Origin of the sequence: Streptomyces sp. NBC_01257 (assembly GCF_035917255.1) — a bacterium.
In the GTDB taxonomy this organism is placed as follows: Bacteria; Actinomycetota; Actinomycetes; order Streptomycetales; family Streptomycetaceae; genus Streptomyces.
In genome coordinates, this window is sequence record NZ_CP108472.1 from 8,220,242 (window position 1) to 8,333,868 (window position 113,627).

General features: G+C 71.4%; 105 protein-coding genes and 1 riboswitch (1 of these 106 cut by a window edge). Of the genes, 56 read left to right on the forward strand and 49 right to left on the reverse strand.

Going from position 1 to position 113,627, the window contains the following annotated elements:
* The first annotated feature begins 151 nt into the window (after positions 1-151).
* A complete protein-coding gene (locus tag OG408_RS35795; protein ID WP_326673729.1) occupies positions 152-1,984 on the forward strand; it encodes a glycoside hydrolase family 15 protein in 1,833 nt (610 codons plus the stop codon).
* A 76-nt stretch (positions 1,985-2,060) separates the two neighbouring features.
* Here OG408_RS35795 and OG408_RS35800 read toward each other — a convergent pair whose 3' ends face one another.
* Positions 2,061-3,434, reverse strand: a complete 1,374-nt coding sequence (locus OG408_RS35800; protein ID WP_326673730.1) for a chloride channel protein — start codon at positions 3,432-3,434, stop codon at positions 2,061-2,063.
* Positions 3,431-3,691, reverse strand: coding sequence for a hypothetical protein (locus tag OG408_RS35805; RefSeq protein WP_285569564.1), 261 nt, complete (start codon positions 3,689-3,691; stop codon positions 3,431-3,433). The genes OG408_RS35800 and OG408_RS35805 overlap by 4 nt, the downstream gene beginning before the upstream one ends.
* Before the next feature lie 748 nt (positions 3,692-4,439).
* Here OG408_RS35805 and panD point away from each other — a divergent pair.
* The 3 genes from panD to OG408_RS35820 are packed head-to-tail and all read left to right on the forward strand — an operon-like array spanning position 4,440 to position 5,946.
* Positions 4,440-4,865: an aspartate 1-decarboxylase gene (gene panD, locus OG408_RS35810; RefSeq protein ID WP_266785849.1), complete on the forward strand. Its 426-nt coding sequence runs from the start codon at positions 4,440-4,442 to the stop codon at positions 4,863-4,865.
* A 30-nt stretch (positions 4,866-4,895) separates the two neighbouring features.
* Positions 4,896-5,258: a GNAT family N-acetyltransferase gene (locus OG408_RS35815; RefSeq protein ID WP_266785851.1), complete on the forward strand. Its 363-nt coding sequence runs from the start codon at positions 4,896-4,898 to the stop codon at positions 5,256-5,258.
* Positions 5,259-5,307: 49 nt separating this feature from the next.
* A complete protein-coding gene (locus tag OG408_RS35820; protein ID WP_326673731.1) occupies positions 5,308-5,946 on the forward strand; it encodes an arylsulfatase in 639 nt (212 codons plus the stop codon).
* A 356-nt stretch (positions 5,947-6,302) separates the two neighbouring features.
* Here OG408_RS35820 and OG408_RS35825 read toward each other — a convergent pair whose 3' ends face one another.
* The 7 genes from OG408_RS35825 to OG408_RS35855 all read right to left on the reverse strand — a co-directional run bounded on the left by OG408_RS35825 (position 6,303) and on the right by OG408_RS35855 (position 13,029).
* Positions 6,303-6,746, reverse strand: coding sequence for a MarR family winged helix-turn-helix transcriptional regulator (locus OG408_RS35825; RefSeq protein ID WP_285569571.1), 444 nt, complete (start codon positions 6,744-6,746; stop codon positions 6,303-6,305).
* The gene (locus OG408_RS35830) at positions 6,743-7,228 is read right to left on the reverse strand and encodes a MarR family winged helix-turn-helix transcriptional regulator (RefSeq protein WP_326673732.1); all 486 of its coding nucleotides are present in this window, start codon (positions 7,226-7,228) and stop codon (positions 6,743-6,745) included. Before OG408_RS35830 ends, OG408_RS35825 begins: the two co-directional genes overlap by 4 nt.
* 110 nt (positions 7,229-7,338) lie before the next feature.
* Positions 7,339-8,694: a diaminopimelate decarboxylase gene (locus tag OG408_RS35835; RefSeq protein WP_326673733.1), complete on the reverse strand. Its 1,356-nt coding sequence runs from the start codon at positions 8,692-8,694 to the stop codon at positions 7,339-7,341.
* A gap of 106 nt (positions 8,695-8,800) precedes the next feature.
* Positions 8,801-10,432 carry a PucR family transcriptional regulator gene (locus tag OG408_RS35840; RefSeq protein WP_326673734.1) on the reverse strand — a complete coding sequence of 544 codons (1,632 nt, stop codon included), beginning with the start codon at positions 10,430-10,432 and terminating at the stop codon, positions 8,801-8,803.
* A 43-nt stretch (positions 10,433-10,475) separates the two neighbouring features.
* Entirely contained in the window at positions 10,476-11,273 is a 798-nt protein-coding gene (locus OG408_RS35845) for a family 1 encapsulin nanocompartment shell protein (protein ID WP_266785863.1), read from the reverse strand.
* Entirely contained in the window at positions 11,273-12,343 is a 1,071-nt protein-coding gene (locus tag OG408_RS35850) for a Dyp-type peroxidase (protein WP_326673735.1), read from the reverse strand. The genes OG408_RS35845 and OG408_RS35850 overlap by 1 nt, the downstream gene beginning before the upstream one ends.
* A gap of 164 nt (positions 12,344-12,507) precedes the next feature.
* Positions 12,508-13,029: a DinB family protein gene (locus OG408_RS35855; protein ID WP_326674642.1), complete on the reverse strand. Its 522-nt coding sequence runs from the start codon at positions 13,027-13,029 to the stop codon at positions 12,508-12,510.
* Positions 13,030-13,240: 211 nt separating this feature from the next.
* Here OG408_RS35855 and OG408_RS35860 point away from each other — a divergent pair, with 211 nt between their 5' ends.
* A complete protein-coding gene (locus OG408_RS35860; RefSeq protein ID WP_285569587.1) occupies positions 13,241-14,197 on the forward strand; it encodes a MerR family transcriptional regulator in 957 nt (318 codons plus the stop codon).
* 4 nt (positions 14,198-14,201) lie between these two features.
* On the opposite strand, the gene OG408_RS35865 is transcribed toward OG408_RS35860, so the two are convergent.
* The 4 genes from OG408_RS35865 to OG408_RS35880 all read right to left on the reverse strand — a co-directional run bounded on the left by OG408_RS35865 (position 14,202) and on the right by OG408_RS35880 (position 17,557).
* Entirely contained in the window at positions 14,202-14,840 is a 639-nt protein-coding gene (locus OG408_RS35865) for a LysE family translocator (protein WP_285569589.1), read from the reverse strand.
* Between the two features lie 221 nt (positions 14,841-15,061).
* The gene (locus OG408_RS35870; RefSeq protein WP_326673736.1) at positions 15,062-15,574 is read right to left on the reverse strand and encodes a hypothetical protein; all 513 of its coding nucleotides are present in this window, start codon (positions 15,572-15,574) and stop codon (positions 15,062-15,064) included.
* Positions 15,575-15,742: 168 nt separating this feature from the next.
* Positions 15,743-16,327, reverse strand: a complete 585-nt coding sequence (locus tag OG408_RS35875) for a DoxX family protein (RefSeq protein WP_326673737.1) — start codon at positions 16,325-16,327, stop codon at positions 15,743-15,745.
* A 225-nt stretch (positions 16,328-16,552) separates the two neighbouring features.
* A complete protein-coding gene (locus OG408_RS35880) occupies positions 16,553-17,557 on the reverse strand; it encodes a YdcF family protein (RefSeq protein WP_266785875.1) in 1,005 nt (334 codons plus the stop codon).
* Positions 17,558-17,771: 214 nt separating this feature from the next.
* On the opposite strand from OG408_RS35880, the gene OG408_RS35885 reads away from it, so the two are divergent.
* The 3 genes from OG408_RS35885 to OG408_RS35895 all read left to right on the forward strand — a co-directional run bounded on the left by OG408_RS35885 (position 17,772) and on the right by OG408_RS35895 (position 20,616).
* Positions 17,772-18,839, forward strand: a complete 1,068-nt coding sequence (locus OG408_RS35885; RefSeq protein ID WP_266785877.1) for a glycoside hydrolase family 43 protein — start codon at positions 17,772-17,774, stop codon at positions 18,837-18,839.
* Positions 18,840-19,078: 239 nt separating this feature from the next.
* Positions 19,079-19,687 (forward strand): DUF6328 family protein, encoded by a 609-nt coding sequence (locus OG408_RS35890; RefSeq protein ID WP_266785879.1) that lies wholly within the window; start codon positions 19,079-19,081, stop codon positions 19,685-19,687.
* A gap of 337 nt (positions 19,688-20,024) precedes the next feature.
* Positions 20,025-20,148, forward strand: a riboswitch (cobalamin riboswitch).
* A gap of 99 nt (positions 20,149-20,247) precedes the next feature.
* Positions 20,248-20,616 carry a (2Fe-2S) ferredoxin domain-containing protein gene (locus tag OG408_RS35895; RefSeq protein WP_266786629.1) on the forward strand — a complete coding sequence of 123 codons (369 nt, stop codon included), beginning with the start codon at positions 20,248-20,250 and terminating at the stop codon, positions 20,614-20,616.
* Between the two features lie 117 nt (positions 20,617-20,733).
* Here OG408_RS35895 and gndA read toward each other — a convergent pair whose 3' ends face one another.
* A complete protein-coding gene (gene gndA, locus OG408_RS35900) occupies positions 20,734-22,173 on the reverse strand; it encodes an NADP-dependent phosphogluconate dehydrogenase (RefSeq protein ID WP_326673738.1) in 1,440 nt (479 codons plus the stop codon).
* Positions 22,174-22,378: 205 nt separating this feature from the next.
* Here gndA and OG408_RS35905 point away from each other — a divergent pair, with 205 nt between their 5' ends.
* From OG408_RS35905 to OG408_RS35915, 3 genes are all read left to right on the forward strand, one after another.
* The gene (locus tag OG408_RS35905) at positions 22,379-22,975 is read left to right on the forward strand and encodes an HD domain-containing protein (RefSeq protein WP_266785883.1); all 597 of its coding nucleotides are present in this window, start codon (positions 22,379-22,381) and stop codon (positions 22,973-22,975) included.
* Between the two features lie 375 nt (positions 22,976-23,350).
* Entirely contained in the window at positions 23,351-24,499 is a 1,149-nt protein-coding gene (locus OG408_RS35910; protein ID WP_266785885.1) for a DUF1996 domain-containing protein, read from the forward strand.
* 390 nt (positions 24,500-24,889) lie between these two features.
* Positions 24,890-25,483 carry a TetR/AcrR family transcriptional regulator gene (locus OG408_RS35915; protein ID WP_266785887.1) on the forward strand — a complete coding sequence of 198 codons (594 nt, stop codon included), beginning with the start codon at positions 24,890-24,892 and terminating at the stop codon, positions 25,481-25,483.
* Positions 25,484-25,506: 23 nt separating this feature from the next.
* On the opposite strand, the gene OG408_RS35920 is transcribed toward OG408_RS35915, so the two are convergent.
* The 5 genes from OG408_RS35920 to OG408_RS35940 form a co-directional block, all read right to left on the reverse strand.
* Positions 25,507-26,376, reverse strand: coding sequence for an AraC family transcriptional regulator (locus OG408_RS35920; RefSeq protein ID WP_266785888.1), 870 nt, complete (start codon positions 26,374-26,376; stop codon positions 25,507-25,509).
* A gap of 211 nt (positions 26,377-26,587) precedes the next feature.
* Positions 26,588-27,946: a GH1 family beta-glucosidase gene (locus OG408_RS35925; protein ID WP_266785889.1), complete on the reverse strand. Its 1,359-nt coding sequence runs from the start codon at positions 27,944-27,946 to the stop codon at positions 26,588-26,590.
* 20 nt (positions 27,947-27,966) lie between these two features.
* A complete protein-coding gene (locus tag OG408_RS35930; RefSeq protein WP_266785891.1) occupies positions 27,967-28,806 on the reverse strand; it encodes a carbohydrate ABC transporter permease in 840 nt (279 codons plus the stop codon).
* 61 nt (positions 28,807-28,867) lie between these two features.
* Positions 28,868-29,878: a carbohydrate ABC transporter permease gene (locus tag OG408_RS35935; protein ID WP_266785893.1), complete on the reverse strand. Its 1,011-nt coding sequence runs from the start codon at positions 29,876-29,878 to the stop codon at positions 28,868-28,870.
* Between the two features lie 10 nt (positions 29,879-29,888).
* Positions 29,889-31,202 carry an ABC transporter substrate-binding protein gene (locus OG408_RS35940; protein WP_266785895.1) on the reverse strand — a complete coding sequence of 438 codons (1,314 nt, stop codon included), beginning with the start codon at positions 31,200-31,202 and terminating at the stop codon, positions 29,889-29,891.
* Positions 31,203-31,347: 145 nt separating this feature from the next.
* Between OG408_RS35940 and OG408_RS35945 the strand changes: the two genes are divergently transcribed.
* Positions 31,348-32,706 (forward strand): ROK family transcriptional regulator, encoded by a 1,359-nt coding sequence (locus OG408_RS35945; RefSeq protein WP_326673739.1) that lies wholly within the window; start codon positions 31,348-31,350, stop codon positions 32,704-32,706.
* Positions 32,707-32,812: 106 nt separating this feature from the next.
* Here OG408_RS35945 and OG408_RS35950 read toward each other — a convergent pair whose 3' ends face one another.
* Together OG408_RS35950 and OG408_RS35955 are read right to left on the reverse strand one after the other, a co-directional pair.
* A complete protein-coding gene (locus tag OG408_RS35950; RefSeq protein ID WP_285569604.1) occupies positions 32,813-33,907 on the reverse strand; it encodes a LacI family DNA-binding transcriptional regulator in 1,095 nt (364 codons plus the stop codon).
* An 8-nt stretch (positions 33,908-33,915) separates the two neighbouring features.
* Positions 33,916-36,426 carry a glycoside hydrolase family 3 C-terminal domain-containing protein gene (locus OG408_RS35955; RefSeq protein ID WP_326673740.1) on the reverse strand — a complete coding sequence of 837 codons (2,511 nt, stop codon included), beginning with the start codon at positions 36,424-36,426 and terminating at the stop codon, positions 33,916-33,918.
* Positions 36,427-36,663: 237 nt separating this feature from the next.
* Here OG408_RS35955 and OG408_RS35960 point away from each other — a divergent pair, with 237 nt between their 5' ends.
* Positions 36,664-37,998, forward strand: a complete 1,335-nt coding sequence (locus tag OG408_RS35960; protein WP_326673741.1) for a transglycosylase family protein — start codon at positions 36,664-36,666, stop codon at positions 37,996-37,998.
* Here OG408_RS35960 and OG408_RS35965 read toward each other — a convergent pair.
* Positions 37,968-39,341 carry a DMT family transporter gene (locus tag OG408_RS35965; RefSeq protein ID WP_442806094.1) on the reverse strand — a complete coding sequence of 458 codons (1,374 nt, stop codon included), beginning with the start codon at positions 39,339-39,341 and terminating at the stop codon, positions 37,968-37,970. The two genes, OG408_RS35960 and OG408_RS35965, sit on opposite strands and share 31 nt — an antisense overlap.
* A 224-nt stretch (positions 39,342-39,565) precedes the next feature.
* On the opposite strand from OG408_RS35965, the gene OG408_RS35970 reads away from it, so the two are divergent.
* The 4 genes from OG408_RS35970 to OG408_RS35985 all read left to right on the forward strand — a co-directional run bounded on the left by OG408_RS35970 (position 39,566) and on the right by OG408_RS35985 (position 46,317).
* A complete protein-coding gene (locus tag OG408_RS35970; protein ID WP_326673743.1) occupies positions 39,566-40,279 on the forward strand; it encodes a (2Fe-2S)-binding protein in 714 nt (237 codons plus the stop codon).
* A gap of 47 nt (positions 40,280-40,326) precedes the next feature.
* Positions 40,327-40,968, forward strand: a complete 642-nt coding sequence (locus tag OG408_RS35975; protein ID WP_266785909.1) for a GAP family protein — start codon at positions 40,327-40,329, stop codon at positions 40,966-40,968.
* A 250-nt stretch (positions 40,969-41,218) separates the two neighbouring features.
* On the forward strand, positions 41,219-43,825 hold the full coding sequence (locus tag OG408_RS35980; protein ID WP_326673744.1) for a PA14 domain-containing protein: 2,607 nt from the start codon (positions 41,219-41,221) through the stop codon (positions 43,823-43,825).
* Between the two features lie 128 nt (positions 43,826-43,953).
* Entirely contained in the window at positions 43,954-46,317 is a 2,364-nt protein-coding gene (locus OG408_RS35985; RefSeq protein WP_285569615.1) for a GH92 family glycosyl hydrolase, read from the forward strand.
* Between the two features lie 72 nt (positions 46,318-46,389).
* Here the strand turns inward: OG408_RS35985 and OG408_RS35990 are convergent, their stop codons facing one another.
* Entirely contained in the window at positions 46,390-46,722 is a 333-nt protein-coding gene (locus tag OG408_RS35990) for an STAS domain-containing protein (RefSeq protein WP_266785915.1), read from the reverse strand.
* A 248-nt stretch (positions 46,723-46,970) separates the two neighbouring features.
* Complete coding sequence (locus OG408_RS35995; RefSeq protein WP_266785917.1) at positions 46,971-47,483, reverse strand: MarR family winged helix-turn-helix transcriptional regulator; 513 nt, start codon at positions 47,481-47,483, stop codon at positions 46,971-46,973.
* Positions 47,484-47,563: 80 nt separating this feature from the next.
* Between OG408_RS35995 and OG408_RS36000 the strand changes: the two genes are divergently transcribed.
* A complete protein-coding gene (locus OG408_RS36000) occupies positions 47,564-48,739 on the forward strand; it encodes a PP2C family protein-serine/threonine phosphatase (RefSeq protein WP_266785919.1) in 1,176 nt (391 codons plus the stop codon).
* A gap of 28 nt (positions 48,740-48,767) precedes the next feature.
* On the opposite strand, the gene OG408_RS36005 is transcribed toward OG408_RS36000, so the two are convergent.
* From OG408_RS36005 to OG408_RS36030, 6 genes are all read right to left on the reverse strand, one after another.
* Entirely contained in the window at positions 48,768-49,223 is a 456-nt protein-coding gene (locus OG408_RS36005; RefSeq protein WP_266785921.1) for an ATP-binding protein, read from the reverse strand.
* A gap of 100 nt (positions 49,224-49,323) precedes the next feature.
* A complete protein-coding gene (locus tag OG408_RS36010) occupies positions 49,324-49,767 on the reverse strand; it encodes a response regulator (RefSeq protein ID WP_266785923.1) in 444 nt (147 codons plus the stop codon).
* Positions 49,764-51,386, reverse strand: coding sequence for a sensor histidine kinase (locus OG408_RS36015; RefSeq protein ID WP_326673745.1), 1,623 nt, complete (start codon positions 51,384-51,386; stop codon positions 49,764-49,766). The genes OG408_RS36010 and OG408_RS36015 overlap by 4 nt, the downstream gene beginning before the upstream one ends.
* Positions 51,383-52,636: a PP2C family protein-serine/threonine phosphatase gene (locus OG408_RS36020; protein ID WP_266785927.1), complete on the reverse strand. Its 1,254-nt coding sequence runs from the start codon at positions 52,634-52,636 to the stop codon at positions 51,383-51,385. Before OG408_RS36020 ends, OG408_RS36015 begins: the two co-directional genes overlap by 4 nt.
* Positions 52,637-52,769: 133 nt before the next feature.
* Positions 52,770-52,976, reverse strand: a complete 207-nt coding sequence (locus tag OG408_RS36025; protein WP_266785929.1) for a hypothetical protein — start codon at positions 52,974-52,976, stop codon at positions 52,770-52,772.
* A gap of 28 nt (positions 52,977-53,004) precedes the next feature.
* Complete coding sequence (locus OG408_RS36030; RefSeq protein WP_285569622.1) at positions 53,005-53,895, reverse strand: RNA polymerase sigma factor SigF; 891 nt, start codon at positions 53,893-53,895, stop codon at positions 53,005-53,007.
* A gap of 334 nt (positions 53,896-54,229) precedes the next feature.
* Here OG408_RS36030 and OG408_RS36035 point away from each other — a divergent pair, with 334 nt between their 5' ends.
* Together OG408_RS36035 and OG408_RS36040 are read left to right on the forward strand one after the other, a co-directional pair.
* The gene (locus OG408_RS36035) at positions 54,230-55,714 is read left to right on the forward strand and encodes an SDR family NAD(P)-dependent oxidoreductase (protein WP_266785933.1); all 1,485 of its coding nucleotides are present in this window, start codon (positions 54,230-54,232) and stop codon (positions 55,712-55,714) included.
* 397 nt (positions 55,715-56,111) lie between these two features.
* Positions 56,112-56,288 carry a hypothetical protein gene (locus tag OG408_RS36040; protein ID WP_266785935.1) on the forward strand — a complete coding sequence of 59 codons (177 nt, stop codon included), beginning with the start codon at positions 56,112-56,114 and terminating at the stop codon, positions 56,286-56,288.
* A gap of 78 nt (positions 56,289-56,366) precedes the next feature.
* On the opposite strand, the gene OG408_RS36045 is transcribed toward OG408_RS36040, so the two are convergent.
* The gene (locus tag OG408_RS36045; RefSeq protein WP_285569628.1) at positions 56,367-56,741 is read right to left on the reverse strand and encodes a fluoride efflux transporter FluC; all 375 of its coding nucleotides are present in this window, start codon (positions 56,739-56,741) and stop codon (positions 56,367-56,369) included.
* Positions 56,738-57,208 (reverse strand): fluoride efflux transporter FluC, encoded by a 471-nt coding sequence (locus tag OG408_RS36050; protein WP_285569630.1) that lies wholly within the window; start codon positions 57,206-57,208, stop codon positions 56,738-56,740. The genes OG408_RS36045 and OG408_RS36050 overlap by 4 nt, the downstream gene beginning before the upstream one ends.
* Before the next feature lie 198 nt (positions 57,209-57,406).
* Between OG408_RS36050 and OG408_RS36055 the strand changes: the two genes are divergently transcribed.
* The 10 genes from OG408_RS36055 (at position 57,407) to OG408_RS36100 (ending at position 68,055) form a co-directional block, all read left to right on the forward strand.
* Entirely contained in the window at positions 57,407-58,369 is a 963-nt protein-coding gene (locus OG408_RS36055) for an urea transporter (protein ID WP_326673746.1), read from the forward strand.
* Between the two features lie 59 nt (positions 58,370-58,428).
* Positions 58,429-58,734, forward strand: a complete 306-nt coding sequence (locus tag OG408_RS36060; RefSeq protein WP_266785941.1) for an urease subunit gamma — start codon at positions 58,429-58,431, stop codon at positions 58,732-58,734.
* Between the two features lie 4 nt (positions 58,735-58,738).
* Positions 58,739-59,581 (forward strand): sirohydrochlorin chelatase, encoded by an 843-nt coding sequence (locus OG408_RS36065; RefSeq protein ID WP_326673747.1) that lies wholly within the window; start codon positions 58,739-58,741, stop codon positions 59,579-59,581.
* Positions 59,578-60,060: an urease subunit beta gene (locus OG408_RS36070; RefSeq protein WP_285569636.1), complete on the forward strand. Its 483-nt coding sequence runs from the start codon at positions 59,578-59,580 to the stop codon at positions 60,058-60,060. The genes OG408_RS36065 and OG408_RS36070 overlap by 4 nt, the downstream gene beginning before the upstream one ends.
* Positions 60,060-61,784, forward strand: coding sequence for an urease subunit alpha (gene ureC / locus OG408_RS36075; RefSeq protein WP_285569639.1), 1,725 nt, complete (start codon positions 60,060-60,062; stop codon positions 61,782-61,784). Before OG408_RS36070 ends, ureC begins: the two co-directional genes overlap by 1 nt.
* A gap of 5 nt (positions 61,785-61,789) precedes the next feature.
* On the forward strand, positions 61,790-62,539 hold the full coding sequence (locus OG408_RS36080) for an urease accessory protein UreF (protein ID WP_285569642.1): 750 nt from the start codon (positions 61,790-61,792) through the stop codon (positions 62,537-62,539).
* Positions 62,540-62,575: 36 nt separating this feature from the next.
* Positions 62,576-63,196 (forward strand): urease accessory protein UreG, encoded by a 621-nt coding sequence (ureG, locus tag OG408_RS36085; RefSeq protein ID WP_285569645.1) that lies wholly within the window; start codon positions 62,576-62,578, stop codon positions 63,194-63,196.
* A 1-nt stretch (position 63,197) separates the two neighbouring features.
* Positions 63,198-64,157, forward strand: a complete 960-nt coding sequence (locus OG408_RS36090; protein ID WP_285569648.1) for an urease accessory protein UreD — start codon at positions 63,198-63,200, stop codon at positions 64,155-64,157.
* Between the two features lie 50 nt (positions 64,158-64,207).
* Complete coding sequence (locus tag OG408_RS36095; RefSeq protein WP_326673748.1) at positions 64,208-65,557, forward strand: ammonium transporter; 1,350 nt, start codon at positions 64,208-64,210, stop codon at positions 65,555-65,557.
* A gap of 143 nt (positions 65,558-65,700) precedes the next feature.
* Positions 65,701-68,055, forward strand: a complete 2,355-nt coding sequence (locus OG408_RS36100) for an alpha-L-fucosidase (RefSeq protein ID WP_326673749.1) — start codon at positions 65,701-65,703, stop codon at positions 68,053-68,055.
* Here OG408_RS36100 and OG408_RS36105 read toward each other — a convergent pair.
* The 3 genes from OG408_RS36105 to OG408_RS36115 are packed head-to-tail and all read right to left on the reverse strand — an operon-like array spanning position 68,033 to position 70,861.
* Complete coding sequence (locus tag OG408_RS36105) at positions 68,033-69,469, reverse strand: lipase maturation factor family protein (RefSeq protein ID WP_326673750.1); 1,437 nt, start codon at positions 69,467-69,469, stop codon at positions 68,033-68,035. The genes OG408_RS36100 and OG408_RS36105 overlap by 23 nt on opposite strands.
* Before the next feature lie 34 nt (positions 69,470-69,503).
* Complete coding sequence (locus OG408_RS36110) at positions 69,504-70,031, reverse strand: DUF1990 family protein (protein ID WP_326673751.1); 528 nt, start codon at positions 70,029-70,031, stop codon at positions 69,504-69,506.
* Positions 70,028-70,861: a YndJ family protein gene (locus tag OG408_RS36115; RefSeq protein WP_285569662.1), complete on the reverse strand. Its 834-nt coding sequence runs from the start codon at positions 70,859-70,861 to the stop codon at positions 70,028-70,030. The genes OG408_RS36110 and OG408_RS36115 overlap by 4 nt, the downstream gene beginning before the upstream one ends.
* 202 nt (positions 70,862-71,063) lie before the next feature.
* On the opposite strand from OG408_RS36115, the gene OG408_RS36120 reads away from it, so the two are divergent.
* Positions 71,064-72,305, forward strand: a complete 1,242-nt coding sequence (locus OG408_RS36120) for a DUF6777 domain-containing protein (protein ID WP_326673752.1) — start codon at positions 71,064-71,066, stop codon at positions 72,303-72,305.
* Between the two features lie 34 nt (positions 72,306-72,339).
* On the opposite strand, the gene OG408_RS36125 is transcribed toward OG408_RS36120, so the two are convergent.
* Entirely contained in the window at positions 72,340-73,773 is a 1,434-nt protein-coding gene (locus OG408_RS36125) for a carotenoid oxygenase family protein (RefSeq protein ID WP_285569667.1), read from the reverse strand.
* A 185-nt stretch (positions 73,774-73,958) separates the two neighbouring features.
* Here OG408_RS36125 and OG408_RS36130 point away from each other — a divergent pair, with 185 nt between their 5' ends.
* Both OG408_RS36130 and OG408_RS36135 read left to right on the forward strand, forming a co-directional pair.
* Positions 73,959-74,555, forward strand: coding sequence for a hypothetical protein (locus tag OG408_RS36130; RefSeq protein ID WP_285569670.1), 597 nt, complete (start codon positions 73,959-73,961; stop codon positions 74,553-74,555).
* Positions 74,556-74,741: 186 nt separating this feature from the next.
* The gene (locus OG408_RS36135; RefSeq protein ID WP_285569680.1) at positions 74,742-75,734 is read left to right on the forward strand and encodes a chitinase; all 993 of its coding nucleotides are present in this window, start codon (positions 74,742-74,744) and stop codon (positions 75,732-75,734) included.
* Positions 75,735-75,802: 68 nt separating this feature from the next.
* Here OG408_RS36135 and OG408_RS36140 read toward each other — a convergent pair whose 3' ends face one another.
* On the reverse strand, positions 75,803-77,170 hold the full coding sequence (locus OG408_RS36140) for an FAD-dependent oxidoreductase (protein WP_326673753.1): 1,368 nt from the start codon (positions 77,168-77,170) through the stop codon (positions 75,803-75,805).
* 286 nt (positions 77,171-77,456) lie between these two features.
* On the opposite strand from OG408_RS36140, the gene OG408_RS36145 reads away from it, so the two are divergent.
* From OG408_RS36145 to OG408_RS36170, 6 genes are all read left to right on the forward strand, one after another.
* Complete coding sequence (locus OG408_RS36145) at positions 77,457-79,523, forward strand: SpoIIE family protein phosphatase (protein ID WP_285573346.1); 2,067 nt, start codon at positions 77,457-77,459, stop codon at positions 79,521-79,523.
* A gap of 147 nt (positions 79,524-79,670) precedes the next feature.
* Positions 79,671-81,065, forward strand: a complete 1,395-nt coding sequence (locus OG408_RS36150) for a wax ester/triacylglycerol synthase family O-acyltransferase (RefSeq protein WP_326673754.1) — start codon at positions 79,671-79,673, stop codon at positions 81,063-81,065.
* 120 nt (positions 81,066-81,185) lie between these two features.
* A complete protein-coding gene (locus OG408_RS36155; RefSeq protein WP_285573415.1) occupies positions 81,186-82,169 on the forward strand; it encodes an aldo/keto reductase in 984 nt (327 codons plus the stop codon).
* A 1-nt stretch (position 82,170) separates the two neighbouring features.
* Positions 82,171-82,482: an L-rhamnose mutarotase gene (locus tag OG408_RS36160; RefSeq protein ID WP_285573351.1), complete on the forward strand. Its 312-nt coding sequence runs from the start codon at positions 82,171-82,173 to the stop codon at positions 82,480-82,482.
* 1 nt (position 82,483) lies between these two features.
* The gene (locus tag OG408_RS36165) at positions 82,484-83,341 is read left to right on the forward strand and encodes an amidohydrolase family protein (protein WP_326673755.1); all 858 of its coding nucleotides are present in this window, start codon (positions 82,484-82,486) and stop codon (positions 83,339-83,341) included.
* A gap of 33 nt (positions 83,342-83,374) precedes the next feature.
* On the forward strand, positions 83,375-84,235 hold the full coding sequence (locus tag OG408_RS36170) for an Fpg/Nei family DNA glycosylase (RefSeq protein ID WP_326673756.1): 861 nt from the start codon (positions 83,375-83,377) through the stop codon (positions 84,233-84,235).
* Between the two features lie 17 nt (positions 84,236-84,252).
* On the opposite strand, the gene OG408_RS36175 is transcribed toward OG408_RS36170, so the two are convergent.
* Positions 84,253-84,894 (reverse strand): zf-HC2 domain-containing protein, encoded by a 642-nt coding sequence (locus OG408_RS36175; protein WP_326673757.1) that lies wholly within the window; start codon positions 84,892-84,894, stop codon positions 84,253-84,255.
* An 82-nt stretch (positions 84,895-84,976) separates the two neighbouring features.
* Here OG408_RS36175 and OG408_RS36180 point away from each other — a divergent pair, with 82 nt between their 5' ends.
* From OG408_RS36180 to OG408_RS36195, 4 genes are all read left to right on the forward strand, one after another.
* Positions 84,977-85,729 carry a LytR/AlgR family response regulator transcription factor gene (locus OG408_RS36180; RefSeq protein WP_326673758.1) on the forward strand — a complete coding sequence of 251 codons (753 nt, stop codon included), beginning with the start codon at positions 84,977-84,979 and terminating at the stop codon, positions 85,727-85,729.
* A gap of 64 nt (positions 85,730-85,793) precedes the next feature.
* A complete protein-coding gene (locus OG408_RS36185) occupies positions 85,794-86,156 on the forward strand; it encodes a hypothetical protein (protein ID WP_285573367.1) in 363 nt (120 codons plus the stop codon).
* Positions 86,153-87,634: a sodium/solute symporter gene (locus OG408_RS36190; protein WP_285573370.1), complete on the forward strand. Its 1,482-nt coding sequence runs from the start codon at positions 86,153-86,155 to the stop codon at positions 87,632-87,634. Before OG408_RS36185 ends, OG408_RS36190 begins: the two co-directional genes overlap by 4 nt.
* Complete coding sequence (locus tag OG408_RS36195) at positions 87,631-88,821, forward strand: sensor histidine kinase (protein WP_285573373.1); 1,191 nt, start codon at positions 87,631-87,633, stop codon at positions 88,819-88,821. The genes OG408_RS36190 and OG408_RS36195 overlap by 4 nt, the downstream gene beginning before the upstream one ends.
* Positions 88,822-88,873: 52 nt before the next feature.
* Here the strand turns inward: OG408_RS36195 and OG408_RS36200 are convergent, their stop codons facing one another.
* On the reverse strand, positions 88,874-89,371 hold the full coding sequence (locus OG408_RS36200; RefSeq protein ID WP_285573376.1) for a hypothetical protein: 498 nt from the start codon (positions 89,369-89,371) through the stop codon (positions 88,874-88,876).
* Positions 89,372-89,495: 124 nt separating this feature from the next.
* On the opposite strand from OG408_RS36200, the gene OG408_RS36205 reads away from it, so the two are divergent.
* The gene (locus OG408_RS36205) at positions 89,496-89,693 is read left to right on the forward strand and encodes a zf-HC2 domain-containing protein (protein WP_326673759.1); all 198 of its coding nucleotides are present in this window, start codon (positions 89,496-89,498) and stop codon (positions 89,691-89,693) included.
* On the opposite strand, the gene OG408_RS36210 is transcribed toward OG408_RS36205, so the two are convergent.
* Together OG408_RS36210 and OG408_RS36215 are read right to left on the reverse strand one after the other, a co-directional pair.
* The gene (locus OG408_RS36210; RefSeq protein WP_326673760.1) at positions 89,627-90,196 is read right to left on the reverse strand and encodes a sigma-70 family RNA polymerase sigma factor; all 570 of its coding nucleotides are present in this window, start codon (positions 90,194-90,196) and stop codon (positions 89,627-89,629) included. The genes OG408_RS36205 and OG408_RS36210 overlap by 67 nt on opposite strands.
* Before the next feature lie 178 nt (positions 90,197-90,374).
* A complete protein-coding gene (locus tag OG408_RS36215; protein ID WP_285573384.1) occupies positions 90,375-90,836 on the reverse strand; it encodes a universal stress protein in 462 nt (153 codons plus the stop codon).
* A 164-nt stretch (positions 90,837-91,000) separates the two neighbouring features.
* On the opposite strand from OG408_RS36215, the gene OG408_RS36220 reads away from it, so the two are divergent.
* A complete protein-coding gene (locus OG408_RS36220) occupies positions 91,001-91,843 on the forward strand; it encodes a polysaccharide deacetylase family protein (RefSeq protein WP_285573385.1) in 843 nt (280 codons plus the stop codon).
* A 51-nt stretch (positions 91,844-91,894) separates the two neighbouring features.
* Here OG408_RS36220 and OG408_RS36225 read toward each other — a convergent pair whose 3' ends face one another.
* Positions 91,895-92,554 carry a class F sortase gene (locus OG408_RS36225; protein ID WP_285573386.1) on the reverse strand — a complete coding sequence of 220 codons (660 nt, stop codon included), beginning with the start codon at positions 92,552-92,554 and terminating at the stop codon, positions 91,895-91,897.
* A gap of 313 nt (positions 92,555-92,867) precedes the next feature.
* Between OG408_RS36225 and OG408_RS36230 the strand changes: the two genes are divergently transcribed.
* The gene (locus tag OG408_RS36230) at positions 92,868-93,530 is read left to right on the forward strand and encodes a hypothetical protein (RefSeq protein ID WP_326673761.1); all 663 of its coding nucleotides are present in this window, start codon (positions 92,868-92,870) and stop codon (positions 93,528-93,530) included.
* Positions 93,531-93,695: 165 nt separating this feature from the next.
* Here the strand turns inward: OG408_RS36230 and OG408_RS36235 are convergent, their stop codons facing one another.
* Positions 93,696-94,250: a hypothetical protein gene (locus OG408_RS36235; RefSeq protein ID WP_285573389.1), complete on the reverse strand. Its 555-nt coding sequence runs from the start codon at positions 94,248-94,250 to the stop codon at positions 93,696-93,698.
* Between the two features lie 172 nt (positions 94,251-94,422).
* Positions 94,423-95,190 (reverse strand): bestrophin-like domain, encoded by a 768-nt coding sequence (locus tag OG408_RS36240; protein ID WP_285573391.1) that lies wholly within the window; start codon positions 95,188-95,190, stop codon positions 94,423-94,425.
* Between the two features lie 753 nt (positions 95,191-95,943).
* Here OG408_RS36240 and OG408_RS36245 point away from each other — a divergent pair.
* From OG408_RS36245 to OG408_RS36255, 3 genes are all read left to right on the forward strand, one after another.
* Entirely contained in the window at positions 95,944-96,903 is a 960-nt protein-coding gene (locus tag OG408_RS36245) for an SCO0930 family lipoprotein (RefSeq protein ID WP_285573393.1), read from the forward strand.
* 202 nt (positions 96,904-97,105) lie between these two features.
* Positions 97,106-97,924, forward strand: coding sequence for an SAM-dependent methyltransferase (locus tag OG408_RS36250; protein ID WP_326673762.1), 819 nt, complete (start codon positions 97,106-97,108; stop codon positions 97,922-97,924).
* Positions 97,921-100,095, forward strand: a complete 2,175-nt coding sequence (locus OG408_RS36255) for a putative bifunctional diguanylate cyclase/phosphodiesterase (RefSeq protein ID WP_285573399.1) — start codon at positions 97,921-97,923, stop codon at positions 100,093-100,095. The genes OG408_RS36250 and OG408_RS36255 overlap by 4 nt, the downstream gene beginning before the upstream one ends.
* A 22-nt stretch (positions 100,096-100,117) precedes the next feature.
* Here OG408_RS36255 and OG408_RS36260 read toward each other — a convergent pair whose 3' ends face one another.
* Positions 100,118-101,047 (reverse strand): LysR family transcriptional regulator, encoded by a 930-nt coding sequence (locus OG408_RS36260; RefSeq protein WP_285573401.1) that lies wholly within the window; start codon positions 101,045-101,047, stop codon positions 100,118-100,120.
* 95 nt (positions 101,048-101,142) lie between these two features.
* Between OG408_RS36260 and OG408_RS36265 the strand changes: the two genes are divergently transcribed.
* The 3 genes from OG408_RS36265 to OG408_RS36275 are packed head-to-tail and all read left to right on the forward strand — an operon-like array spanning position 101,143 to position 104,544.
* On the forward strand, positions 101,143-101,850 hold the full coding sequence (locus OG408_RS36265; protein ID WP_285573404.1) for a succinate dehydrogenase: 708 nt from the start codon (positions 101,143-101,145) through the stop codon (positions 101,848-101,850).
* Position 101,851: 1 nt separating this feature from the next.
* Positions 101,852-103,801 (forward strand): fumarate reductase/succinate dehydrogenase flavoprotein subunit, encoded by a 1,950-nt coding sequence (locus tag OG408_RS36270; RefSeq protein ID WP_326673763.1) that lies wholly within the window; start codon positions 101,852-101,854, stop codon positions 103,799-103,801.
* Positions 103,798-104,544 (forward strand): succinate dehydrogenase/fumarate reductase iron-sulfur subunit, encoded by a 747-nt coding sequence (locus OG408_RS36275; protein ID WP_326673764.1) that lies wholly within the window; start codon positions 103,798-103,800, stop codon positions 104,542-104,544. Before OG408_RS36270 ends, OG408_RS36275 begins: the two co-directional genes overlap by 4 nt.
* A gap of 71 nt (positions 104,545-104,615) precedes the next feature.
* Here the strand turns inward: OG408_RS36275 and OG408_RS36280 are convergent, their stop codons facing one another.
* Both OG408_RS36280 and uvrA read right to left on the reverse strand, forming a co-directional pair.
* Positions 104,616-106,382 carry a glycosyl hydrolase family 18 protein gene (locus OG408_RS36280; protein WP_285572522.1) on the reverse strand — a complete coding sequence of 589 codons (1,767 nt, stop codon included), beginning with the start codon at positions 106,380-106,382 and terminating at the stop codon, positions 104,616-104,618.
* A gap of 165 nt (positions 106,383-106,547) precedes the next feature.
* On the reverse strand, positions 106,548-108,971 hold the full coding sequence (uvrA, locus tag OG408_RS36285; protein ID WP_326673765.1) for an excinuclease ABC subunit UvrA: 2,424 nt from the start codon (positions 108,969-108,971) through the stop codon (positions 106,548-106,550).
* Between the two features lie 144 nt (positions 108,972-109,115).
* On the opposite strand from uvrA, the gene OG408_RS36290 reads away from it, so the two are divergent.
* A complete protein-coding gene (locus OG408_RS36290; protein WP_285572517.1) occupies positions 109,116-109,604 on the forward strand; it encodes a phosphatase domain-containing protein in 489 nt (162 codons plus the stop codon).
* 27 nt (positions 109,605-109,631) lie between these two features.
* Here the strand turns inward: OG408_RS36290 and OG408_RS36295 are convergent, their stop codons facing one another.
* The gene (locus tag OG408_RS36295; protein WP_285572515.1) at positions 109,632-109,847 is read right to left on the reverse strand and encodes a dodecin; all 216 of its coding nucleotides are present in this window, start codon (positions 109,845-109,847) and stop codon (positions 109,632-109,634) included.
* Between the two features lie 201 nt (positions 109,848-110,048).
* Between OG408_RS36295 and OG408_RS36300 the strand changes: the two genes are divergently transcribed.
* The 3 genes from OG408_RS36300 (at position 110,049) to OG408_RS36310 (ending at position 113,175) form a co-directional block, all read left to right on the forward strand.
* Positions 110,049-111,305 (forward strand): extracellular solute-binding protein, encoded by a 1,257-nt coding sequence (locus tag OG408_RS36300; protein ID WP_285572513.1) that lies wholly within the window; start codon positions 110,049-110,051, stop codon positions 111,303-111,305.
* 197 nt (positions 111,306-111,502) lie between these two features.
* Positions 111,503-112,333 carry a GNAT family N-acetyltransferase gene (locus tag OG408_RS36305; protein ID WP_326673766.1) on the forward strand — a complete coding sequence of 277 codons (831 nt, stop codon included), beginning with the start codon at positions 111,503-111,505 and terminating at the stop codon, positions 112,331-112,333.
* Positions 112,330-113,175: a lysophospholipid acyltransferase family protein gene (locus OG408_RS36310; RefSeq protein ID WP_326673767.1), complete on the forward strand. Its 846-nt coding sequence runs from the start codon at positions 112,330-112,332 to the stop codon at positions 113,173-113,175. Before OG408_RS36305 ends, OG408_RS36310 begins: the two co-directional genes overlap by 4 nt.
* Here the strand turns inward: OG408_RS36310 and egtD are convergent.
* Positions 113,118-113,627 carry the 3' portion of an L-histidine N(alpha)-methyltransferase gene (gene egtD, locus OG408_RS36315; protein WP_285572509.1) on the reverse strand. The gene runs 453 nt beyond the window's last position, so the window shows 510 of its 963 coding nt (coding positions 454-963); the start codon falls outside the window, past its right edge — the gene reads right to left on this strand; the stop codon is at positions 113,118-113,120. The genes OG408_RS36310 and egtD overlap by 58 nt on opposite strands.

Consider the following 113,627-nt stretch of genomic DNA (forward strand, 5'->3'; position numbering starts at 1 on the left):
TCACCAGGAATAGGAGCGCAAGGGCGGCAGGGGTCGAGAGCAGAGGTGGTAGCGCATGGGGTCCGTAGTGCTACCGGGAGTTACTTCTACGGCAGGACGCGACGTCTTCATTGGCCTAGGCTTTTTAATCGGGGTCGAAAGGGGAGTCAAGATGGATGAATACCCCCTGATCGAGAACCATGGTCTGATCGGTGATCTGCAGACCGCGGCTCTCGTCTCCACCGATGCGACGATCGACTGGTTCTGCTGTCCGCGCTTCGATTCCCCCAGCGTCTTCGGTGCTCTCCTCGACCGACAGCGGGGCGGACACTTCACCGTCAGGCCGGCCGCGGACACCTTCACCACCAAACAGCTCTACCACCCGGACACCGCCGTGCTGGTGACGCGGTTCATGACCGAGGCCGGAGCAGGTGAGGTGGTCGACTTCATGCCGGTGACCGGCACGACGGCGACCGACCGGCACCGGCTGGTGCGGATGCTGCGCTGTGTCCGGGGCAGCATGACCTTCGAGGGGGAGATCGCCCCCCGCTTCGACTACGGCCGCCAGCCGCACGAGTTGCACATCACGGAGCACGGGGCCCTGTTCACCTCGCAGGACCTGAACCTCGCCGTCCATGTCGTCCGTGAGCCGCAGGACGAGCGGCTGCTGAACATCCTCTCGGGCGACAACGACCTGCGCTTCAGTCTGGACCTGCAAGCGGGACAACAGCGTGGCCTGGTCATGGAGTCGGCCCCCGGCGGGCCGCCGCACGAAGTCGGCGGCGCGGAGTTCGAGCAGCTTTTCGACGGGACGGTCCAGTTCTGGCGCTCGTGGCTCAGCCAGTCGACCTACACAGGCCGTTGGCGGGAAGCAGTCGAGCGTTCAGCCGTGACCCTGAAGCTCATGACCTACGCGCCGACCGGCGCCCTGGTCGCCGCCCCGACCACGGCTCTGCCGGAGCAGCTGGGGGGAGAGCGTAACTGGGACTACCGGTTCACCTGGATCCGTGACGCGTCCTTCTCGGTGTACGCCCTGCTGGGCATGGGTTTCAAGGAAGAGGCGGCGGCGTTCAACAGCTGGTTGCACGATCGCGTGAAGGAAGAGGCCGGCCAAGGGGACGGGGCCGGGCCGCTGAACATCATGTACCGCGTCGACGGCTCGTCCGACATGGTCGAGGAGACCCTGGAGCACTGGGAGGGGTACTGCGGCTCCGCCCCGGTCCGCATCGGCAACGGAGCGGCGACCCAGCGGCAACTGGACATCTACGGTGAGGCGCTCGACAGCATCTACTTCGCGCACCAGCACGGCATGCACCTCGACCACCGGGGCTGGACCGCGCTGCACACGCTTCTCGACTGGCTGGTCGACCACTGGGACCAGCCAGGAGAAGGGCTCTGGGAGACCCGTGGCGGCCGCAAGGACTTCACCTACGGCCGAGTGATGTCCTGGGTCGCCTTCGACCGCGCCATTCGGATCGCCTACGACGACGGCCGCCCCGCCGCCCGCGGCCGCTGGGTGGACGCGCGGGACAAGATCTACGCGCAGGTGCTCAGCCGGGGCTGGGACCCGAAGAGGCAGGCCTTCGTGCAGCATTACGGCGACGACGTGCTCGACTCGTCGCTGCTGCGGATGCCGACGGTCGGCTTCATCACGCCCGATGACCCGATGTGGAAGTCCACCCTGGACGCGATGGAGCACGAGCTGGTCAGCGACAGCCTGGTCTACCGCTACGACCCCGAGGCGTCACCCGACGGGTTGCGGGGTTCCGAGGGCACCTTCTCGCTGTGTACGTTCATGTACGTCGACGCCCTGGCACGGGCCGGACGCGTCGATCAGGCCCGGCTGGTACTGGAGAAGATGCTCACCTACGCCAACCACCTGGGCCTGTACTCCGAGGAGATCGGCCTGACGGGGCGGCAGCTGGGCAACTTCCCGCAGGCCTTCACGCACTTGGCCCTGATCGACGCGGCGATCACCCTGGACGCGAAACTCGACCGGGCGTGAACGGGCGGGACACAGGAAGGCCGCTAGCGGAGAGGCTGTCATCGGGCCGTAAGCCCCACTCATCGCCCCTGGCAGCTCACCCGCCCGGCGATGGGGATGCCTCCTGCCCGGTGGCGGGCGCGGCTGCCGGTTGTGGGGTCAGCCTGAGTGTGAGGACGTAGGAGACCACGACCGCCACGATCACCAGCGGCATGACAGTGAGCCCGTCCTTGCCCAGGAGCAGGGTGGCCAGCAACACGGAGACCATGGGGAACTTGAGCATCGCGGCGGTCATCGCACCCACCCCCATCGCGATCCCAGCGGTCACACCGAGCCCGGGCAGATGGGAGAGCGCGATGCCACCGGCGGCGCCGACGAACATGGCGGGGAACACCGGGCCGCCTCGGAAGGCAGACATGGACACGCAATACGCCACCGCCTTGCACACGGTGAGCACCACGAGGGTGCCTGCCGAATACTGCGCGCTCGTGGCGAGGAGGGGGCCGAGTGCGCTCTGCCCCGAGTACAGGACTCCCGATGCCGCGTGGCCGGTCCACTCGGCGTAGCCGAAGGCGATCAGACCGACCACGACGCCGGCGAGCACGGTGGCCGGCAGCCGGCGCGGGGCGACGAGTCCCAGCAGGAGGAGGGCGAGCCACCGGATCCCGACGCCGAGCAGAGCGGCTGCCACCCCGATCAGCAGAGCCCAGCCGAACCCGGCAGCATCCGGTGCGGAGGCGTGCGGGACGTCCGGCAGGGTCAGGGAGTAGGTGCCCAACCCCGTCCAGGAGCCCAGGCCCGTGAAGATGAGCGCGCCGATGCCGGAGGCGAGCAGTCCCGGTACCAGGACCACACCGAGCATCAGCCCCGCCACGCCGGTCATCTCCATGAGCAGGAACGCTCCGAGCAGCGGCGAGCCGAGCAGGGTGCTGATCGCGGCGAAGCTCCCGGACGCTCCCACGAGAGCGGTCGCCTGCTTCGGGAACGGTTTCCGCACCAGCCGAAGGGCGGCCACGGCCAGCCCGCTGCCCAGGGCGATGAGCGGGGCCTCCGGCCCGATGACCGCTCCGAGGCCCAGGGAGGCCACCGCGGCAAGCGCCACGCCGGGCACATTGACCGTCGGGGTGGGACCGGACGCAACGAATCCGTGGGCCGGTTCGTGGCCGCCGCCGCCGGGGAGATACCGGATGATCGGGCCGACGAGGAGCCCGGCCACGGCGAGCAGCGGCACCGGCCACCAGCTCGGCGTGTCGTGGAAGCCCAGAGCCTTGGGCAGGTCCGTGTAGGTCAGTGTCTGGAGCTTGTTGACCAGTGCGAGAAAGCCGAAGGCCGCCGCCGAGATCGGGACGCCCAGCACCGCGGCGATCAGGAGCAGCACCACGTACCCGCGGCTGCGGACGACCGTGAGCGGGTCCGCGGCGGCTGCCGGGTCCTTGCTTTCGGCCTCGGCCGGACGCCTGGGGGCGGTCACGCCGCCGCCTTCACGGTCCGCGCCCGCAGCAAGGACTCACCCGTTCGGCCTCGGCCGACCGGTACGCGCTCCGGGATCCGGCGCGCGTACCGGACCGCTGGACCGGCCGAGGGGCTCGGCAGGTCCTTCGCCCCCTCGTGGGTCATGTGACGTGCCAGCGGAAGGCGGTGACGGGCCGCCTTCCCGCCCACCGCCCGCCCCTCCTCGGGAACGGCGTGCACCGTCGGCCGCGGGACGGGGCCTGGCTTCTCGGACATGGCGGCCCTCCTGGCCGATTCGGACGGCTCCGTGGCCGTCTGCGGGATCCGGCGGTTACCGGGGATGGTCAGGGCACACGGCACGGCCTCCTGCCTCTCCTGAACGGTCACGCATGTGCGCCCTCAGGACCGATCATGGCGACCGGGGGACGATTCGGCACCTGCACACATGCGAAGCATCAGCGGCTGTGGTGGTGACTCGGCCTCCCCAGCCTCTGGCAGCACGAAGTCCACCAGATCCAAGGCAATACCGCCTGCATCACGCATGGCCGGGAATCTGGCACTACTCGCCCTGAACTGCGAATACTTCAGCGGTAGTTCAGCCAACACGACGATCCGCGGCTATGTTGCCGTGCGGCTTCGGCCCCTCGGATTCCTGTTGAACCATTGGTGGCTCCTCCTGGAGGGGGCGAGGGGCTTGGGTCGGCTGACCCAAGGTGGTCGCAGTCCGGATCCCCTGTGACCACCCTCGCTCCTGCCTCGGCCCGGACCGCCGGAGTGACGGTGATCACGGACACCCTTCGGATGCTGCTGCGTAGGCTTGTGCAGTCGTCGCGGTGAAGTCCAGGAGGGATGGCGAAGCTCTCCAGCAAAGCCTGACTGCGCGTCGGAAGAGTCAGCGATTGGTCAGCATCAGTCCTCGGAAACCCAGCGAAAGCTGACCGGACATGCGACTCGTTGTAAGGTAAGGAAAATGCACTTGACCTGCAAGAATGCAGGCAGGGAGCCTGCTTACGGGAGTACCTCGATGTTGCGCACCATGTTCAAGTCCAAGATCCACCGTGCCACCGTGACCCAGGCCGACCTGCACTACGTCGGGTCCGTCACGGTCGACGCCGCGCTGATGGAGGCCGCCGACCTGCTGCCCGGCGAGCTCGTCCACATCGTCGACATCGACAACGGCGCCCGCCTGGAGACGTACGTCATCGAGGGCGAGCGCGGCTCCGGCGTCATCGGGATCAACGGCGCCGCCGCCCACCTCGTGCACCCCGGGGACCTGGTCATCCTGATCAGCTACGCGCAGGTCGACGACGCCGAGGCGCGCGGGCTGGTTCCGCGTATCGTCCATGTCGACGCGGGCAACCGGATCGTCGAGCTCGGTGCCGACGCCTCCGCGCCCGTGCCGGGGACCGACACCGAGCGCAGTCCGCACGCCGTACCCGCGGCGCGCTGACGCGCCCCACTCAGCGAGGGAGCGACCGCCGTGGCAGAGCAGAGCGGACAGACCGGGCCCGATATCCGTGACGACCGGGCGGCGGGCAGGCTGCTCGCGTCCGTGGACGGCGAAGCGGCCGGCGTCATCGACTACTTCGTGATGGACGGGACGCCCGCCGCGCTCGTCGCCGTGCACACCGTCGTCGAGCCGGGACACGAGGGCAAGGGCATCGGCGGCGCCCTGGTCAGGGAGTTCTACGCCCTCGCGGCCCGGGACGGCGTGCCCGTCGTCCCGCTCTGCCCGTACGCCGCGAAGTGGGCGTCGCGCCACCCCGACGAGGCACCCGAGGCCCCGGCGGAACTGGTCGAGCGGGCGAAGGAGCAGCTCGCCTCCCACCCCGAGCTCTATTGAGGCGCCGCCCCCGGCGGACGGGAGCGGGGGTGCCGGTAGCGTGAGGCGGATGAGCCTCGCACTCCTGCACACCTCCCCGGCCCACGTCCCCGTGTTCGACGCTTTGCGCGACGCCCACCACCCGGGGCTCGTCCTGCGCCACCTCGTGCACAAGGACCTCCTCGACCGGGCGGGGGAGTCCGGGCCGGAAACGGTGGCGGCCGACGTCGAGGCGCTGGTCGCCGACGCCGTCGCCGAGGGGGCCGCGGCCGTGCTCTGCACCTGTTCGACGCTCGGCGGGGTCGCCGAGTCCGTCGGTGTCCGGCTCGGCGTCCCGGTCCTGCGCGTCGACCGGCCGATGGCGGCCGCGGCGGTCCGTGCCGGACGGGTCACGGTCCTGGCGGCCCACCACGCCACCCTTCAGCCGACCCGCGCCCTGCTCGTCCAGGAGGCCGAGCGGGCGGGGGAGCGGGACGTGGACGTGCGCACCGTCCTGGTCGACGGGGCGTGGGAGCGCTTCGAGGCCGGGGACCACGACGGCTACCTGGAGCGGATCGCGGCCGCCGCCGACGCCGTGACGGACGCCGACGTCATCGTGCTGGCCCAGGTCTCCATGGCGGGCGCGGCAGCCCGTACGACCACCCGGATCCCCGTCCTGTCCAGCCCGCGGCCGGGTCTGGACGCCGCGAGGGCCGCGGCCGCACGCTGAGCCGGTCGGAGCATCCGCAGCCCGAACGTATGGACTCGCCGGGCGCGGGCAGCCGCTCCGGGAGACGGTGGAAGAGATCCACCCCGCCCGATCGGAGGCCCCAGATGACCCATCCGTACCCCGACCCCGTCCCGCCGGCGCCCACCCCCGGTCCGATCCCGGGGCCGCCCCAGCCGCTGCCGGAGCCGACACCGGTTCCGCCCGGCCCGGGACCGACGCCGCCGGGGCCCACGCCGCCCGGTCCGGCGCCCGACCCGATCCCGCAGCCGCCCGCGCCGAACCCCGAGCCGGTGCCGCCGCCCGAGCCGGAACCCTCACCGGTCGGCTGACCGCACCGCTGCCGGCCGCCGAAGGGCTCAGCCCTCGGCCAGCACGGCGTTGGCGCGCGCCGTGACCTCGGTCAGCACCCGGCCGGCCGTCACCAGGTCCTCGGCCGGCAGGTCCGCGTACAGCCGGGCGGTGATCCCGGCGATCCCGGCCCGCTGCGCGCCGTGCGCCTCCTTGCCCGCGGCCGTCAGGACCAGCCGCGCCCCATCGGCCGGCCGCTGCTCCAGCAGTCCCTGCGCGACCAGTTCGGACAGGGCCGCTCCGACGGTCGTGGGGTCGGTCTTCAGGGTGGAGGTCATCCGCTCGACCAGCCGGTCGCGCTCGATGCCCCCGTCGCTGTCCGCCGCCGCGTTGAGCGCGACGGACTGGTGGAAGGTGGCGCCGGTCTCCGCCAGCAGCCGTTCCAGGACGGCGCGCGTGGCGTAGTGGGCCTGGCCGATGATCTGTCCGTTGACGGTCGGTGCGGTGCTCATGATGACTCCTCGGTGGACGAAGCGGAGACTGCGGGAACCGGCACATCGAGCAGCGCCGTGAGTGTCTGGGCGAAGGCCTCGGTGCCCGGGCCGTCCAGGCCGCCCAGGGGTGTGAGCAGCCCGTCGACGAGTTCGCGCACCACGTCGACCGCGCGGCCGGCGACCGCGAGGCCCTCGTCGGTCAGGGAGAGCCGGACGGCGCGGGTGTCCGCGGGGTCGGTGGCCCGCTCGACGAGGCCGGCCGCCTCCAGGCTGCGCGCCAGCTTCGAGACGTAGAGCGCTTCGAGCCCGGTGTGGTCGGCCAGGGCGCGCTGGCTGGGCCGCAGCCCCGACCGCTGCATTCCCAGCAGCGACCCCAGCACGGAGTACTGCGCGTGCGTCAGCCCGAGCGGCCCCAGTGCCCGGTCCATGGCCACCCGCCACTTCATCGACAGGCGCCAGACCAGGAAGCCGGGGGTCGGACCCTCAGGTGCGTTGCTCATGACCGATACAGTACATGGCTACTATGTACATGGCTACTAAATTGGGAGGGCGTGGACGTGACCGTTTCCCGACCGCGCGGCGGGCCGGTGGCGGTCGTCTCCCGTACGGCTCAGGAAGGAAAGTGGAGCAGCGCGTCCGCGTGGGCCAGACCGCTCTCCGCCGAGATCGAGTCCAGCGACTGGGCGTCGCGCACCGCGGCGAAACGGACCGAGGGCCCGTCCGGCCCCGCCTCCGTGCGGAATCCGTACACCGCGGGCCGCGGCAGACTGTTGTAGGCCCATGGCGTGGAGAAGTAGTACGCGCCGGTGTCGTACAGCACCACGTAGTCGCCCTCCCGCAGTTCGGGCAGCTCCCTGGCGTGCGCGACGACGTCACCGGCGAAGCAGCACGGGCCCGCGATGTCCTGCACGAGCGACGGTCCGGCCTTCGGGAGCCCGTCGGAGTCGAACGCGCCGACCCGCAGCGGCCAGGCGTCCGGCATGAAGACGGTACGGGTGGCGGTCTGGGCACCCGCGTGCGTGAGCGCGATCCGGCGGCCCCCGGCGTCCTTCGTGTACTCCACCAGCGCGCCGATGAAACCGTTCTTGGCCAGCAGTGACCTGCCGAACTCGGTGACGAGTTCGTACCGCCCGTCGAACAGCCCCGGCACCGCCGCGCGCAGGGCCGCCGCATAGGCGGCGAAGGTGGGCCGGACCTCGTCGTCGGCGAAGTTGACCGGGAGGCCGCCGCCGATGTCGAGTCCGGTGATCTGCCGGCGGCCGAGCAGGGTGTTGATCTCCTCGGCCAGCCGGTACGTCTCGCCGATGCCCGCCGCGATCAGCTCCAGGGAGCAGCCCTGGGAACCGACGTGGGCGTGCAGCCGGGTCAGCCACGGGTGCGCCGCGAACGCCTCGACGACCCGCTCGCGCGCGCCGGGATCGCGCAGCGCCACGCCGAACTTGGAGGTGGCCGTCGCCGTGCTCATCGCACCGATGGACCCGCCGCCCACCTGGGGGTTGACCCGGAGCCCGACGACGGACGCCGCGTTCGAGGGCCGCAGCGAGGCGATCCGGTCCACCTCGTCGAGGTTGTCGGCGTTGAGCGCCACCCCGAGCGCCAGCGCCCGGCGGATCTCCTCACGCGTCTTGGCGGGGGAGTCGAGGACGATCCGGGACGGCGCGAACCCGGCGTCGAGCGCGATCCGCAGCTCGCCCGGGCTCGCCACCTCGCAGCCCATGCCGCACTCCGCCAGGAGCCGCAGCACGGGCACGAGCGACGCCGCCTTCGCGGCGAACGTGTGGAGCACCCCGGGCACCCCCGCGAACGCCTCGTGGAGTGCGGCGACGGAGTCGCGTACCCCGTCCGTGTCCACGAACCCGGCGACCGGGCCGGACTCACCGAGCAGACCGGTCGCGACGGCGTGGCGGACCGCGGCCGCGACACGCACGGAGGAGGGAGGGGCGCAAGGGAACGGGGAAAGGCTCATGGAGTCAGCGTCGGACATGGTCGCCCCACAGGTCTCTGTCCGGCAGGACAACATCGGTGCAGGCCCTTGTCCGGGCGGCCAACGGACCGCACGGAGCAGGGTCAACCTATCCGGTGAGGCGGACGGCGAGCGTGATCAGCAGCCGGGTGTCGGGGTCGTCCAGGTCCACCCCGAACCGCTCCCGGACGCGCCGCAGCCGGTACCGCAGCGTGTTGGGATGCACCATGAGCCGGGCCGCCGCCCGGGCCACGTCGCCCGACGCGTCGAGGTAGGCGGACAGGGTACGGACCAGCTCACCGCCCGCCGCCAGATCGGCCCGCACCAGCTCGTGCACCGGCCCGCCGCCCGCCTCCCACACCGGCCGGACCGCGTCCAGTACCCGCACGACATCCAGCGAAGGGCCGACAGCCGCAGCGTCCGCGTACCGGTCGGGACCGGCCCCGTCCGCACGAGCCGCCCGTTCCCGCAGTACCCGTACGATCAGCGCGGCCTCCTCGCACGAGGCCCGCACCCGCAGCGCGGTGGCCGCCACCGGACCGGCACCCGCCAGCACCGGTACGCCGCCGGGCAGCGACGGGGCGAGTGTCGCGAGCTCCCTGGCCAGGCCCAGCGCGTCCCGCTCCCGGCCCACGCCGACGGGCAGCAGCGCGAACAGCCGGTCACCGTCGCGCAGCACCTGCACCGAGGGCCGGTACGACACGGCGTGCAGCGCGAGGACATCGAGCGTGCGGTCGCCCGCCGGCGCCGCGGCGGGGCGGTCGACGACCACCACCGCACAGGCCGCGTCGGGTGACAGCCCCAGCGACCAGGCATGGGTGCGGGCGTCCCCGTCCCCGTCCAGCAGACCGCGCAGCGCGAGCTCCCGGCGCCGCACCGCCCCGCTCTCGCGCAGCCGGTGCCGGACCAGGAGAGGCGCGGCGACCTCCGCCGCCCGGCGCAGCGCGCCCGATGCGTGCGGGGACAGGGCGCGCCCGTCCGCGGCGGCCCAGATGGAGCCGAGCACCTCGGGGCCGCTGCGGACCGCGATGATCAGGCGTTCGGGGCCGTCGGCGTCCGCGGCGCGGTGGATCACGTCCCGGGACGTCCACAGGAGCCGCAGCATCCCGCTCCGGCGCAGCTCGGCGACCCGCCACCGCGGAACCCGGCCGCCCAGGATCGTCGACCGGCGCAGCCCGTCCGCCTCCGGCCCGGTGGCGGAGTGGGCCAGCACCCGGAACCGGGTGTCCTCGATGGTGATCGAGCCGCCGGTGTCCGCGGCGACGGCGTCGGCGAGCGCGGTCAGGCTCTCCGCACCGCTCGCCGCGATGCCCGGCGCCCCGTCGTCGAGGCCCGCCCGCGCGCACGCCAGCGCCGATCGCAACAGGGCGGCGGTGTCCGCCCAGGTGGCCCACTCGGCACGCGTCAGCAGGGCGATGCCCGTCTCCTCGGCGGCGGCCAGCACCTCCGGCGCCGTGGCCACCCCCGGCGTGTCGCGCAGCACCACCCCCGACGCGCCGTGCCGGGCGGCCTCGCGCACCGCGTCGGCGGCCCCGGCGGACGCCGCCGGGGCACCGACGACCAGCACCAGACACCCGTCGAGCGGCTGCGCGGCGCCCTCGTCACCGACCGCCACACCCCGTACCCCGGCATCGGGGCCGGCCGGGACCAGCACGGCCCGCAAGGTTCCGCTGTCGTCGAAGGCCAGGATCTCGCGCAGCGCGATCGCGGGCTCCGGCGAGTGGGGCGTACTGCTCGTCATGGCAGCCGAGCATACGAGCGCACGGCCGGGGAACCGCCGCCGGTCAGGCGATGATCGGTACGACCGCCTCGGGGGTCAGCATCCGGAAGGTGAACGACTGGTGGAAGTACAGCCGGATGTCGGTCGCGTCGTGGTCCAGGTATCCGATGGACAGGTCCTCGCCCAGGCACAGCTCGAAGTCGCCGCCCCGGGTGGACAGCAGCACCCCGCCCGCGACAGCGGGCGCCCACAGGATCTGGTCGTCCAGCAGCCGGGCCAGATGCGTGGAGACGGGATATCCGTGGTCGGACGTCTCGGTCGCCTCCGTGAACGCGTCCGCTCCCAGCAGCAGCCGGTACGGTCCGTCGACACCGGCGAGCCGCAGCCGGGTCAGCGCCTGGCTCACCGTCGCCGGATAGTCGCGGGCATCGGCGGGCAACGGCAGCGGTGTGTGCGAGGAACCGTCCCGCAGCCCGGCGATCCCGGCCGCGGCGTAGCCGTCGATGATCGCCATGTCCTCGGCGAACGCACAGGTGCGGGCCGCGTCCTTGACGGGCTGCCAGTCACTGTCGTCCGAGCCGCGCTCGACGTCGTCGACGGCCGCCCGCGTCACGCTGAACGGCACCCGCCACTCGATGACCGGCATCGACGTACGGGCCCGGGCGAGGACGTCGGGGGTGGGCGGATCGATGTCCCGCAGATGCCCGTCGCCGACCGCCGCCAGCTGCGGACCCTCCGGACCGCTGACGTCGACGACGCGGCGCCCGGCGAGATGACGGCTGAAGGTGCGCCGGGCCTCCTCTTCGATCTGGTCCCAGGCGGCCTGGGTGACAGGGGCGAGTTCGCGGTGGAGGTTGTTCATCACTGGACGCTTTCTTGCAGGCTGCCGATGCGCAGCGAACCGTCCCGGGCCACCGGCGTGACCACGGCCCCGGCCACCGGCGCGGACGCCGGCTCCGGCCGGGGAGCGGCCGCGACGGAGGCGGGCGACGGGGGCGGTGCGCCGAGGAAGTCGGCGCCGGGGGCGTGGAAGAGCGTGCCGGTGACCGCGGTCGAGAAGTCGAGGATGCGGTCGTGGGTGCCGGGAGGATCACCGAGGAACATGTTGCGGAGCATCCGTTCGGTGACGTCGGGGTCGGCGGCGTACCCGATGAAGTACGTACCGAACTCGCCCTGCCCGAAGTTCCCGAACGGCATGTTGGCACGCAGGATGTCGCGCTCCGTGCCGTCCGGATCGGTGATGGTGTTCAGCGCGACGTGCGAGTCGGCGGGCTTGATGTCGTCGGCGAGCTCGATGTCCGTGAGCTTGGTCCGCCCGATCACCCGCTCCTGCTCCTCGGTCGACAAGGTGTTCCACGAGGTGAGGTCGTGCAGGTACTTCTGTACGACGACATAGCTGCCGCCCGCGAAATCCGGGTCCTCGTCCCCCACCAGGGCCGCCGAGCGGGCGTCGTCGCCCACCGGGTTCTCGGTACCGTCGACGAACCCGAGCAGATCCCTGTGGTCGAGGTACCGGAACCCGTGCGTCTCGTCGACGACCTTCACCGCGGCGCCCAGCCGGTCCAGCAGCTGCGACGCCCACTCCCAGCACACGTCCATCCGCTCGGCCCGGATGTGGAACAGCAGGTCGCCCGGGGTCGCGGGGGCGTGATGCCGGGGCCCGCGCAACTCCTGGAACGGGTGCAGCGAGGCCGGCCGCGGGCCGGAGAACAGCCGGTCCCAGGCGGCGGAGCCGAACCCGGTCACACAGACCAGTCCGGCATCCGGGAAGCGGAACCCGATGGAGCGGGCGAACGCCGCCAGGTCCGGCAGCGCCTCACGGACGGCCGGTTCACCGCCTGGCTCGATCGTGGCGACCAGGATCAGGGCCGCACTGGTCAGCGGCGCGACGACGGGCTGCGCCGCGGCCCGCTCCTCGGTGGTCTCGGGCATGCGGCGGCTCCATGAGCTGGCTCGGCGGTACGGCACGGTGGCAGCCCGCCGCCGATGAGGACAGCGGGACCCGCTGCCACTTACCCACACCCGCGGTCCCGCCGCACCCCGGGTCACCCGACCGGGCGACCGCCGCCCGGCCGGTCCTGGCCGGGCGGTCCCCCCTACTGGCCCACGCGTCCGTCGATCCGCTCGCGCAGGAAGTCGGCGTGCCCGTTGTGCCGGGCGTACTCCTCGAGCATGTGGACCAGCACGACCCGCAGTTCCACGGGTTCGTCACCCCCCAGGGCGACGACGCCGAGATCGGGCGCCCCGGCCACGAACTCCTCCGCGAACGCGACTTCGCCCCGCCACCTGGCCCACGCCTCCGCGACGACCTCCGCATCCGGTACCGCTCCGTTGAAGTCGGCGTCACGGTCGGCGGCGGTGCGGTAGGCGCGCTCCACGTCCTGGCCGGCCATCACGCGACGGAACCAGTGCAGCTCCACGTCGGCCAGATGGCGCACCAGGCCCAGGAGGGACAGGGTGGACGGCTCCGAGGCCCGCCGCGCCAGAGCGGCCGCGTCGAGGCCGGCGCACTTCATCTCCAGGGTGAGCCTCTGATCGCGCAGGAAGCCGGCGAGCGTGTCCCGTTCGCCGCTGAAGTTCCCGTCGGCGCGCGGCTCGTCGTCGGGGTGGACGAACATGTTGGCCCAGCCGTACTGCCGGGTGACCGCGGTCCCGGAAGCGGGCTCCGGGGACGGGCTCGTGTGGGTGCCGGTGCGGGTGGTGTCTGACATGACTACGAGCATGAACGGTCGGGGTCCGGGAAGCCACTGACATTCGGTGGGGGACCGACCGGACCGCCCGGGCCGCCCGCTTGAGTCTCCCCCCGGGGGAGACGGAAGAGTGGGGCACATGAACGGCGACACACATCTCTCGATCGGTGAGCTTGCGCGGCGGACCGGACTCACGGTCAGAACCGTCCGCTCCTACTCGGACCGCGGGATCGTGCCGCCCGCCGGCCGCAACGCGGCCGGTTACCGACGCTACGGCCCCGAGGCCGTGGCCCGTCTGAATCTGGTGCGGACGCTGCGCTCGCTCGGCATCGGGCTGTCCACGATCCGTGGGGCGCTGGACAGGGACACCCCGCTGACAGACCTCGCGGCAGCGCACGCGGAGGCGCTCGCGGTGCAGATCCGGGTGCTGAGTGCGCGACGCGCCGTACTCATGGCGGCCGCCAGACGCGAATCGACCCCTGAAGAGATGGATCGCATGCACCGACTGGCCAGGCTCTCCGAGGACGAACGACAGGCACTGATCCGTGAGTTCCTGGACGAGGTGTTCAGCGACGCCGGGGCGGTGACACATCTGGCGGGTGTCGCGCGGTCGATGACGCCGCAACTGCCCGATGACCCCTCGGAGGAGGAGACGGAGGCGTGGATCGAACTGGCCGAACTGTCCCAGGACGCCGATTTCCGCGCCTGCATGCGGCGCACGACAGGGCACCACATGGCTGACCGGACGGAAGTGGCCCGCCGTGCGGGACGTGCCGCGGGGCTCCCCGTCCGTGATGCCGAAGCGGTGATCCACGGCCACGCCGCCCCGGCCCGCGCCGCGGGTGTCGACCCGGGGTCCGCGCAGGCCGGACCCGTGGTCGACGCGGTGACGGCCGCATACGCGCAACTCTGCGGACGTCCGGACGACGCCGCTCTCCGGCGGCGGCTGGCAGCCCGTCTCGACACGGTGAACGACCCGCGCAGGGAGCGGTATCTCCGCCTGCTCGCGGTGATCAACCGATGGCCCGCACCGGAGCCGCTGTCACCCGAACTGGACTGGTTCCGGATGGCGTTGCGTACCCGCACGGCAGCTTGATCCGTCACCCCATGGGCTGTGCGCGGTCGGTCAGGAGGGAGGCGGCGAAGCCGAGGAAGGCGACGCCGGTGACCTGTTCGAGGCGGCGGCGGAACGCCGGACGTCGGATGCGCTCGCCCAGTGCCGTGGCGGCACCGGAGAGGAGCCAGTACCAGGCAGCCAGCTCGATCACATCGATGGCGGTGAAGAGCAGCGTCGTGCCGAACATCTGCGCGCCATGCGGGACGAACTGCGGGATCAGGCTCATGTAGAACACGCCCGCCTTGGGATTGAGGAGATTCGTCCCCATTCCCCTGCGAAATGCCGCCATGCGGCCGGCCGGGCCGGTGGTCCGCTCGGACGGTTCGGGGCCGGCCGGCCTTCTGGAACGCCAGAGGGCCGTGGCCCCCAGATGGACGAGGTAGGCGGCGCCGCAGATGCGGAGCGTGTCGTACGCCAGGTGCGACGCGGTCAGCACCGCGGTCAGTCCGACGGCCGTCGCGATGCCCCAGCCGACGCATCCGGTGACGATGCCCAGGGCGGCGGCCAGGCCTTCTGGCCTGCCCTGGGCCACGGACGTCCGGACAACGAGCAGCGTGTCGGGACCGGGTGCCATGTTGATGAGCATGGCCACACCGGCGAAGGCCGGTGCGGCGGTGATCAAGGGGTGCGTTTGGGGTCTCCCGGGGGGACGGTCCGGAGGCGGAGACGTGGTGCCGGATCAGCCCGCGTCGACCTCCGACAGGTCACTGCCCCGCAACGTGTGGAAGGAACCCTCGCGGTCGACGCGGTGGTAGTCCGGCAAGTGCCAGGATGCCGCGCCCGGCCGGGTGCAGGTCTGGCTGGCCGCGGCCGGCCGGGCTGCCGACCTCCCCGGCCCGTGGATCAGTAGCCCTGGCCGACCAGGAAGGAGTCGAAGTCGAGGGAGAGGGAACGCGCTTCGGCCGCGTGGCCCTCGTCGTCCCCGTCGACGAGGACGAGAACGCAGATGTCCTGCCCGGTTCTCGCGACCCACATGACGCGGTTCCCGTCGCGCAGGAGCGCCAAGTCGAGTTCGGTCCCTGTCACCGCGTCCGCGATCCGGTCCAGTTCCTCACGGTGCCACACCACCCCGGCGAGCCGGAGCGTCGGAGAGCGGCCGGCCTCCTCGCCGACCGTCCACAGCGCCGCCATCTCAGCCCGGTCCGGAACGTCGGCCGTGCCGGATTCCGGCTGCGGGTCTCCCTGTCCGGCGGCGCCGCCGAAGAACTGCCGGCCGTCCTCGCCCTGGCGGCCCGCAGTGGCGAAGAACCCCGATTCGGCCGAGAAGGCCGCCACCGCACGCACGGCAGGGTGGCTCCCACCCAGGGCGAAACGGGTGCTGAGTACGTCTTCCCATTGCTCGGTCACAGGAGGCATCGCTGGTGGCCTTTCGACGTGATGATGGTTCACGGACCCGCAAGGGTCTCCTCGGGGCGGTGACGCTCGGCCTCACGCCCCTCCGACTGGACATCTCTTGCCCGCGAACGCGCTGATCAGACGTATGACCGGGAGGTAAGTGCACGCATCGGGGGGACCCGACGCGTGCTACCGGTGCGGCAGCCTCGCGCGTGCGGAACCGGCGGCGGAGTGCATGGCCCGCCCCGTACCGCTCGCGGCCGCCGAGGCGCCGGAGCCGACCGTGCCGATCGCCGCGTGCACGTGTCCGCCCGCCTTCGCCGTCGCGCGGTGGGCCTTCTTCCGGCCGCGCGCGGTCACGGTGCGAGCACGGTAGGCCGCCGACGGTTTGCCGTGGGTGTCGGCCGCGCTGAGCAGCAGGGCGCCGAACAGGCCGATGCGCTGGACGAATTCGAGGAGCTGGTCCTTCCGCAGGTCCGGGTCCTCCTCCTTCCACCACGCGTGCTCGGCGAGGGTGGCCGGCACGAGGCCGGCGGCCAGGACGAGGGAGGCGGTACGAGGGAGACGCCCCAGCGCGAGCAGTCCGCCCGCACCGATCTGCACCGCGGCGTTGAGCCTCACGACGTGCGGAGGATCGTCGATACGGGCCCCGAGGCGCCGTGCCCATGACTCGGCGCCCGTCGCGAGGGGGAGCGGTTTGCGCAGCGCACGCACCCCCTCGATGACGAACGGGGTGGCCAGCAACGGGCGGGAGATTCTTCTCAGGACAGCCATGGATCCCCGTCTGCCCCTGGAAGCAGCCGTCACACGCGGCCGCCGCCCTGCCCGGTGGAGTCTTCTCCTGCTCCTCCCGCACCCGTCATCCGGGCGGTCTCGACAGGTGACGACGGTTCGTGAGCGGCCGTCACGGGGGAGGCCGCGCCGGGACAGGCGCTCGTCCGCGCAACCGCCGTCATGCGCTCGCGGGCGCCTTGCTCCAGGACATTCGGCAGGCCCTGATCAGCTGAGCAGCCAGATGCATGCACCGCCCAGGACGAGGAGCAGGCAGATGGCCAGGTTGGTGCGCCAGTACGTCAGGAAGATGGCGACGAACTCGCGGATCATCGCGCTGGGCCAGAAGTACGCGGCAGTGGGCGAACCGACGACGTGGCCCCTGACCCCCGTCCGGCGGGCCGTCACCGCGGCGCGGAAGACGTGGTAGTTGTTCGTGACCACGAGACACCGGTAGTCGGGATTGGCCTTCTCCATGATCGACTTGCTGTACCGCAGATTCTCCTCGGTCGTCGTCGAGCGGTCCTCGCGTTCGATCAGGGCGGCCGGGAATCCGCGCTCGATCAGGTACTCGGCCATCGCGTGTGACTCCGGCAGCTTTTCGTCGGGCCCCTGGCCGCCGGAGGCGAGCAGTACGGGCTGCCTGCCGCGAGCCGTCAGCTTCGTGTGCACGGTCCGGGCCCGATCCAGTCGGCCGGCCAGCAGCGGCGACACCGTGGTGCCGTTGATGAGACCGGCTCCGAGCACCACCACGTAGTCGGCCCTGCGGTGGAAGTGGAGGCGGCCGTAGAGGAACGCGTAGACGACGAAGCAGACGAACAGGAAGGCGATGTAGCCGGCCAGGGCGAGCACGGTGCCTGTCACCACCACCAGCGTGTCGTTCTTCAGGATCAGCGCGGTGATCATCAGTGCGAGAAGGCCCACCAGGGCAAGGCCTGTGAGCAGGGACAGGAGGTTGGCGGGGCTTCTGCCCTCCTTGCGGACCATCGTCACGCCGTTGGAGATCAGGAACCAGGACAGGATGGCGACGCCCAGCGCCACGAGGACGAGGAGCACGATGCCGATCTCCCGCCCCGTGGCGGGCTGCGATCGGGCGAGCCCGGCGAGCCAGGCGGTCGCGGCGAAGGTGAGCGACAGTCCCAGAAGGACGGCGTTGCTGAAACGCCGGCGTTCGCGGAGTGTGCCGACACAGAAGACGACGAAGATCAGGAACGCCGGGACGTAGGCCAACATGCGCACATGCTAGGCGGAGGGCCGAGAGCGCCCTTGAGGAGGCCGGATCATCGACGCGGAGGGGCACGGAGGGTCCGGGGCCGGAGGCGGGCGATGCGTACGAACGATTGACATGCTCAGGGCAAATTGGAATGCTGCGAGGACGCTCGTCCAACGATGTAAACGCTGCCGCCGACTCGTGCGTCGCAGCGGAGGCCGACCTTGGAACGGGACCATGAAACTCACTCGCCATCTTTCCCGCGCCGCCGTCCTGGCGTTGTCCGGCGTGCTCGCCGTCGTCATGTCCTTGTCGTCCGCGGAGCAGGCGCGGGCGGAACAGACCATCAGGGCGGCCGACCCGAGTGTGATCCGGGTCGGCACCACTTACATATCGGTGCAGTCGGCCGGTGGCGGCATCGCCGTGCGGCAGGCGTCCTCGACGGCCGCGCTTGCATCCGCGCCCGCCCGGCAGGTGTGGTCGGACACGGCCGGACACGGTGAGGTCTGGGCTCCGGAGATCGTCACGGACGGCGGCCGCTACTACATCTACTTCTCGGCCGGCCGGGGCGCGGCCCACCGGATGTACGTCATCAGCTCGGCGAACCCGGACAGCGGCTACACCGGGGAGAGCCAACTGGCCCTGCCGGACGGCAAGTGGGCCATCGACGGGACCCTGTTCACCTTCGGCGGGCAGCGCTGGTTCGTCTGGTCCGGCTGGGCCGGTGACACCAACGTCGAGCAGAACCTCTACATCGCACGCATGAGCAGTCCCACCGCACCGACCGGCGCACGCCACGTCATCTCGCAGCCGCGGGAGAGCTGGGAACGGGTGGTGGGCAACCCGTTCATCAACGAGGGCCCCGAGGCCATCAAGGACCCGAACGGGCAGTTGCACATCGTGTACTCCGCCAACGGCAGCTGGAGCGACCAGTACTGCCTGGCCGACCTGCGCCTGCGCCCCGGGGGCGACCCGACGTACGTATGGGACTGGTACAAGTCCAACGGCTGCCTGTTCGGCTCGAACCGGGCGACGATGATGTCCGGCTGGGATCCGACGCTGTACGTCAACGGGCCCGGCCACCACAGCTTCGTCCTGCTCAACGGCGACATCGGCACCAGCCCGCCCGCCGGCCCCCGATTCCCCTCGATGTTCCACGCGGTGCCGAAGGGGACGCCTTACGCGTGGGAGAACCGGTACTGGTACACCGGCACGTTCGCCTGGTGGGGCAACACCACCTACAGCCGCGCGAATGTCCCCGGCCCGACCACCGACACGGGCTGGAGCCTCAAGTTCTTCGAGTAGAGCGGCGGGGGCCCGTGGAACCGGAGCGGGCCGGTGTCCTCCCGGAAGCGGCTGATGGGCGCGCGCCGCGCGAGCGGAGGAGCGTGCGTCTCCGAGGCAACGGGAGTCAGGACGAACAGCGCTGAGCCCGGACCGTGGGGGAACGGTCCGGGCTCAGCCGGCTGTCGGGCCGGGTGCCGTGGATGCAGTGCGTAGGCATGTCCAACAAGGGCACATGAGTTCCAATGGGAGGAGGCATCATGAAGCCATTGGACTCTGCGCCCCTGGACACGGAGGGCGGCAGACCCGTCGAGCGCGGTGCGTCCGCGCCCGCGGCGGAAGGCGTGAGCCGGGAGAGGACGCACCCGCCGGCCGATGAGAACGCGGGGAACCCGAAGGGGATCGAGGAAGAGGATCCCAGGGAGCGGGTCAACCGCCGCTGGAACGAGATTCTGCAGGAGACGAGGGTCGCACAGACCGGTATCCAGATCCTCTTCGGCTTCCTGCTCAGCGTCGCGTTCACGCAGAGATTCGAAAGGCTGGGTGACTTCGACCACCGTGTCTACGTCATCACTGTCGTCCTCGGTGCCGCCGCCATCGGAGCACTCATAGCGCCCGTCGCGCTGCACCGGTTCCTTTCCGGCTCCCGGATGAAGGACGAAGTGGTGGCCGTCGCAGGCCGGTTCATGGTGTGCGGCATGGTCCTGCTCGCACTGACCATCGGCTGCACGCTCCTTCTCCTGCTGCACACCGTACTCACCGACCTTCTGGCGGAGATACTCGTCGGCGCCGTCATGGCGTGGTTCGCAGGGGCCTGGTTCGTACTCCCGCTCATCCTCAAGATGCGCTCGGGGCGCCGCGACGACTGAGCGACCGGGAAGCGGCTGCGGGGCTGCGGTTCGAGCCGGGCGGGGGAGGGGGACCGACGATCCCCGTCCTGTGCCGGCGCTTGAATCATTCGCGCTCCGGCTTGATCCTTCCCCCACCCACCCGGATCAAGAACGCAGGTCACGAGCCCTGGTTGGAGCAGCTCCGCCCCGCAAGGGTGAGTGAAGCGAGCGGTGGCTCGCGGACTCGGAAGGGAGCAACACACCGACGTATGCCGGCGGCCGGACGGGCGGCCCAGCCTGCCGTGCGGTGCGCACGAGCGTGACCAGGGGCGTCTGCCGAATGCGATGATGGCCGACGACAGGGCGACGGCGGTCCGAGGAAGCCGGTGTGAATCCGGCGCGGTCCCGCCACTGTGATCGGCGAGCGGATCCCGGAAACTCCACTGCCCCACGCGGGTGGGAAGGACGGGGCGAGCTGCGACCCGAGAGCCAGGAAACTCACGCGGTCGCCTCCTCGACGGACACCGGGGCGGATCTCCCCGGAGAGAGGGCGGTTCGGCGTGCCCGAAAGGCCGAACGAAGGAACCTCCGACGACGCCGTGGCGGCGCGGACGGTGGCCGACCCGATACCGTGCCGGATCGTCGTGTGCCGCGACTGCTGTTGCGGCAGCGCAAAGGTGACCGGAATCGATCACGCAGCGCAGACGGCGCGACTGCGCTCCGAGGCACCCGTACGTGTTTCCGCCTGCCTCGACGTGTGCGACCAGGCCAACGTCATCGTGGTGCAACCCTCCGCCGCGGGCCGGGCCGCCGGTGCCAGGCCGGTATGGCTGGGTCTGGTCAACGACCCGGAAGCCACCGAGGACATCGCGGCCTGGGTACGCGCCGGCGGCCCCGGTGTCGCCCCGCAGCCGGAGATCCTCGACCTGTACGCCTGCCCGCCGCCGCGACGGCGGGCGACCTTCTAGGCTCGCCTCGTCCGCCCACACCGGGACACCGGGCCGCGGCACAGCTCGGGTTTCCTCAGCCCCCTCGCGAACCCCGAGCGGACCACCGACCGCCACCGGGCGGTTCCCCGGTACCGGTCAGCTTTCGACCTCGCTGCCGTCGCCGCCCCAGAGGGTGTGGAAGGTGCCCTCGCGGTCGGTGCGGTGGTAGGTGTGTGCGCCGAAGTAGTCGCGCTGGCCCTGGGTGAGCGCGGCAGGGAGGCGTTCGGCGCGCAGGGAGTCGTAATAGGCGAGGGTGGCGGCGAAGGCGGGCGTGGGGACGCCCTGGGTGACGGCGGTGGCGATCACGGCGCGCCAGTCGTCCTGCGCGGCGGCGATCTCCTGGGCGAAGCTCTTGTCGGAGAGGAGACTCGGCATGTCGGGCTGCGCCTCGTAGGCGCTGGTGATGCGGTCCAGGAAGGCTGCCCGGATGATGCATCCGCCGCGCCAGATCGCGGCGACCTTGCCGAGGTCGATGTTCCAGTCGTACTGCTCGCTGCCGGCCGCGATCTCGTGGAAGCCCTGGGTGTAGGCGACGATCTTAGACGCGTACAGTGCCTGCTCGACCTGGTCGGCGAACGCCGCCGCCTCGTCCCCGTCGAGCTCGCGGACTGCCGGTCCGGCGAGATGGCGTGAGGCGTCCCGGAGGGCGGCGTGGCCGGAGACCGAGCGGGCGAAGACGGCCTCGGCGATGCCGGAGACGGGAACGCCCAGGTCGAGAGCGATCTGTACGGTCCAGCGGCCGGTGCCCTTCTGCTCCGCCCGGTCCTGCACGATGTCGACGAACGGCTTGCCGGTGGCGGCGTCGGTGTGGGACAGGACCTCGGCCGTGATCTCGATCAGATACGAGTCGAGGCGGCCCGTGTTCCAGCCGCGGAACGTCTCCGAGATCTTCGCGGGGGAGTATCCCGCGACCGTACGCAGCAGGTCGTAGGCCTCCGCGATGAGCTGCATGTCGGCGTACTCGATGCCGTTGTGCACCATCTTCACGAAGTGACCGGCGCCGTCCGGCCCGATGTGTGTGGTGCAGGGTGCGCCGTCCTGCGCCTTCGCCGCGATCTTCTGCAGCATCGGCCCCAGTGACTCGTACGATTCGGCGGAACCGCCCGGCATGATGCTCGGCCCGTTCAGCGCCCCCTCCTCACCGCCCGAGATGCCCGCGCCGACGAAGTGGATGCCGCGCTCGCGCAGGTCCTTCTCGCGGCGCCGGGTGTCCTCGAAGTGGGCGTTGCCGCCGTCGATGATCACATCGCCGTCGTCCAGCAACGCGGCGAACTCCTGGATCACCGCGTCCGTGGGCTCGCCCGCCTTCACCATGACGACCAGGCGCCGCGGCCGTTCCAGCGCGGCGACGAACTCCTCCGGGGTGTGCGCGGCCACGAAGGTTCCCTCGTCGCCGAACTCCTCCACCAGTGCGTCGGTCTTCGCGGCCGTGCGGTTGTGCACCGCGACCGTGTAGCCGTTGCGGGCGAAGTTGCGGGCCAGGTTGCGGCCCATCACCGCGAGTCCGGTGACGCCGATCTGCGCAGTGGCGCTCATCTGTCTGCTCCTGCTGTCTGTCGGGGAGGCGGGGGAGACCGGGCCGCCGGAGGCCTGGGGGCGGCGGCGGGCCCGAGGTGCTGCGCTGTCCAGTATGGATACGAGGACGGGGGACGGCCTGTTCAGCGCCGGGGCCGGACGGCTGACAGCCCGCCCCGGCACGGCGGGCGCCCGTACTCACGGCGGGCGCCCGTACTCTGTCGTGATGCCGGACCCCGACGCGCTGTCACGCGCCCTGGACGACGAGGGCACCCCACCGCTCAGGCCGCTCCCGCAGGACGCCGCGGACCTGCTGCGGGAGCTGTCCGCGCCACCGCGGCTCGCGGCGCACCTGCGTCTCGTCCACGATGTCGCCGTGCAGCTGGCCGACTGGGTGGTGCTCCACTGCCCCGGCCTGCCCTTCGACCGCGAGGCCGTGCTGTTCGGGGCGGCCACCCACGACGTGGGCAAGGTCCTGCACCCCGCCGAGCTCACCGGACCCGGGTCCGCGCACGAGGAGGCCGGGCGGGACCTCCTGCTGTCCCGCGGTTTCGCCCCGGCCCTGGCCCGCTTCGCCGGCACCCACGCCTCCTGGACCGACCCCGGTGCGGGTTTCGAGGACGTGCTCGTCAGTACCGCCGACAAGATCTGGAAGAACAAACGCGTCACCGCACTGGAGGACCTGGTCGTCACCCGTCTGGTCCGCGCGAGCGGCAGGGAGCGGTGGGAGGAGTTCCTCGCGCTCGACGAGATCCTCGGCAGGATCGGTGACGGGGCCGACCGGCGCCTCACCCACCAGGCGTCCTTCCCCGTATACGCCTGACGGCGCCACCCGCAGGGGATCGGCGTCGCCCGCCGGACAGGGGCCGGGCGCGACCGCACGTCAGGCCCGGCCCGGACGCCGCCGCACCGCCTTCCGCGTCCGAACGCCAACCGGACGCACCCGGCCGTAGTTCACCAACTCTTGACACTCCCTCAGCGACGGCGCAACACTGACCACACTTCGGAGAGCGCTCTCCCGTCGGAATCCGGGCCCCGGCCCGGGCTCGATCGGAATTCGCTCCCGGCGCGCGGCCGCACCGGCACCAGGCCGGTACCGGCAGTACCGACACCTGATCCGCACCTGCACCATCCAGCACCACTCTTTCCCCGCGCCGCACACCCGATGGGTGCGGCGCAGAGCGGCATGGAGGTCCGCATGGAGACAAGACCGGCAAGACCCTCACCGGAACGACCCCGTCCGAGAGCGCGGCGCAGCACGAGGCTCGTATCGATCCTGGCGGGTGTGGCGTCCCTGGCCCTGGTGGCCATGGGATTCAACGCGATCACGGATGCCGGCCGCGCCGACGCGGCACCCCGTGCGGCGGAACGCCCCGCAGCGGCGACCCATGCGATGCAGGGCCACGTGATGGCCGCGGCCGCGCCGGTGGCCTTCGGGGACGACCCGGACGGCGACGGCTACATCCCCGCCGTCCCGCCGGTCACCGGCGTCCAGCCGTCCGCGGAACTGCCCCCGCACCGCTACTTCCACGAGTTCCAGGCGAACTGCTCGGTCAACCACACCGCCCCGGACGACCCGATCGTCTTCCCCGGTCAGGCCGGTAAGTCCCACAACCACACGTTCATGGGCAACGACACCACGAACGCCAACAGCACCACGGCGTCCCTCGGCGCGGGCGGCACCGCATGCAAGGCGCCCGGTGACCTGTCCGCGTACTGGATGCCGACCCTCTACAACGGCGACAAGGAGGTCCGCCCCGTCGGGCCGCAGACCATCTACTACAAGGCGGGAGTCACCGACTACACCAGCGTGCGGCCCTTCCCGAAGGGGCTGCGGTTCGTCGTCGGCAGTCCGATGCAGACGGCCGAGCAGTTCCGTGACCACCCGGGCATGGTCGAGGGCTGGGAGTGCCAGAACCAGTACCACAACGTCGACTTCCCGGCGTACTGCCCGACCGACCGCGATGTCCAGCTCAACATCCGTATGCAGGCCCCCAGTTGCTGGGACGGCCTGCACCTCGACACCCCCGACCACCAGGCACACATGGCCTATCCGAAGGCTCAGGGCGCCAACCAGAACGTCTGCCCGGCCTCCCACCCCGTCGCCCTGCCGATGATCGAGTTCAAGATGGCCTGGCCGGTCAACGGCGACATGTCGAAGGTGAGGCTGGCCAGCGGCACCGGTCACAGCTTCCACTACGACTTCTTCAACGCCTGGGACGACGCCACGCTCGACGCCCTGGTCGACCACTGCATCATCGGTGGCCTCCAGTGCGACGCCCGCGGCTACGACCAGACGAACGCGGACCGCGGCGCCGCGCTCGACGAGAACTACGAACTTCCCTGATCCAGATCCAGAATCCAGATCCAGGATCCGGGTTCAGGATCCGGGTTCGGAGATCCAGATCCTGAACCCGGCCCTGACCGGACCGGACCGTGATTCGATCCTGGATCACCCCGGATCGCTCTTCTCGGTGGCCGCCTGACGTCCACCGAGGAGAGCGCTCTCCGTGCGCCTACGTGTCGTCCCCGGCCCGTCATCGCACCTCCTGACTGCCCGCGCCGTCCCACTCCCCGCTGTCGGCGCGGTGCACAAGCCCGCGGTGGTCACGGCCATCCGTGACCACCGCGGGCTGATGACCTGCGCAGCCGGGACGCACGCCCCCAGCGCTTCCGCCTGTGTATATTCGGGGAAAAGCTAAGGGGTCTAGGCAGCAGTACGTCGACGGGGGTGGGGATGGTTCGCGCGGGGCTCACGACCGACCGGGTCGTGGCGGCGGCGGCCGATCTGGCCGACTCGGCCGGCTTCGACAAGGTCACCATCTCCGCGCTGGCCCGCGGCTTCGGCGTCAAGGACGCCAGCCTGTACTCCCACGTGAAGAACCTGCAGGATCTCCGCACCCGGGTCGCGCTGCTGGCCGCGGGGGAGTTCATCGACCGGATCGAGGCGGCGGTGGCCGGCCGGGCCGGGAAGGACGCGCTGATCGCGTTCGCCGACGCCTACCGGTCCTTCGCGCTGGAGTGCCCGGGCCGGTACGAGGCGACACGGATGCGGGTCGACCCCGCCGTCGTCGCCGAAGCCCCCGCGTACCACCGCACCATCGAGACCACCTCGTCGATGCTGCGTGCCTACGGCCTGACGGAACCGGATCTCACGGACGCGGTACGGCTGCTGCGCAGCACCTTCCACGGATTCACCGCCCTGGAGGCCGACGGCGGATTCGGTGCGCCGCGGGCCGTGCAGACGTCCTGGGAGCGTGCGGTCGAGGCCCTGCACTTCCTGCTGGTGAACTGGCCGTCGGCGACCGGCGGGGCCGGACGCCGACCGTGAGGCCGTCCCGTGACCGTCGTGCGTCATGCCGGTTCGACGGGCAGCCACAGTTCGCAGGTCGCGGTGGTGAAGTCGTCCGCGCGTTCGAGGACCGCGACGATCGAGGGCCCTGACCGCAGGCGCCAGGGGTTGGAGGGGAACCACTCGGTCGCGGTCGCGGCCCAGGTCGTCTGCAGGGCCTGCGGATGAGGCCCGGTGGTGCGGAAGACCGCCCACCGGCCGGCCGGTACCTCGATGGCGTCCAGGTCGTCGGGGGCCGACGTGTCCCGCGAGACGGCGACCCCGTGCAGGTAGGTCAGTTCGCTCCCCTCCGTTCCGTCGGGGTCGACTTCGTCGCTGACCTGCAGCAGGCCCGCCGGTTCGGTGTCGCCGAGGGCCTTCAGCCGGGGGTGTTCCTCCGGAGGCAGTGACGTGATGTGCTGCTGGATGTGCGGGTTGACGCCCCGGTGGATGAGCGGAACCCGGGCTGCGTGCCCGATCAGGCGGAACGCGGGGCGTTCGACGAGGCGGGTGTCCATGGGGATGCTCCCTTCGACGGTCAGGCGGATCCTGATCCGTGGTTGTGTGCGCAGAGGACCTCCGTCGCGGCGCACGTCACGGGGCCCGGCGCCGTGGACCGCGCGGAACGCGCGCCCGAACGCCTCGGTCGAGCCGTATCCGTGCCGGACAGCGATGCCCAGCAGGTCGTCCTCGCCGCGGATCACGTCCGCTGCGGCGACGGTCATGCGGCGTCGGCGTACGTACTCCGACAGCGGCATACCGGCCAGTGACGAGAACATCCGGCGCAGGTGGTACTCGGTCGTGCCGAGTTCCCTGGCCAGCCGGCCGACGTCGAGCTCCTCGGTGAGGTGTTCCTCGACGAGACCGACAAGCTGGTTGAGTACCGAGATCACGAGGTCTCCTTTCGACGCCAACCCTGCCGTAAGGACGCCGGCCGCACCCGACCGATGCGGTTCGATCCGGTCAGGTGCCTTTTCGGCGGGTGACGGAGGCGGCAAGGAGTCGCTGGTCCACCCGTTGCCCGGGCAGCGCGAAACCTCCGGCGGCGGCGGTCGTCCGCCGCGGCCGGAGGTCGCTGGGGTGGTTCGCGTCAGGAGCCGGGGGTCAGGCGGCCTTGCGCGAGCGGCCCGCGGTCGCTTCCGCGATCAGCTCGGCGTAGCGCCGGCCACTGCTCTTGACGGTGCGGCGCTGCGTCGCGTAATCGACGTGGACCAGGCCGAACCGCTTGTCGTAGCCGTACGCCCACTCGAAGTTGTCCAGCAGGGACCAGGCGAAGTACCCGGCGAGCGGGGCGCCCTTGCGGACGGCGCGGGCGCAGGCGGCCAGGTGCTCCTCCAGGTACTGGGTGCGCTCCGGGTCGTGCACCGAACCGTCGGCGAGGACGACGTCCTGGTAGGCCGAGCCGTTCTCGGTGACGTACAGGCGCTGGACGCCGTACTCCTCGGTCAGGCGGAGCAGGAGCTGCTCCAGGCCCGCGGCGTGGACCTCCCAGTCCATGTGGGTGTGGCGGGAGCCGGGGAGGTAGACCTGCTTGGCGTGCGGGACGGGTCCGGTCGCGTCGGCGGTGACGACCTGGCGGAAGTAGTAGTTCACGCCCATCCAGTCGAGCGGCGCGGAGATGAGCTCCATGTCGCCGTCCTGGACCGGGAGCTCGACTCCGTACAGATCGACCATGTCCTGCGGGTAGCCGCGTCCCAGGATCGGGTCGAGCCACCAGCGGTTGATGTGCCCGTCGCCGCGCACGGCGGCTTCCCGGTCGGCCTCGCGGTCGGTGGCGGCCTCCACCGGGCTGAGGTTGTTGACGATGCCGACGCGGGCGTCCGGGGACGCGGCCCGGATCGCCTGAACGGCGAGCCCGTGACCGAGGTGCAGGTGGTACGAGGCACGGACGGCGGCGGTCAGGTCGGTGAGACCCGGCGCCATCGTGCCCTCGAGATGACCGATCCACGCCGAGCAGAGCGGTTCGTTGAGCGTCGCCCAGTCCTTCACGCGGTCACCGAGGCGGTCCACGACGACCGAGGTGTACGCGGCGAAGTGCTCGGCGGTCTCCCGGACCGTCCAGCCGCCGCGGTCCTGGAGTGCCTGCGGCAGGTCCCAGTGGTAGAGCGTGGCGAACGGGGTGATGCCGGCGTCGAGGAGGCCGTCCACCAGCCGGTCGTAGAAGTCGAGACCGGCTCCGTTGACCGGCCCGTCGCCGCCCGGCACGATCCGCGGCCAGGCGAGCGAGAAGCGGTACGCGCCCGCCCCCACCTCCTTGATCAGGGAGATGTCCTGCGGGACCCGGTGGTAGTGGTCGCAGGCCACGTCGCCGGTGTCGCCGCCGGCCACCTTGCCGGGGGTGTGGGAGAAGGTGTCCCAGATGGAGGGGGCGCGGCCGTCCTCGGCCACGGCTCCCTCGATCTGGTACGCGGCTGTGGCGACGCCCCAGGTGAAGTCGGCCGGGAGGGCGCTGAGGTCGTTCACTGACTTCCTTTCCGAAGTGGTCACTTGACGGCTCCAGCGGTGAGGCCGGCGACGAGGTAGCGCTGGAGGAGCAGGAATCCGGCGACGATCGGCACGCTGACGACGAGCGAGGCGGCCATGACCTGGTTCCAGTAGACGTCGTTCTGCGTGGCGTAGCCCTGCAGACCGACGGCCAGCGTGCGGGTGGTGTCGTTGGTCATGACGGAGGCGAAGAGGACCTCGCCCCAGGCCGTCATGAACGCGTAGACGGCGACGGCGACGATGCCGGGCACCGCGGCCGGCACGACGACCCGGAACAGGGCGCCGAGCGGTCCGCAGCCGTCGACGAGCGCGGCCTCGTCCAGATCCCTCGGGATCGAGTCGAAGTACCCGATGAGCATCCAGATGGAGAACGGCAGCGAGAACGTCAGATACGTGAGGATCAGTCCGCCGCGCGAGCCGTACAGGGCGATGCCGGTGCTGTTCCCGATGTTGACGAAGATGAGGAACAGCGGGAGCAGGAAGAGGATGCCCGGGAACATCTGGGTGGAGAGCACCGTGACGGTGAAGACGCGCTTGCCGCGGAACTTGTAGCGGCTCACGGCGTAGGCCGAGAACACCGCGATGATCACCGAGAGAACCGTTGCGGTGCCCGCCACGACCAGCGAGTTGACGAAGTACCGGGCGAGCGGGACGGTGTCCCAGATGTCGAAGTACGGCTTGACGGTCAGCCCGGACGGGATCCAGTGGAACTTCCCCGACACGTCCTGGAGCGGCTTGAGCGAGCTGCTGACCATCACGTAGACGGGCAGCAGCGCGAAGGCCGCCAGGAAGGTCAGGATGACGCGGCGGGTCCAGAGGAAGGACTGCGGCGCGGCCATCGGCGACCGGGAACGCGATCTCGATTTCGCCGCTCTCGACAGTGCGGCCGGCTGGGCATGGCTAGGCATCTGCACCCTTCCTTCCGCGCGAGGTGATGAGCAGGTAGACGGCCGTCACGACGAGCAGGAACAGCAGCAGGAGCACGGACATCGCGGATCCGGTGCCGAAGTTCCAGGTGACGAACGACGACTGGTAGATGTGGATCGAGATGAGGTCCGCGTTCTCGGGCGCCGCCTTCCCGAACAGGACGTACGGGGTGTTGAAGTCGTTGAACGTCCACAGGAACAGGACGAGCACGAGGACCTGGTTGACCGGGCGCAGCGCCGGCAGCGTGATCTTGCGGATCTGCTGCCAGATGCCGGCGCCGTCGATGGCGGAGGCCTCGTAGAGCTCGCGCGGGATGTTCTGCAGACCCGCCATCACGATGAGGAAGGCGAACGGCCAGCCCTTCCAGACCGAGACGACGATCAGCGCGTAGATGCTGTTGTCGCCGATCAGCCAGAACGACGGCTGGTCGGTGATGCCCAGCTGGTCGTGGAGTACGTGGTTGACCAGGCCGTTGTCCCGCTGGAACATGAACGCCCAGGTGATGACGGCCGCGTAGACCGGCAGGGCGTACGGGACGAGGAAGATCGCCCGCAGGAAGCCGCGGCCGCGGAAGTTCTCCTGCAGCATGATCGCCGCCGCGACACCGAACAGCCACGCCAGGCCGACGGCGAAGAACGTGAAGACGCAGGTGACGAAGAACGAGTGGAGCAGTGCCTCGCCGATCGGGGCGTTGACGTCGACGGCGATGCGGTAGTTGTCGAAGCCGGACCAGGGCGCCCCGCCCCAGTTGTTGATGTAGAACTGCGTGAGCTGGCGGAAGCTCATCACGATCCCGATGATCATCGGGATCACATGGACGAGGAGTTCGAGGAGCACGGCCGGCAGGAGCAGGAGATAGGGCAGTCCGCCCTGGCGGATCCGGTCGGGGATGCGCGGCAGTCTCCTGCGCGCACCCCCGGTGCCCCGGCTCGTCACCCTGTCCGACTTTTCCGTTCGGCTGTCGGTGGTCACGGTGGCGGTCATGAGGAGTGCCTTACTGCTGCATCGTCTGCTGGGCCTTTTCGAGGCGCGCCTTGACGGATTCGGTGGTCACGGGGCGTCCGGCTGCGGCGTCGGCCCACAGCTCCTTGACCGCGGTGCCGACGGCGGTCTCGAACTGCGACTCGTTGGGCACCTGCGGCAGCGGGGCCGCGCTCTTGGCCAGCGTGTCGCGCAGGACCGCGAGGTCGGGCGCCGAGAAGGCGGCGTCGGCCTGGGCGGTCTTGACCGGCGGGATGGACCCGTAGGTCTTGTTGAGCAGCTTCTGCTCGGCGTCGCTCGTCATGAACTTCACGAACTTCTTGGCGCCGTCGATGTTCTTGGTGTTCTTGAACACCGCCATGTTGATGCCGGCGACCATGGAGTTGATGTTCTTGCCCTGGCCGGGGGTGCCGGACGCGACGGGCACGGGGGCCGCGCCCCAGTCCTCGGGCTTCATGCCCTGGGAGGCGAAGGTCGAGGCGGCGGCCTGCCACAGCACCATCGCGGTCTTGCCCTTGGCGAAGTCCGTCAGGGACTGGTTCTGGGCGTACTCGGCGTTGCCCGGCGCGATGATCTTGTCCTTGGCCATGAAGTCGATGTACTGCTTCACGGCGGCGACGGCACCGTCGGAGGTGAACGTCGCCTTGCCGGCGGCGTCGAAGAAGTCCGAGCCGTGCTGCTGGCCCAGGACGAAGGTCTGGTGGATGTTGTTGGAGAGGTTGGCGCCCTCGGCGCCCAGGCCCCACTTGCCGTCCTTGGAGAGCTTCTTGCCGTCCTCGACCAGCTCGTCCCAGGTGGCCGGGGGCTTGCTGATGCCGGCCTCGGCGAAGCTCTTCTTGTTGTAGTACAGGGCGTACGCGAGCGAGTACAGCGGCACCGCGGAGGGGTCCTTGCCCTCCGCGCCGGCCGAGGCGACCGCCGAGTCGACGAAGCGGTCCCGGCCGCCGATCGCGTCGAAGTTCGCCTTGTCCCAGGGCAGGAGCGCGCCCGTCGCCTGGAGCGAGGCCGACCAGGTGTTGCCGATGTTCAGGACGTCCGGGCCCTGACCGGACGTGGTGGCCGCGAGGATCCGGTTGAGCAGGTCGGCCCAGGGGACGACCTCCAGCTTGACCTTGATGCCGGTCTGCTCCTCGAACTTCTTCAGCTCGGGGGTCAGGATCTTCTTGTCGGCCTCGATGCTGGGGCCCTGGTTGGACGCCCAGTACGTGAGGGTCTTGGGCGAATCGTTGCTGCCGCCGCCCGAGGACGTACCGCCTCCGCAGCCGGTGACTCCGGCGGCGATGGAGATCGCGAGGGTGGCGGCTGCTGCGGCTCTGATGTTGCGCATGAGGGATGGCCCCTTTCCGGGGACGAAGGTCGTGTTCGAGAACCGAACGACCTTCAGGGCTTAATTTATGACGTGATTTAAGAGGTGAGAGAAGGTCGCGTCAAGTCCCGCGGTCGCGGTATGTTGCGGGAAGGGAAGGAGCCACATGGCTGAGCGCAACAGACGGACCGTGCGTGACCTGCGACGGGGCAACCGGGCGAGGGTATTGCAACGGTTGTATTTCGACGGCCCGCTGAGCCGCCAGGAGCTCGGTCCCGCGACGGGGCTGAGTTCAGGTTCCATCAGCAACGTCGTCGCGGAACTCGCCGCGGAGGGCCTCCTGGAGGAGGCCGGTGTCGTCGACTCCGACGGCGGCCGTCCCCGCACGCTGCTGCGCGTCGCCCCCGGGGGCGGCCTCCTGATCGGCATCGACATCGGCGAGACCCGGATCAGGGTGGAGCTCTTCGACCTCGCCCTCACCGAACTGGCCCGCACCGAACGCCTGCTGGCCCAGCACGGCTACGACGTCGACCGCATCGTCGGCCACGTCCGCAGCGGGGTCGCCGACGTCCTGCGCGACGCCGGCGCCGACCCGCGCGCGCTGCTGGGCATCGGGATCGGCGTTCCGGGCATCATCGAGCGCGACGCGCCGGACGGTGCGGTCGGCGACGTGGGGTCCGTCGTCCACGGCCAGACGATCGACTGGAGCGCCGTCCCCTTCGAGCGGCTGCTCCGCGACGCGGTCCGGGTCCCGCCGGAGGTCCCCTTCTTCATCGACAACGGCGCCAAGACGCTCGGGCAGGCCGAGATGTGGTTCGGCGGCGGACGGGGCGCGGGGGTCTCGGCCGTGGCCCTCATCGGCTCCGGCGTCGGCGCGTGCGTCAACCACGGCGACCTGCTCGACGAGGACCGCAGCAGCATGGCCCTCGAATGGGGCCACACCACCGTGCAGCTGCGCGGCCGCCGCTGCCGGTGCGGCTCGATCGGCTGCCTGGAGGCGTACGCGGGCGCAGAGGCGATGCGGGAGCGCTGGCACGAGGCGGGCGGCCCGCTGCCCGCCGACGCCGACGACGAGACCGCCCTCGCCGCCCTGCTGGCCGCCGCCTACCCCGGTCCGGGAGGCGATCCCGACCCGGTGGCCGTCTCCCTGCTCGACGAGACGGCCGAATGCCTGGGCGCGGCGCTGGGCGACCTGATCAACCTCTTCCTGCCCGAGCGCATCCTGCTCGGCGGCTGGGCGGGCCTGCTGATCGGCCCGCACCTGCTGCCCGACATCCGCCGCTACGCGCAGGAGTACGCGCTCCGGCACGCCGCGGCCCGCACGGCGATCGAGATGGGCCGTCTGGGACCCGACGCGGTCACGGTCGGCGCCGCGACACTGCCCCTCTCCGACTTCCTGGCGAGAGGCGGCACCCGTCCGTCCCCCGAGCCCCGGACCACCCCTCCGGCACCGGGTTTCCGGACCGCCGCGGACGCGGTACGGAGCAGGGAGAGCCCACAGTCGACGTCGGGCGCCACGGGGTGAGGCGAGGGGCGGGGGAGGGCCTGATCCCTTCCGCCGCGGCGGGGCAGCACGACACCCGGGGCGGCGGCCGATGCCAGGTCCGAGCCGTACTCCGTCCGGCGACGGGCTACGCCGAGTCGCGTACCACCAGCGCGGGTTCGAAGATCACCGACGTCGCCGCCCCGTCCGGCTTCGACAGCCGGTCGATCAGCAGCCGGGCCATCTCGGCGGCCATCGCCTCCACCGGCTGGCGGATCGTGGTCAGGGGCGGGCGGCAGGCGGATGCCGCGCTGCTGTCGTCGAAGCCGATCACCGCGACGTCCTCGGGCACCCGCTTGCCGTGTTCCCGCAGGACATGGCAGGCGCCCATCGCCATCAGGTCGTTGGCGGCGAACACCGCGTCCAGATCGGGGTGCTCCACCAGCAGCCGCTCCATCGCCGCCTCGCCGCTCTCCTGGGTGAACTGCCCCTCGGCGATCGGGATGTACGGATGTCCGCTGCGCGCCATCGTGTCGCGGAAGCCGGCCAGCCGCTCCTGCCCGGCCGGCACGTCGAGGGGGCCGGCGATGGTCGCGATGCGGCGGCAGCCCCGCGCCAGCAGGTGTTCGGCGGCCAGCCGGGCACCGTCCTGGTGGGCGAGGTCGACGTAGCTGATCCGGACCGGCCTGGCGGGCCGGGCGTACAGCACCGCGGGCAGGCCCGCGTCCGTGAGCAGACCGGGCAGCGGGTCCTCCGCGTGGGTCGAGACGACCAGCGCCCCGTCCGCGCTGCCCTGGCGCAGGAACGAGACCACGTCCTCGCGCGCCCGTGAGGTCTCGGCGAACATCAGCACCGGGTGCATCCCGCGCGGCCTGAGGTAGTTGACCACCCCGGTCACCACCCGGCCGAAGAACGGGTCGGCGAAGACCTGCGCGGTGAAGGACGAGCCGTTCTCGGGGTCGGCCGGGTCCGCGGCCTGCCCGCCGGCGGCCGGTTCCGGCTCCACACCCGCACCGGACACCACCAGGGCGATGGCGTCGGTGCGCCGGGTCACCAGCGAGCGGGCCGCGCGGTTGGGCGCGTACCCGGTGAGGGCGACCGCCCGGCGCACGGCCTCCTGGATCACCGGGTCGACATTCCGTACGCCGTTGATCACCCGGGAGACGGTGGCGCGGGAGACACCGGCCGCCCTCGCCACGTCCTCAAGGGTGGGTGTTCCGGCCGAGCGCAGATCATCCGTCATGAGCGCATTTATAGCATCAGCGGAGAGCGCTCTCCATCGCGATCCGAACCGTTACCGGAGCCCGTACCGGCCGGGGTGTGCGCCGGGACGGCGGTCAGGGAGGCGGTCAGCGGCAGATCGCCCGCCGAACGGCCGCTCAGCAGCGTGAAGCCGCCCGCCTCCGTGTCCCACCCGTGGCGCGCGACCGACCAGTGCGCGAGGGCCCGCCCCGACACCCGGACCACCGCGACCACGCTCTCGCCGGGATCCGCCTCGACCGCCGCGTACCCGATCAGGCGCAGGGCCGGCCGCTCGACCGCCGACCCGCTCCTGGTCACGTACACCTGGACCACTTCGCGGCCGCGCCGCCGTCCCGTGTTGCGGACCCGTACGCGTACGTCGAAGGCGTCCCCGGCCCGGACCGTGTCCGGGGCGGTCAGCGTCCCGTACTCCCAGTCCGTGTAGCCGAGGCCGTGCCCGAACCAGTAAGCGGGCGAGGCCCCGGACCGTAGCCAGGCCGCGTAGCCGATGTGCGGGCCCTCCTCGTAGTGCAGCCGCCCGTCGGGCGCGGGGGTGGTGCCGAGCACCGGTACGTCGTCCTGGGCGGCGCCCCAGGTGGTCGGCAGCCGGCCACCCGGCTCGGCCCGCCCGAACAGGACGTCCGCCAGCCCGTCCCCGGCCTCCTGGCCAGGGAACCAGGTGAGCAGCAGCGCGGGTACCCGGGTGTGCCAGGGCAGGGCGACCGGGCCGCCCGCGTTCACCACGACGACCGTGCGCGGATTGGCCCGCGCCACGGCCCGTACCAGCGCGTCCTGGCCCTCCGGCAGGGCGAGGCTCTCCCGGTCGTGCCCCTCCGACTCGCTCTCCTCCGTCGTGCCCACGACCACCACCGCGACATCGGCCGCCCGCGCGGCGGCCACCGCCCGGGCGAGCGCCGACGCCGCGTCCCCGGCCGGCGGCGCGGCGGCCAGCACCGTCGCCACACCGGTCCCGGGGTCGAGCGAGCGCCGTGCCACCACCTCCACCTCCTCGCCCGCGGCCAGTTCGGCCCGCACGGAGCGCAGGGGTGGGGCGACATGGACCCGGGTCGGATCGTCGCTGTCCAGCGGGAACGTTCCGGAGAGCAGCTCCCTTCCGTCCACGGTCAGTGAGAGGCTGCCCCAGCCGCCCATCGCCCAGGTCCACACGCCGCCGTCTGCGGGCCGGAACAGGGCGCGGATCTCCACGGCGGCAGCGTCGGCGAGCACGACCGAGGGCTCCACGATCCGTCCGGACAGCCGGTGCTCGGCGTGGAGTTCCTCCCCGTCGGCGTCCAGCAGCCGGACGAGCACGCCCGGTTCGCCGGTCCGCGGATCGCGCGAGTGGTCCAGGGCGAGGGGGAGCGGACGGTCGGACGGCGGCAGGCCCGGGTGGTACGTCACCGTGGCCGCTCCTTCGAGCGCCGCCTCGATCCCGGCCAGCGGTGTCACCACCGCGTCGGGGAACACCTCCGCGCTGCCCCCGCCCTGGATGCGAACCGCCGTGGCGTGCGGACCGATGACCGCGACCGAACGCAGACCCGCGCGGTCCAGCGGCAGCAGACCCCCCTCGTTGCGGAGCAGTACCGAGCCCGCCGTGACGGCCCGGCGCAGCAGCGCCCGCTGTGCCCCGGGCGCCACCACCGGCCGCCACACCGGACCGGGCGCGCCGAGCGCGCCCACCTGCCCGGCGAGCCGGAGCAGCCGCCGCACCTTGTCGTCGACCGCGCCCGGGGACACCGAGCCCTGTTCCAGTGCGGCGAGCAGACCGGCCGCCCACGGGCTGTCGGGTCCCGGCATCGCCAGGTCCTGCGCGGAGCGCGCGGTGTCCAGAAGGGTGCGCAGCCCGCCCCAGTCGGAGACCACGGGCCCCTCGAAGCCCCACTCCTCCTTCAGCGGGTCCGCCAGCAGCGGGGAGGCCGACATGGTGACGCCTCCGACCTTGTTGTACGCGGACATGACCGCCCACACGCCGGCCTCCACCGCGGCCTCGAACGGGGCGAGATAGAGCTCGTGGAGCGTCTGTTCGTCCATGCGGACATCGACATTCAGCCGGTCCGTCTCGGCGTCGTTGGCGACGAAGTGCTTGGCGGTGGCGGCGACCCCGCCGGACTGGATGCCCTTGATCAGCGCGGCACCGGTCCGCCCGGTGAGGAGCGGGTCCTCGGAGAAGCACTCGAAGTGCCGGCCGCCCAGCGGGGACCGGTGCAGATTCAGCGTGGGGGCGAGAAGCACGTCCACTCCCTTGCGCCGGGCCTCCGCCGCGAGCAGCGCACCGAGATCCGTGAGCAGGCGCTCGTCCCAGGACGCGGCCAGCGCGGTCGGGGAGGGCAGGACCAGCGAGGTCTGCCGCTCGTCCCAGGTCTCGCCGCGTACCCCGGCGGGTCCGTCGGAGAGGGTGAGGGGGCGCAGTGCGACGGCCGGTTCGGCGTGTGTGCGCCAGGTGCTCGCGCCGGTCAGCAGACGTACCTTCTGCGCCGCGTCGAGCTTCTCCAGCAGCGGATCGATCTCTTCGTCCGTCATGGCGGCCCTGCCCCTTCACCCCCGCTCCCCACCGATCGGAGAGCGCTCTCCCGGTCTGTCGCGCCCAGCGTCGCTGGCCGACAGCGACCGTGTCAATGGGGGACCGCCGCGGGCGGGGGTGTCCGGAGCCCCGTGCGCGGCCGTGGCCGGAACTCGCTGTGCTCTTGTCATCACCCGCTGTCTGCACATAAGTTGACCGCTTGCGACGTGTCCTACTGCCTGTGGGGGAGCCAATTCATGGCCGCGAACGGACGGCACCGCAGATACCAGCCGAGCCGCATCAACCGTGCCTCGCTGACGGTCACGGCGGGTGGTGCGGGCCTTGCGCTCCCGCTGATCACCGCCGCATCGGCCGGCGCGGCGTCAGGTGATGTGTGGGACAAGGTCGCCGCGTGCGAATCCACCAGCAACTGGCACATCAACACCGGCAACGGCTACTTCGGCGGCCTGCAGTTCACCCGGTCGACCTGGGCGGCGTACGGCGGCACGGCCTATGCGTCGCGCGCGGACCTGGCCAGCAGGGACCAGCAGATCGCCATCGCGGAGAAGGTCCTCGACGGGCAGGGGCCGGGCGCCTGGCCGGTCTGCTCCGGCAAGGCGGGCCTCACGCGCGGCGGCGGCACCCCCGACATCAGCCCGCAGACCGAGCGGACCCGGCCCGTGACGCCGAAGAGGGCCGAGGCGAAGCGGACCTCGGCGCCCGCCACCCCGACCACGGTGCCGGGCAAGCGTGACGCGTACACCGTGGCGCGCGGCGACTCGCTCTCCGGGATCGCGGCCGACCGGCACCTCGAAGGCGGCTGGCAGCGGCTCTACTCGGCGAACCGCAAGGTCGTCGGCGACGACCCGGACCTGATCTTCCCGGGCCAGCGGCTGAGCCTCGACCTGACCGGGGCCCCGCGCACCATCGCCGGCACCGCGCCGAAGACGGACACCGCGCCCCGGGCCAGGCCGAAGGAATCGGCCGCGCCCAAGAAGCAGGCGCAGCCGGAGCACAAGGAGTCGGCCGAGCGGCAGAAGCAGCAGGCGGCCGAGCAGAAGCAGCGGACACAGCCCAAGCGGACGGCACCGCCCAAGCCGGCCGCACAGCCCAAGCAGACGCAGCAGGCGAGACCGAAGCCGAAGCCGAAGAAGACCGAGAGCCACAAGACCGAGCGGGCGGAGAAGCACTCCGGGCTCACCGCCCCCGTGGCGGCGCGCACCGGGACCCCGTACCACCAGGCGGGTTCCTGGTCGAGCGGCTATCACACGGGCGTCGACTTCCCGGTGCCCACCGGCACTTCGGTGAAGGCGGTGGCGCCCGGCACCGTGGTCTCGGCGGGCTGGGCGGGGGCGTACGGCTACCAGATCGTCATCCGGCACGGCGACGGCAAGTACAGCCAGTACGCGCACCTGTCCTCGCTCCTCGTGCGTTCGGGGCAGCACGTGGGCGGGGGGCAGCGCATCGCCCGCTCCGGCTCCACCGGCAACGTCACGGGCCCGCACCTGCACTTCGAGGTCCGCACGGGCCCCGGCTACGGTTCCGACATCGACCCGCTGGCCTACCTCCGGGCGGGCGGCGTCAGGGTCTGAACGCCGGGCCGGTCACCGGCCTCGACGGCAGAAGCGGTGGACGCCGCGGACGACCCGGCCTTTCGCGCGCCGGCCGGCCGGGCGTCCGGTCCGAACTCGACCTGACCCACCCGGCGCTCCAGCGGCATCCGCACGGGCAACGGCAGTGGCGCCGGATACGTCTCCGCGGCCGTCGCCGACGGCATCGGTCCCACGCGCTCGGGAAAGGTCACCACGGTCGGCGTCGTCGACCTGGCCGGCTGCGGCAGCGCGCCGCCCACCGCGTCCGCCGGCGCGAGCACCCGGTCCGCCGCGGTGCCCGCCTGGTCCGGCGAGCCGGCGGGCCCGCCGAAATCCCCGTCGCCCTCACCCGGATCACCTGCGGACGAGGACGCCGCCGACTGCGCGGCCACACCGGCTCCCGAGGCAGTGCGCCCCTGCGCCGGGGGATCGGTGGCGTCCGGAACCGGGTCCGCCTCCGCTTGCGGCCGCGTGGCGTCGTCTGCCGTACCCCGGTCCTCGCGGTGCTCCGCCCCCATCCGCTCCGTGGTGAGCATGATCAGGCCACCGGCCGCGACGGCCCCGCAGAGCAGGGCGAGCAGCGTGCCCAGGGTGCCGTGCCGGAACTGCTCACCGAACAGTGTGATGCCGACCGCGGCCGCCACCACCGGGTTCACCACGGTCACCGTCGCGAGCGGGGCGGTCAGGCCCGCGCCCCGGTACGCGGCCTGGGAGAGCAGCAGCCCCAACGCCGCGAGCGCCGCGATCACCAGCAGCGTCGGCAGGCCCGCGCCGACCGAGCCCGAGGTCCATTCCATGGCCACGGTCTTCGTGTACACCGACGCGATACCGAAGGCGACGCCCGCCGCCCCGGCCAGGACCACACTGCGCATCACCGGCCGGCGCATGGCCTTCGCGAGCAGGATGAGCGCGGCCACCGCACCGAACGTCACGACGGCGAGCATCAGCTGCTGCGGACCGCCCAGGCCGTGCGCGTCGGAACCTCCGGTCAGGGCCAGCAGCCCCGCCAGACCCACGGTCGCCATGATCGCGCCGCGCCAGGCGGTCGCTCCCGCCTTGCGGCGGACGAAGACAGCGGCCATCGGCAGGGCGAAGACGATGGTCAGGGCGCCCAGCGGCTGCACGAGACTCAGCGGACCGTAGGCCAGGGCCACCACGTGGAGCACGGCGCCCACGCCGTTCAGCGCGACCGCGGCCCACCAGACCCGGTCGCGCAGCGGTGCGAGTGAGCGGCCGTCGGAGGCCGTGGCCACGCGCTCCTGGACGATCGCCCCGGCCGCATAGGCGACCGCGGAGACCAGTGACAGCAGCACGGACAACGCGAGGGAACTCATGTACACCACGATCTCCCTTCAAAGCCGCCGCGTCGTCGTCCCTGAGACGGCGATTCGACGTACTGCTTTGGTAGTACGGGAGTGGTCCCGGTGTCCTCCTCCCGACGGTAGTCCTCCCTGTGGCCGACGTCAGAACGATCATCCCGCACGGGTACGGTGAACCGCGAGCCGCGGCACCGCGGGTATGCGGGACGTCACACCGGGTGGCCGGGCGGAGGGGGAGCGAACCGGCGATGAGCGAGGACGAGGAGGTCTCCCCGGGCGGGTTCTTCACGTTGCGGTCGGGGCCGGTGCCGGGCGACGGGCACCTGCCGCTGGCACGGCTGTACGCGGGGGAGGACGCACCGCTCACGGCCCGCATCGACACCGTCGCCGAACGCCTCGGGACGTCCGAGCGGCGCGTCGCCGCGTCCGTCGCGCAGCTGGGGCTCGCCGCGCGGCTCTGGTCCGTCGCGCTGGGACCTGCGGCCGTGACGGGCGGCTTTCCCGCCGTGCGGGCCGACAGCCTGTACTGGGACCCCCGTGCGGCCGCCCCCGACGACCTGTGGCCGGCCGCCGTCGAGACCCTTCAGGGCTCCGCCGCCCGGATCCGGGAGGTCGTGCAGTACGGCCACCTCGAACCGCTCGGCGCGGCGATCCGCCGGGACACCCCGGTCCCGGTCCGGCTGCTGTGGGGCAACGCCGGATCCGCGCTGGCGGGAGCGGTGCGCCAACTGATCGTGTGGGCAAGGGCCCACGGCCGCGCGGACGTCGCCGCGCGCACCCGCGCCCTGGCCGCGGAGCTCTTCGACCACCCGGACCTGCGCGACACGGGGGCGCCGCACGGACCGGCCTTCCGGCGGAAGACCTGCTGCCTCTACTACCGTCTGCCGGGCGGCGGACTGTGCGGTGACTGCGTCTTCGACGAGGCCCCGCGCAGGCTGCCCGGGCGCTCCGACGGAGGTTGAGGGCGGCCGAACAGGTTGCGAAGTCGACGGAGAGCGGAGCGCCGCGCATGGTTCTGGATCTCGTCGTCATCGGGGTGGCCATCAATCTGGGTCCCCTGCACAACAGCGCGTTCATCCTGCTGCTCTCCGCGCCCCGTGGAGTGCGCAAGGGGCTGGCGTTCATCCTGGCCTGGCTCGGCTGTCTCGTCCTGGTCCTCGCCGCGGTGATCCTGCTGACCGGTGGCAAGCCGCCCGCGCCCAGGAGCGCGCCCTCCACCCTCGCCCTGGCGCTCAAACTCCTGCTGGGCCTCGGCATGGTGGCGTACGCGGAGCTGAAACGGCGCCGGCGCAACCGGCCGCGCCGGACGCCCAAGTGGCTGGCGCGGCTTGACAGCGTCTCCGGGTGGACCGCCGCCGGACTGGGCGTCATCCTGCAGCCCTGGGGCCTGGTCGCGGCGGGCGCAGCCACCGTCGTCCAGGCGCACCTGACCTCCCTCGCCTCGTACGTGGCGCTGCTGGTCTTCTGTCTGCTGGCCACCTGCGGCCTGCTGGCGATGGAGCTCTACGCGACCTTCCGGCCCGCACGGGCGCGGTCGGAACTCGCCGCGCTGCGCGAGTGGATGGAGAGCCACCAGGACCAGGTGATCGTGACGTTGTCCCTGCTGGCCGGATTCTGGCTCGTCGCCAAGAGCCTCTACCAGCTCGTCTGACCCACCGTCTGGCCCGCTGCCTTTGCGCGGAGTTCCCGGGCACGCCTAAAGGCGGTGTGGCGATCCGCTCCACACCGTCCTGTCCAGGGCTCTGACCTGGGCTCTTCCGGCTCTCCTCCGCCCCGCACCGGGGCTTGTCATGGACCTGGACAGCGCCGCGTCCGGCGTGTTGTCATGCCAACTGCCATTCCTTCCAACGTTGTACATCGTGTGGCAGCGAGCCGCCACCCTTCCTCACCAAGGAGGATCCGTGCGCATCGACAAGAGACTGATTCTGTTCCTGGCAGCCGTCGTGGGGGCTGCCGGCCTGTCCGCCGTACCAGCCGCATCGGCGGCCGGAACGGACCCCGGAGACGCTCCCGAGGTGCAGGGGCTGAAGGGGGAGTACTACACCCAGTCCGCCCCCGGCGCCTTCGACTTCGGGGAGCTCAAGGCCACCGGATTCGACCCCTCCATCGACTTCCCGACCCTGGAGTCGCGGCTGACGTCGGCCACCGGGCAGGCCGACGACGCCAGCATCCGGTGGACCGGGAAGATCGTGCCGGAGAAGACCGGGAGCCATACGTTCTCGATGACCGGGGACAACGGCTTCCGGCTCTGGATCGACGGAAAGCCGGTCATCGACCACTGGGTCGACGACTGGGAGAAGGAACAGACCTCCCAGCCGGTCGAGTTGACCGCCGGGAAGGCCTACGACTTCAAGGTGGAGTACTTCGAGCACGAGGGAGGCTCCAACCTCCATCTCAAGTGGACCGAACCGGGCGGCGCCAAGGTGCCCGTACCGCAGTCCGCCTTCCGGCTGCCGGACGACTTCGCGTACGACGGGGCCATCGGCGCCACCGTGCTCGCCGACGGCCGCACCCTCAAGCTCGACTTCGCCCAGAAGCTGGGCACGCTTCCGGCCGGTCTCGTGAACCACCTCGACGCCGTGATCGGCGGCGCGGAGTGGCCGCTCGGGGCGGTCAGGGCCGACCCCGCCGACCCGCGCAGCCTGACCGTCGCCCTCAAGGAGCCGGTGGTCGGGAACAAGGCGGGCGACGCCACCGGGCTCGCCGACATCCGCTACGACGGGGACGGTGCCCTGGCCGGCGAGGACGGCAAGCGGGTCGGCGCCTTCTGGTCCAGCGGGCCCAACCACTCCACGTACCAGCTGACCACGAAGTGGGCCGACGAGGTGGGGCCGGAGAACGCCCTGCCCGAGTACCCGCGCCCCCAGCTCACCCGTGACAACTGGCAGAACCTCAACGGCTCCTGGGAGTTCGCCGCGGCGAAGGCGGGGGAGCGGCCCCCGGTGGGCAGGAAGCTCGGCGAGAAGATCCTCGTCCCGTACCCGGTCGAGTCCCAGCTGTCCGGGATCGAACGGCACGAGGACCGGATGTGGTACCGCCGCACCTTCACCGTCCCGAAGAACTGGAAGGTCGGCTCCGGCCAGCGGCTCCGGCTGAACTTCGGTGCCGTGGACTGGCAGTCCGAGGTGTACGTCAACGGGCACAAGGTCACCGAACACAAGGGCGGCTACGACAAGTTCAGCGCCGATGTCACCGACGCGCTGAAGCCCGGCCGGACCCAGGAGCTGATCGTCGGCGTCTACGACCCGACGGACGCCGAGGACGGCGAGAACCCGCCGATGGGCAAGCAGCGCCTGGACCCCAGCGGCATCTGGTACACCCCGTCGTCCGGCATCTGGCAGACCGTCTGGATGGAGCCGGTCGCGGCCGACCACGCCGACTCGCTGAAGATCACCCCCGATGTCCCGGGCGGGAACGTCTCCGTCGAGGCGCGCGGCGTACGGAACGGCGTCCCGTTCACGGCGACCGTGTACGACGGCAAGCGCAAGGTGGGCTCGGCCACCGGCCGGACCGGCTCGGCGCTCAAGGTCCGCGTCCCGGACGCACACCTGTGGTCGGCTGACGACCCGCACCTCTACCAGCTGAAGGTCACCGTCGGATCCGACCGGGTCGGCAGCTACTTCGGGATGCGGTCCATCGCCGTCGAGAAGGTGAACGGCACCCAGCGCACCGTGCTCAACGGCAAGCCGGTCTTCCTGATGGCCACCCTCGACCAGGGGTTCTGGCCGGACGGGCTGCACACCGCGCCCACCGACGAGGCACTCGCGTACGACCTGAAGATGCACAAGGCGATGGGCTTCAACTCGGTCCGCAAGCACATCAAGGTCGAGCCCGACCGCTGGTTCTACTGGGCGGACAAGCTGGGCCTGATGGTCTGGCAGGACATGCCCGCGATGAACACCGTCAACCCGTCGGCCGCCGCGCGCGCCGAGTACGAGCACGAGATGAAGGAGATGATCGACGAACACGCCGGCCACCCGTCCGTCGTCATGTGGGTCACCTTCAACGAGGGCTGGGGCCAGTACGACGAGGCCCGCATCGCCGACCAGGCCAAGGCCTGGGACCCGACGCGGCTGGTCAACAGCATGTCCGGCATCAACCTGGGCGTCGACGGCGGCACCGGCGACATCATCGACGAACACGGCTACCCGAGCCCCGCGCTCCCGGAGCCGGACGGCCGACGGGCCCTGGTCAGCGGCGAGTACGGCGGACTCGGGCTCGCGGTGCCCGGCCACGCCTGGGCCGTGCAGCAGTCGTACGTCGCGGTCGACCCGGCCACCTACACCGACGACTACCTCACCAAACTCGACGAGGTGCACGCGCTGGCCTGCAAGGGCAGCAACGGCGCCGTGTACACGCAGATCTCCGACGTGGAGGGTGAGCTCAACGGTCTGCTCACCTACGACCGCAGGGTCGTCAAGCCCGATGTGAAGCGGGTCCACGACGCCCAGCAGGCGCTGATCCGCGACGCCTCGAAGGCGGTCGTGGCGGGCTGCCCCGCGGCCTGATCCACGAGGCCGCTCCGGTTCGCCCCGCAGGGGGCGGACCGGAGCGGCGCCGTCCGACCCCTTGACGCACATCAACGGGGAACCAAGAATGATCGCGCTCTGACAACGTTGTCCGAAGGAGTATCCCCATGCACCGGATCCCACGGCCGCGCCTGCGCGGCCCGGCGGCCGCACTCGCCGCCGTCGCGCTCCTGGGCGGTGTCCTCACCACCGGGGCCACGGCCCAGGCCGCGCCCCGGGCCGACGGCCGGCTGACCGACCTGGTCAATCCGTTCATCGGCACCCAGAACGAGGGCAACACCTACCCCGGCGCATCCGTGCCCTTCGGCATGGTGCAGCTCTCCCCGGACACCGGCCACAACACCGGGTACGACTACGGCGAGAACCACATCCGCGGCTTCTCCTCGGTCCACCTCTCCGGCGTCGGCTGCGGCCTGGGCGGCGACCTGCCGACCCTGCCCACCACCGGTGACGTCACCGAGACCGACTACGCGAAGTACGCTGCCGAGTTCAGCCACGACGACGAGAAGGCGAGCCCCGGCTACTACAGGGTCGGGCTCAAGACCGGCATCGACGCCGAACTGACCGCGACGCAGCGCACCGGCGTGCAGCGCTACACCTTCCCGGCCACCGACAAGGCCAACGTCCTGCTCAATGCGGGCCAGTCGCTGCACAAGACGCTCTCCTCCGAGGTCGAGATCCTCGACAACCGGACCGTGCGGACCGCGATCAAGGGCAGCGGCTTCTGCCAGGACACCAAGGCGTACACGGTCTACACCGTCACCCACTTCGACCGGCCGTTCACCACGTCCGGCACCTGGAACGGCGACACCGTCACCGAGGGCTCGAAGAAGTCCTCGGCCACCGACGCCCGCAACGGCGCCTGGCTGCGCTTCGACACCAGCAAGGACCGCACCGTCGAGGCGACCACCGCCCTGAGCTATGTCGACGCCAAGGGCGCCGCGCTCAACCTCCGCGCCGAGGGCGGCCGCAGCTTCGACCACGTCGAACGCGCCGCGCAGCGCAGCTGGGAAAACCGCCTCGAAGGCGTGAAGGCCCAGGGCGGCAGCGACGAACTCCGCCGCACCTTCTACTCCTCCCTCTACCGGTCATTCCTCGCACCCAACGTCGGCAGCGACGTGGACGGCCGCTACACCGGCTGGGACCAGAAGACCCACCGCGCTGTCGATGCGCACGGGGCCTTCACGTACTACCAGAACTGGTCCCTCTGGGACACCTACCGCACCCAGGCCCAGCTGCTCTCGCTGCTCGCCCCGCGCGAGTCCCGCGACATGGCGATATCCGTCCTGCGGATCGACGCCGAGAGCGGCTGGCTGCCCAAGTGGGGCTACGGCACGGTCGAGACGAACATCATGACCGGTGACCCGGTCACCCCCTTCCTCACCAACGCCTACCAGCAGGGTCTGCTGAAGGGGTACGAGGAGGAGGCGTACCGCGCCCTGAAGAAGAACGCCGACGGGGTGCCGGCCACGGACTCCGCGCCGGTGGGCCGCGAGGCCAACGTCGAGTACCTGAAGGACGGCTACGCCCCGTACATCAAGGACCGTCCGCACGCCAAGCCCGGCGACTCGGACTACGACCACGGCGCCTCCGCCACGCTGGAGTACGCCCTGTCCGACGGCATGCTCGCCGAGATGGCCCGCGACCTCGGCCACAAGGCCGACGCCGCCCGCTACGACGCGCGCGCCCAGAACTACCGGAAGATCTTCGACCCCTCGACCGGCTTCTTCCGGGCCCGTGACGCCTCCGGCGCCTTCACCGGCCCGGCCGACCCGGCCGAGAGCGAGGGCTTCCACGAGGGCACGTCCTGGCAGTACCAGTGGATGGTGCCGCAGGACATCCCCGGCATGGTCGACCTGATCGGCGGCAAGGACGCGGCCAACCAGCGGCTCGACTCCTTCTTCGCGTACGACCAGCTCCTCGCCGACCCGGCGAAGACCGCGCGCGAGGTGTGGGTCAACGGCCCGTACGCGTACTACAACGCCGACAAGTACAACCCGCAGAACGAGCCCGACCTGATCGCCCCGTACACCTACCTGTCCACCGGCCAGCCGTGGAAGACCACCGACGTGGTCCACGCGGCCCTGACGCTCTTCACCAACGGACCGACCGGCATGACGGGCAACGACGACCTCGGCACCATGTCCGCCTGGATGGTGCTCTCCTCGATCGGCGTCTTCCCGGTCCAGCCGGGCACCGACACCTGGGGTCTGTCCACGCCCGCCTTCGAGCGCGTCGACATCAAGCTCGACCGCCGGTACTACCCGCGCGGGTCGCTCACGGTGAGCGCGCCCGGAGCCTCGGACACCGACCGCTACATCCAGTCGGCCCGGCTCGACGGTGCGCCGCAGTCGCGCACCTACCTCACGACGGACGACATCCGCTCGGCCCGCTCGCTCTCCTTCACGGTGGGCGGCGAGCCGTCAGCGTGGGGTACGTCGCCCGAGGATGCTCCGCCCGCACTGGGCTGAGACGGCCACCGCACGGCACACGAGCGCCCTTCCCCCCGTCCGTGGGGGGAAGGGCGCTCGCGCGTCGTGGACTCAGGCGGGCAGTGGCGGGTCGATCGCCTCGGCGACGGTCGGGAAGACCGGCAGGGCGCTGTCGAGGCCCAGCACCCCGATGAGCCGCTCCATGAACGGGGACGGCGCGGCGAGCCGCAGCCGGGGACCCAGCAGGGTCTGGCCCTGAAGCAGCACGTTCACCGTCGTCGAGTCCGCGAAACTCACGTCGGAGAGGTCGACGACGACCGGCGTGTCGCCGTCCGACGCCGCGCTCTCCAGCGCGGCGCCGAGCGGACCGACGTTGTCGATGTCGAGGTCACCTGTCACGCCGAGGACCAGCGCTCCGTGGTCCTGGCGTGGGACGATTCTCATGGCTCTGCCGGCGCTGGGGGATGGAAGCACGGTCACCTCGTGATGCACTGGATGGCGGGGAGAAAGCCGGTTGATGTGGACGGTCCGGTGCAAGTCCGTCCCTGCTCGCGGCGGGTGTGGGCCAACGATAGAAGTAACAGTTGCCATTTGACAACATTCTTCATGGGGCAACAATCTGTACCCCAATGATCAACGTACGCACCCCCTCCAGGAGTGCCTCGGTACGCGGAAGCAGGGGCTGGATGAACCTAGGCGCTGTCGGCGATGTCCTCGCGGAGCCGGTCGGCCGGGCTCCGGCCGGAGGTGAGCCGCTGAGAGGCTGCCGAGCGGAACGCGGCGAGCCCGTCGGCGAGCGCCGCGACCTCGGCCGGCTGCATCCGCTCCAGCACGGCGGAGAGCTCACGCGTGCGGATCGCCCGGCACTCCTCGAGCAGGGCGCGGCCCCGTACGGTCAGCCAGAGCTCGACCTCACGGCGGCTCGTCGGGCTCGGGTCCCGCTGGACGAGGCCCATGGCCTCCATCCGGTCGCAGAGCCTGCTCACCGACGGCGCACGCGAACCGAGCGCCTCGCCGAGCGAGCGGAGGTTGCTGCCCTCCTGCCGCTCGATCACGAGCAGGGCCCGCAGCTGCGACGGCGAGACCGTGCCGGGCGGTGCGGCCTCCTGGCCCCGCCCCCACAGCACCTCCAGCAGTTCGGCGGCGGCGCAGACGTCCTCCGAAACCCGTTCGAGACGGTGAGGAAGGCCGGTGCGGTGGGGCATCCATCCACTCTGTCATCCGAAGCGTCCTCCTGTCAGCCCGGCCCCATCCCTGTCACCCGACGAAGATTGAGCGGAAGCCCGTGAACGCCCGTACCGAAATCGAACGAGCCGTACGCGCAGCCCCGCCGCACGCCTTGGCGGAGACGGTGCGCGACGCACTCGCCGCCGCGTACGGCGCCCGGTCCGTGCAGCTGCTGCTGGCGGACTACGGGATGACCGTGCTCAAGCCGGTCGGCACCGCACCGGAGCACGAACGGGCCCTGTCGATGCACAACAGCCCGCAGGGCCGGGCCTTCGGCAGCCAGCGCCACCACGAGGAGCCCGTCGGCCACGGCGGCGAGGCCGACCACCACTTTCCCGTGACGGTACGGGGCGAGCGCCTCGGAATCCTCAGCGTCCGCCTCCCGGCCGACGCGGTCACCCCGCAGACCATGGACGAACTGGCCCACGTGGCGGATCTTCTGGGTCACGAGATCGTCGTGGCCGAACGGGACACCGACCACTACCGGCGGGCCCGCCGCATCACTCGGCTCACGCTCGCCGCCGAGATGCAGTGGCAGCTGCTCCCCGCCCGGGCCTTCATCGCGGCCGAGTACGCCATCGGGGCGCAGCTGGAGCCGGCCTACGGCATCCACGGGGACAACTTCGACTGGGCTGCGGACGGCGACCACCTGACCGTCTCGGTGACCAACGGCCTGGGCGAGGGCATCCAGGCCTCCCTGCTCACCAACCTCGCCGTGAACGCGCTGCGCAACGCCAGAAGGGCCGGGATCGGCATCGCGGACCAGGCTGCCCTCGCCGACCAGGCGCTCTACGAGCAGCACCGCGGCAGCGCCCATGTGTCGACCCTGCTGCTCCGCTTCGACCTCGCCACCGGCAGGATCGGCGCGGTGGACGCGGGCTCCCCGCAGCTGTGGCGGCTGCGCGGCCGGACGGTCTCCCGGGTGGAGCTGGACGCCCAGCTGCCGCTCGGCATGTTCGAGGAGTCGCAGTACGTGGCGCAGAAGCTCCAGGCACTCCCCGGCGACCGGCTGCTGCTCGTCAGCGACGGGGTGTACGACACCGTGTCGCCTCAGGGCGAGGCGTACGCGGAACGCGGCCTGGCCCGGGTGATCCTCGCGACACGGCTGCTGCCCGCGGCGTCGGTACCGGGAGCCGTCCTGCGCGAACTCGCGGACTACCGCGAGGCGGACACGCTCGATGACGCGCTGGTCGTCTGCATCGACTGGTTCGGCAGACAGGGGAGCGACGGCTGACCGCACGGCCGTGCGGCGCCGGGGCCGATCAGCTGCTGAGCATGAACTCGGCACGGATGCGCTTGCCGACCGGCACCCGCTCGGCCGTCAGACGGTCGCACAGGGCCACGACGATCTCCATGCCGTGGCCGCCGAGCCGGCCGGGGTCGGGGGAGTAGAAGACCGGGAGCGCGCTGCTGCTGTCGTACACCGTGACGCTGACGCGCTCGGCGGTGCCCTCCAGCTCCAGCAGGTAGGGACCGTGGCTGTAGCGGTCGGCGTTGGTGACCAGCTCGCTGACGGCGAGCATCAGATCGTTGCGGGTGTGCGGGCCGAGCACGGCCATCCACTCGGCCACGAGCCGCGCGAGAAAGCGGTCGGCCAGGGCGCGCGCCTGGGCGATGCACCCCGGTTCACCGCCGAACACCTCGGCGCTGTGCAGTGCCTCCGTGGGCGGACAACTCCTGGGGGAGTCGTCCGGCCGGGAGATGGCCTGTTCGTTCATGTGCTCCAGCCAGGGCGCAGCGGGGGAGGCCTCGGACCTCTCTTCTCGCTGGTCGTGTACCCGCGTCGGGAGATCCCACTCCCGGTGATGTCAGCAGATGTTACGCACGTCCGGGGAGCCGCACCACAGTCACGAAGAACTCGTCGATCTGGCGGACCGCCGCGATGAACTGGTCGAGGTCGACCGGCTTCGTGACGTAGGCGTTGGCGTGCAGTTTGTAGCTGCGCAGGATGTCCTCCTCGGCGGAGGACGTGGTCAGCACGACGACGGGGATGAGCGAGAGCTCGGGGTCCTGCTTGATCTGCTCCAGCACCTGGCGCCCGTCGTACTTGGGCAGGTTCAGGTCGAGCAGGATCAGATCGGGACGCGGGGCGTCGCCGTACGCGCCGCGGCAGTAGAGGAAGTCGAGCGCCTCCTGCCCGTCGCGGACCACGTGGAGCGTGTTGCGGATCTTGTTGTCCTCGAACGCCTCACGCGTCATGAGTTCGTCGCCGGGGTCGTCCTCGACGAGAAGGACCTCGATGGGCTGCACGGGGTTGGTCACGCGGTGTCTCCGGGGATCTCGTCGGGGCCCGCCGTCTCCCCGGCGGCTGCCGGGGAGGTTTCGGCGTCGGCGGGCAGGCAGAAGTGGATGCGGGTTCCCTGGCGGGGTTCGGGGTCGAGCCAGATCCGGCCGCCGTGGAACTCGATGATCTTGCGGCAGAGGGCGAGTCCGATGCCCGTGCCGTCGTACTCGTCGCGGGCGTGCAGACGCTGGAAGATGACGAAGACCTTCTCGGCGAACTCGGGGGCGATCCCGATGCCGTTGTCCGTCACGGTGAAGTGCCAGACGTCCTCCTCCCGCACGCAGCCGACCGTGATGACGCTCGGCTCGTCCGGACGGCGGAACTTCACCGCGTTCCCGATCAGGTTCTGCCAGATCATCGCGAGCGTCGTCGCGTCGCCGTTCACCTCCGGCAGCGGGTCCTCCCGCACGACCGTGGTGCCCGACTCCTCGATGACCAGTGCCAGATTGGCCAGGCCCCGGTCCAGCGCGCGGTCGAGATCGACGGCGTTCCAGCTGTCATGGACCCGGCCCACCCGGGAGAAGGTCAGCAGGTCGTTGATGAGCACCTGCATGCGCTTGGCGCCGTCGACCGCGAAGTCGATGTACTGCTTGCCGCGCCCGTCCAGCTCGTTCCCGTACCGCTTGTCCAGCAGCTGGCAGAAGGACGCGACCTTCCGCAGCGGCTCCTGGAGGTCGTGCGAGGCGACATAGGCGAACTGCTCCAGCTCGGAGTTGGAGCGGCGGAGCTCCTCCGTCTGCTGCGCCAGCAGCTCCTCGCGCTCCTGGGAGGCGTCGAGCTCCTCGACCAGCCGGCACCGCATGTCCTCGACGGCGGCCGCCACGGCCCGTACGTCGGACGGCCCGCGCACCTGGATCCGCCGCCGGAAGGTGCCGGACCGCACCTGGCGGGAGGCCTCGGCCAGTGCGTTCAGCGGCCGGCCCACCACCCGGTGCAGCAGCAGACTCAGGGCGATCACGCACACGATGAAGCAGGCCACCAACGCGATCAGGGCCTTGTCACGGGTGGAGCGTGCGTCATTGAGCTGGGCACGCGCGTGATCCCTGGCGGTGTCGAGATGGGTCTGCTGCGCGGTGTAGAGCCGCCGGAGCATGTCGAAGGCCGCCTTGCTTCCGGCGCTCCTGGTCGACGACCGGCTCTCCGGGCCGTCCCGCCGGACCGCGGCGATCAGCGGTTCGGCGTGCTGCTTGCGCCACTGCGCCGAGGCGGCGGCGATCCGGTCCAGATCGCGGTCGTACGGGTCGCCGCCGCCCATGGCGTCGCGGACCCGCCGCAGGCGCAGCTGCTCGTCGACCTTCCCGTCCGCGTACGGCTGGAGGAAGGAGGGGTCGCCGGTGAGGGCGAAGCCGCGGACCCCGGTCTCCTGGTCGAGCAGCGCGTTCTGCAGCTGGAAGGAGGCCGAGCGGGCGGGCTGGATGCGGTCGACGAGTTCGGTGGTCCGGTCGGATATTCGGGCCAGGACGAGTCCGCCGACCACCAGGCAGCCGCACACGACCAGGACGAAGGCGCCCAGGATCAGATGGACCCAGTTCTGGACCGACAGCCGCGCCAGCCGTCCGGGCCGCTGCGGGGTGTCGTCCGACGAGTCACTGCTCATGAGGTGTTCCTTTTCCAGGCGAGATGCAGCACGGCCACATCGTCGGCGAGGCCGCCGTAAGGGGCCGCCCCTTCGGTGGCGCCGGCGACCAGCGCGTCGACGAACGGCCGCGCCGGCAGTCGGGACCGGTCCCGGGCCATGGCCAGCAGTCCTTCCTCGCCCAGCCGGGTGTCCGGTCCGGTGCGCCCCTCGAAGAGGCCGTCGGTGAAGAGTACGAGACCGGAGCCCGGCGCCAGCGCGTGCTCGGTCGAGATCCACTGGCCGTGGCCCGGCAGCAGCCCGAGCGCGATGCCGCCCTCGGGCTCCACCCAGTCGATGTCCGTGCCGTTGCGTACCAGGAGCCCCGGGTGTCCCGCCCTGACGATGCGGACGTGGTCCCCGCCGGGCGGGAAGACGAGCGAGGTGACGGTCGCGAAGACATGGGGGTCGGAACGCTCGGCGACGAGTATCTCCTCCAGCAGCGCGAGCTGTTCGAGCTGGCCGGTGTCGCACAGCACCGCGGTGCGCCAGGCCACCCGCAGGCAGACCCCGAGGGCTGCCTCCGCCGCACCGTGCCCGGACACGTCACCGATCACGGCGTGGACGGTGCCGTCGGGTCTCTGGACCACGTCGTAGAAGTCGCCGCTGAGCAGTCCGTGGGCACGGCCCGGCTCGTACGTGGCGACGGCCTCGAAGCCGTCGTCGTTGAGCAGCGGGACGGGCAGCAGCCCCCGTTCGAGGCGCGCGTTCTCCTGGGCCATCAGCTGGGTGGCGCGCAGGGCCGCCGCCGCCCGCTCGACCTGCTTGCGCTGGAGGGCGTAGCGGACCGCGCGCGACAGTGCCTGCGGGTCGATCCGCCCCTTGACGAGATAGTCCTGCGCACCGGTGGCCACCGCGTCGAGCCCCGCCTCGGCCTCCGCCAGGCCGGTCAGCACCACGATGGCGGCGTCCGGAGTGGTCTCCAGGATCCGGTTCACGGCACTCAGGCCGTTGACGTCGGGAAGGTGCAGGTCCAGCAGGACACAGACGGGGGTCCGGTGGCCGCGGAGGAAGGTGAGCGCCTCGGTCAGGTTCTTGCACCAGGTGAGCGCGGAGTCCAGCTCGCCGTCGGCGAGCATCTCCTCGACGAGCAGGGCGTCGCCGGCGTCGTCCTCGACCAGGAGGATGGCGGCGTTGAGGTCCCAGACGGAGGGCCGGCCGGCCGGTGCGGAGCCGGTCTGCAGCGGAAACGCCGCCGCAACCGGATGCCGGGTGGGGGAGCTGGTACGCATCTCAGCCACGGTTCACCCTCTCGTCGCGCCCGAGCGGGCTGCCCGTCGTCGCCCCGCAGCATATGTGAACGACGCCCGCCGCTGTGCGGTCGGGCGTCGTCCGGCTGATGAAGGTTGTCCGGGCGCTGGTGGTTCAGCTCGGGGGGATGTCCCCGGTGAGCTTCTCCAGCCTGAGCAGATCGTGCGGGGTGATGCCGGCGAGCCCGGACACCGCGTCGATGTCCGCGCCCGCGCGGACCGCGAGCACCGCTTCCAGTTCGACGTCCGCGCGCCCGGCGTCCGCTGCCGCCTCGGCGTCACGAAGCCGGTGCACGGCCAGTTCCAGTGGGGAGAGATCCATAGGACGGGATGCTCTCATGTGCCGAAGGTCACGCCTCGACGGACATCCCCGCCCGCAGCTGCTTGACGATGCGCGCGATCAGCCGGGAGACGTGCATCTGCGAGACCCCGAGCTCGGCACCGATCTGGGACTGCGTCATCTCCTGGCCGAAGCGCATCTGCACGATCCTGCGCTCGCGGTCGTCGAGCTGCTCCAGCAGCGGCGCCAGCGTGTGGAGGTTCTCGACGGTCTCCATCCCGGGGTCGGGCTCGCCGATCACGTCGGCGAAGGACCGCTGGTCGTTGCCGGCGTCGGTCTCGGCCGACGGGGTGTCCAGCGAACCGGCCGAATAGCCGTTGGCCGCGACGAGCCCCTCGATGATCTCCTCCTCGGGAAGGTCGAGGTGGTCGGCGAGCTCCTTGACCGTCGGGTCGCGGTCCAGGTCCGCGGCGAGCTGCTCCTTGGCCTTGGCGAGGTCGACCCGCAGCTCCTGGAGCCGTCGCGGCACGTGCACCGCCCAGGTGGTGTCCCGGAAGAAGCGCTTGATCTCCCCGACGATGTAGGGGACGGCGAAGGTGGCGAACTCGACCTCGCGCGAGAGGTCGAACCGGTCGATGGCCTTGATCAGCCCGATCGTGCCGACCTGGATGATGTCCTCGGTGTCGTCGCCGCCCCGGTTGCGGAACCGCGAGGCGGCGAACCGCACCAGGGTGAGGTTCATCTCGATGAGGGTGTTGCGCGCGTACTGGTACTCGTGCGTGCCCTCCTCGAGGACCTGCAGACGGTCGAGGAACACCTTCGACAGAGCACGCGCGTCCTTCGGGGCCACCTTGCCGGTGTCCTCGATCCAGGGCAGCTCCGAAGCCTCCGCACCGCTCTGCCCGGGCAGCGTGCCCGTCCCGCCGAGGATGGTGCCGGCCTGCTCCGTCGTGCTCGTCATGATGTCGCCCCTCCATGTTGCCAAGTGCGTTGGACCTCGTGTGCCCGCTAATGACGGGGTCATGCCTCCTGGATGCGATTCTTTTTCGGCCGCCGTTTCGGCACTCCCGCGGGACGGGCCCGGGCGCAGGGAGGAACCGCTCCCGCACCCGAATGGAGCAGCACCCGGGACATGGCAAACTTGACGGGGGCGTTCGGCCCGCAGTGCGGCGGCTTCGCGCAGAAGCCCGCGGCCGGACCTCAGTCCCGTGGACGTCAGTCCTCGTGAGCCCGGCTCGGCGGCGCGCCACGGTCCGCCGAGAGAATCCGGCGGCACAAGCAACAGAGGAACGGCAATGACGGTGACAGAGGACGGCCCGGAGCTCGTGCCCGGTATCGAGGAGTTCGGTCCCGGTATCGACCCGCAGCGGCTGGCCGTCTGCCTGAGCGTGCTCGACGAGCTCGACTCCATCGAGGTCGACCACCCGGACGCCATCGCGGTACGCCGCGCCACCGCCGGCGTCTACCGCACGGTGAAGCAGCGCCGCCGCCAGGAGCGCCGCGCCGCCAAGACCGCCCACGACAAGGCCGTGACCGAGGCGACGGCGACCGGCTCGGCCGAGCGCATCGACGACGAGACCCAGGGCGTCCTGCCGTCCTCCTCCGCCACCGCCGAGATCGCGGGCGTCCTCCAGCGGCCCAGGTCCTGCTACATCTGCAAGACGCGGTACGTCGAGGTCGACGCGTTCTACCACCAGCTCTGCCAGTCGTGCGCCCGGGAGAACCGCGCCCGGCGTGACGCCCGCACCGACCTCACAGGCCGCCGGGCGCTGCTCACCGGCGGCCGCGCCAAGATCGGCATGTACATCGCGCTGCGGCTGCTCCGCGACGGCGCGCACACCACCATCACCACGCGCTTCCCCAACGACGCGATCCGCCGCTTCAAGGCGATGCCGGACAGCGACGAGTGGATCCACCGCCTGAAGATCGTCGGGATCGATCTGCGGGACCCGGCCCAGGTCGTCGCGCTGGCCGACTCGGTGGCCGCCGAGGGACCGCTGGACATCCTGATCAACAACGCCGCGCAGACGGTCCGCCGCTCCCCGCAGGCGTACAGCGAACTGCTCGGCGCGGAGTCGGCCCCGCTGCCCGCGGGTGAGCTTCCGGCCGCCGAGGTGATCGGCACCTTCGGCAGCGGCAGCGTCGACCGGGTGGCGGCGCTGCCGGCCGCCCGCAAGGACGGGCTGAGCGCGCAGGACGTCACCGACCTCGCCCTGGTGACCGGTTCGGCCTCGCTGGAGCGGATCGCCGCCGGCACCGCGATCGACGCGGGCGGGCTCGTCCCGGACCTGCACCACACCAACAGCTGGATCCAGACAGTCGACGAGGTCGAGCCGATCGAGCTGCTGGAAGTCCAGCTCTGCAACTCCACCGCGCCGTTCATCCTGATCAGCAGGCTCCGCCCGGCGATGGCGGCCACGGCGGCCCGGCACGCCTACGTGGTCAACGTCTCCGCGATGGAGGGCGTGTTCGGCCGCGGCTACAAGGGCGCGGGCCACCCGCACACCAACATGGCCAAGGCCGCGCTGAACATGCTGACCCGGACCAGCGCCCAGGAGATGTTCGAGAAGGACGGCATCCTGATGACCGCCGTCGACACCGGCTGGATCACCGACGAACGCCCGCACCCCGACAAGGTGCGCCTGGCCGAGGAGGGTTTCCACGCCCCGCTCGACCTCGTCGACGGTGCCGCCCGCGTCTACGACCCGATCGTCCGCGGCGAAGCCGGCGAGGCGATGTACGGCTGCTTCCTGAAGGACTACGCCCCCGCCAACTGGTAGTCACCGGCTGCCCCACGGCTTCCGTGAGTCCCACGGCGTCCGTGGCGTCACACCCGCCGCAGCCTCACGCCCCCCTCGAAAGACCCGGCCCGGGAACACTCCCCGGCCGGGTCTTTTCGCTGCTCGGTGGCTGAAAGTGACCCAGAGCACACGTTCCATCGAGCATGGATGCGCTCATTTGGTTACTCTGAGGGGAACGGACGCCACCAAGGGATCCACGAAGGTTCCTCGGCCGTCCTGGGACAGGCCCGTCAACCGGGCCGCCGTCCCGCCCCGTACCCGGCGCCACCGCGACCGAAAAGATCCTGCCCTGCCCCGCATCACGGGCGGTCGACCACCGGATATGAAGCCGGAGCGTCGCATTCGCCCGGGGCTACGCGACACAAAGGAGTGCGCGGTGACGACACCGGAACTGACGAAGCACGAGAAGCGACCGGCCGAACGGTACGGAGAGCGGGCCCGCAGGCCCGAGAAGCTCCGCAACATCGAGGTCTGGGCCAGGTCCGCGCCGATCCGGCTGGCCGGCTACGAGGACGACCTCGCCGAGCCGCACATCCTGCCCGGCATCGACTGAGTGCTTCCACCCGAGCTCCGGTCCGCACCCCGAAGAGGGGCGGGGGCCGGAGCTCGGTCGTGCCGGGTGCCGCGCTGGTCAGAAGACGGCGTCGGCGACGGCGGCCCCGGCGAACGAGAGTCCCACCCCCGCGCACACGGTGAGCAGCAGATAGCCCGCCGCCAAGGCCAGCCGACGGGCCGAGGTCAGGGTGAGCAGCTCGTAGGAGAACGTCGACCAGGTCGACAGGGCCCCGCAGAAGCCGGTGGCGAGCAGCAGGTTCAGCCGGGTCCCGAGGTCCCCGTCGGTCGCCGCCTCGGCGACGAAGCCGAGGATCAGGGCCGCGCCCGCGTTGGCCGCGAAGGTGCCCCAGGGAAAGAGGGAGTGGAGGCGGAACTTCGCGTCCACCCCGAGGAGATAGCGCAGCGGCGCCCCCACGAGCCCGCCGGCGAGGACGAGCAGCCAGTCGGTCATGAGGCGTCGCTCGCCGTGCCGCGGGAGCGCCCGAAGGCGACGTGGGTGGCGAAGGCGCCCGCCGTCACGGCCGCCAGTGCGGCCACCACGGTCAGCAGCAGACAGCCGACCGCGTAGCCGGGCCGATGGTTCCCGAACAGCTCCCGCACGTTGTCCGTGTAGTGCGAGAACGAGGTGAACCCGCCCAGCACACCGGTGCCGAGCAGCGGGCTGACCAGCCGGGGCGCGCCGGGGAAGCGCAGCTTCAGGGTGACCATCAGGACGCCCATCAGAAAACAGCCCACCGTGTTGACCAGCAGGATCGTCCACGGGAAGGCCGACGTCCCGTTCGGCCACAGGCGCTCGGCGCCGTACCGGGCAACGGCCCCGGCGGCGCCGCCGACCGCGACGGCGCCGACGACCGACAGCTGCACCCCCGGATGGTGATCGGGGTGGGTGCGTCGGTGCAGCGGCATCTTCCGGTCCATGCCGCGAACCTACGGAGCGGGCCGGGGCGGCCCGGACCGAGCGCGCGGGGCGGTCCGGGGCTCTACCCGAGTGGTCTACCCGGGGACGACGCAGCGCGACTATCCGATCGCCTTATGTATTGATGGCAGGAGTAGTCATATGCCTGCGCGTCGTTTGCGCCGCTGCGGCCCCCTTCTGCCGAGCCGTTGGAGCACGCCTTGCCCCTCGCCGAGCCGGACACCGTCCGGCGGCTGGAGCGCCGCCGCCCGTCCGCCTACCTGCTGGCCTCGCTGCGCGGCGTGGGCCAGGTCGACCTCCAGCCCGGCCTGGCGACCGGCGCGGTCATCCTCGCCGGACTCTGGGCGGCGGGGTGGGAGACGGGCCTGTTCGCCACCCTGGGCACCCTGATCGCCACGGCCACCGCCTGCGCACTGGCCGTCGACCGGGGGAGCATCGCCCTCGGACTCCAGGGGTACGCGGGCTGTCTGACCGGCATCGCCCTCGTCTCCTCACTCGGCAACCACCCCGCCACCTATGTGCTGACCGTCGTCGGTGCCATCATGTGCACCCTGCTGATGGCGGCCCTCGGCACCTTCCTCGCGCCGTACGGCCTCACCCCGCTGACCGCGCCCTTCTGCCTGGTCTCCGGCGTCATGGTGGTCGGCGCCCCGTCCTTCGCCCGCGTCTGGCACGGCGCGCCGGCCGCCGTGTCGAGCACCACGACCGGCGACACCGCGTGGTCGTGGGATGCGCTGTGGCACGCGTTCTTCAACAACGTCTCCCAGATCTTCCTGGTCGAGAGCTGGTACGTCGGCCTGATCATGCTCGTCGGCCTCGCGCTGGCCGGCCTGCGCGTCGTGCTCTACGCGGCCGCCGGCAGCGCGGCCGGGATCGCCGCCGCGTGGCTGCTGGGCGCGCCGACGGAGCTGATCGCCAACGGCATCTACGGATACAACGCGGTGCTCGTCGCGATCGCCATCGGCGCCGTGTTCATGGCCAACACCGTCTGGACCGGGGTCTACGCCCTGTTCGGCGCTGCGGCCACCACCGGCCTCACCGCGTCGCTGACGTCCTTCTTCAAACCGTTCGGCGGCCACACCTTCACCTGGCCGTTCATTCTCACCACCTGGGTGCTGATGGCGGCCGTACCCCTGCTGCCCCGCCTGCGCCGGAGCGAATGACCGCCCTGCCCACCGGAGCCCCTGGCTCCACCCGTACATCACCGAGGAAGGTACTGACGATGAACCTCGCACCTCGCGAGATCGACAAACTGCTCGTCTACGTCGTGGCCGACCTGGCCCGCAAGCGCCAGGACCGCGGTCTCAAGCTCAACTACAGCGAGTCGGTCGCGCTGATCACCGAGGCGATCCTCGAGGCGGCCCGCGACGGCAGGACCGTCGCGGACTGCATGGAACTGGGCCGCCATGTCGTGGGCGAGGCCGACACCATGGACGGGGTACGGGAGATGCTCGGCCTGCTGCAGGTCGAGGCGTCCTTCGTGGACGGGACCAAGCTCGTGTCCTGCCACGACCCCATCGGCGGCTGAACCCGTGGCCGAGCACTGTGCCGTCGTCGCCGTGTGCGGCCACGAGGCCGCCCACGGGCGGGCGCTCGACGGGGTCCTCGACGCCGGCGTCGACGTCGTGTCGAACGGGCGCGAGCTGTTCCGGAGCGTCACCGCGCACGGGCGCCGGGGCGAGGAGGCCGTCGTCGTCCCCATGACGCTCGGCCGCGATCCCGAACTCGTCGCGGACACCGCCCGGACGCTGCGTGCCGTACCCGCGGCCGAGCGCGGCACCACCGTGCTCGCCGAGCCGTTCGGCACCGCCCAGCACCTGACCGGCTGGCTGCGGGCGGCGGCCGGCCGGGTGCCCGAGTCCTGCGCGCTGCTGCTCACCGCCCCGTCGGGCGACCCGTTCGAGGACGCCGAGCTGTACCGGATCGCCGCACTGGTACGCCGCTACGGCCGGCGCGGACTCGTCGAGGTGGCGTTCACCGGGGGAGACCCGGACCCGGCCGAGGGCGTGCGGCGGTGCCGGCTGCTCGGCGCGGAGCGGGTGACGCTGCTCCCGGCCGCGTTCGCGCTGCCCCAGGTGCCCGAGGAGGGCGCGCTGCCGGTGGAGCCGGCCGGTCCGCTCGTGCCGGCGTCCGCGCTGCGACGCGTACTCGCCGAGCGCGTCGCCGACGCCCGGCGACGGTGGCACGAACACGGCGACGACGGCATCGCGACCGGGCTGGCCGCGGCCGAGAACCACGGGCACTCCCACACCCACCCACCGGGCGAGGGACACGACCACGCGCACCCCCACGAGCACGGCACCGGGCATCCGCACCCGCACCACCACCCGTCCGCAGCCCCCGGCGCGGACCCAGTCGTCAGGAGCATCGCATGACGTTCCGTCAGAAGTATCTGTACGGCAAGGACCCCATCGAGCTGAACGCGGGCCGCCGCACGCTGAAGCTCACCGTGAGCAACACCGGTGACCGTGCCGTGCAGGTCGGTTCCCACTACCACTTCTTCGAGGTCAACTCGGCGCTGTCGTTCGACCGCCAGGAGACGCTCGGCATGCACCTCAACATCGCCGCCGGCACCTCCGTGCGGTTCGAGCCCGGCGGCTCGCGCGAGGTGGAGCTGTGCGCGTACGCCGGCACCGGCCGTCTCGTCGGCTTCAGCGGCCTGCTGAACGGCAGCCTCGCCTCCCACCCCGCCCGCGTCGAGGCCGTCCGCAAGGCCATCGAGCAGGGATTCCAGGGCGCGCAGAACACCCCCGGTGCCAAGCCTCCCGCCAAGGGGCCGAAGGCTCCCGCCAAGGGATCCAAGTCCGCAGCGGCTTCGAAGGCCACCAAGGAAAAGAAGAAGGGTTCGCGCTGATGCCCATCCTGCCGCGCAAGCAGTACACCGACATGTTCGGCCCCACGGTCGGCGACCGCTTCCACCTCGCCGACACGAACCTCGTCGTCGAGGTCGAGAAGGACTACAGCGAGGGCCTGTACGGCGACGAGGTCGTCTACGGCGGCGGCAAGACCATGCGCGACGGCATGGCGGCCGACCCGCAGGCCACCGCCGCCCAGGGCGCGCTCGACACCGTCATCACCAACGTCGTGGTCATCGACCCGATGGTGGGCATCGTCAAGTGCGACATCGGCATCAAGGACGGCTTCATCGTCGGCATCGGCAAGTCCGGCAACCCGCAGACGCAGAACAACGTCGACCCGGACCTGGTCATCGGCCCGGGCACGGAGGCCATCGCGGGCGAACACCTCATCGCCACCGCCGGCGCGATCGACACCCACGTCCACCTGATCGCCCCGCAACAGGCCGAGCAGGCGCTGACCAACGGCATCACCACCCTCATCGGAGGTGGCACCGGTCCCTCGGACGGGTCCAACGGCACCACCTGCACCCCCGGCCCGTACAACATCGGCAAGCTGCTCCAGGCCGCTGAGAGCATGCCGGTCAACCTCGGCATCATGGGCAAGGGCAACGGCAGCCTGCCGGAGGCGCTCAACGAGCAGGTCGTCGCCGGTGCCTGCGGGCTCAAGGTGCACGAGGACTGGGGCGCCACGCCGGCCGTCATCGACAACGCGCTGAACGTCGCCGACGCGTACGACGTCCAGGTCTCCATCCACACCGACAGCCTGAACGAGAGCGGCTTCTTCGAGGACACCCGCTCCGCGATCGACGGCCGGGCCATCCACACCTTCCACAGCGAGGGCGCGGGCGGCGGCCACGCCCCCGACATCCTGCGCATCGCCGGTGAGCCGAACGTCCTGCCGTCCTCCACCAACCCGACGCTGCCGTACACCAAGAACTCGGTGGACGAGCTGCTCGACATGGTCATGGTCTGCCACCACCTCAGCCATGACATCCCCGAGGACGTCTCCTTCGCCGACAGCCGGGTCCGGGCCGAGACGATCGCCGCCGAGTCGGTGCTGCACGACCTCGGCGTGATCAGCATCTTCTCCTCCGACTCCCAGGCCATGGGCCGGATCGGCGAGTCCGTCACCCGGGCCTTCCAGACCGCGCACCACTGCAAGGACAAACTCGGCACGCTGGAGGGCGACTCGGCCCGCAACGACAACCAGCGGGTGCTGCGCTACCTCGCCAAGGTCACCATCAACCCGGCGATCGCCTCCGGGATCTCCGACCACGTCGGATCGATCGAGAAGGGCAAGCTCGCCGACATCGTGCTCTGGCCCATCCACTCCTTCGGCGCCAAGCCGAAGATGGTGATCAAGGGCGGCATCATCTCGTGGGCGCAGATGGGCGACCCCAACGCCTCGCTGCCGACCCCGCAGCCCGTCATCTACCGGCCGATGTTCGGCCAGTACGGCAGGGCGATGCAGGCGACGCACGCCACCTTCATGTCCCAGGCGGGCATCGCCGCCGGGGTCCCGGCCGCACTCGGCCTGGAGCGCCAGGTCCTGCCGGTGCGCCGCACCCGCACCATCGGCAAGCACAACATGGTCCGCAACGACGCCCTGCCGGACATCCAGGTCGATCCGGAGACGTTCAGGGTCACGCTCAACGGTAAGGTCGCCACCATCGACCCGGCCGAGACGCTGCCCCTCAACCACCTGTTCTTCCTGGTCTAGGGCCGATGTACCGCAACGAGGGCGACACCCCGGCGGCAGACACCGCGGGCGCGACGACCGGGGCCGGAACGGGACTCGGGCCGCTGCTGGTCAGCCTCCAGCTGACCGACTCGGCGTTCCCGAGCGGCTTCTACACGCTGTCGCACAGCCTGGAGGGCTTCGCGCAGGCCGGGGCGGTCGATCCGGACAGCCTGCCGCTGCTGCTCAGGGACCTGCTGCTGCACGGCGTCGGCCCCGCCGACGCCACCGCGCTGGCCCTCGCCCACCGCGCGACGGCGGCGGGCGACCCGGCGGCCGCCGTCCGCGTCGACGAGCACCTCTTCGCCACCAAACTGGGCCGCGAGATGCGCCAGGCCGCCACCCGGACCGGCCGTCAGCTCCTCGACCTCGGCCGGGAGGTCTTCGACCGGCCCGAGATCGGCGACTACTTCGACCGGGTGGTACGCCGCGAGGCCCCCGGCACCCAGGCGGTGGCCGCGGGGGTCATCTACGCGGCCACCCGCGTACCGGTCCGGCAGGCCGTCGCGGCGGACCTGTTCGCGTTCTGCGTCAGCTTCGCGGGCGCCGCCCTGCGGCTGCGGCTGACCGACCACCGCACCGCCCAGACCCTGATCCGGGGTGCCGCGCCGGTCATCGAGGAGACCGTCGAGGCCGCGCTGCGGCGGGAACTCGACGACGTGGGCGCCACCGTTTTCGCCTCGGACATCATGTCGGGCCGTCATGAGCGCGCCGAGGCCCGGCTCTTCGCGAGCTGACATCCACCCGACCCACCCAGCGATCACAGGAGCACCATGGACGACAACGTACTGCGGGTCGGCATCGGCGGACCGGTCGGATCCGGCAAGACCGCGCTCATCGAGGCGCTGGTCCCGCTGCTGATCGAACGCGGCCACCGCCCCGCCGTCATCACCAACGACATCTACACCCAGGAGGACGCCCAGCACGTCCGCCGCACCCTGGCCGGCGTCCTGGAACCCGGACGGGTCGTCGGCGTCGAGACGGGGGCCTGCCCGCACACCGCCGTGCGCGACGACCCCACGATGAACCTGGCGGCCGGCGCGGAGATGCTGGAGCGCTACCCGGACACGGACACGCTGCTCTACGAGTCCGGCGGCGACAACCTCACGCTCACCTTCAGCCCGGCCCTGGTGGACCTGTTCCTCTTCGTGCTGGACACCGCGGAGGGCGAGAAGATGCCCCGTAAACGCGGCCCCGGCATCACCGAGTCGGACCTGCTGGTCATCAACAAGATCGACATCGCGCAGTACGTGCGCACGGACATCAACGTCATGGAGTCGGACGCGCACCGGGTGCGGGACAACCGGCCCGTCGTCCTCACCGACTGCCTCACGGGTGTCGGGATCGAGGACATCGCCGTCTACCTCGAATCGCGCCGCAAGGTGCTGATCTGACATGCCGCTCGCCCCGCACCGGCCCCGCGCCGACCGGCTCGCCGAGGAGTACTACGCCGCGGTCCGCGTCCCCCCGGACGTGGCGGCCCTGGCCTCCGTACCGGACACCCTCGCCCCCGGTTCGCCGGCCAAGGTCGGCATCCTCGACCTCGCCTTCGCCGTACGGGGCGGGCGCACCGAACTCGTCGAGCGCTACCAGAAGACACCGCTGCAGATCATGCGGCCGCTGTGGATCGACCCGGCACTGCCCGGCATGAGCTACGTCTACGTGATGGCGACCGGCGGCGGCATCGCCCAGGCGGACCGCTACCGGATGGACTTCCGCTGCGGGCCGGACACCCAGGTCCATCTGACCACCCAGGCCGCCACCAAGGTCTTCCGGATGGAGCACGACTACGCGAGCCAGCGGGTGCATCTGACGGCGGAGGCCGGGAGCTACGTCGAGTACCTGCCGGATCCGCTGATCCCGTTCAAGGACGCCCGCTTCTACCAGCGCACCGAGGTGACCGTCGCACCCGGCGCCACCGTCGTCGTCGGCGAGACGGTCACCGCCGGACGGCTCGCCCGCGGCGAACGGCACGCCTACCGGGTGCTCGCCACCGACCTGCACATCAGCCGGCCCGACGGCACCCTGCTCGCCGTCGACACCCTGCGTCTGGTCCCCGGCCGGCAGGGCGAGGGGGCCCTCGGTCCCGGGGTGTTCGCCGGCCACGACCATGTCGCGTCCCTCTTCGCGGTGACCGACCGGGTCCCCGCCACCGAAATCGCCGACACCCTGCACGACGCCCTGGCCGGGCTCGGCGTCCTGTACGGGGTGAGCGTCCTGCCCCGGGACTGCGGCGCCTGGGTACGGCTGCTGGACGACAGTCCGATCCGGGTCGCCGCCGCGCACGAGGCCGCCCGGCAGGCGGTCCGCCGCCTGCTCACCGGGCACCCGGCCCCCGACCTGCGCAAACCGTAGACCGTGCCGCACCACCTCCACCGTCCCCCACCCCGACGAGGTATCCGCCGATGAACACCGCTCCCGCGCCGATGCCGGCCGCGTACGACTCCGGGGACACCGCCTGGCTGCTGGCGTCCACGGCCATGGTGCTGCTGATGACGCCCGGCCTCGCGTTCTTCTACGGCGGCATGGTGCGCACCCGGCACGTGCTCATGATGATCAAGATGAGCTTCGCCGCACTGGCCTTCGGCACGCTCGTCTGGTGGGTCATCGGCTACACGCTGGCGTTCGGCCCCGACGTCGGAGGCGCCGGTATCATCGGCAACCTCGACCACGTGTTCATGCACGACATCGAGCTGAACACGCTGACCGGCGCGATCCCCACGTACGTCTACAGCACCTTCCAGATGGGCTTCGCCGTCATCACGGTGGCCCTCGTCAGCGGCTCGATCGCCGACCGCGCCACGATGCGGGGCTGGCTCGTCTTCGTCGTGCTGTGGCTGCTGATCGTCTACATCCCCATCGCGCACTGGGTGTTCGACACGGACGGCTGGATCGTGAAGCACCTCGGAGCCCTGGACTTCGCCGGCGGACTGCCGGTGGAGCTCAACTCGGGCGTCGCCGGACTCGCCGTCGCCCTCGTCCTGCGCGCACCGCGGGACTTCGCCCGCCGCGAGGAGCGGCCCAACAACATTCCGCTCGTCGTCATCGGTGTGGGTCTCCTCTGGTTCGGCTGGTTCGGCTTCAACTCCGGTTCCGCGCTGACCGACCAGGGGACCGCCGCCGCGGCCTTCATCAACACCCAGCTCGGCGCCGCCGGAGCCATGGTCACCTGGCCGCTGGTGGAGAAGTGGCGCACCGGCAGGGTCACCACCATGGGCGTCGTCTCCTCCGCAGTCGCCGGCATGGTCGCCATCACCCCGGCCTGCGGTGAGATCAACACGCTCGGCGCGGTCATCACCGGCCTCGTCGTCGGTGCGGTGTGCGCCTTCGCGGTCACGCTCAAGTTCCGCTTCAACGTGGACGACACGCTCGACGTGGTGGGCGTGCACGGGGTCGGCGGACTGATCGGCCTGATCATGGTGGGGCTCTTCGCCACCGCGCGCATCAGCGGCAAGAAGGGGCTCTTCTACGGCGGCGGCTGGGGGCTGCTGGGCAAGCAGCTCGTCGCGATCGTCTCGGTCATCGCCTTCTCGTTCATCCTCACCTGGCTCATCGCCAAGGTTGTCGACCTGACCGTCGGGTTCCGTGCCGGGGAGGAGTACGACAACGTCCCCGGCGACGAGGAGGAGCGGGCGTACGACTTCCAGACCGCCGAGCGCCTCGGCGCACTGGTGTCCGCCAAGCCGGCGTCCGAGGACGACGAACTCGTCCAGCAGATCCGTACGTTGCTGAGGAACCGCGAGGACAACCGGTAGGCGGACCGGGCCCGGCCGGGCGCCGCGCACTCGGCCGGGACCGGATTCTCTCCTCAGTCATCCGATGGCTGCGGTAGGGGTGTTTCGTTCTGTCTGGAAGATTGCATTGACAGGTTCGCGTCGCGCTCCAATCATCGGATGTCATGACCGAACTTCCCAGGCGCCATGTACTCGGAATGACGGCAGGGGCGGCAGTCGGCGCCGTCCTGCTCACCCCCGCCACCGCCGAAGCGGCCCCGCACCCCGCAGCCGCCCCCGAGCCCCTTCACCGGAATGACTGGGGGGCCGTACCCCCGGCCGTTCCCGTCCCCCTCGACGACTGGTTCGACAACGACGGCATCGACACCGCGGAGGCCCGCGGCGGCGACTTCGACGGCTCCGGCTACACCTTCCCCGGCGAGGAACTCCCGGCGGGGGAAAGGGAGATAGCCGGTACCACGTTCCGCTTCCCGGCCGCCGAGGCCGGGGCCAGGAACAACATCGTGGCGCTCGGGCAGCGCATCGGCGTCCCGCCGGGGCGCTATCTCTCCGCGCTCTTCATCACCTCGTGCAGCTACGGCGCCGCCTCGGGCAAGGCCACCGTGCACTACGCCGACGGCACCACGACGTCCCCGGGCCTCGCCGGACCGGACTGGTACGCGGGCAACGGCGAGCTGACCGCCGCCTACCGGTACACCCCCGACGGCACGAAGGACCCGCACCCGGTCTCCCTCGCCGTCTCCGAGATCGCGCTCGACCCGGCACGGGACGTCGTCGCCCTGACGCTCCCCACCACGCAGCCCGCCGAGGAGAACAAGGCCAGCCTGCACGTCTTCGCCCTCTCCCTCCAGCCGGCCGCGGAAGGAAGGGCGCTGGCGGTCCGCGACGCCCACTCCACCACCTCGCTGCTGGACCACGGGTCCCAGAGCGTCGAGGCGACCGTCGTCAACGCGGGCACGGTGGGCATCCTCGCCGCCGACGGACTCACCCTCTCGGTGGACGTCCCCGGGGCGCGTACCGTCGCCCCCGCCCGCATCACCCGCCTCGCCCCCGGCGACCAGGCCCGTGTCCGCATCGGCATCCGCAACAGGCCGGGCACCTCGCCCGGCACCGCCCGGGACGGCAGTGTGGTCGCCCACGGCCGCGGGCAGCAGGCGGCCACCGTCCGGCGCTCGCTCACCCTCGGCGTCCCCGACTACACGCCGACCGACGCGTCCCTCTCCGCCCACCAGGCGCCCTACTGGTTCCAGGACGCGAAGTTCGGCATCTTCATCCACTGGGGCGTCTACTCCGTACCGGCCTGGGCACCGGTCGGAACGCAGTACGCCGAGTGGTACTGGAACCAGATGCAGGACCCCGGCAACCCCACCTACGCCCACCACCGGGACACCTACGGCGAGTCGTTCGCCTACGACGACTTCATCCCGCGGTTCCGCGCCGAGCACTTCGACCCCCGCTCCTGGGTGGAGCTGTTCCGGGACGCGGGCGCGCAGTACCACGTCCTCACCTCCAAGCACCACGAGGGCTTCGCGCTCTGGGACACCAAGCTCTCCGACCGCAACTCGGTGAAGATGGGACCGAAGCGCGATGTGATCAGGGAACTCTTCGACGCCTCCCGGCGCTACACCCCCGAGCTCCACCGCGGGCTGTACTTCTCCATGCCCGAGTGGTTCAACCCCGACCACCCGTGGATGGGCCACGCCCCGCGCAACCCGTACACCCTGGAGCCCGTCCCGTACACCGGCCACACGCCGGGCAGGGACTACGTCACCGAGTTCCAGGGCCCGCAGATGCTGGAGCTCATCGAGGGCTACGACCCCGAGATCATCTGGTGCGACATCGGCGGCGACAACGACAGCCACCGGGTGCTCGCCGAGTACTTCAACCGGGCCAAGAACCGGGCCCGTCCCGTCGACGTCACGGTCAACGACCGCTCGGGGATCGGGACCCACGACTTCACGACGCCCGAGTACACGACGTACGACCAGATCGTCACCGCCAAGTGGGAGTCCAGCCGCGGCCTCGATCCGTTCAGCTACGGCTACAACGCCCAGACACCGGACGAGAAGTACATGACCGCCGAGGAGATCGTGCACTCGCTCGTCGACATCGTCTCCAAGAACGGCAACTTCCTGCTGGACATCGGGCCGAAGGCCGACGGCACCATCCCCGACATCATGCAGCGCAGGCTGCGCGAGACGGGGGAGTGGCTGAAGACCAACGGGGAGGCGGTCTACGACACCACGTACTGGTCGCGGATGCCGCAGCTCGGTGAGGACCTGCGGTTCACCGTCCGCCCGGACAAGGCGTTCTACATCCACTCGCTGGCCAGGCCCGGGGCGAAGCTGACCGTCGGGGCCCCGGTGCCGGTCCGCAGCGGTGACCGGATCACGCTGCTCGGCCACGACCGGCCGCTGACCTGGCGCACCACCGGCGGCTCGCTGGTGATCGACGTGCCCGCGGCGGCCCGCGGCACCGGCGAGCATGCCTGGGTGTTCAAGATCGCCTGGTTGGGCTGACAGGGGAGGGGCCCGGCGGAGTAGGGCGCAGGAAGTCCCGCACATAGGAGCGGTGCCACCACTGCCCGGTGGCCCGCAGTTCGCGCCAGGTCGTGTACCGGTAGCGGTACACCCTGGCGCGGACGTGCGCCGGCGGCACGTCGGGGAAGGGGTTGTGCCGCAGCAGCCGCAGCGTGTCCCGGTCGTTCTCCAGCAGCCGCTCCACGAACGGCCCGAACCAGGGCCGGGCGTACGCGGGCGAGAGCGCCGCGAACCACATCATCCAGTCGAGCCGCAGATGGTACGGGGCGAACTGGCGCGGCAGCCGCCGCGGATCTCCCGGCTTGCCCCGGAAGCCGTACTCCCGCCACACCGTGCCCGGACGGAGGACCTGATCGTCGGTTCCCTCGACCACCACCTCCAGCCGGACCCGGCTGATGCTGCCGAACGCGCCGTACGTGTTGACCAGGTGCAGCGGGTCGAAGGAGCGGTTCATCACCTGCCGGCGGGAGACCAGATTGCGGGCCGGGTGGTAGCTGAGGACGAGCACCAGCGCCGTGACGGCGATGACCACCACCTCGAACCAGAGGGGTGCGGCGGACTGTGCGGGCGGCTCCGCGACCGGGGACCAGTCCATGGCCGACAGGGCGAGGGCGATCGTCAGCCAGTTCAGCCAGGCGAAGTTGCCCGAAAGGACCAGCCACAGCTGGGTGACGACCATCAGGCCCGCCGCAATGCCCGCCACCGGCTGCGGGGTGAACAGGAGCACCGGGAACAGGAGTTGGGTCACATGGTTGGCGGCCGCCTCGGCCCGGTGCAGGGGCCGGGGGAGCCGGTGGAAGAACCAGCTCAGCGGGCCCGGCATCGGCTGGGTCTCGTGGTGGAAGTACAGGCACGTCAGCTTCCGCCAGCACGCGTCCCCACGGATCTTGATCAGCCCGGCGCCGAACTCCACCCGGAACAGCACCCAGCGCAGCAGCCACAGCACGAGCACCGGCGGCGCCGTGTCCGCGTTGCCGAGGAAGACCGCCAGGAAACCCGTCTCCAGGAGCAGCGACTCCCAGCCGAAGCCGTACCAGACACCGCCGACCTGCACGATCGACAGGTACAGCAGCCACGGCACGGCCCACAGCAGCATGGCCGCCCCCAGCGGGACGTGCCCGTCCACTCCCGCGAGCAGTGCGACGGACAGGGCGCAGCCGGTCCAGGCGACCAGGGCGAAGAACCGGTCGGAGCAGTGGAGACGGAAGAGCCCCGGGGCGGTGCGCCAGTCCGTGCGCCGCACCTGCTCGGAAGCGGGCAGCATGCCGCGCTCACCGATCAGCGCCCGGAACTGGAGCGCGGCGGTGAGGAAGGCGGTCAGGTAGATGACGGCGAGGGTCTTCTGGAAGAGGAGACGGCCGAGCCAGTACCCGTCTGCGGTGAACCAGTCCATCCCCTCCAGTATCGGCCCGCGGATACGGCCGGGCTCATCGGCCGGCGGATTCGCGCCCTTCCGCGACGATCCTGCGCAGCGTGCGGCCGAGCCTGCGGGCGTACCAGCGCTGCGCCACCGGCACGAACGGTCCGGCGATCCGGGTGTACCAGCGGGCGTGCCTGCTGAACGCGAGGACGGTGAACGAGACCGTGCCGTCGTCCGCCAGTTCGGCCACGAAGCACTCCTCACCGCATTCGGGGTGCCGGGTCAGCGTTCCGTAGGCGAAGCCGATGCGCTCCGGGCCGTACTCGGCCCAGATCACCTGACACGGCGCCGTGAACCGGAACGGTCCCGCCCCGAGCGCCACCCGAACGGCGGCACCGGGTTCGGCGCGCGGTGCGGAGGCCCTGACCCGGGCCCCCGACAGGCGGTGCATGCGGAAATCGGTGATCGCGGCGCCCGCGGCCTCGAAGTCGGCGCGGCCGCGCCCGACCCGGGTCCGGTGGTGCAGGTGGTGGTAGCCGTCGGGGAGGGGGCCGAGGCGGGTGGCGCCGGTCTCCGGATAGCTGAGGCTGCTCATGAGGTCCTTCCTTCGTGAACGGCGGGGCGGCCCAGGCGCTGCCAGGCGAGCACCGAGCAGAGCGCGAAGCCCAGCGCGTTGCCCACCCCGTGGGTGGCGGCCATCCAGGCCAGGGTGGGGTGGGGGAGTCCGGTGGCCTCGCCCAGCGCCCAGCTCAGTGCGAGCACCATGGTCACCGCGAGGACGGCGGCCGAGGTGGCGAGCAGCAGCCTGGTGGTGCGGTCGCGGCCGGCGGGGCGGACCGTACGCCAGGTCAGCAGGGCGACGGTCCACATCCCCGCCGTCAGTACGACTGCCCCGGCCAGTTCGGCCCAGTCGCCGATGAAGTAGCCGATCAGGACCAGCAGGGTGCCCAGCGGCACGCTCAGCGCCGCGAACCGTCCGGCCGTGCTGCCCGCCACCCGGCCGACCAGTCCGGAGACCAGCGCGGCGGCGAATCCGGCGAAGTGGAAGTGCGGCACGGTCAGCGCCAGGATGCCGAGCCCGAAGCCGAACAGCGGCTGCCCCGCGCGCTCGGCGACCAGCGCGGTGGCGGCGACCACCGGTGTCACCAGGGCGGTGAGCAGGGCGATCTCGGCGGGTGCCGTGCGCGCCGAGCGCAGCCGGGGCAGGGCGTGCAGGGCGAGGAGTACGGCCCCGAGGCCGTAGCAGAGAGCCAGGGCGGTGGCGGCCGGACCGCGCGGCAGCCAGAGAGCGACGGCCCCCGGCGCGGCGAAGACCGGCCACAGCCTGGCCATCCGGGCGAGGTCCGGTGCGCCCGTCAGACGCAGCCCTGCGGGCACGATCACCAGCATCCCCAGCATCACGATCAGGTCCACCAGGACCGACATGACCGCACCTCCCCCAGTATTGAACATGTTCAAGCTCTGTCGTCGATGACTCTAGAGCCTTTCTTGAACGTGTTCAAGGCACTGTTCTGCCCGTCCTGCGGAGCCCTGCGTCCGTCGGGCGGCGCCGGCTTGCGGCGGCGGGGGAACTGCGGCAGACATGAGGGGACCACCCGGGACCGGTGACCAGGCAGGAGACCCCTTCGTGCACCCACCGATACGCATGCGGCGCGCCGCACTCGCCGTCCTGTCCGCCGGCATCCTCGTCACCGCCGGCTGCGCGCGGGGGAGCGTGGGCGGCGACAGCGGCACCGAGGGGACGGCGGACACCGGGGAGATCCTCCTCCAGCCGGCTGCGGACCGGGGGCCCGATCCCTTCACCCGGTCGACGGCGAAGCCCGCCGGGGCGGCCCCGGCCCCGACCGCCACGGCCTCCCGGCGGTCCTCCGCCTCGGGCGGCGAGGCCCCGCACACCCTTCCCGGATCGACTCCGGGCCTCTACGGGGGCACCCGCTCCGTCGCCTCCTGCGATGTCGGCGAGCAGATCCGCTTCCTCGCCGACGACCCGGCGCGGCAGGCGGCCTTCGCGCGCGCCGCCGGTGTGTCCCGGGCCGGGGTGGCGGACTTCCTGCGCGGTCTGACCCCCGTCCTGCTGAGCGCCGACACCCGGGTCGGCAACCACGGTTTCCGGGCCGGCTCCGCCACCACGTACCAGTCCGTCCTCCAGGCCGGCACCGCGGTGATGGTGGACGGCCGCGGCCTGCCGCGGGTGCGTTGTGCCTGCGGCAACCCGCTGAGCCGGCCCGCCGGAGCGGCCGGCACCGCCACCGGCGAGACGTGGGACGGCTACGACCCGGCGCGCATCGTCGTCGTCGAGCCGGCGCCGAAGGCCGTCACCGGTCTGGTCATCGTCGACGTGGCGCACGACGCCTGGATCGAACGGCCGTCGGGCGACGAGGGCGCCGGGGACCGGACGCCCGCGGTGCCGCCGCCCTATGCGCCCGGAGCCGACATCACCGGGCCGCTGCCCGAAGCGACCCCCACGAGGTCGAAGGCCCCGAAGAAGCCGGAGAAGTCGCAGAAGCCGGGGGAGCCGACGCCCTCGCGCGAGGCGCCCGTGCCGGAGGACTGCCCGCCGTCCGACGGGGCGACCCCGCCCGGCGAGGCCGTCAGGGCCACGGAGGAGCCGGCCGGTGTGCCGCTCGCGCCGCCGCTGCCCTGCCCCACGCCGACCGGTGTGCCGTCGGACGACCCCACGGATGGATACCCCGAACCTTTCCCCGAGTTCCCGACGGACGAGCCGACCGGTGCCCCCGTCGACCCGGACGATCCGCCGCAGGACCTGGTGCCGCCCATGACCGACGAGCCGCAGACCGCGATCCGGCTGCCCTGGCAGGACGACACGGAGAGTGGGTCCGAGGACGGTCCGGAGCCCGTCGGCGGCTGACGGACGGGCCCCGTGCGGTGGTGCGGTCCAAGCGTCACTCCTGCGTCGGCAGCCAGTTCCCGTGCAGGCCGAGGGGGACCCGGACCGGTATCCGCACCCGGGCGACCGGGCCGGACGCCGGGTCGTCGGCGGGGATGACGAGCAGCCAGCTGCTCGAATCCGTGCGGTCGGTGGCGTACGTCATCCAGTAGCCGCCGCTGCCCGGCGCGGTGCCGGGGGCGGGCGCGAAGACCGGCTCGCCGACGGACAGGTTCCCGGCCCGCCACACCACGCTCGTGCCCGACGCGTCCCCGCCGTCGTACCAGCGCAGCTCGTCGAACTCGCCCGGCAGCAGGTCCGGGTTGCCGGAGTCCCCGGCCACGGCCAGCTGCCCGTGGCGCCGGCCGATCAAGCGGTCGTCCGTGCGGGGGAGTTCCATCCTCGCCTCGTCCAGCACCGTGCGGCGCATCGTGCCCGCGACCGGATCGATGACCGCGCGGACCAGGCCCGCGGTGTTGGGCGGGCCGCTCCCGTCCGGAGCGCCCATGGAGAGGCGGGTCCACTGCACGTAGTCCAGGACGACATCACCGCCGCCGGGTTCCGTGTCGTACGCGTTGACCGTGTGCCACAGCCAGAACGCCTCGTCGGACGCCCACCGCACCGGGCCGCCGTCGCGGGGGACCAGGGCCACCCGGGTGCCCCGCTCGGGCCGCCAGTCGATCATGGACCCACCGCTCATCGCCGCGGCGATGTCGAAGAACACCGGTGCCAGCACGATCACCAGGAACCGTGCGGTCAGGCCCATGTCGTGGATCATCATCGGTTCGTCGAGCCCGTCGACGACGGTGGGACCGCGGGTCACCTCGCCGGTGGGGCCGATGGCCGACCAGGTGAGGTAGGGCGGTTCCAGGCCGTAGCAGAACACCATCATCTCGCCCGTGACCGGGTCGATCTTCGGGTGCGCGGTGATACCGGCCGGCAGTGCCCCGCCGAAGGTCTCCTTGCCGGCCGTCTCCAGCTCCGGCGTCATCAGGAACGGGCTGTCCGACTCGGCGAGCGCCAGCAGGCGCCCCGCGTGCCGCACCACGTTGATGTCCGGCAGGTCCCGGAACGTGCCCGCCAACTCCGGTTCCACATCCGGCACCTGAGGCATGATCATCGATTCGATGCCGCCCCACAGGGCGTGCCCGACGCGCTCTTCCGCGAGCACGGCGGGGGTCCGTACGAAGCGGTTGCGGTACCGGGCCCGGCCGCCGGACATCCACACCCCGTGCAGCATGCCGTCCCCGTCGATCGGATAGAGGAACGAACCGATCGGTGTGAAGCGGGGGTTGGGGCCGTTGCGCAGGAACAGCCCGTCGAGCTCGTCCGGCAGTTCGCCCAGCACCTGGAGGCCGGTCTCGTCGACCTCCTCGGTCACCGGGGCGAACCGGCCGGACAGGTGGACGACGCGGGTCGGATCGAAACTCCGCGAGGCATCTGCGGCCATGACGGCCTCCCTTGCCGGGGCGGGCGCGCACCTGGACGCGCGCCGTGCTGACCCTTCATTCAATCCCCGGCCCCGACCGGCTGCAACGCGGGTGTCCGCGGGGGTGGGGATGCGGCGGGCGGGCCCCGGCGCCACCATGGAGGGTGCGGCAGCGTGCCGTGCCGGGCCACACCGGGAGGTGTGCGGTGACCCAAGCCAATTCCGGGCGGCGGACCGGGAATCTCTTCTTCGCGTTCGCCCCGTGGATCATCTTCGACGTCATCGCGGGTCCCAGTACCTGGGAGTACGCGGCCCTGGCCGGCCTCGTCGCCGCCGTGGTGCTCAACCTGCCCGATCTGCGCCGGGGTTCCTACAAGGTGCTGGAGGTGGCGGGCATCGCCTTCTTCGCGGTCCTCAGCGTGCTGGCGCTCTTCCTCGACCGTCAGGACCTGGACTGGCTGGAGCGGTACGCCCAGGTCCTCTCCAGCGGGGTGATCGCGGTGGTGGCCCTCGGGTCGCTGGCGTTCGTCCCGTTCACGGAGCAGTACGCGCGGGACACCACACCCCGTGAGGTGTGGGGTACGCCCGTCTTCCGTCACGTCAACCAGGTGCTGACGCTGGTCTGGGGAGGGGTCTTCGTCGCCACCGCGCTGCTGGGCCTGCTCGCGATCCACACGTCGTCCGGTTCCGACTGGTACAACTGGGTCATCCCGGCGGTCCTGCTGGTCCTGGCGGTCCGGTTCACGGAGCGCTACCCGGACCAGGTGCGCGAACGGTCCCTGAGGGCGCGCGGCGCCCCGTGAGGCCGCCACAGCCTCCGCTTTTGGTCCAGACCTATTGACGGAAGGTCTGGACCACTTTACGTTGGGCGCGTCCGTGGTCCTGGCCTCGTTTGTCAGGAGCATGCCAAATCGGAAAGGGGTGTCGCCGTGTTCGGTCGTACATCACGTCTGCTGGGGGCCGGCCTCGCGGCGGCGTGCATCGTGCCGATGCTGGTGGCCGCCGCGCCGGGCTCCGCGCAGGAGGACACCTGCGCGGTCAAGCCGAAGCCGGCGGGCAAGGTGCTCCAGGGGTACTGGGAGAACTGGGACGGCGCCTCCAACGGAGTGCACCCGCCGCTGGGCTGGATCCCGGTCACCGACAGCCGCATCCCGCAGCACGGCTACAACGTGCTCAACGCGGCCTTCCCGGTGATCCTCTCCGACGGCACCGTCCTGTGGGAGGACGGGATGGATTCGACCGTGAAGGTGCCGACCCCGGCCGAGATGTGCCAGGCGAAGGCGTCCGGGCTCACCACCCTGATGTCCATCGGCGGTGCGACGGCCGGTATCGACCTCAGTTCGAGCACGGTCGCCGACCGCTTCGTCGAGACGGTGGTGCCGATCCTCAAGAAGTACAACTTCGACGGCATCGACATCGACATCGAGACCGGCCTGAGCGGCAGCGGCAACATCAACCAGCTCTCCGCCTCGCAGGCCAACCTGATCCGCATCATCGACGGCGTCCTCGCGCAGATGCCGTCCGGCTTCGGTCTGACGATGGCGCCGGAGACGGCCTACGTCACCGGCGGCAGCGTCACGTACGGCTCGATCTGGGGTGCGTACCTGCCCATCGTGAAGAAGTACGCGGACAACGGCCGGCTCTGGTGGCTGAACATGCAGTACTACAACGGCAGCATGTACGGCTGCTCCGGCGACTCGTACTCCGCGGGCACCGTCGAGGGCTTCACCGCGCAGACGGACTGTCTCGACAAGGGGCTCGTCATCCAGGGCACCACCATCAGGGTGCCGTACGACAAGCAGGTCCCCGGACTACCGGCCCAGCCGGGCGCCGGCGGCGGTTACATGGCGCCGAACCTCGTCTCGCAGGCCTGGAACCACTACGGCGGCAGCCTGAAGGGCCTGATGACCTGGTCGCTGAACTGGGACGGATCCAAGAACTGGACCTTCGGGGACAACGTGAAGGCGCTGCAGGGCCGCTGACGTCCCGGCGACGGCGAAGGCCCCGGAGCAGCCCTGCGCAGGGCTGCTCCGGGGCCTTCGCCGCGGTGTCAGTTGCCGGGCCCGGAGGCGTCCAGCATGGCGTGACGCTCCACGACCTTCACCCGCTCGCGGCCCTGCTCCTCGCCCAGCGCGCGCTCGTGCGCGTCCAGCCGGTACCAGCCCTCGCGGGTGGTGTAGCGGACGCCGCGGGCCTCCAGGAACTCGGTCACGGCCGACGGCTCGGGCTGCGCCGGCGCCGGGAGACGGCCGGCGCCGTGGTCCTCCAGCAGGCAGGCGACCGTCTCGTTGGCGTCCCCCTTGGTGTGGCCGATCAGGCCGATCGGGCCCCGCTTGATCCAGCCGGTGACGTACACCGACTCCATCGGCTCACCGCCGGAGAGCACCCGGCCCGCGGCGTGCGGGACGGTGCCGGACGCGACGTCGAACGGGAGCTTGGGCAGCTCCTGCGAGTAGTAGCCGACCGCGCGGTAGACGCTCTGCACGTCCCAGTCGGTGAACCGGCCGGTGCCCTTGACGTTGCCCGTGCCGTCCAGCTCGGTGCGCTCGGTGCGCAGCCCGACGACCCGGCCGTCCTCGCCGACGATCTCCACGGGCGACTCGAAGAAGTGCAGGAAGAGCTTGTGCGGGCGGTCGCCGACATCGCGGATCGCCCAGTTCTCCAGCGTGGAGGCGACCATGTTGGCCTGCTTGTTGCCGCGCCGGGTCTCGATCGAGCCCGCGTCGTAGTCGATGTCCTCGGGGTTGACGATGACCTCGATGTTCGGCGAGTGGTCCAGCTCCCGCAGCTCCATCGGGCTGAACTTGGCCTGGGCCGGACCGCGCCGCCCGAAGACGTGCACCTCCAGCGCCTTGTTGGCCTTGAGCCCGTCGTGGACGTTGGCGGGGATCTCGGTCGGCAGCAGCTCCTCGGCCGTCTTGGCGAGGATGCGGGCCACGTCCAGGGCCACGTTGCCGACGCCCAGCACGGCGACCTTCTCGGCCTCCAGCGGCCAGGTGCGCGGCACGTCAGGGTGGCCGTCGTACCAGGAGACGAAGTCGGCGGCCCCGTAGGAGCCGTCCAGCTCGTTGCCCGGGATGTCGAGGGCGCGGTCCGCGTCGGCGCCGGTGGAGAAGATCACGGCGTCGTAGAAGGTCCGGAGCTCGTCCAGGCCGATGTCGCCCGGGTAGTCGACGTTCCCGAAGAGCCTCAGCTGCGGCTTGTCCAGGACCTGGTGCAGCGCCTGCACGATGCCCTTGATCCGCGGGTGGTCCGGGGCAACGCCGTAACGGATCAGGCCGAAGGGGGCGGGCATCCGCTCGAACAGGTCGATGGAGACACCCGGGTCGGCGGCGGCGTCGGATTTGAGCAGCGCGTCCGCTGCGTAGATTCCGGCGGGACCGGCTCCGACGATGGCGACGCGGACGGGGCGTGTCATGGAGGGCTGTTCCTTAGGACGGGCGAGCAGGAGCAGGGCGGGCCTTGGTAAGGCTTGGCTTACTCCGCCCCGACGCACACGTTAGTCGCTGGTCCTGCCCGCTTTCGGAGGGGGGAGGTGTTCTGCGGGGATTTCCGGCACCCCGCACCCGCGCCGTTCCGGGGAATCCCTTGGGAATCCCCGGGGAACCGGCCCTCCCGGGTGGCCCGGAAATGTGTTCCATCGCACGTTCACCAGATGGACTGCTCGCTCGAACAATCGGACAAATGATGGCAGAGTGACGCATATGGATGATCGGGTAGCGGGTGCCCTGTCACTCCCGGACGACTGGCCCGCCCACCCGGACCTCAGTCTCGCCCTGAACCGTATGGGCAGCTTCGACTGGGACCTCGACAGCGGCCTCATGCACATGGACCAGGCGGCCCTCGACGTGTTCGACCTGCGGGCCGACGAGTACGACGACAAGCCGACGACGCTCGGGATCCGGGTGCCGGCGGACGAGGGCGTGCGGCTCGACGCCATGGTCACCGAGGCGCTCAAATCGGGCCTGACCAACTACGGGGCGTACTTCCGCATGCGCCGGCGCGACGGCACCCTGCAGTGGACGCACACCCAGGGCTTCGTCCGGCGTGACCCCACCGGCCGGCCGCGCCGCATCATCGGCATCGTCCGGGACGCCACCCAGGAGCTGGCCGACTCCACGGCCCGCCGCGAGCTGGACGAGGAGCGCCGGCGGCGCACCAGCCTGGTGGAGGCCACCACGGCCGCGCTCGCCCACGCCCGTACCGTCAAGGACGTCATCGACGTGCTCAAGAACTCCCAGGGGCTCGCCCACCTGGGAGCGACCAGTCTGGTCATGGGGCTGATCGAGGCCGGGCGCATCCATCTGGTCGCCGACGGGCCCGAGGGGGCCTTCGTGCCGGGGACCCGGTACACCCGCACGGACGAGCAGTACCCGATGAGCGAGGTCGTGCGCACGCTCACCCCGCGCTTCATCGACTCCGCGGAGGACTTCGCCGACTCGTACCCGATCCTGTGGCCCCACATCAGCCACCTCGGCATCACCTCCGCCGCCTATATGCCGCTGATCGCCCAGGCCCGCCCGATCGGCGCACTCGGGCTGCTCTACAGCGACAAGGACGGTTTCACCGGCGACGAGCGCAACCTGCTGGTCGCCCTCGGCAGCTCCATCGCCCAGAGCCTCCAGCGGGCCATGCTCTACGAGCAGGAGCACGACCTCGCCGAGGGGCTCCAGCAGGCCATGCTGCCCCGCCGGATCCCCGAGGTGCCGGGCGCGCAGATCGCCGTCCGCTACCGCTCGGCCCGGCTGGGCCGGGACATCGGCGGCGACTGGTACGACGTCATCCCGCTGCCCGGCGGCCGGGTCGGAACCGTCATCGGGGACGTCCAGGGCCACGACACGCACGCCGCAGCCGTCATGGGACAGCTGCGCATCGTGCTGCGGGCGTACGCCGCCGAGGGGCACAGCCCCGCCACCGTCATGGCGCGGGCCTCCGTCTTCCTGCACGAGCTGGACACGGACCGGTTCGCGACCTGTACGTACGCCGAGGCCGACCTGACCACCGGAGTGGTGCAGGTGGTCCGGGCCGGCCATGTGGACCCGCTGGTGCGGGAGGCCGACGGGAGCTGCCGCAAGGTGCCCGTCGAGGGCGGGCTGCCACTGGGGCTCTCCGCCGAGTTCGGGCGGCTGGAGTATCCCGTCAGCACGGTCGAGCTGGACCCCGGGCAGACCATGGTGCTGTTCACCGACGGCCTGGTGGAGCTGCCGGGAGCCGACCTCGACGAGGGCATGCAACTGCTCACGGCCATGATCAGGAACGGCCCCGAGGACCTTCAGCAGCTGGCCGACCGGCTCTGCGAATCGGTCGACGAGCGCGGCGGCGAGGACGACGTCGCGGTGCTGCTGCTGCGCCGGAAGGCGGCACACGCCCCGCAGCCCGGCGGACGGCTCCAGCAGCACGTGGCCCAGAACGACCCCGAGGCGCTCAGCTCGGCCCGCCACATGATCCGTGCGGCCGTCCGGGCGTGGGGCGCGAAGGAGCGGGCGGACGAGGTGGAGCTGGCCGCCGACGAACTGACCACCAACGCGCTGATGCACACCGACGGCGGCGCGATCGTCACCATCCGGGTGCTCACCGGGCCCGAGCGGCGGCTGCGCGTCGATGTCGAGGACCGGTCCAGCGCCCTTCCGCGCCGCCGGGACGCGGGCGATGCCGGGGTCTCCGGCCGCGGTCTGATGCTCGTCGACCGGCTGGCGGACGCCTGGGGTGTCGAGTCCCGGGGCACCGGCAAGTGCGTCTGGTGCGAATTCGTCATCCCGCCGCGCGGCTGATCCGGCGGTCCCGCCGGATCGGGCGTGCGGCGGCATTGAACACTACTGCAAAGTAACAGAACGTAACATGTCTGTACTTGACCGTAACCGACTGCGGGAGATTGACTGCGACTCCGTCAGTCTCGTCTTCGATGACATGAGGACCCGTTGGGCACTGAGCTACTGGCACCTCTCGATCTCGCCTTCTGGCACCTCGAGTCCGATGCGCACCCCATGCACCTCGGCGCACTTGCCGTCTTCTCGCCGGGCGCGGGCCCGGCCCCCGGACCCGAGGACCTGCTCGAACTGCTCGGCAGCCGGGCCGCGGCCATCCCCCGGCTGCGGATGCGGGTGCGTGACGTGCTGCTGCCCGTCGGCGGCGCGGCCTGGTCGGTGGACAAGGACTTCGACGTCCACCGGCACGTCAAGCGGGTGCGGCTGCCCGCGGCGGAGACCGCCGACGAGAGCGGTTTCATGGCGGCGGCCACCCGGCTCGCCGGGGAACTGATGGAGCAGCCGCTGCGCAGGGGGCTGCCGCCCTGGCAGATGTACGTCATCGGCGGCGCCCCCGACGGTCCCTTCGCCGTCCTGGTCAAGCTCCACCACGCGCTCGCCGACGGGATGCGCGCGGTCGCCATCGGGGCCGGGATCTTCGACGAGATCGCCACGGCGGCCGGCCGGGGCCGGCCCGGTGTGACGGCCGGCCGGGTGCGTCCCGTGCCGCCGCGCTCCTGGATGCCCGGCCCGCGCCAGGTCGCCGGGCTCGCCCTCGGACGGATCGAGGACCTCGGCCGGGCCTTCGGGGTCGGAGCCTCGCTGGTACGCGCCAGCCGCCTCGACCTGCGCGGCGCACCGTCCCTGAGCGCCAGCTCCAGCGGCACCCGCCGCCTGGCCACCGCCGATCTCGACCTCGAAGCCGTCCGGCGGATCCGCCGGGCCGCCGGCGGGACGGGCAACGACGTGCTGCTCGCGGTGGTGGCGGGAGCGCTGCGCCGCTGGATGCTGGAGCGCGGCGAACCGCTGCCCGGAGCCGATCCGCGCGCCCTGGTCCCGGTCTCCCGGCGCCGTCCGGGCGGTGCGGCCGCCGCCACCGGCAACCGGCTCTCCGCCTATCTTCTGGGCCTGCCCGTCTCCGAACCCGACCCCTGGGAGCGGCTGCGGGCCGTCCGCGGGGCCATGGACCGCAACAAGTCGGCAGGGCCGCTGCGCGGGGCCGGCGCGGTCGCCGTGCTCGCCGACCAGCTTCCCTCGCTGGCCCACCGGTTCGGCGCACCGATCGCGGGCAACGCCGCCCGGATGCTCTTCGACGTGCTCGTCACCAGTGTGCCGCTGCCGCGCTCGGCCCTCTCGCTCGGCGGCTGCCCGCTGCGCGCGCTCTACCCCATGGCGCCGCTGGCCCGCGGCCAGTCCCTGGCCGTCGCGCTGACCACGTACGGCTCCACCGTGCAGATCGGTCTGGTCGCCGACGGCAAGGCCCTGCCCGACCTGGACCGGCTGGGGCGCTGCGCCGAGGAGGAAGTGGCCGAACTGCTGGCGCTGCTGCCGGTGAGCGGCACTCCATAGATCGGACAGGTCACGGGGCAATCTTCGTAGTTGATCCTCCCCGGGGTGTTGACGCGCCCAAGTGATCCGATGAATATTCGCTGTGTGCAGGAAGCGATCATCGGGGAGGGCGGCGGAGTCATGCGGCGCAACAGGCTGGGAAACAGCGCGGTCGAGGTCACCGAGCTGTCCTTCGGGGCGGCCGCCATCGGCAATCTCTTCAGCGCCGTCGATCCGGCACAGGCCGCGGCCGCCGTCGACGCCGCCTGGGACGAGGGCGTCCGCTACTTCGACACCGCGCCGCACTACGGGCTCGGCCTCTCGGAGCGACGCCTCGGCGAGGCCCTGCGCGGCCGTCCCCGCGACGCGTTCGTCCTGTCGACCAAGGTCGGCCGGGTCCTCGACCCGCTGCCCGACGGCGGGGCCGCCGCGTCCGACTCGCTCTCCGAGGGCTTCGCCGTCCGCGCCACCCACCGCAGGCGCTGGGACTTCAGCGCCGCCGGGGTCCGCCGCAGCATCGAGGACAGCCTGGAACGGCTCGGCCTCGACCGCATCGACATCGCCTACCTGCACGACCCGGACGACCACGCCGAGGCCGCCTTCCACGAGGCCTACCCGGAACTGGAGAAGCTCCGCGCCGAAGGGATGATCGGGGCCATCGGGGCCGGCATGAACCAGACCGCGATGCTCACCCGGTTCGTCACCGACACCGACGCCGACGTGGTGCTCTGCGCCGGCCGCTACACCCTCCTCGACCAGTCAGCCCTGCACGACCTGCTGCCCGCCGCCGCCGCCCGCGGCCGCAGCGTCGTCGTCGGCGGCGTCTTCAACTCCGGCCTCCTCGCGGACCCGCGCCCCGGCGCGACCTACGACTACGCCGCCGCGCCCCTGAACCTCCTGGACCGGGCGCTGCGCCTGAAGGCCGTCACCGAGGGCCACGGTGTGCCGCTGCGCGCCGCCGCCCTGCACTACCCGCTCGCCCACCCCGCGGTCGCCGGCGTGCTCGTCGGCACCCGGTCCCCGGACGAGGTGCGCGACGCCGCGGCCCTGCTCCGCCGGGAGATCCCCGAGGCCCTCTGGGACGACCTGCGCGCCGAGGGCCTGCTGACCGAGAACGGACACTGACATGCGTATCGCCCTGCACACCAAGGTCCGCGCGGACCGCGTCGCGGAGTACGAGGCCGCCCACCGCGAGGTCCCCGCCGAACTGACCCGCGCCATCCGCGCCGCCGGCGCCAGCTCCTGGACCATCTGGCGCAGCGGCACCGATCTCTTCCACGTCATCGAGTGCGACGACTACGCCCGGCTCCTCGCCGAACTGGAACAGCTCCCCGTCAACGTCGCCTGGCAGGCCAGGATGGACGAACTCCTCGACGTGGCCCACGACTACTCGTCGGACGGCGCCGCAGCGGGCCTCCCCGTCGCCTGGGAGCTGTGACATGACCGGCCGCCCCCGCATCGTCGACGCCCACCACCACGTGTGGGACCTCTCCGTACGCGACCAGGACTGGATCACCGGCGAGGAACTGGCCCCCCTGCGCCGCGACTTCACCATGGCGGACCTGGAGCCGGAGGCCCGGGCCAACGGGGTGGACGCGACCGTCCTCGTCCAGACCGTCACCGTCGCCGCCGAGACCCCCGAATTCCTCGCGCTCGCCGACGGCAGCGATCTGGTCGCGGGCGTCGTGGGCTGGAGCGACCTCACCGCACCGGATATCGCCGACACCCTGGCCGCCCTGCGCGAGCTCCCCGGCGGCGACCGGCTCGTCGGGCTGCGCCACCAGGTCCAGGGCGAACCCGACCCGCGCTGGCTGCTGCGCCCGGACGTCCTGCGCGGGCTGACCGCCGTGTCCGAGGCCGGGCTCGTCTACGACCTGCTGGTCCAGCCCCACCAGCTGCCCGCCGCCGTGCGGGCCGCCGAACTGCTGCCCGGGCTCGTCCTCGTACTCGACCACTCCGGCAAACCGCCGGTCGCCGCCGGGGAACTCCACCCCTGGGCCGACGAGCTGCGGGCCCTCGCCGCCCTGCCCAACACCGTGTGCAAACTCTCCGGACTCGTCACCGAGGCGGACCCGCACAACTGGACCGTCAAGGATCTGCGCCCGTACGCGGACACCGTTCTCGAAGCCTTCGGGCCCACCCGGCTGATGTTCGGCTCGGACTGGCCGGTGTGCCGGCTCGCGGCGACGTACACCGAGGTCGTCGAGGCCGCGCTCGCCCTTCTCGACGGGCTCGCCGACGACGAGCGGGACGCGGTCCTCGCCACCACGGCCGAAGGCGTGTACGGCCTCCGGTAGGCGCCGGGGCGACGGCTGCGGCAGGCTGGAACCATGCCCGAACTGCCCGAAGTCGAAGCCCTGCGGGTCTTCCTCGACGACCACCTGGTCGGCAGGGAGATCGACCGCGTCCTGCCGCTCGCCATCAGCGTCCTGAAGACGTACGACCCACCGCTCACCGCCCTGCACGGCGGTACGGTCACCGGGGTCCGGCGGCACGGCAAGTTCCTCGACATCGCCGTCGGACCGCTGCACCTGGTCACCCACCTCGCCCGGGCCGGCTGGCTGCACTGGAAGGACTCCTTCCCCGCCAACCCGCCCCGCCCGGGCAAGGGCCCTCTCGCGCTGCGCACCGTCCTCACCGGCGGCGACGGCTTCGACCTGACCGAGGCCGGCACCACCAAGCGCCTCGCCGTCCACCTGGTGCACGACCCGGCCGAGATCCCCGGGGTGGCCCGGCTCGGGCCCGACCCGCTCGGCCCGTCCTTCGACCGGGACGCGTTCGCCGCGCTCCTCGCGGGGGAGAGGCGCCAGATCAAGGGCGCCCTGCGCGACCAGTCCCTCATCGCCGGCATCGGCAACGCCTACAGCGACGAGATCCTGCACGTCGCGAAGATGTCGCCGTTCAAGCTCACCGCGCACCTCACCGACGACGAGACCACCCGGCTGTACACCGCTCTGCGCAGCACGCTCAACGACGCAGTGGCCCGTTCCAGCGGCCTTGAGGCGGGCCGGCTCAAGGCAGAGAAGAAGAGCGCGATGCGGGTCCACGGGCGCACCGGCGAGCCCTGCCCGGTCTGCGGTGACACCGTCCGCGAGGTGTCCTTCAACGACTCCTCGCTCCAGTACTGCCCGACCTGCCAGACGGGCGGCAAGCCCCTCGCCGACCGCCGCCTCTCCAAGCTGCTCAAGTAGGGCCCCGGCCCTCCCTCTCAGCGGGTGAGCCGCAGCAGCCGCTGCCCCGCCGCCGTCCGCACCTCGAACCGGGCGATGGCCCCGGGCCGCAGCGCCGCGCCGCCGCTCATCCGGACCGGCTCCGCACCGGGGCCGCCGGACGACCAGGTCGCGACGGTCTCCTCGTCCCCGTCGCGCCCCACCGCGACCAGCGAGCACACCCCCGGCCCGGGGACCCCCGACACCTCGAGTCCGACCTCGCTGCCCCACTCCCGCGCCCCCGCCGTCACGACGGCCGACATCCCCGAGCCCCGGTCCGCGGCCTGCCACCGCTGGGCTTCCCGCTCCCCGCCCGGCAGCGCGAACGGCGCCCCGGCCGCGAGGACCACCGCCGCCGCAACCAGGGCGAGACGCCGCCGCCGCGCCCCGCGCCGCCCGGCCGCCACCGCCTCCGTCGCCCGGCGCACCAGCCCGGGACCCGGCCGGACCACCGGATCGACGCCCGGCGGCGTCAGCCGCGCGTACCGGCCGAGCGCGGCCGTCACCCCACCGAGCTCCACCACCCCGCACGCACACCGGGCACAGCCCTCCAGATGCTCCTCGAAACGGAAGGCGTCGGCGGCGCCGAGCACGCCCAGGGCGTAGGCGCCGACATCGCGACGGTGGGGCGGGGTGCACATGCCGTCCCGTACGGAAACAACCCGTGAATCACTCAGCACCGCCCCTCCGCATCGCCCCGCGCAGCCCTTAAACTCCGGCCTCATGCTCCGCGTACTCGCCGTCGACGACGAAGAACCCGCCCTGGAGGAACTGCTGTACCTCCTGCGCGCCGATCCCCGGATCCGCAGCGCCGAGGGCGCCACCGGGGCCACCGAGGCGCTGCGCCGCATCGGCAGCGCCGTCGAGGCCGGTCCGGACGACCCCGCCGCCATCGACGTCGTCTTCCTGGACATCCACATGGCGGGCCTCACCGGACTCGACGTCGCCCAGCTGCTCGCCGGTTTCGCCGCACCCCCGCTCATTGTCTTCGTCACCGCGCACGAGGGTTTCGCCGTGCACGCCTTCGACCTCAAGGCCGTCGACTACGTCCTCAAACCCGTACGCCGCGAACGCCTGGCCGAGGCCGTGCGCCGTGTCGCCGAGCAGGTCGGCGACCGCTCCGCACCCGTGCACGACACCGCGCACGACCAGATCCCCGTCGAACTGGGCGGCGTCATCCGCTTCATCCCGATCGACGACATCGCCTACGCCGAGGCCCAGGGCGACTACGCCCGGCTGCACACCGCCACCGGCAGCCACCTCGTCCGCGTCCCCCTCACCACCCTGGAGGAGCGCTGGCGCACCCGCGGATTCGTCCGCATCCACCGCCGCCACCTGGTGGCGCTCGGCCGGATCGACGAACTGCGGCTGGACGCGGGCAGCATGAGCGTGCGCATCGGCACCGCCTCCCTCCCCGTCAGCCGCCGCCACACCCGCGCCCTGCGCGATCTGCTGATGCGCCAGACCGGCCGCTGACCAGCGCCTACCCGCACCCGGAACCCTTCCCAGCGGGGCCGGGTGCTGCGTACACTCCGGCCCCATGTCCGCAGAGCCAACGCCCCGGCGCGAAGTGGTGACGGGGGAGCCCCGGCGGGTGCGTCCGCTGCCGCGCTACCGCACCCAGTCGGAGATCGACGAACAGACCGCGCTGGGCGGCGCGTACGTCCGTTCGCTGATGCGCAGCCAACTGCGCGCCGGGCTCACCGCCTTCGGTGTGCTCGCCGCCGTGGTCGGCACCCTGCCGCCGGCCTTCGAGGCACTGCACAGCGACGCCGTCGTCTGGGCCGTCCTCGGCTTCGCCGCCTATCCGCCGCTGACGCTGCTCGCCTGGTGGTACGTGCGCCGGGCCGAGCGCAACGAGCGCGACTTCGCCCGGCTCGTGGAAGGCCGCCCCGCACAGTGAGCCGCACGTACGCGGTGGCGGCCGTCGCCGCCGTCGTCCTCGCCACCGTCCTCGTCGGCGGATTCGGGCTCCGCATCTCCCGGACCACCTCCGACTTCTACGTCGCGTCGCGCACCGTGCGCCCCCGCCTCAACGCGGCCGCGATCAGCGGCGAATACCTCTCCGCCGCCTCCTTCCTCGGCATCGCCGGACTGGTCCTCGTGCACGGCCCCGACATGCTCTGGTACCCGGTCGGCTACACCGCCGGCTACCTGGTGCTGCTGGTCTTCGTCGCGGCCCCGCTGCGCCGCTCGGGGGCGTACACCCTGCCCGACTTCGCCGAGGGGCGGCTCGAGTCCCGGCAGGTGCGCCGGCTCGTCAGCGTGCTCGTCGTCGGCGCCGGCTGGCTCTACCTCGTCCCGCAGCTCCAGGGCGCCGGACTCACCCTCAAGATCCTCACCGGGGCGCCCGGCTGGCTCGGCGACGTCCTCGTCGCCTCCGTGGTCGTCCTCGCCGTCGCCGCCGGCGGCATGCGCTCCATCACCTTCGTCCAGGTGTTCCAGTACTGGCTGAAACTGACCGCGCTCCTGGTCCCCGCGATCTTCCTGGTGCTGGCCTGGCAGGGCGACGGACGGCCCCGCGTCACCTTCGACGAGCAGCTGTCCGTCTTCCGCGCCGACCATCCGCTGTACGCCACCTACGGCCTCATCGTCGCCACCTTCCTCGGCACCATGGGCCTGCCGCACGTCGTCGTCCGCTTCTACACCAGCCCCAACGGCCGCGACGCCCGCCGCACCACCGTCGCCGTCCTCGCCCTCATCGGCGTCTTCTACCTCCTGCCGCCCGTCTACGGCGCCCTCGGACGGCTGTACGCCCCCGAGCTCATCCACGGCGGCGACGCCGACGCGGCCGTGCTGCTGCTGCCCGGCCGGGTCATCGGCGGGCTCGGCGGCGACCTGCTCGGCGCGCTCATCGCGGGCGGCGCCTTCGCCGCGTTCCTGTCGACCGCCTCCGGACTGACCATGGCCGTCGCCGGCGTCATCACCCAGGACGTCCTGCCCTCGCGCGGCGTACGGCACTTCCGGCTGGCCACCGTCCTCGCCATCTCCGTCCCGCTCGCCGGGTCGCTGATGGTCAGCCGGGTACCGGTCGCCGACTCCGTGGGGATGGCGTTCGCCGTGTCCGCGTCTTCCTTCTGCCCGCTGCTCGTCCTCGGCATCTGGTGGCGCCGCCTCACCCCGCCCGGTGCCGTGGCGGGACTCGTCCTGGGCGGCGGCTCCGCGCTGCTCTCCGTCGCCATCACCGTCAGCGGGGCGGTGCGCCCGCCCGGCTGGCCGCACGCGCTGCTCGCCTGGCCCGCCGTCTGGTCCGTGCCCGTCGGCTTCCTCGCCATGATCCTGGTCTCGCTCGCCACGCCCGGGCGGATACCCGCCGGAACCAACGCCGCCATGACCCGCTTCCACCTGCCCGAAGCGCTGACCGCAGGGAGGCACCGGTGACCGGAGCCGGATACGCCGTCATCGTCCTCCTCGTCCTTCTCCTGTTCGGCGGCGGCCTGCTGGCCGGCCGGATGACCGCTCGGCCCGTGCGCACGAGCGATGTCGGCACCCCCGTCGAGCACGCCACGTTCGAGACCCTGCACACCGCGTCCCTCGCCGCGCCCCCGCTGCGCGCCGGGCTCACCGAGGAGAGCGCCCGCCGATCGGCCCGCCGGCTGCGCTCGCTGCTCGGCACCGACGCCCTGTGCCTCACCGACCGCGACCGGGTCCTGGTCTGGGACGGCGAGGGCGACCACCACGGCCGGCACGTCATGGACCAGGTGGGCGACGTCCTCGCCAGCGGCCGCGACACCGCCTTCCGCAGCGAGTGCGAGGACCTGGACTGCCCGCTGCGCTGGGCCGTCGCCGTACCGCTCACCGTCGACCACCGGGTCCTCGGCACCCTGATCGCCTACGCGCCCCGCGAATCGGCGGTCCTGGCCAGGGCGGCCGGCGAGGTGGCCCGCTGGGTCTGCGTACAGCTGGAACTCGCCGAACTCGACCGCTCGCGCACCCAGCTCATCGAGGCCGAGATCAGGGCCCTGCGCGCGCAGATCTCCCCGCACTTCATCTTCAACTCCCTGGCAGCCATCGCCTCGTTCGTCCGCACCGACCCCGAACAGGCCCGCGAACTCCTGCTGGAGTTCGCCGACTTCACCCGCTACTCGTTCCGCAGCCACGGCGACTTCACCACCCTCGCCGACGAACTGCACTCCATCGACCAGTACCTGGCCCTGGTCCGCGCCCGGTTCGGCGAACGGCTCTCGGTCACCCTCCAGGTGGCCCCCGAGGTACTGCCCGTCGCGCTGCCCTTCCTCTGCCTGCAACCGCTGGTCGAGAACGCCGTCAAGCACGGGCTGGAAGGGGCCGTCACCTCCAGCCGCATCACCATCAGCGCCCTGGACGCCGGATCGGAGGCCGAGGTCGTCATCGAGGACGACGGCACCGGCATGGACCCCGAGCGGCTGCGCCACATCCTGCGCGGCGAGGGCGGCAAGTCCACCGGCATCGGCCTGCTCAACGTCGACGAACGGCTGCGGCAGGTGTACGGGGACGACTACGGGCTCGTCATCGAGACGGGCATGGGCGCCGGCATGCGCATCACCGTACGGCTGCCGAAGTACCGCGCCGGGGTGCACGGCTCCTGAAGCGGCGACGGGCCGGCGCCCAGTACGAGCAGGCCCTTCGTGCAGCAGGCCCTCAGTACAGGTGGATCGAGAGGTGCCCCAGCGGCAGCCCCAGCTGCCAGGCGGGTGTCCACACCTGGGCCGCGGTCTCCTCCTCTTCCTCCTCCGGCTCCCACGGCGGCGGACCGATCGCGTCCAGATCGGCCGCCAGGAGCTCCGTGTCCTCCAGCCAGCGCCAGGCCGCACGGGCCAGGGCGACGTCCGGACCGGCCTCACCCGCCGCCTCCAACGCGTCGAGCCGCGCGCATACCCAGCCGCGCCACGGGGCCCCGTACGCCGTCAGCAGCCGCAGCTCGTCCACCCGGGTGGCGGGCAGCGACTCGGCCACCTCACCGTCGGAGAGGAAGACGGTGAGGGCGAGCGCGTCACGGCCCGCCCGGTACTCCAGCGTCGCCGGCTCCATCAGCTCGCCGGTCCGCAGCAGTTCGTCGGCGATGTACTCCGCGTACATCCAGGCCATCGGGATCAGCAGCCCGCCGCCACTGGATCCGTCTTGACGTTCCGGACGCATCCGGTCTCGCCCCATTCCGTTCTCGGTACGGCCCTACACGCAGCATTGAACCGGGGGAGCGCGCCCCGCGTGGCCAGAAGGACAGGATCCGTCGGACCCGTTTCGTCACAGACATGAGGTTGCGATGACCGCCGACCCCGGGGAGGGACCGCACATGCGGCAGTTGCTCGGAGCCTACGTGCTGGACGCACTCCCGGCCCCGGAGGCCCTGCGGGTCGCCCGCCATCTGCAGGCCTGCGACCGCTGCGCCGCCGACTACGCGGCGGTCGCGGAGGCCGCGGCCCTGCTGCCGCTGCTCAGCGAGGAGGACCTGCTGGAGTAGCCGGGCAGATTGCGCGACAGCAGCCGCAACGCGTAGTAAGAACGGGACTTGACGGTGCCGGCGGGGATACCGAGCACCTCGGCCGTCTCGCCGACACTCAGCCCGCGGAAGTAGATCTGCACCAGTACCGCCCGGTGCTCAGGACTGAGGGTGCGCACCGCCTCGCGCACATCGAGCGCGGCCACGGCGGACTCTGCGGTGTCCTCCCCGTCCGGGGCGCTCTCCAGCACGGCGTCGCCCACCTCGGCCGGCCGGGCCAGCCGCGACCTGCGGGCGTCGATCGCCAGCCGGCGTCCCACGGTGAACAGCCAGGGCCGCATCGACTCGTACGGGCCGTCGAACGCCTCGGGGTGCTGCCAGGCCCGGACCAGCGTCTCCTGGAGGAGGTCCTCGGCCCGCTGCCGGTCACCGAACGTCAGCCCGAGAAGGAAGTGGAACAGGGCGGGGCCGTGCTCACGCTGCAGATCCGCGAGTGCCCGCTCATCGGTCGTCGTCGTGGTCATCGTGAACGCCCTTCCGCGCGGAGGCCCCTGCCGCCTCCCTGCTGACTGGCGTATACGAACGCATTCACGCCCGGGGGAACAGGACATACGCCGCCCCGTGCGACGAGCGGTCGCTCAGAGCGGCGAATGGTGCGGTGAACGGTCGGGTGGCGGTGCGGCGCGGCGGCGGAGGGTGCGGTTACGGGACCACGGTGACGGGCCAGCGGCCGGCCTTCACCAGGCGCACGGCCACCGATCCGATGAACCGGTGCCCGGCCGACTCGGACGCGCCGACCACGACGGCGTCCGCCTTGAGCTCGTCGGCCGCGGTCACCAGCCCGTTGTACGGATCACCGCGGAAGGTGTGGAACTCCCAGCGCACGTCCCATATGTCCTTCATCCGCTCCGTCGACTCGCGGATCTCGTTCACCAGGCTCTCCGCCACGTCCCCGGTCGCGTCGCCGACCGGGGCGCCGAGTGCGGCACCCGCCGCCAGTACGGGCTGGACGTAGACGAGGGCGAGCATGGCCCGCTGCCGACGGGCGAGTCCTGCCGCGTACGCCGCGGCGCGCATGGAGGAATCGGAACCGTCGAGGCCCGCGACGATCACTTTCGGGCCGTCTGTGCCACGTTCGAACTGGTGAGGCTGCTGGTCTGTCACGGCAGTGAGGCTATCGGCTCCCGTCGCGGGCTCCGGTACGGGCTCCCGAGTGCCCCGGCGCGCTGCTGCCGGTTGCGCGGATGCGCTCCCTCCAACGGGTGCAAAACCCTCCGTAACCGGTGTCGTTGAGACGGGTGGGGGAGCAGGCGTGCGAGCAGTTGGTCATGAAGAACGATCAGTTGCCACCGATGCGCAGAACGCTGCTGAGGCTGGCTGCCGGGCTGGGCGCCGCCACTGCGGTGCGCCTGGTCGCGGCGGACTCCGCCGGTGCGCCGTTCCGGCCTCCCGCGCCGCCGTCCGCCGCTGCCGGTCCGCAGGCAGCCGCCGCGCGCACCCGGCCGCTCGCCTACCGGCTCCGGCCCATGACCGCGAACAACCCGCCGCACTACCGCCCGGCCGCACCGCCGGTCCGCACCCGGCCGTTCGAGCACCTGCCCGACATCGGCCGGGCCATGGTCCTGAGCTTCGACGACGGACCCGATCCGCTGTACACCCCGCACATCCTGGACACACTGCGCAAGCACGACGTGCGGGCGATGTTCTTCCTCTGCGGGGAGATGGCCCACGACAACCAGGACCTCGTCCGCAGGATCGCCGACGAGGGCCACACCGTCGGCAACCACTCCTGGACCCATCCGCTGGTCACCCGGCTCTCCCGGGCCGGCATCACCGACGAACTGGGCCGCACCAGCGAGGTGATCGAGAAGGTCACCGGCGCCCCGCCGCTCTGGTACCGGGCGCCCTACGGAGCCTGGAACCGCAATTCGTTCGAGATCGGGGCGGCGATGGGGATGGAGCCCATGGCCTGGACGGTGGACACCCTGGACTGGACGGTGCCGGGCACCGACAGCATCGTCCGGCGGGTGAAGGAGGGGGCCGCCCCCGGGGTCGTGGTGCTGTCGCACGACGCGGGCGGCAACCGTTCGCAGAGCGTCGCCGCGCTGGGCCGCTATCTGCCGGACCTGCTGGAGGACGGGTACCGGATCACGGTGCCGCAGCGCCGCTGAGCCGCGTCACGACTGCTGCCGGGGCGGGACCGCGGCCCCGGCAGCAGTCGTTCAGCGGGTTTCGACCAGGCGGGCGAAGGCGACGACGTTGCCGTCGTAGCCGTTGGCCTTCGTGTATCCGCCGCCGCAGGTGATGACCCGCAGTTCCGCCTGCCCGGTGTCGCCGTAGACCCGGGCACCGGGGAAGTCGTTCTTGGAGAACACCTCGACGCCGTAGACCTCGAACACCGCGATCTGGTCGTCACTGCGGGTGACCTCGACGCGGTTGCCCTTCTTCAGCGAGCCCAGGCCGTAGAAGACCGCGGGTCCTGCCTGGTTGTCGACGTGTCCGACGATGACGGAGGTGCCGAGCTGCCCGGGTGCGATGCCGTTCTGGTACCAGCCCGCCAGGTTGGGATCCTGCGGGGGAGGTGTCTCGATCCAGCCGTTCTCGTCGAGGTTCACGTCGACGAGGGGGGCGTCGACCTGGATCGAGGGGATGGCCACACGGGCGGCGGGCGCGTACGCCAGGGGCTTCACGGCCGGGCCGGCCGCCGGGGCCACCGGGACGCTCTTCTGTTGGCCCACCGAGGTGGCGGCGACCGGCTGCGGCGGTCCGGGCGAGAGGTCCGCGCCGTTCCGCATCAGCGCGAGACCGGCGAGCATCGCCAGCGCGAGCGCGCCCCACGGCGAGTGTCTGATCCGTTCGGGGCGCCAGTTGTCCCGTCCCATGGTTCTCCCTTCGTCGCGACGAGGGGAACGCTAGGCGCGGGCCGGTCGCCCGGCATTCAGGGAAGTGCGAACGGGTGGCGGCCGCGGGGCGGGCTTCTTATCGGAGTAGTGGGCGGATAAAAGTTCTGACGGTCTGTGACCTGCGGGTCCATCAGATTCACAGGTCTCCGCACGGTGTGTCGGATCACCGGGGTGGAGCAGTGCCGAAATGCGGTGGATCAAGGATCTGGTGAGGGTTCGTCATGGGAGGCGTTCTCGTCGATCCATCCCGGTGCACAGAGCTCCGGGGCGCTTCCCGCTGGAGGTTCGAACGATGCGTGCTACACGCGCTCTCGTTGTCGCCGCGACCGCCGTCGCCGCTCTCGGGCTCGGTGCCCCGATGGCCGCGGCCGGTGGAGATGTCGGGAACGGCCAGAACAACGGCAACAACCAGAACGACTGGAACGACCCGGGCGACTGGGACAACGGAGGCGGCAACGGAAACGGCAACGGAAACGGCAACGGCAACGGCAACGGCAACGGCAACGGCAACGGCAACGGAAACGGAAACGGCAACGGGAACGGGAACGGCCGCAACAACGGGCCGAACAACGTGACCGTCGACCCCGAGCGTGTGCACCAGGGCGCGGCCATGCAGGTCAGCGCCGAGGGCTGCGGCCGGGGCGGCAGCGTCTCGTCCAACGCCTTCCGCACCACCCGCCTCTCGGCGGGCCGGGTCGGCCACGCCCGGGTCCGGATCCTCAACGACGCGACGCCCGGCTCGTACAACCTGACGGTGCGCTGCGACGGCACCGACCGGACGGCCGGTCACCGCTTCACCGTGCTCAACAGCCGCGGCGCACAGGGCGGCCTCGGCGGCTCGATGGCCGCGAGCCCGGCCGAGATGGGTGTCGGCGCGGGCCTGGTCGCCTCGGCGGCCCTCGGCGGAGGCATGTACATCATGCGCCGCCGGAGGACGAGCCATGGGGCGATCTGACCGTAAGGACGCTCCCGCAGGCCCGATAACCGAAGTCGCCCCGAGTCCTCCATGAGGACCCGGGGCGACTTTCGTTCTGTCCAGGGAGTGTTTCGAAAGTAGCGCCGTCCGCCCGAAGGGTCGCCGAGCAGGCGGGACTTTCGAAACACGCTCCAGGACGGCCGGTCAGTGCGAGCGGCTCTCCTTGCGGCGCCGCACCACGAAGACGGTGCCGGCCGCTGCGGCCACCGCCAGCGCGGTGCCGGCCACGATCTCGCCGGAGTTCATGCTGTCGATGCTGCCGCCCATACCGCCCTGCACACCGGCCGGGGAGGCCGTGGACACCGGGGAGCTCGTCGAGCTCGTGGTGGGTGTGCTGGTGGCGGCGCTGACCGTGAGGTTCACCTTGGCCGTGGAACTCGGCGAGGTGTTGCAGATGAACGTCACTTCATAGGCCGCACCCGGCTTCGCGTCCCAGTCGACCGTCGCCCTGCCGGTGCCGTTCCTGGGGATGGTGACGGTGTCGAACACCCCCGAGGACGCGGTGGCCGTGGTGGAGCACCCCTTGGCCGCCAGGGTGACCTGGCCGCCCGGCGCGATCACCGAGGGCGTGACGGTGTATCCGCTCCCGCCGATGGGCGGGCCGCCCGTGGTAGCTGCATACGCGGTCACGGCCGGGGCGGTCAGGGCGAGTGCTGCGGCGCCGAGCAGAGCGACGGGGGTGACACGTATTGCGCGCATGGTGAATCCTCCGGGTCCCCGAGGAGCAGCTGCGGAACGGATTTCCACAAAGCGTCAGAAATGCACCTCGATGCGGGCAACGCTAGAAGTGGTGCATTTCGCCCGCGATCGGGGTGCGCCGCTCGGGGCACCGCTGTCCCCCGAGCGGCGCACCGCCCGGGGGACGGGCCCGCTATCCGCCCGCGGCGCCGGGGAACAGATCCAGGAACGGTGCGGCGGTGGCCGAGATGCCCCGGCCGAAGGGGGAGTCGAAGTCCCAGATCAGGAAGAGGAGGAAGGCGATCAGCACACTGAACAGACCCGCCAGCAGGAGTTCACGGAACGTGCGGCGGATCTGCAGGGTGAAGATCAGCCCCACCGTCACCAGCGCTCCGGTGATCAGTCCGAACCAGACGACGCCCGGCATGGTGGCGCCGGCGCTCTGCCCCCGTGCGTTGCGGGCGTCGTCGGCCGCGGCGACCTGGTCGACCAGCGGCTGGTAGGCCTGTCCCTCGTGGTCCGTCTTCGGCCGGTAGTCCGTGACGTCGGCCCTGACCCGGTCCAGGAGCTCGGCGCCCCGGTCGGTGAGCGTGCCGTGCTTGCTCATGGCCCGCCACTCGTCGTGCACGACGTAGCTGACGTAGGTGTCGACATCGGCGCGGATCCGGGTGCGGACCTCGGGCGGGTAGACGGACGAGCGCGCGCTGACCTCGTGCAGTGCCTGGGCCTCCTGGCGTACGTACTCCTGGGCGGCGCCGCGGCCCTCCCAGACGCCCGCGATGGCGAGGCCCAGCACGATGGCGTAGACCACCCCGATCATCATCGTCATGTACTCGATGACGTCGGGGGTCTCGGACGGGTCGTCGTCCTCGGGCAGACGGCGGTTGTTGAGTACGGCGATGGTCAGGACGACGGCGCTGGCCGCCACCATGGCGAGGGCGAGAACAAGCCATTCCGACATGAGTGCCTCCGGAGGTCATCGGGAACGGGGCCGCAGGACGGCGACGGCGAACACCGCGGGGGCGGTGATCATCAAGGTGAGGGTGACCAGGGAGGTATGGCGTTCCGGAGCCTTCCGTACGGGTCTGCGGTACGAGGGGAGCGCGATGGGTGAGGGCGGCGCGGGGCGTGCGGACGGGGTCGGTGTGGGTGTCGGCGTGGGCGTGGGCGTCGGTGTCGGTGTGGGAGGCGGCGGTGGCGGCGGAGGGGGAGGGGGCGGCGGCGCCGGCTCGGGTGGCGGGGGTGGAGGCGGTGGCGGCGGCGGGGGTGGAGGGGGCGGAGGCGGCGGAGGCGGTGGTGGTGGCGGGGGTTTCGGGGCCGGTGGGGGAGTGGGCTTCGGCTTCGGGCCCGCATGGCAGCTTCCGTCGCCGCTGCTGGCCACCGCCGAACCGCCGTCCCCCTCCCCGATCGAGGCATACGCGCAGTTGTCGGCCACCGCGGGCACAGGCGCGGTGAGCAGCCAGGTGAGTGCGACGGCGGCGGTGAGGCGGCCGATGAGTGATCCGTACACGACGGGGAGCATGTACCGGTCGGCGGGGAGGCACGCCGGACACCCGTCCGGTTCGCCCGATGGAGGGGACCTGAGGCATCCGGTGTTTGCGGCTTCGGAAGAATCTGCGTACGCATTGAACAAAGCGCGCCCCGGCACCCGTATCTACGGCCATGAACGACGCGAACCCGCGTCGCAACTGATCGAAGTACCACGGGAGTTGACATGAACACCTGGCGGAACGCCTCGCTCGCGGTGACCGCGGTGGCCCTGGTGGCGCTGACGACGGCGTGCGGTCAGGAACAGGGGACCCAGTCACCCAACGGACAGAACGTGGGCAACGCGAGTCCGGCCGCGGAGGCCGGGGACGGGTACGGATCGGACAGCGGTTACGGCTCCGGCGCCACGACGGAGACGGCCGCGGCGAAGCAGGCCGGGCAGCTCGCGGTGTGGGACAGCAAGAAGCTCGGCAAAGTGGTGACGGACAGCGGGGGATTCACGCTCTACCGATTCGACAAGGACACCGCGAACCCGCCCAAGTCGAATTGCGATGGCGACTGTGCGAAAGCCTGGCCGCCGGTGCCCGCGGGCAATGTCACCGCGGCGGCCGGGACCGATGCCGCACTGATCGGGAAGGTCACCCGGGCCGACGGCACCCAGCAACTCACACTGGCCGGCTGGCCGATGTACCGGTACGCCAAGGACACCGCGCCGGGCGACGCGACGGGGCAGGGAGTGGGCGGAACCTGGTTCGCCGCGGCACCGGACGGCAAGAAGGCGGCGGTGAACGCCGACGGCCCGTCCGGGGCGCAACCGGCAGCCCTCGCGGGCCTCTCGGTGCGCAAGGATCCGAAACTCGGCGATATCGTCGTGGACAAGCGAGGCATGACGGTCTACCGCTTCAAGAAGGATGTCGCATGGCCGATGAAGTCGGCCTGCACCGGAGCCTGTCTCTCGAAGTGGCCGGTCGTCGCGCCCGTCGCGAAGAATGATGTGAAGGGCGTCACCACGAAGGGCTTCGTCACCTTCGACCGGCCGGACGGGCTCAAGCAGCAGGCCGTCGACTGCTGGCCCATCTACACCTTCTCCGGCGACGTCAGGCCCGGTGACACCAACGGCCAGGGTGTCGGGGGAACATGGTACGCAGTCTCCCCGCAGGCCAAGCTGGTCGGGGCGACAAAGTAGTTCGGAAATGAACTTCTTGCATCGCCCCGTCGCTGAATGTCACCCGCAGCGACGGGGCGGTTGCACTTGCCACTGGTGTGTGACCAATAACGGACCGCTAATTTCCGTTTCCGCTCGCTCTCCTGGCGGTGGATCAGTAGCCTCTGGTCAACACTGACCATGAACATGGCCGGATCGCCGTGGCGACTTGTTGGAGACATCGATGGAGCGTCCCGCCTGGGCACCGCAAGGCATTGACATTTCGGTGCCGAGCGTGTCCCGAATGTATGACTTCTATCTGGGCGGCTCGCACAATTTCGAAGTGGACCGGGAAGCAGCCCGCAAGGCCATGGAGTTCATGCCGGGACTTCCCAAGATCATGCAGGCGAACCGCGCCTTTATGCGCCGCGCCGTGCGCTACGCGCTGGACCGGGGAGTCACGCAGTTCCTCGACATCGGTTCCGGGATACCCACCTTCGGAAACGTCCACGAGGTCGCCCAGGCGATCGACCCGCAGGCCAAGGTGGCGTACGTCGACCACGATCCGGTCGCAGTCGCACACAGCGAGGCCGTGCTCGAAGGGAACGACCGCGCGGTGATCGCGACCGCCGATCTGCGCCGGCCCGAGGAGATCCTCGGCCACCCGGACATCGTGAAGTTCCTCGACCTGGACCGGCCGGTGGCGCTGCTGCTCGTCGCCGTACTCCACTTCATCGAGGACTCCGACGACCCGCAGACCGCCGTCGCCGCCCTGCGCGACGCCCTGGCGCCCGGCAGCCTTCTCATCGTCACGCACGCCTCGTACGAGGGCATTCCGCTGACGCAGGCGGAGGCCGACGGCACGGTCGGGGTGTACAAGAACATCCGCAACCCGCTGGTGATGCGGTCGCAGGACGAGATCGGCCGGTTCTTCGCGGGCTACGAGATGATCGAGCCCGGCCTGGTGTCGATGCCGGACTGGCACCCCGACTCCGCGGCCGCCCAGGAGAACGAGGACCCATACGCCTTCTCGGGCTTCGCTGGAGTGGGACGCAAGGCGTGAGCATTCCCGCCCAGGCGTCCGGAGCCCCGGACGCGGAGCCGGACGGCCCCGAGGACCGGCTCCGGAGATTCGCCACGATCTGGAGCCGGGCGATCTTCCCGTCGACAGCCACCTCCATGACGCGGCCCGAGTTCGAGCAGCATCTGCTCCCGCTCGCCCGCGCGCTCAGCGACACCCTGCACGCCCGCCCCTTCGACGCGGCTCCCGCGAGCCGGGTGGGCACCGCCCTCGTCGCGGCGCACTGCACGGACCCCGACGCACTCAGCTCCACGCTCGGGGTCGTCGACTCGTACCTCGTGCTCTACTGCGGCAGCAATGGGCCGGACGCCCTGTCGACCGAGGACAGCCGGTCCCGCTGCGCGCGGATCCAGCACGCCGTCGCGGGAGGCTTCTCCCAGGCCCTGCGCGAGCGGACCCTCGCCGAGCAGGAGGCCATCGCCCGCTCGGCGCTCACCGCGCGCTCGCAGGCCGAACAGGCGCTGCACGCGACGGAGGCGCGCTTCCGGGCCGTCTTCAAGGACGCCGCCATCGGCATCGGGATCGCCGACCTGGACGGCAACGTGCTGGAGGTCAACGACACCCTCACCCGGATGTTCGGCGGCCTCGAGAACCACGTCCTGAGCCACCGCGTCGACGAGTGGGTCCACCCCGAGGACTCCCCGCAGGTATGGCGGTACTACAACGAGCTGGTGCGCGGCGAACGCGAGCACTACCGGGTCGAGAAGCCGTACTACCGCAACGACGGCACCGTCCTGTGGACCAATCTGACGGTGTCTCTGCTGCGGGATTCCGAGGGCCGGCCGGAGTACCAGCTGGCCCTGATGGAGGACACCACCGAGCGGCGGCTGCTCAATCTGCGGCTGCGGTACGAGGCCACGCACGACGCGCTCACCGGCCTGCCGAACAGGACGCTCTTCTTCGAGCGTCTCGAGAAAGCGCTCTCAGCCGGGGACGGCAGCCGGTTCGGCCTCTGCTACCTGGACCTGGACGGTTTCAAGGCCATCAACGACAGCCTGGGCCACGCCTCGGGCGACCGGCTGCTGGTCGAGGTCGCGGACCGGCTGCAGAGCTGCGCGACCGCACCCGGTGAGATGGTGGCGCGGCTCGGCGGCGACGAGTTCGTGGCGCTGACCACCGGCCCCGACACCGCGTCCGAGGTCGACGACCTGGCGTGCCGGATCCTGAGTGTCCTCGGCACGCCGATCCGGCTGGACGGGCGCGAGCTGACGGTCCGCGGGTCCATCGGGGTCGTCGAGGGGCCGGCGGGCGAACGCAGCGCCGCGGAGGTGCTGCGGAGCGCCGACATCACGATGTACCGCGCCAAGTCCGCGGGCGGCAACCGCTTCGAGCTCGCCGACGCGGAGGCGGACGCCCGCGCCATCACGCGGCACGGCCTGACCACGGCGCTGCCGGCCGCGCTGGAGCGCGGTGAGTTCTTCATCGAGTACCAGCCGCTGGTGCACCTCGGTGACGGTTCGGTGCACGGCGCCGAGGCGCTGGTGCGCTGGTGCCATCCGCAGCACGGGGTGCTGGGGCCGGACCGGTTCATCGCCCTCGCCGAGCACACCGGCCTGATCGTGCCGCTGGGCCGGTGGGTGCTGGAGGAGTCGGTGCGGCAGGCCAACTTCTGGCAGGAGCGGCACACCGACGGCGGTCCGCTGCGGATCAACGTCAACCTCTCGCCCGCCCAGCTGCACCACCCGCGGCTGGTCGCGGAGACGGTGAACATCCTGGAGCGTTCGGGGCTCGAAGCCGGGGCGCTGTGCCTGGAGGTCACCGAGTCGGCCCTCATCGGGGCGGACGAGGACCTGCTGAAGCCGCTGCGGCAACTGGCCGACATGGGCGTCGACATAGCGCTCGACGACTTCGGCACGGGGTACTCGAACCTGGCGAACCTGCGGCGGCTGCCGGTGAGCGTGCTGAAGCTGGACCGTTCCTTCACGCAGGGGATGCAGCACCATCCGGCCGATCCGGTGGACCTGAAGATCGTCGAGGGGATCGTCTCGCTCGCGCACAGCCTGGACCTGGCCGTGACGGTCGAGGGCGTGGAGACGGGGGCCCAGGCGGAGCAGCTGCGGCAGCTGGGCTGCGACACGGCCCAGGGCTGGTACTACGCGCGCCCCGGGGCCCCGGACCGGATCCACTCGCTGCTGCTGGCCGACGCGGTGTGAGCCGGGCGGTGCCGCGGTGTCCTCAGGCCTGTCCGTCGCCCGGTGGCGGGCCCGAGGACACCGCGTCCGCCCGGCTGGCCAGCAGCACCCGCTGCAGCTCCCGCGCCGCCCGCGGCGGGGCCACGTCGCTGCGGTGGGCCAGCGCGATCGTGCGCCGCAGCCCCGGCCGCGCCAGCGGTGTGGTGCGCAGATCGCGGCCGGCCCGGGTCGCCACCATGCTGGGCACCACGGCGGCCCCGAGACCGGCCCGCACGAAGCCGAGGACGGCGTCCATCTCGCCGCCCTCCACGGTGAACGACGGCTCGAAGCCCTCGGCCCGGCAGGCGGCGACGGTGAGCTCCCGCAGGTCGTAGCCGTGCCGGAACATCACCAGCGGCTCGCCCTCCAGATCCGCGATCCGGACGCTGCCACCGCGGCCGGGCCGCGGGCCGTCCGCGGAAGAGACCACCACCAGGTCCTCCTGGAGCAGTTCGACGGTGGTCAGCGCCGGTGAGGCCGCGGGCAGCGGAAGCACCACCAGGGCCAGATCGAGCGCCCCGCGCGCCAGTTCCCGTACGAGGTCGTGCGAGCCGCCCTCCTCCAGCAGCAGCTGGATCCCCGGGTGCAGATCGTGGAAGGCGCGGAGCACATCGGGCAGCAGGCCCGTGCAGAGGCTGGGTGTGGCGCCGAGCCTGACCCGGCCGCGGCGCAGCTGGGCCAGTTCCTGGACCTCGTGCCGGGCGGTGTCGGCGTCGGCCAGGATGCGCCGGGCGAGCGGCAGCAGGGCCTCGCCCGCGTCCGTCAGTGCGATGTTCCCCCGGGCCCGGCTGAACAGCTCGGCACCCAGCTCGTTCTCCAGGGCCCTGATCTGCTGGGAGAGCGAGGGCTGCGAGACGTGCACCTCCTCCGCGGCGCGGGTGAAGTGCCGGGCCTCGGCGACCGCCACGAAATAGGTGAGCTGCTGGAACTGCATACACTCACCCTACCCGCCTCGATAGCTCAAGCCTATGGAGATGAGCCATTCCATGTCTTGGACTGATCGGGCCCTTCGGCCCTAGCGTCGTGTTCATGGCATTGGCAACACGGACGGACCGACGGCCGTCCATGACGCGCACGCTCTGGGACTCGTCCGTCGGCAAGAAGACGATCATGGCCGTGAGCGGCCTGATCATGCTCCTCTACTTGGTCGTCCACATGGTCGGCAACCTGAAGATCTTCTTCGGGTCCGACGAGTTCAACGGCTACGCGCACTGGCTGCGCGTGATGGGCGAGCCGTTCCTGCACCACGAGTGGGCCCTGTGGATCGTCCGCGTCGTGCTCGTCGCCGCCGTGGTCCTGCACGCCGTCTCCGCGTACCAGCTCAGCCGGCGCGACCTGCGGGCCCGGCCCAGCAAGTACGTGCACAAGAAGCCGCGCGCCAGCTATGCCACGAACACGATGCGCTACGGCGGAATCATCATCGCGCTGTTCATCGTCTGGCACATCCTCGACCTGACGACCGGCACCGTGCACTCCGGCGGCTTCCAGTCCGGCCACCCGTACCAGAACGTGATCGACACCTTCTCCACCTGGTACGGCAACGTCATCTACATCGTCGCCATGCTCGCCATGGGGCTGCACGTCCAGCACGGGTTCTGGAGCGCGGCGCAGACCCTCGGCGCCGGCCGCGCGACCCGCGACCGCGCCCTGAAGACCATCGCCAACGTCCTCGCGCTGGTGCTGACGGTGGGCTTCGTCTCCGTACCCGTCGCCGTCATGACCGGAGTGGTGAGCTGACATGAACGACTACACGGACTACACGACCGGCGCCCCGGTCACCGACACCAAGGCCCCTGAAGGCCCCGTCGCCGACCGCTGGGACACCCGCCGCTTCGAGGCGAAGCTGGTCAACCCGGCCAACCGCCGCAAGCACACCGTCATCGTCGTGGGCACCGGCCTGGCCGGCGGCTCGGCCGGGGCGACGCTCGCCGAACAGGGCTACCACGTCGTCCAGTTCTGCTTCCAGGACTCGCCCCGCCGCGCGCACTCGGTCGCGGCGCAGGGCGGCATCAACGCGGCGAAGAACTACCGCAACGACGGCGACTCCGTCCACCGGCTCTTCTACGACACCGTCAAGGGCGGCGACTTCCGCGCCCGCGAGTCCAACGTCCACCGGCTCGCGCAGATCTCCGTCGAGATCATCGACCAGTGCGTGGCCCAGGGCGTCCCCTTCGCCCGCGAGTACGGCGGTCTCCTCGACAACCGCTCCTTCGGCGGCGTCCAGGTCTCCCGCACCTTCTACGCCCGCGGCCAGACCGGACAGCAGCTGCTGCTGGGCGCCTATCAGGCACTGTCGCGGCAGATCGCCGCGGGCAACGTCGAACTGCACTCCCGTACCGAGATGCTCGATCTGGTCATCGTCGGCGGCAAGGCCCGCGGCATCGTGGCCCGCGACCTGGTCACCGGGCGGATCGACACGTACTTCGCCGACGCCGTCGTGCTGGCCAGCGGCGGCTACGGCAACGTCTTCTACCTGTCGACCAACGCGATGAACTCCAACGCCACCGCCATCTGGCGCGCCCACCGGCGCGGGGCGTACTTCGCCAACCCCTGCTTCACCCAGATCCATCCCACCTGCATCCCGCGCACCGGCGACCACCAGTCCAAGCTGACGCTGATGAGCGAGTCGCTGCGCAACGACGGCCGCATCTGGGTGCCGAAGGCCAAGGGCGACACCCGCCCCGCGGGCGAGATCCCCGAGGACGAGCGCGACTACTACCTGGAGCGGATCTACCCCGCCTTCGGCAACCTCGTGCCCCGGGACATCGCCTCCCGCGCCGCGAAGAACGTGTGCGACGAGGGCCGCGGCGTCGGACCCGGCGGCCAGGGTGTCTACCTGGACTTCGCCGAGGCCATCGAACGGATGGGCCGGGCCAAGGTCGAGGAGAAGTACGGCAACCTCTTCGACATGTATGCCCGGATCACGGCGGAGAACCCGTACGAGACCCCGATGCGGATCTACCCGGCCGTGCACTACACGATGGGCGGGCTCTGGGTCGACTACGACCTCCAGACCACGATCCCGGGCCTGTTCGCGATCGGCGAGGCCAACTTCTCCGACCACGGCGCGAACCGCCTCGGCGCCTCCGCGCTGATGCAGGGCCTCGCCGACGGCTACTTCGTCCTGCCGTCGACCATCAACGACTACCTGGCCCGCAACCCGCACCACGAGGAGGTCGACGGCTCCCACCCGGCGGTGGAGGAGGCCGTCGCGGAGACCGAGGACCGCCTCAACCTGCTGCTGGCCGTCGACGGCGACCGCACCCCCGACTCCTTCCACCGCGAGATCGGTGAACTGATGTGGGAGTACTGCGGGATGGCCCGCACCGAGGAGGGGCTGCGCAAGGCGCTCGACCGGATCCCGCAGATCCGCGACGAGTTCTGGCGCCGCATCAAGGTGCCCGGGACCGGCGACGAGTTCAACCAGTCGCTGGAGAAGGCCAACCGCGTCGTCGACTACCTCGAACTCGCCGAGCTGATGTGCCTCGACGCCCTGCACCGGGCTGAGTCCTGCGGAGGCCACTTCCGCGAGGAGTCGCAGACCCCGGACGGCGAGGCCGCCCGGCGCGACGAGGAGTTCTCCTACGGAGCGGCGTGGGAGTTCACGGCCACCGGCGACGCCCCCGTCCTGCACAAGGAAGACCTCGTCTTCGAGTACGTCCACCCCACTCAGCGGAGCTACGCATGAAGCTCACCCTGCGCGTCTGGCGCCAGAAGAACGCCGACGCCCCCGGCGCCATGTCCACGTACGACGTGGACGGCATCTCGCAGGACATGTCGTTCCTGGAGATGCTCGACACCCTCAACGAGGAGCTCATCCTCGCCGGCGACGACCCCGTCGCCTTCGACCACGACTGCCGCGAGGGCATCTGCGGCGCGTGCAGCCTCGTCATCAACGGCGACGCCCACGGCCCGGAGCGCACCACCACGTGCCAGCTCCACATGCGGTCGTTCCGGGACGGCGACACGATCGACATCGAGCCCTGGCGCGCCTCGGCCTTCCCGGTCGTCAGGGACCTGGTCGTGGACCGTTCCGCCTTCGACCGGATCATCCAGGCCGGCGGCTACATCTCCGCCCCGACCGGTACGGCTCCGGACGCCCACGCGACGCCCGTGCCCAAGCCCGACGCCGACTTCGCCTTCGAGCACGCCGAGTGCATCGGCTGCGGGGCCTGCGTGGCGGCCTGCCCCAACGGCTCGGCGATGCTGTTCACCTCCGCCAAGGTCAACCACCTCAACGTCCTGCCGCAGGGCGCCCCCGAGCGGGAGACCCGGGTCCTGGACATGGTCGGGCAGATGGACAGCGAGGGCTTCGGCGGCTGCACGCTGACCGGGGAGTGCGCGACGGCCTGCCCGAAGGGCATCCCGCTGCCGTCGATCTCCGCGATGAACAAGGAGTGGCTGCGCGCGGCCCGCAAGGTCGACCGCTGACGCAGCGGAGCCCCGGCTCCGGAGGCCGCCCGCCTCCGGAGCCGGGGCTCCGTCGTGCCGTGGGTCAGGGGTCAGGAGGTCACGGAGAGGTCGTCACCGTAGACCGTGCCCTGCCCGTACCAGCCGTGCAGATAGACGGTCACCGCACCGCTCGACCCGGTGGTGAAGGCGACCGACTGCTTGGCGTAACCGCTGGACGACCCCCAGGTGCTCGCCGTGGCACCGCCCTTGACGCCGAGGTAGCCGTAACTGCCCTGCACCCAGCCACTGAGCGTGTACTTGGTGTTGGGGGACAGGGTGAGCGTCTGGGTGCACTCGCCGGTCTGCGAGGAGGTGGCCGCCGCGGCGAGGGCGCGCGTGCCGCCGTGCACCGGGGTGGAGACGACCGCGCCGCCGGACTCACAGGTCCAGGGACCCAGCGAGCCGGTCTCGAAGTCCCCGTTCACCAGCGAACCCGTGCCGCCGCCCGGGCCCGACACGGTCAGTGCGAAGCTCGCCGCGTGGCTGAGTGTGCCCGCGGTACCGGTGACGGTGATCGTGTACGTGCCGGGCGCCGCCGACGCCGAGGCCTTCACGGTCAGGGCCGATGTGCCCCCGGCCGTGACCGTCGCCGGGCTGAGCGTCGCCGTCACACCGGCGGGCGCCCCGCTCGTCTTCAGTGCGACGCTCTTGGCGCTGCCCGAGGTGACCGCCGTCTTCACGGTGGCCGTGGCCGTCCCGCCCGGCGCGATCGTCGCCGAAGCGGGTGACACGGCCACCGAGTAGTCGTCCGTCACCGGACCCGTGCCGCCGCTCGTGAACGGCGCGAAGGTGTGGCTGAAGTACCAGGTGTCCTGCGCGATGCCGGAGCAGGTGTCGCTTCCCCCGGTGCCCGGGCAGCCGCCGTTGTCCCGCTGGAGTGCCCAGAACGACAGGGTGCTGACACCCTTGGAGACCGCCCAGTTGTAGACCGACGTGGCATCGGCCGTCGTGAACGTCTCGGCCGGACCGTAGTCGTCGATGCCCGGCATCTCGATGATGCCCGTCATGCCCCAGAGCTGGGCGTCGGTCTTCGACGGATACAGGTCGGCGAGCTGGCCCTTGAGGCCGGTGATCGACGTCTGGGTGTCCTGCGCCATGTTGTGCGAGGCGCCGTCGTAGTAGTCGAACGTCATGAGGTTCACGACATCGACCCTGGCCCCGTTGGACACCGCGTTCTCCAGCACCGCGAGACCGCTGTCGGCCAGACCGCTCGTGGTGGTGGGCAGGGTGTACGAGATCTGCACCGAGCGTCCGTTGGCGGCCGCCCAGTCCTGGACCTTCTTGATCGCCTTGTTGCGGCGGTCGATCCCGGCGCTGTTCTCCAGCGAGTTGTCCTCGATGTCCATGTCGAGACGGGACACGTCGTAGGTCGTGATGACCTTCTCGTAGGCCGCCGCGATGGAGTCGACGTTCGTGCAGCTGTCGGCGATCTCGGTGCCGCCGTTGTCGGCCGCGTAGCCGCCGAACGACGGGATCACGTCGCCGCCGCGCGAGCGGATGGTGGTGAAGTCGGCGCCGAACTCGGACTGGGCGATGGGGGTGCCCGAATCGCCGTTCCAGTACGGGGTGCAGGAGCCCCGCGCCTCGGTCTGGATGAAGGCCATGGTCAGGTACTTGGCGCCGGACGCCTGCGAGAGCGCGGCGGGGCTGTCGCCGTTCCACGCCTCGAAGTACGGGGCGAAGACGTGGGCGGGCAGGGGAGTGGCGGCGGTGGCGGCGGCCTGTGCGCCGGCGCCCGATCCGAGGACCAGGCCTGCGGAGGCGACGACGGTGGCCAAGGCGCTCAGTACGGCGCCGACTGTTCTTGGACGTCTCATGGGGCAGCTCCCAGCGGGGTGAGGCTACGGGCGGTTTGCCGTGAGGCATGCCCATGATTGGTCTGGACCAGCTAACTGTCAACGTTCTTTACTGTTTCATGCCCGGCTGCTTGCCGGCACCACTAACTCGTGCGGCAAATAGGGGAGTTGGCGAGGATTGAGCGCTCAGTCCCGGGGGAGCGCGGCACGCAGATACGTGGCCGTCCGGCTGTCCGCGGACCCGGCCACCTCCACCGGCGGTCCCGCGGCCACGATCCGGCCGCCCCGGTCGCCGCCGCCCGGTCCGAGGTCGATCACCCAGTCGGCGCCGGCCACCACCGCCATGTCGTGCTCCACGACCACCACCGTGCTGCCCGCGTCGACCAGACCGTGCAACTGCCGCATCAGCACCTCGACATCGGCCGGATGCAGCCCCGTCGTCGGCTCGTCCAGCAGATACAGCGTGTGGCCGCGGCGGGCACGCTGCAGCTCCGCGGCCAGCTTGATCCGCTGCGCCTCGCCGCCGGACAGCTCCGTCGCCGGCTGGCCGAGGCGCAGGTAACCGAGCCCCACGTCGAGCAGCGTCCGCAGGCTGCGTGCGGCGGCGGGCGTGTCCGCGAAGAACCCGGCCGCCGACTCCACCGTCAGATCCAGCACCTGAGCGATGTTCAGGCCCCGCAGCGTGACGTCGAGGGTCTCGGGGTTGTAGCGCGCGCCGTGACAGTCCGGGCAGGGCGCGTACGTACTGGGCAGGAAGAGCAGCTCCACCGAGACGAACCCCTCGCCCTGGCAGGTCTCGCACCGCCCGCCCGTCACGTTGAAGGAGAACCGGCCGGCCCGGTAGCCCCGCTCGCGAGCCGTGTCCGTCCCGGCGAACAGCTTGCGCACGACGTCGAACAGTCCCGTGTACGTGGCCAGGTTGGACCGGGGGGTACGGCCGATGGGGCGCTGGTCGACCTGGACGAGGCGGTCCACCGCGGCCAGGCCCTCCGCCGACGCGCAGCCCGGAGCGGGCCGTTCCACCTGCTCCTGGGAGGCGTCCGTGGCCTGCCGGTCGGCCAGCACACCCGCGAGCACCTGCCCTACCAGCGTCGACTTCCCCGAGCCCGAGACCCCGGTGACGGCCGTGAAGACCCCGAGCGGGAAGGCGGCGTCCACGTCGCGCACGTTGTGCCGGTCCACCCCGCGCAGCCGCAGCCATCCCGAGGGCGCACGCACCTCGCGTACGGGGACGGGGGCGTCGTCGAAGAGGAAGCGCCGCGTCGCCGACTCCGGGACCCCGGCGAGCCCGGCCGGCGGCCCGCTGTGCAGCACCCGCCCGCCGTGCTCACCGGCCAGCGGCCCCACGTCGACGAGCCAGTCGGCCTGCCGCACCACGTCCATCTGGTGTTCCACGACGAATACCGTGTTCCCGGCCTCCTTCAGCCGGCCGAGCACCGCGAGCAGCGACTCGGTGTCCGCCGGATGCAGCCCGGCCGACGGCTCGTCCAGGACGTACACCACCCCGAACAGCCCCGACCGCAGCTGGGTGGCCAGCCGCAGCCGCTGGAGCTCGCCGGAGGACAGTGTCGGAGCCGTCCGGTCCAGGCTGAGGTAGCCGAGCCCCAGCTCGGTGACCGTCCCGATCCTGGCGAGCAGGTCGGCCGTCAGCACGTGGGCGGTCTCGTCGCCGCCCGCGGCCGCGAGCACCTCGGCGAGCCCGGTGAGCGGCAGACCGGCCAGCTCCGCGATCGTCCGGCCCGCGAACGTCACCGCCATCGCCTCCGGCCGCAGCCGGCTGCCGTCGCAGACCGGGCAGGGCGCACTGGTCAGGAAGCGCTCGGCCTTCGCCCGCAGGGGGCGGCTCCGGGAGTCGGCGAAGGTGTGCATCACATAGCGCCGTGCGCTCATGTACGTACCCTGGTAAGGGCGTTGGATCCGGCCCGCGTCCCGCACCGGATGGACCGTCACCACCGGCTGCTCGTCGGTGAACAGGATCCACTCACGGTCGGCCGGGTCGAGCTCCCGCCACGGCCGGTCGACGTCGTACCCGAGCGCGTCCAGCACATCGCGCAGGTTCTTGCCCTGCCACGCACCCGGCCAGGCGGCGATGGCCCCTTCCCTGATCGACAGTCCGGGGTCGGGGACCAGCAGCTCCTGAGTGGTCCGGTGGATCCGGCCGAGACCGTGGCACTCGGGGCAGGCCCCGGCGGCGGTGTTCGGCGAGAAGGAGTCCGAGTCCAGACGCTCTGCGCCCTCCGGGTAACGCCCGGCCCGGGAGAACAGCATCCGCAGCGAGTTGGAGAGCGTGGTCACGGTGCCGACGGACGACCGGGCGCCTGGGGCGGACCTCCGCTGTTCCAGTGAGACCGCGGGCGGCAGCCCGGTGATCTCGCCGACCTTCGGTGCGCCGACCTGGTGGATGAGCCGGCGGGCGTAGGGCGCGACGGACTCGAAGTAGCGGCGCTGCGCCTCGGCGTAGATCGTGCCGAAGGCCAGCGAGGACTTCCCGGAGCCGGAGACGCCGGTGAAGACGGTGAGGGTGTCGCGCGGGATGTCGACGTCGACGTCCCGCAGGTTGTGCTCGCCGGCGCCGCGGACCCTGACGTACGGATCGTGGGGGGTGGGCATGGGGGAGGGCTCCGTACGGTTCGGGGCGGCTGACCGGGGCAAACGGTTCGATTCTAGGCGTCGGTGGCCGCCCGGACCGGGCCGGGCGGCCACCAACGCCGCGTCGGGTCGCCCGACACCGCCGCGCCTTGGTTTGCTGGGCGCATGAGAGACGACGACCGGCCGCTGGCCGTATTCGACCTGGACGGCACGCTCGCCGACACCGCCCACCGCCAGCACTTCCTGGAGGGGGCCCGCCGTGACTGGGCCGGCTTCTTCGCCGCGGCACCCGCCGACCCGCCGCTGTCCGACGGCGTCCGGCTGGCCCGGTCCAGCGCCGAGGAGTGCGAGGTCGTCTACCTCACCGGCCGGCCGGAGCGCTGCCGCAAGGACACCGTGGCCTGGCTGGCCCGGCAGGGGCTGCCCGAGGGGCGGCTCCACATGCGGCGCAACGACGACCGGCGGCCGGCCCGCCGGACCAAGCTGGAGACGCTCCGGCGGATGGGCCGCGACCGCGTGGTGCGGATGCTGGTGGACGACGACGAGCTCGTCTGCGACGCGGCCGAACTGGCCGGATTCACCGTGGTGCGGGCCCGCTGGGCACAGGCCTCGGAGGCCCTCAGGGACGCTCAGGAACGCGAGGGACGCACCTGAGCGGCCACTCCGAGTCCACCGGAGCCGTCACTCCTTCTCGTCGAGCCGGAAGCCCACCTTCAGGCCGACCTGGTAGTGCTCGATCCGGCCATCCTTGATCTGGCCGCGTACCTGGGTGATCTCGAACCAGTCGAGATTGTGCAACGTTTCCGAAGCCCTGGCGACGCCGTTGCGGATGGCCGCGTCGATGCCGTCATGGGAGGTTCCTACGATCTCCGTGACGCGATACGTGTGATTGGACATGTTTTGTCTCCTCTCGCCTCTACCAAGGTGCCCCACCTCGGCGAGGTTCGCGAGAGGTCGCGGCGCGCCGCCTTGTCCTGAACCGGCCTTGACCAAAGTATTGGTCCATACCAAAATCCAGCCACGCCCGTGCGAGCGCAGCCCGCAGTCCCCCACACCGGGTCCGCAATGTTGTCCTGCCGTTTCGCAGAAGGTGACCCCGTGAAAAACCGCATGCTCTTCGGAGCTGTTGCCCTGATTTCCACCGCCGCTCTGGGCGGGTGCGGAGTGATTCCCGGCTCGGGCGGCTCAGGCAGCGAGAAGGTCACGATCTGGCTGATGAAGGACAGTGTCACGTCCGACTTCCTGGACCGTTTCAAGAAGGCGTACGAGGAGGAGCACTCCTCGGTCGAACTGGAGTTCAGGATCCAGAGCTGGAGCGGTATCGGCCCGAAGGTGCTGGAGGCGCTGGGCGGCAAGGACACCCCGGACGTCATCGAGGTCGGCAACACCCAGGTCGCCCAGTACGCGGAGAGCGGCAATCTGCGCGACCTCACCCTGGAGTCCATGCGTGACCTGGGCAGCGAGGACTGGCTGCCCGGTCTCGCCGAACCCGGCAGCATCGGCGGCGTCCAGTACGGAATCCCCTGGTACGCGGCCAACCGCGTGGTGATCTACAACAAGGACCTGTTCGAGCAGGCCGGCATCAAGACCCCGCCGAAGACGCGCGCGCAGTGGATCGAGGACAGCGAGAAGCTGAACCGGAACGGCGATCAGGGCATGTATCTGCCCGGCCAGAACTGGTACGTACTCGCCGGCTTCATCTGGGACGAGGGCGGCGAACTCGCCACCGACAAGGGCGGCGACTGGCAGGGGGTTCTCAACAGTTCCGCCGCCCTCAAGGGCATGGACTTCTATTCCGAGCTCCAGGCGCTGGGCGACGGGCCCAAGGACGCGGACGAGGAAAAGCCCCCGCAGAGCGACGTGTTCGCCAAGGGGAATGTCGCGCAGATCATCTCCACCCCCAGCTCCGCCACCCTGATCGAGAAGGCGAACCCCGAACTCAAGGGAAAGCTGGGCTACTTCCCGATACCCGGCAAGACCGCGAAGGCGCCCGGTTCGGTATTCACCGGCGGATCCGATCTGATCGTTCCGCAGAAGGCGGACCAGCGCAGCGCGGGATTCCAGGTCATCAAGGCGCTGGCCGGCGCCAAGTGGCAGGAGGAGCTCGCCAAGACCATGAGCTACGTGCCCAACAAGCCCTCCCTGGCCCACGTCATCGAGGGCGAGGAGAGCACCGCCGCGATGGCCGAGGGTGCCGCACGCGGCCACGCCACCCCCAACTCGCCGCAGTGGGCGGCCGTCGAGGCCGACAACCCGATCAAGCCGTACATGACGGAGGTCCTCCAGGGCCAGGACCCGGCGACCGCGGCGAAGACCGCATCCGAGAAGATCACCGAGCTGCTCGCGGGCAGCTGACGCGGCTTCCGCACCGCCCACCGCGCCGCAGGGCGCCCGGGCACACCCCCGGTGAACGGCTGGATCCCGCCGCGCACCGGGGGATTCAGCCGTCGCACATCCAGGCTCTCCATGGCGGTCACGTCGAATCCAGCCGGTCACGGAAGAACTAAGAGGGTCCGGCTGCTGCCCTTGCCGACCCGTCCCCGGAGCCCGTCATGCATGTGCTGCCCTCCGCGTCCCCCGCCCCCGCCGCCCCGTCCGTTCCGTTGCGGCGGCCCCTCCTGGCCGCCCCCGCGGCCCAGCCCCGCTACCGCGTCTCCCTCGCCGTGGACCAGGCCGAGGTGCGCGCCGCCCAGCGGCTGCGTCACCAGGTCTTCGCCGCCGAGTTCGGCGCACGGCTCGACGGGCCCGAACCGGGCCTGGACAGCGACGCGTTCGACTCGTACTGCGACCACCTCCTCGTCAAGGAGTCGGCCACCGGCGAGATCGTCGCCACCTACCGGCTGCTGCCGCCCGGGCGCGCCAGGATCGCGGGCCGCCTCTACGCCGAGAGCGAGTTCGACCTGACCCGGCTCGCCCCCATCCGCGACGACCTGGTCGAGGTCGGCCGCTCCTGCGTCCACCCCGCCCACCGCGACGGCGCCGTCATCGCACTGATCTGGGCAGGCCTCGCCCGCTACATGGAACGCAGCGGGCACAACTGGCTGGCCGGCTGCTGCTCGGTCCCGCTCTCCGACGGCGGCACCGCGGCCGCCCTGGCCTGGGAGACCGTACGGACCAAGCACCTGGCGCCCGAGGAGTACTGGGTGTCCCCGCACCGCCTCTGGCAGCCCCCGGCCGCCCTCCCCGGTCCTCCGACCGGTCCCGCCGGAAGGGCAGGGCTGCCCCCGCTGCTGCGCGGCTACCTGCGGCTGGGCGCCCGGGTGTGCGGAGCCCCCGCCCACGACCCGGACTTCAACGTCGCCGACCTGTACGTCCTGCTCTCGCTGCGCGGCACCGACCCGCGCTACCTGCGCCACTTCCTCTCGCTCGCCCCGCGGAGTTGAGCGCCTGGCTGCCCGCCGCGCCCTGCACGCCGGCGGCATGCGCCACCCACGACGGCCGGTCCCGGCACCCGCTCCCGGCCGTGGCCCTGCTCTGCGCGGGCTGTGCGCTCGTCCTCACCGGCGTGCTGTGCGCCCCGCTCGCGCTCCTGCTGGGCCGGTCCCGCCGCGCGCCGCTGACCCGGACCTGGGCGCACGGGGTGGTCCGGGCCTTCGGGGTCAGGGTGCGCGTCGTCGGCCGGCCGCGGGCGCACCGGGCCGGCCCCGGCGCCCTCGTCGTCGCCAACCACGTCTCCTGGCTGGACATACCGCTGGTGGCCGCCGTGTGCCCCGGCCGGATGCTCGCCAAGAGCGACATCAGACGCTGGCCGCTGCTCGGGCCGCTCGCCGCGCTCGGCGGCACCCTCTTCGTCGAGCGCGAACGGCTGCGCGCCCTGCCCGTGACCGTGCACGCCGTCGCCTCGGCGCTGCGGAGAGGGTCGCGGGTCGTCGTCTTCCCGGAAGGCAGCACCTGGTGCGGCCGCGGGCCGGGCGGCAGGTTCCGCCCCGCGGCCTTCCAGGCGGCGATCGACGCCGGCGCCGCCGTCCAGCCGGTCCGCATCCGCTATCTCCGTGAGCCCGCCGGACACCGGGTCCCGGCGGGCGCCACGGCGTTCGTCGGCGACGATCCGCTGACCGCCTCCCTGTGGCGGGTCGTCCGGGCCGCCGGGCTGACCGCCGAGATCCACGTCATGCCGCCGATCCCGGCGGGCAGTGTCACCACCCGCCGCGCACTGGCCGCACTCGCTCAGTCCACGGTGGCCAGGGACAGCGCGAACCTGCCCTCGGAGTCCGTCCACCACTGAGCCAGCCGCAGCCCGGCACCGGCCAGCTCGTCCCGCACACCGTCCTTGCGGAACTTGGCCGACACCTCGGTCCGCACCTCCTCACCGTCCTCGAACGGCACCACCAGATCCAGCTCCGGGATCTTCACCGTCAGCGCCCGGCGGGCCCGCAGCCGCATCTCGATCCACTCCTGCTGCGGATTCCACCGGGCCACGTGCGCGAAGTCCTCCGGTACGAAGTCGGCGCCCAGCTCCCGGTCGACGACCGACAGGACGTTCCGGTTGAACGCGGCCGTCACCCCGGCCGCGTCGTCGTACGCCGCGACCAGCACCTTCTCGTCCTTCACCAGATCCGTGCCGAGCAGCAGCGCGTCACCGGGGGAGAGCAGCGCACGCACGGACGTGAGGAACGCCGCCCGCTCGTGCGGCAGCAGATTGCCGATGGTCCCGCCCAGGAACGCCACGAGCCGCGG

Coding starts and splice junctions, on each gene's coding strand:
- OG408_RS35795 (WP_326673729.1), top strand. CDS start 152: ATGGATGAATACCCCCTGATCGAGAACCATGGTCTGATCGGTGATCTG.
- OG408_RS35805 (WP_285569564.1), bottom strand. CDS start 3,691: ATGTCCGAGAAGCCAGGCCCCGTCCCGCGGCCGACGGTGCACGCCGTT.
- panD (WP_266785849.1), top strand. CDS start 4,440: ATGTTGCGCACCATGTTCAAGTCCAAGATCCACCGTGCCACCGTGACC.
- OG408_RS35820 (WP_326673731.1), top strand. CDS start 5,308: ATGAGCCTCGCACTCCTGCACACCTCCCCGGCCCACGTCCCCGTGTTC.
- OG408_RS35825 (WP_285569571.1), bottom strand. CDS start 6,746: ATGAGCACCGCACCGACCGTCAACGGACAGATCATCGGCCAGGCCCAC.
- OG408_RS35830 (WP_326673732.1), bottom strand. CDS start 7,228: ATGAGCAACGCACCTGAGGGTCCGACCCCCGGCTTCCTGGTCTGGCGC.
- OG408_RS35835 (WP_326673733.1), bottom strand. CDS start 8,694: ATGAGCCTTTCCCCGTTCCCTTGCGCCCCTCCCTCCTCCGTGCGTGTC.
- OG408_RS35840 (WP_326673734.1), bottom strand. CDS start 10,432: ATGACGAGCAGTACGCCCCACTCGCCGGAGCCCGCGATCGCGCTGCGC.
- OG408_RS35845 (WP_266785863.1), bottom strand. CDS start 11,273: ATGAACAACCTCCACCGCGAACTCGCCCCTGTCACCCAGGCCGCCTGG.
- OG408_RS35850 (WP_326673735.1), bottom strand. CDS start 12,343: ATGCCCGAGACCACCGAGGAGCGGGCCGCGGCGCAGCCCGTCGTCGCG.
- OG408_RS35855 (WP_326674642.1), bottom strand. CDS start 13,029: ATGTTCGTCCACCCCGACGACGAGCCGCGCGCCGACGGGAACTTCAGC.
- OG408_RS35860 (WP_285569587.1), top strand. CDS start 13,241: ATGAACGGCGACACACATCTCTCGATCGGTGAGCTTGCGCGGCGGACC.
- OG408_RS35870 (WP_326673736.1), bottom strand. CDS start 15,574: ATGCCTCCTGTGACCGAGCAATGGGAAGACGTACTCAGCACCCGTTTC.
- OG408_RS35875 (WP_326673737.1), bottom strand. CDS start 16,327: ATGGCTGTCCTGAGAAGAATCTCCCGCCCGTTGCTGGCCACCCCGTTC.
- OG408_RS35880 (WP_266785875.1), bottom strand. CDS start 17,557: ATGTTGGCCTACGTCCCGGCGTTCCTGATCTTCGTCGTCTTCTGTGTC.
- OG408_RS35885 (WP_266785877.1), top strand. CDS start 17,772: ATGAAACTCACTCGCCATCTTTCCCGCGCCGCCGTCCTGGCGTTGTCC.
- OG408_RS35890 (WP_266785879.1), top strand. CDS start 19,079: ATGAAGCCATTGGACTCTGCGCCCCTGGACACGGAGGGCGGCAGACCC.
- gndA (WP_326673738.1), bottom strand. CDS start 22,173: ATGAGCGCCACTGCGCAGATCGGCGTCACCGGACTCGCGGTGATGGGC.
- OG408_RS35905 (WP_266785883.1), top strand. CDS start 22,379: ATGCCGGACCCCGACGCGCTGTCACGCGCCCTGGACGACGAGGGCACC.
- OG408_RS35910 (WP_266785885.1), top strand. CDS start 23,351: ATGGAGACAAGACCGGCAAGACCCTCACCGGAACGACCCCGTCCGAGA.
- OG408_RS35915 (WP_266785887.1), top strand. CDS start 24,890: ATGGTTCGCGCGGGGCTCACGACCGACCGGGTCGTGGCGGCGGCGGCC.
- OG408_RS35930 (WP_266785891.1), bottom strand. CDS start 28,806: ATGGCCGCGCCGCAGTCCTTCCTCTGGACCCGCCGCGTCATCCTGACC.
- OG408_RS35935 (WP_266785893.1), bottom strand. CDS start 29,878: ATGACCGCCACCGTGACCACCGACAGCCGAACGGAAAAGTCGGACAGG.
- OG408_RS35940 (WP_266785895.1), bottom strand. CDS start 31,202: ATGCGCAACATCAGAGCCGCAGCAGCCGCCACCCTCGCGATCTCCATC.
- OG408_RS35945 (WP_326673739.1), top strand. CDS start 31,348: ATGGCTGAGCGCAACAGACGGACCGTGCGTGACCTGCGACGGGGCAAC.
- OG408_RS35950 (WP_285569604.1), bottom strand. CDS start 33,907: ATGACGGATGATCTGCGCTCGGCCGGAACACCCACCCTTGAGGACGTG.
- OG408_RS35955 (WP_326673740.1), bottom strand. CDS start 36,426: ATGACGGACGAAGAGATCGATCCGCTGCTGGAGAAGCTCGACGCGGCG.
- OG408_RS35960 (WP_326673741.1), top strand. CDS start 36,664: ATGGCCGCGAACGGACGGCACCGCAGATACCAGCCGAGCCGCATCAAC.
- OG408_RS35970 (WP_326673743.1), top strand. CDS start 39,566: ATGAGCGAGGACGAGGAGGTCTCCCCGGGCGGGTTCTTCACGTTGCGG.
- OG408_RS35975 (WP_266785909.1), top strand. CDS start 40,327: ATGGTTCTGGATCTCGTCGTCATCGGGGTGGCCATCAATCTGGGTCCC.
- OG408_RS35985 (WP_285569615.1), top strand. CDS start 43,954: ATGCACCGGATCCCACGGCCGCGCCTGCGCGGCCCGGCGGCCGCACTC.
- OG408_RS35990 (WP_266785915.1), bottom strand. CDS start 46,722: ATGAGAATCGTCCCACGCCAGGACCACGGAGCGCTGGTCCTCGGCGTG.
- OG408_RS35995 (WP_266785917.1), bottom strand. CDS start 47,483: ATGCCCCACCGCACCGGCCTTCCTCACCGTCTCGAACGGGTTTCGGAG.
- OG408_RS36005 (WP_266785921.1), bottom strand. CDS start 49,223: ATGAACGAACAGGCCATCTCCCGGCCGGACGACTCCCCCAGGAGTTGT.
- OG408_RS36015 (WP_326673745.1), bottom strand. CDS start 51,386: ATGAGCAGTGACTCGTCGGACGACACCCCGCAGCGGCCCGGACGGCTG.
- OG408_RS36020 (WP_266785927.1), bottom strand. CDS start 52,636: ATGCGTACCAGCTCCCCCACCCGGCATCCGGTTGCGGCGGCGTTTCCG.
- OG408_RS36025 (WP_266785929.1), bottom strand. CDS start 52,976: ATGGATCTCTCCCCACTGGAACTGGCCGTGCACCGGCTTCGTGACGCC.
- OG408_RS36030 (WP_285569622.1), bottom strand. CDS start 53,895: ATGACGAGCACGACGGAGCAGGCCGGCACCATCCTCGGCGGGACGGGC.
- OG408_RS36035 (WP_266785933.1), top strand. CDS start 54,230: ATGACGGTGACAGAGGACGGCCCGGAGCTCGTGCCCGGTATCGAGGAG.
- OG408_RS36045 (WP_285569628.1), bottom strand. CDS start 56,741: ATGACCGACTGGCTGCTCGTCCTCGCCGGCGGGCTCGTGGGGGCGCCG.
- OG408_RS36050 (WP_285569630.1), bottom strand. CDS start 57,208: ATGGACCGGAAGATGCCGCTGCACCGACGCACCCACCCCGATCACCAT.
- OG408_RS36060 (WP_266785941.1), top strand. CDS start 58,429: ATGAACCTCGCACCTCGCGAGATCGACAAACTGCTCGTCTACGTCGTG.
- OG408_RS36070 (WP_285569636.1), top strand. CDS start 59,578: ATGACGTTCCGTCAGAAGTATCTGTACGGCAAGGACCCCATCGAGCTG.
- ureC (WP_285569639.1), top strand. CDS start 60,060: ATGCCCATCCTGCCGCGCAAGCAGTACACCGACATGTTCGGCCCCACG.
- OG408_RS36080 (WP_285569642.1), top strand. CDS start 61,790: ATGTACCGCAACGAGGGCGACACCCCGGCGGCAGACACCGCGGGCGCG.
- ureG (WP_285569645.1), top strand. CDS start 62,576: ATGGACGACAACGTACTGCGGGTCGGCATCGGCGGACCGGTCGGATCC.
- OG408_RS36090 (WP_285569648.1), top strand. CDS start 63,198: ATGCCGCTCGCCCCGCACCGGCCCCGCGCCGACCGGCTCGCCGAGGAG.
- OG408_RS36095 (WP_326673748.1), top strand. CDS start 64,208: ATGAACACCGCTCCCGCGCCGATGCCGGCCGCGTACGACTCCGGGGAC.
- OG408_RS36100 (WP_326673749.1), top strand. CDS start 65,701: ATGACCGAACTTCCCAGGCGCCATGTACTCGGAATGACGGCAGGGGCG.
- OG408_RS36105 (WP_326673750.1), bottom strand. CDS start 69,469: ATGGACTGGTTCACCGCAGACGGGTACTGGCTCGGCCGTCTCCTCTTC.
- OG408_RS36110 (WP_326673751.1), bottom strand. CDS start 70,031: ATGAGCAGCCTCAGCTATCCGGAGACCGGCGCCACCCGCCTCGGCCCC.
- OG408_RS36115 (WP_285569662.1), bottom strand. CDS start 70,861: ATGTCGGTCCTGGTGGACCTGATCGTGATGCTGGGGATGCTGGTGATC.
- OG408_RS36125 (WP_285569667.1), bottom strand. CDS start 73,773: ATGGCCGCAGATGCCTCGCGGAGTTTCGATCCGACCCGCGTCGTCCAC.
- OG408_RS36135 (WP_285569680.1), top strand. CDS start 74,742: ATGCTGGTGGCCGCCGCGCCGGGCTCCGCGCAGGAGGACACCTGCGCG.
- OG408_RS36140 (WP_326673753.1), bottom strand. CDS start 77,170: ATGACACGCCCCGTCCGCGTCGCCATCGTCGGAGCCGGTCCCGCCGGA.
- OG408_RS36145 (WP_285573346.1), top strand. CDS start 77,457: ATGGATGATCGGGTAGCGGGTGCCCTGTCACTCCCGGACGACTGGCCC.
- OG408_RS36155 (WP_285573415.1), top strand. CDS start 81,186: ATGCGGCGCAACAGGCTGGGAAACAGCGCGGTCGAGGTCACCGAGCTG.
- OG408_RS36160 (WP_285573351.1), top strand. CDS start 82,171: ATGCGTATCGCCCTGCACACCAAGGTCCGCGCGGACCGCGTCGCGGAG.
- OG408_RS36165 (WP_326673755.1), top strand. CDS start 82,484: ATGACCGGCCGCCCCCGCATCGTCGACGCCCACCACCACGTGTGGGAC.
- OG408_RS36170 (WP_326673756.1), top strand. CDS start 83,375: ATGCCCGAACTGCCCGAAGTCGAAGCCCTGCGGGTCTTCCTCGACGAC.
- OG408_RS36175 (WP_326673757.1), bottom strand. CDS start 84,894: ATGTGCACCCCGCCCCACCGTCGCGATGTCGGCGCCTACGCCCTGGGC.
- OG408_RS36180 (WP_326673758.1), top strand. CDS start 84,977: ATGCTCCGCGTACTCGCCGTCGACGACGAAGAACCCGCCCTGGAGGAA.
- OG408_RS36185 (WP_285573367.1), top strand. CDS start 85,794: ATGTCCGCAGAGCCAACGCCCCGGCGCGAAGTGGTGACGGGGGAGCCC.
- OG408_RS36200 (WP_285573376.1), bottom strand. CDS start 89,371: ATGCGTCCGGAACGTCAAGACGGATCCAGTGGCGGCGGGCTGCTGATC.
- OG408_RS36205 (WP_326673759.1), top strand. CDS start 89,496: ATGACCGCCGACCCCGGGGAGGGACCGCACATGCGGCAGTTGCTCGGA.
- OG408_RS36210 (WP_326673760.1), bottom strand. CDS start 90,196: ATGACCACGACGACGACCGATGAGCGGGCACTCGCGGATCTGCAGCGT.
- OG408_RS36220 (WP_285573385.1), top strand. CDS start 91,001: ATGAAGAACGATCAGTTGCCACCGATGCGCAGAACGCTGCTGAGGCTG.
- OG408_RS36225 (WP_285573386.1), bottom strand. CDS start 92,554: ATGGGACGGGACAACTGGCGCCCCGAACGGATCAGACACTCGCCGTGG.
- OG408_RS36230 (WP_326673761.1), top strand. CDS start 92,868: ATGCGTGCTACACGCGCTCTCGTTGTCGCCGCGACCGCCGTCGCCGCT.
- OG408_RS36235 (WP_285573389.1), bottom strand. CDS start 94,250: ATGCGCGCAATACGTGTCACCCCCGTCGCTCTGCTCGGCGCCGCAGCA.
- OG408_RS36240 (WP_285573391.1), bottom strand. CDS start 95,190: ATGTCGGAATGGCTTGTTCTCGCCCTCGCCATGGTGGCGGCCAGCGCC.
- OG408_RS36245 (WP_285573393.1), top strand. CDS start 95,944: ATGAACACCTGGCGGAACGCCTCGCTCGCGGTGACCGCGGTGGCCCTG.
- OG408_RS36250 (WP_326673762.1), top strand. CDS start 97,106: ATGGAGCGTCCCGCCTGGGCACCGCAAGGCATTGACATTTCGGTGCCG.
- OG408_RS36260 (WP_285573401.1), bottom strand. CDS start 101,047: ATGCAGTTCCAGCAGCTCACCTATTTCGTGGCGGTCGCCGAGGCCCGG.
- OG408_RS36265 (WP_285573404.1), top strand. CDS start 101,143: ATGGCATTGGCAACACGGACGGACCGACGGCCGTCCATGACGCGCACG.
- OG408_RS36270 (WP_326673763.1), top strand. CDS start 101,852: ATGAACGACTACACGGACTACACGACCGGCGCCCCGGTCACCGACACC.
- OG408_RS36275 (WP_326673764.1), top strand. CDS start 103,798: ATGAAGCTCACCCTGCGCGTCTGGCGCCAGAAGAACGCCGACGCCCCC.
- OG408_RS36280 (WP_285572522.1), bottom strand. CDS start 106,382: ATGAGACGTCCAAGAACAGTCGGCGCCGTACTGAGCGCCTTGGCCACC.
- uvrA (WP_326673765.1), bottom strand. CDS start 108,971: ATGCCCACCCCCCACGATCCGTACGTCAGGGTCCGCGGCGCCGGCGAG.
- OG408_RS36290 (WP_285572517.1), top strand. CDS start 109,116: ATGAGAGACGACGACCGGCCGCTGGCCGTATTCGACCTGGACGGCACG.
- OG408_RS36295 (WP_285572515.1), bottom strand. CDS start 109,847: ATGTCCAATCACACGTATCGCGTCACGGAGATCGTAGGAACCTCCCAT.
- OG408_RS36305 (WP_326673766.1), top strand. CDS start 111,503: ATGCATGTGCTGCCCTCCGCGTCCCCCGCCCCCGCCGCCCCGTCCGTT.